This window comes from Mesorhizobium sp. M0119 (assembly GCF_040322615.1).
Lineage (GTDB): Bacteria > Pseudomonadota > Alphaproteobacteria > Rhizobiales > Rhizobiaceae > Mesorhizobium.
Genome location: NZ_JAMYTU010000004.1, coordinates 57022 through 170699 on the forward strand (window position 1 = coordinate 57022; position 113678 = coordinate 170699).

Annotated in this window: 100 protein-coding genes and 1 other RNA gene (2 of these 101 only partly in view); 40 read left to right on the top strand and 61 right to left on the bottom strand. The window is 63.0% G+C overall.

Features of this window, described 5'->3' with window-relative positions:
* Nucleotides 1–832, top strand: the 3' portion of a protein-coding gene (locus NKJ40_RS05325) for a cystathionine gamma-lyase (protein WP_352465154.1). Its footprint begins 284 nt before the window's first position; the window shows 832 of its 1116 coding nt (coding positions 285–1116); its start codon lies off the left edge, out of view; it ends in the stop codon at nucleotides 830–832.
* 8 nt (nucleotides 833–840) lie between these two features.
* On the opposite strand, the gene NKJ40_RS05330 is transcribed toward NKJ40_RS05325, so the two are convergent.
* The 8 genes from NKJ40_RS05330 to NKJ40_RS05365 form a co-directional block, all read right to left on the bottom strand.
* Nucleotides 841–972: a type II toxin-antitoxin system RelE/ParE family toxin gene (locus tag NKJ40_RS05330; protein ID WP_352465370.1), complete on the bottom strand. Its 132-nt coding sequence runs from the start codon at nucleotides 970–972 to the stop codon at nucleotides 841–843.
* 18 nt (nucleotides 973–990) lie between these two features.
* Entirely contained in the window at nucleotides 991–1143 is a 153-nt protein-coding gene (locus tag NKJ40_RS05335) for a type II toxin-antitoxin system RelE/ParE family toxin (RefSeq protein WP_352465155.1), read from the bottom strand.
* On the bottom strand, nucleotides 1140–1415 hold the full coding sequence (locus NKJ40_RS05340) for a type II toxin-antitoxin system ParD family antitoxin (protein WP_352465156.1): 276 nt from the start codon (nucleotides 1413–1415) through the stop codon (nucleotides 1140–1142). Before NKJ40_RS05340 ends, NKJ40_RS05335 begins: the two co-directional genes overlap by 4 nt.
* A gap of 150 nt (nucleotides 1416–1565) precedes the next feature.
* Nucleotides 1566–1964, bottom strand: an RNA gene (gene rnpB / locus NKJ40_RS05345) — RNase P RNA component class A.
* 59 nt (nucleotides 1965–2023) lie between these two features.
* Nucleotides 2024–2773 carry a lytic transglycosylase domain-containing protein gene (locus tag NKJ40_RS05350; protein ID WP_352465158.1) on the bottom strand — a complete coding sequence of 250 codons (750 nt, stop codon included), beginning with the start codon at nucleotides 2771–2773 and terminating at the stop codon, nucleotides 2024–2026.
* Nucleotides 2774–2957: 184 nt separating this feature from the next.
* On the bottom strand, nucleotides 2958–3725 hold the full coding sequence (locus tag NKJ40_RS05355) for an N-acetylmuramoyl-L-alanine amidase (protein ID WP_352465160.1): 768 nt from the start codon (nucleotides 3723–3725) through the stop codon (nucleotides 2958–2960).
* A complete protein-coding gene (locus NKJ40_RS05360; protein ID WP_352465161.1) occupies nucleotides 3722–4441 on the bottom strand; it encodes a TerB family tellurite resistance protein in 720 nt (239 codons plus the stop codon). Before NKJ40_RS05360 ends, NKJ40_RS05355 begins: the two co-directional genes overlap by 4 nt.
* 324 nt (nucleotides 4442–4765) lie before the next feature.
* On the bottom strand, nucleotides 4766–4972 hold the full coding sequence (locus NKJ40_RS05365; RefSeq protein ID WP_023676780.1) for a hypothetical protein: 207 nt from the start codon (nucleotides 4970–4972) through the stop codon (nucleotides 4766–4768).
* Between the two features lie 172 nt (nucleotides 4973–5144).
* Here NKJ40_RS05365 and NKJ40_RS05370 point away from each other — a divergent pair, with 172 nt between their 5' ends.
* The 3 genes from NKJ40_RS05370 to NKJ40_RS05380 are packed head-to-tail and all read left to right on the top strand — an operon-like array spanning nucleotide 5145 to nucleotide 11012.
* Nucleotides 5145–9020 carry a hydantoinase B/oxoprolinase family protein gene (locus NKJ40_RS05370; RefSeq protein ID WP_352465163.1) on the top strand — a complete coding sequence of 1292 codons (3876 nt, stop codon included), beginning with the start codon at nucleotides 5145–5147 and terminating at the stop codon, nucleotides 9018–9020.
* A 31-nt stretch (nucleotides 9021–9051) separates the two neighbouring features.
* Nucleotides 9052–10350 carry a BtaA family protein gene (locus tag NKJ40_RS05375; protein ID WP_352465165.1) on the top strand — a complete coding sequence of 433 codons (1299 nt, stop codon included), beginning with the start codon at nucleotides 9052–9054 and terminating at the stop codon, nucleotides 10348–10350.
* Nucleotides 10347–11012, top strand: a complete 666-nt coding sequence (locus tag NKJ40_RS05380) for a class I SAM-dependent methyltransferase (RefSeq protein WP_352465167.1) — start codon at nucleotides 10347–10349, stop codon at nucleotides 11010–11012. The genes NKJ40_RS05375 and NKJ40_RS05380 overlap by 4 nt, the downstream gene beginning before the upstream one ends.
* A 145-nt stretch (nucleotides 11013–11157) precedes the next feature.
* Here the strand turns inward: NKJ40_RS05380 and NKJ40_RS05385 are convergent, their stop codons facing one another.
* Complete coding sequence (locus tag NKJ40_RS05385) at nucleotides 11158–12537, bottom strand: serine hydrolase domain-containing protein (protein WP_352465169.1); 1380 nt, start codon at nucleotides 12535–12537, stop codon at nucleotides 11158–11160.
* Between the two features lie 406 nt (nucleotides 12538–12943).
* On the opposite strand from NKJ40_RS05385, the gene NKJ40_RS05390 reads away from it, so the two are divergent.
* Nucleotides 12944–13741 carry a glycoside hydrolase family 25 protein gene (locus tag NKJ40_RS05390; RefSeq protein ID WP_023676787.1) on the top strand — a complete coding sequence of 266 codons (798 nt, stop codon included), beginning with the start codon at nucleotides 12944–12946 and terminating at the stop codon, nucleotides 13739–13741.
* Nucleotides 13742–13821: 80 nt separating this feature from the next.
* Nucleotides 13822–14994 (top strand): lytic murein transglycosylase, encoded by a 1173-nt coding sequence (locus NKJ40_RS05395; protein WP_352465171.1) that lies wholly within the window; start codon nucleotides 13822–13824, stop codon nucleotides 14992–14994.
* A gap of 115 nt (nucleotides 14995–15109) precedes the next feature.
* On the opposite strand, the gene NKJ40_RS05400 is transcribed toward NKJ40_RS05395, so the two are convergent.
* A complete protein-coding gene (locus NKJ40_RS05400; protein WP_352465173.1) occupies nucleotides 15110–16003 on the bottom strand; it encodes a LysR family transcriptional regulator in 894 nt (297 codons plus the stop codon).
* 123 nt (nucleotides 16004–16126) lie between these two features.
* Here NKJ40_RS05400 and NKJ40_RS05405 point away from each other — a divergent pair, with 123 nt between their 5' ends.
* Nucleotides 16127–16858: an SDR family oxidoreductase gene (locus NKJ40_RS05405; protein ID WP_352465175.1), complete on the top strand. Its 732-nt coding sequence runs from the start codon at nucleotides 16127–16129 to the stop codon at nucleotides 16856–16858.
* 140 nt (nucleotides 16859–16998) lie between these two features.
* Here the strand turns inward: NKJ40_RS05405 and NKJ40_RS05410 are convergent, their stop codons facing one another.
* Complete coding sequence (locus tag NKJ40_RS05410; protein ID WP_352465177.1) at nucleotides 16999–18219, bottom strand: alanine racemase; 1221 nt, start codon at nucleotides 18217–18219, stop codon at nucleotides 16999–17001.
* 226 nt (nucleotides 18220–18445) lie between these two features.
* Here NKJ40_RS05410 and NKJ40_RS05415 point away from each other — a divergent pair, with 226 nt between their 5' ends.
* The gene (locus NKJ40_RS05415; protein WP_352465179.1) at nucleotides 18446–19363 is read left to right on the top strand and encodes a DMT family transporter; all 918 of its coding nucleotides are present in this window, start codon (nucleotides 18446–18448) and stop codon (nucleotides 19361–19363) included.
* Nucleotides 19364–19474: 111 nt separating this feature from the next.
* Here the strand turns inward: NKJ40_RS05415 and NKJ40_RS05420 are convergent, their stop codons facing one another.
* The 4 genes from NKJ40_RS05420 to NKJ40_RS05435 all read right to left on the bottom strand — a co-directional run bounded on the left by NKJ40_RS05420 (nucleotide 19475) and on the right by NKJ40_RS05435 (nucleotide 23143).
* On the bottom strand, nucleotides 19475–20164 hold the full coding sequence (locus NKJ40_RS05420) for an RES family NAD+ phosphorylase (RefSeq protein ID WP_352465180.1): 690 nt from the start codon (nucleotides 20162–20164) through the stop codon (nucleotides 19475–19477).
* Nucleotides 20165–20602, bottom strand: coding sequence for an MbcA/ParS/Xre antitoxin family protein (locus NKJ40_RS05425; RefSeq protein ID WP_352465182.1), 438 nt, complete (start codon nucleotides 20600–20602; stop codon nucleotides 20165–20167). It abuts the gene before it with no gap.
* Between the two features lie 601 nt (nucleotides 20603–21203).
* Complete coding sequence (gene metF / locus NKJ40_RS05430) at nucleotides 21204–22121, bottom strand: methylenetetrahydrofolate reductase [NAD(P)H] (protein WP_352465184.1); 918 nt, start codon at nucleotides 22119–22121, stop codon at nucleotides 21204–21206.
* Entirely contained in the window at nucleotides 22121–23143 is a 1023-nt protein-coding gene (locus NKJ40_RS05435) for an ArsR/SmtB family transcription factor (RefSeq protein ID WP_023676796.1), read from the bottom strand. Before NKJ40_RS05435 ends, metF begins: the two co-directional genes overlap by 1 nt.
* Nucleotides 23144–23285: 142 nt before the next feature.
* Between NKJ40_RS05435 and tsaA the strand changes: the two genes are divergently transcribed.
* Together tsaA and NKJ40_RS05445 are read left to right on the top strand one after the other, a co-directional pair.
* Entirely contained in the window at nucleotides 23286–23828 is a 543-nt protein-coding gene (gene tsaA, locus NKJ40_RS05440; protein ID WP_051406133.1) for a tRNA (N6-threonylcarbamoyladenosine(37)-N6)-methyltransferase TrmO, read from the top strand.
* Nucleotides 23825–24136, top strand: coding sequence for a DUF2293 domain-containing protein (locus tag NKJ40_RS05445; RefSeq protein ID WP_023676798.1), 312 nt, complete (start codon nucleotides 23825–23827; stop codon nucleotides 24134–24136). Before tsaA ends, NKJ40_RS05445 begins: the two co-directional genes overlap by 4 nt.
* A 702-nt stretch (nucleotides 24137–24838) precedes the next feature.
* Here NKJ40_RS05445 and NKJ40_RS05450 read toward each other — a convergent pair.
* The 5 genes from NKJ40_RS05450 to ettA form a co-directional block, all read right to left on the bottom strand.
* A complete protein-coding gene (locus tag NKJ40_RS05450; protein WP_352465185.1) occupies nucleotides 24839–25456 on the bottom strand; it encodes an MOSC domain-containing protein in 618 nt (205 codons plus the stop codon).
* 199 nt (nucleotides 25457–25655) lie between these two features.
* A complete protein-coding gene (locus NKJ40_RS05455) occupies nucleotides 25656–26777 on the bottom strand; it encodes a beta-ketoacyl-ACP synthase III (RefSeq protein ID WP_352465186.1) in 1122 nt (373 codons plus the stop codon).
* Between the two features lie 121 nt (nucleotides 26778–26898).
* Nucleotides 26899–27237, bottom strand: a complete 339-nt coding sequence (locus NKJ40_RS05460; protein WP_352465188.1) for a hypothetical protein — start codon at nucleotides 27235–27237, stop codon at nucleotides 26899–26901.
* A gap of 112 nt (nucleotides 27238–27349) precedes the next feature.
* On the bottom strand, nucleotides 27350–28120 hold the full coding sequence (gene tam, locus NKJ40_RS05465; RefSeq protein ID WP_352465190.1) for a trans-aconitate 2-methyltransferase: 771 nt from the start codon (nucleotides 28118–28120) through the stop codon (nucleotides 27350–27352).
* 44 nt (nucleotides 28121–28164) lie between these two features.
* Nucleotides 28165–29814 (bottom strand): energy-dependent translational throttle protein EttA, encoded by a 1650-nt coding sequence (gene ettA, locus NKJ40_RS05470; protein WP_292659428.1) that lies wholly within the window; start codon nucleotides 29812–29814, stop codon nucleotides 28165–28167.
* A 241-nt stretch (nucleotides 29815–30055) separates the two neighbouring features.
* On the opposite strand from ettA, the gene NKJ40_RS05475 reads away from it, so the two are divergent.
* The gene (locus tag NKJ40_RS05475; RefSeq protein WP_352465191.1) at nucleotides 30056–31351 is read left to right on the top strand and encodes a GGDEF domain-containing protein; all 1296 of its coding nucleotides are present in this window, start codon (nucleotides 30056–30058) and stop codon (nucleotides 31349–31351) included.
* Nucleotides 31352–31378: 27 nt separating this feature from the next.
* Here NKJ40_RS05475 and NKJ40_RS05480 read toward each other — a convergent pair whose 3' ends face one another.
* A complete protein-coding gene (locus NKJ40_RS05480; protein ID WP_352465193.1) occupies nucleotides 31379–31993 on the bottom strand; it encodes a hypothetical protein in 615 nt (204 codons plus the stop codon).
* Nucleotides 31994–32065: 72 nt separating this feature from the next.
* A complete protein-coding gene (locus NKJ40_RS05485; RefSeq protein ID WP_352465194.1) occupies nucleotides 32066–33079 on the bottom strand; it encodes a ribonuclease T2 family protein in 1014 nt (337 codons plus the stop codon).
* Between the two features lie 179 nt (nucleotides 33080–33258).
* Here NKJ40_RS05485 and NKJ40_RS05490 point away from each other — a divergent pair, with 179 nt between their 5' ends.
* The 3 genes from NKJ40_RS05490 to NKJ40_RS05500 all read left to right on the top strand — a co-directional run bounded on the left by NKJ40_RS05490 (nucleotide 33259) and on the right by NKJ40_RS05500 (nucleotide 37095).
* The gene (locus NKJ40_RS05490; protein ID WP_352465195.1) at nucleotides 33259–34194 is read left to right on the top strand and encodes an alpha/beta fold hydrolase; all 936 of its coding nucleotides are present in this window, start codon (nucleotides 33259–33261) and stop codon (nucleotides 34192–34194) included.
* A 79-nt stretch (nucleotides 34195–34273) separates the two neighbouring features.
* The gene (locus NKJ40_RS05495; protein WP_352465197.1) at nucleotides 34274–35449 is read left to right on the top strand and encodes a CaiB/BaiF CoA transferase family protein; all 1176 of its coding nucleotides are present in this window, start codon (nucleotides 34274–34276) and stop codon (nucleotides 35447–35449) included.
* Nucleotides 35446–37095 (top strand): thiamine pyrophosphate-binding protein, encoded by a 1650-nt coding sequence (locus NKJ40_RS05500; protein ID WP_352465199.1) that lies wholly within the window; start codon nucleotides 35446–35448, stop codon nucleotides 37093–37095. Before NKJ40_RS05495 ends, NKJ40_RS05500 begins: the two co-directional genes overlap by 4 nt.
* 49 nt (nucleotides 37096–37144) lie before the next feature.
* On the opposite strand, the gene NKJ40_RS05505 is transcribed toward NKJ40_RS05500, so the two are convergent.
* The 6 genes from NKJ40_RS05505 to NKJ40_RS05530 all read right to left on the bottom strand — a co-directional run bounded on the left by NKJ40_RS05505 (nucleotide 37145) and on the right by NKJ40_RS05530 (nucleotide 42063).
* On the bottom strand, nucleotides 37145–37588 hold the full coding sequence (locus tag NKJ40_RS05505; RefSeq protein ID WP_352465201.1) for a CHRD domain-containing protein: 444 nt from the start codon (nucleotides 37586–37588) through the stop codon (nucleotides 37145–37147).
* Between the two features lie 152 nt (nucleotides 37589–37740).
* Nucleotides 37741–38712 carry an ABC transporter substrate-binding protein gene (locus NKJ40_RS05510; protein WP_352465203.1) on the bottom strand — a complete coding sequence of 324 codons (972 nt, stop codon included), beginning with the start codon at nucleotides 38710–38712 and terminating at the stop codon, nucleotides 37741–37743.
* 40 nt (nucleotides 38713–38752) lie between these two features.
* Nucleotides 38753–39889 (bottom strand): ABC transporter permease, encoded by a 1137-nt coding sequence (locus NKJ40_RS05515; RefSeq protein WP_352465204.1) that lies wholly within the window; start codon nucleotides 39887–39889, stop codon nucleotides 38753–38755.
* Nucleotides 39886–40755 carry an ABC transporter permease gene (locus tag NKJ40_RS05520; RefSeq protein ID WP_352465205.1) on the bottom strand — a complete coding sequence of 290 codons (870 nt, stop codon included), beginning with the start codon at nucleotides 40753–40755 and terminating at the stop codon, nucleotides 39886–39888. The genes NKJ40_RS05515 and NKJ40_RS05520 overlap by 4 nt, the downstream gene beginning before the upstream one ends.
* Entirely contained in the window at nucleotides 40752–41273 is a 522-nt protein-coding gene (locus tag NKJ40_RS05525) for a hypothetical protein (protein ID WP_352465206.1), read from the bottom strand. The genes NKJ40_RS05520 and NKJ40_RS05525 overlap by 4 nt, the downstream gene beginning before the upstream one ends.
* A gap of 1 nt (nucleotide 41274) precedes the next feature.
* The gene (locus NKJ40_RS05530) at nucleotides 41275–42063 is read right to left on the bottom strand and encodes an ABC transporter ATP-binding protein (protein WP_352465207.1); all 789 of its coding nucleotides are present in this window, start codon (nucleotides 42061–42063) and stop codon (nucleotides 41275–41277) included.
* A 146-nt stretch (nucleotides 42064–42209) separates the two neighbouring features.
* On the opposite strand from NKJ40_RS05530, the gene NKJ40_RS05535 reads away from it, so the two are divergent.
* Nucleotides 42210–42614, top strand: a complete 405-nt coding sequence (locus NKJ40_RS05535) for a cupin domain-containing protein (protein ID WP_352465208.1) — start codon at nucleotides 42210–42212, stop codon at nucleotides 42612–42614.
* A gap of 35 nt (nucleotides 42615–42649) precedes the next feature.
* On the opposite strand, the gene NKJ40_RS05540 is transcribed toward NKJ40_RS05535, so the two are convergent.
* The 4 genes from NKJ40_RS05540 to aptA all read right to left on the bottom strand — a co-directional run bounded on the left by NKJ40_RS05540 (nucleotide 42650) and on the right by aptA (nucleotide 47182).
* Nucleotides 42650–42991, bottom strand: a complete 342-nt coding sequence (locus NKJ40_RS05540) for a hypothetical protein (RefSeq protein WP_352465209.1) — start codon at nucleotides 42989–42991, stop codon at nucleotides 42650–42652.
* A gap of 29 nt (nucleotides 42992–43020) precedes the next feature.
* A complete protein-coding gene (gene hydA, locus NKJ40_RS05545; RefSeq protein WP_352465210.1) occupies nucleotides 43021–44472 on the bottom strand; it encodes a dihydropyrimidinase in 1452 nt (483 codons plus the stop codon).
* 59 nt (nucleotides 44473–44531) lie between these two features.
* Complete coding sequence (locus NKJ40_RS05550; protein ID WP_352465211.1) at nucleotides 44532–45782, bottom strand: Zn-dependent hydrolase; 1251 nt, start codon at nucleotides 45780–45782, stop codon at nucleotides 44532–44534.
* Nucleotides 45783–45853: 71 nt separating this feature from the next.
* Nucleotides 45854–47182 carry an omega-aminotransferase AptA gene (gene aptA / locus NKJ40_RS05555; RefSeq protein ID WP_352465212.1) on the bottom strand — a complete coding sequence of 443 codons (1329 nt, stop codon included), beginning with the start codon at nucleotides 47180–47182 and terminating at the stop codon, nucleotides 45854–45856.
* 243 nt (nucleotides 47183–47425) lie between these two features.
* Between aptA and NKJ40_RS05560 the strand changes: the two genes are divergently transcribed.
* Nucleotides 47426–48067 carry a TetR family transcriptional regulator C-terminal domain-containing protein gene (locus tag NKJ40_RS05560; RefSeq protein ID WP_352465213.1) on the top strand — a complete coding sequence of 214 codons (642 nt, stop codon included), beginning with the start codon at nucleotides 47426–47428 and terminating at the stop codon, nucleotides 48065–48067.
* Between the two features lie 22 nt (nucleotides 48068–48089).
* On the opposite strand, the gene NKJ40_RS05565 is transcribed toward NKJ40_RS05560, so the two are convergent.
* Nucleotides 48090–48962 (bottom strand): helix-turn-helix transcriptional regulator, encoded by an 873-nt coding sequence (locus NKJ40_RS05565; protein ID WP_352465214.1) that lies wholly within the window; start codon nucleotides 48960–48962, stop codon nucleotides 48090–48092.
* Nucleotides 48963–49068: 106 nt separating this feature from the next.
* On the opposite strand from NKJ40_RS05565, the gene NKJ40_RS05570 reads away from it, so the two are divergent.
* A complete protein-coding gene (locus NKJ40_RS05570; protein WP_352465215.1) occupies nucleotides 49069–49920 on the top strand; it encodes an SDR family NAD(P)-dependent oxidoreductase in 852 nt (283 codons plus the stop codon).
* Entirely contained in the window at nucleotides 49917–50639 is a 723-nt protein-coding gene (locus NKJ40_RS05575; RefSeq protein ID WP_352465216.1) for an SDR family oxidoreductase, read from the top strand. The genes NKJ40_RS05570 and NKJ40_RS05575 overlap by 4 nt, the downstream gene beginning before the upstream one ends.
* 28 nt (nucleotides 50640–50667) lie before the next feature.
* On the opposite strand, the gene NKJ40_RS05580 is transcribed toward NKJ40_RS05575, so the two are convergent.
* From NKJ40_RS05580 to NKJ40_RS05605, 6 genes are all read right to left on the bottom strand, one after another.
* Nucleotides 50668–51045, bottom strand: a complete 378-nt coding sequence (locus NKJ40_RS05580; protein WP_352465217.1) for a DoxX family protein — start codon at nucleotides 51043–51045, stop codon at nucleotides 50668–50670.
* 92 nt (nucleotides 51046–51137) lie between these two features.
* Nucleotides 51138–51596 (bottom strand): carboxymuconolactone decarboxylase family protein, encoded by a 459-nt coding sequence (locus NKJ40_RS05585; protein WP_352465218.1) that lies wholly within the window; start codon nucleotides 51594–51596, stop codon nucleotides 51138–51140.
* A gap of 13 nt (nucleotides 51597–51609) precedes the next feature.
* Entirely contained in the window at nucleotides 51610–52128 is a 519-nt protein-coding gene (locus NKJ40_RS05590; RefSeq protein ID WP_352465219.1) for an RrF2 family transcriptional regulator, read from the bottom strand.
* A 101-nt stretch (nucleotides 52129–52229) separates the two neighbouring features.
* Nucleotides 52230–53543: an NAD-dependent dihydropyrimidine dehydrogenase subunit PreA gene (preA, locus tag NKJ40_RS05595; protein WP_352465220.1), complete on the bottom strand. Its 1314-nt coding sequence runs from the start codon at nucleotides 53541–53543 to the stop codon at nucleotides 52230–52232.
* Between the two features lie 65 nt (nucleotides 53544–53608).
* Nucleotides 53609–53968 carry a hypothetical protein gene (locus NKJ40_RS05600; RefSeq protein ID WP_352465221.1) on the bottom strand — a complete coding sequence of 120 codons (360 nt, stop codon included), beginning with the start codon at nucleotides 53966–53968 and terminating at the stop codon, nucleotides 53609–53611.
* A complete protein-coding gene (locus tag NKJ40_RS05605; protein ID WP_352465222.1) occupies nucleotides 53965–55314 on the bottom strand; it encodes an NAD(P)-dependent oxidoreductase in 1350 nt (449 codons plus the stop codon). The genes NKJ40_RS05600 and NKJ40_RS05605 overlap by 4 nt, the downstream gene beginning before the upstream one ends.
* A 384-nt stretch (nucleotides 55315–55698) precedes the next feature.
* On the opposite strand from NKJ40_RS05605, the gene NKJ40_RS05610 reads away from it, so the two are divergent.
* Nucleotides 55699–56475, top strand: a complete 777-nt coding sequence (locus tag NKJ40_RS05610) for a VOC family protein (RefSeq protein WP_352465223.1) — start codon at nucleotides 55699–55701, stop codon at nucleotides 56473–56475.
* Nucleotides 56476–56587: 112 nt separating this feature from the next.
* Here NKJ40_RS05610 and NKJ40_RS05615 read toward each other — a convergent pair whose 3' ends face one another.
* Nucleotides 56588–57094 carry a hypothetical protein gene (locus tag NKJ40_RS05615; RefSeq protein WP_352465224.1) on the bottom strand — a complete coding sequence of 169 codons (507 nt, stop codon included), beginning with the start codon at nucleotides 57092–57094 and terminating at the stop codon, nucleotides 56588–56590.
* Nucleotides 57095–57275: 181 nt separating this feature from the next.
* Between NKJ40_RS05615 and NKJ40_RS05620 the strand changes: the two genes are divergently transcribed.
* Entirely contained in the window at nucleotides 57276–57668 is a 393-nt protein-coding gene (locus NKJ40_RS05620; RefSeq protein ID WP_352465225.1) for a DoxX family protein, read from the top strand.
* Nucleotides 57669–57683: 15 nt separating this feature from the next.
* On the opposite strand, the gene NKJ40_RS05625 is transcribed toward NKJ40_RS05620, so the two are convergent.
* Together NKJ40_RS05625 and NKJ40_RS05630 are read right to left on the bottom strand one after the other, a co-directional pair.
* Nucleotides 57684–60125 (bottom strand): GcvT family protein, encoded by a 2442-nt coding sequence (locus NKJ40_RS05625; RefSeq protein ID WP_352465226.1) that lies wholly within the window; start codon nucleotides 60123–60125, stop codon nucleotides 57684–57686.
* An 80-nt stretch (nucleotides 60126–60205) separates the two neighbouring features.
* Nucleotides 60206–61744, bottom strand: a complete 1539-nt coding sequence (locus tag NKJ40_RS05630; protein WP_352465227.1) for a trimethylamine methyltransferase family protein — start codon at nucleotides 61742–61744, stop codon at nucleotides 60206–60208.
* A gap of 217 nt (nucleotides 61745–61961) precedes the next feature.
* Between NKJ40_RS05630 and NKJ40_RS05635 the strand changes: the two genes are divergently transcribed.
* Nucleotides 61962–62552 carry a transglycosylase SLT domain-containing protein gene (locus tag NKJ40_RS05635; RefSeq protein WP_352465228.1) on the top strand — a complete coding sequence of 197 codons (591 nt, stop codon included), beginning with the start codon at nucleotides 61962–61964 and terminating at the stop codon, nucleotides 62550–62552.
* 15 nt (nucleotides 62553–62567) lie between these two features.
* On the opposite strand, the gene NKJ40_RS05640 is transcribed toward NKJ40_RS05635, so the two are convergent.
* The 6 genes from NKJ40_RS05640 to NKJ40_RS05665 all read right to left on the bottom strand — a co-directional run bounded on the left by NKJ40_RS05640 (nucleotide 62568) and on the right by NKJ40_RS05665 (nucleotide 77370).
* On the bottom strand, nucleotides 62568–64991 hold the full coding sequence (locus NKJ40_RS05640; RefSeq protein WP_352465229.1) for a dipeptide ABC transporter ATP-binding protein: 2424 nt from the start codon (nucleotides 64989–64991) through the stop codon (nucleotides 62568–62570).
* Nucleotides 64992–65055: 64 nt separating this feature from the next.
* Nucleotides 65056–66213: an ABC transporter permease gene (locus tag NKJ40_RS05645; RefSeq protein WP_352465230.1), complete on the bottom strand. Its 1158-nt coding sequence runs from the start codon at nucleotides 66211–66213 to the stop codon at nucleotides 65056–65058.
* Between the two features lie 11 nt (nucleotides 66214–66224).
* Nucleotides 66225–67259 (bottom strand): ABC transporter permease, encoded by a 1035-nt coding sequence (locus tag NKJ40_RS05650; RefSeq protein ID WP_352465231.1) that lies wholly within the window; start codon nucleotides 67257–67259, stop codon nucleotides 66225–66227.
* A 221-nt stretch (nucleotides 67260–67480) separates the two neighbouring features.
* A complete protein-coding gene (locus tag NKJ40_RS05655; RefSeq protein ID WP_352465232.1) occupies nucleotides 67481–69133 on the bottom strand; it encodes an ABC transporter substrate-binding protein in 1653 nt (550 codons plus the stop codon).
* Between the two features lie 261 nt (nucleotides 69134–69394).
* Nucleotides 69395–75445 (bottom strand): translocation/assembly module TamB domain-containing protein, encoded by a 6051-nt coding sequence (locus tag NKJ40_RS05660; protein ID WP_352465233.1) that lies wholly within the window; start codon nucleotides 75443–75445, stop codon nucleotides 69395–69397.
* Complete coding sequence (locus NKJ40_RS05665; RefSeq protein WP_352465234.1) at nucleotides 75445–77370, bottom strand: autotransporter assembly complex protein TamA; 1926 nt, start codon at nucleotides 77368–77370, stop codon at nucleotides 75445–75447. Before NKJ40_RS05665 ends, NKJ40_RS05660 begins: the two co-directional genes overlap by 1 nt.
* A 273-nt stretch (nucleotides 77371–77643) precedes the next feature.
* Here NKJ40_RS05665 and NKJ40_RS05670 point away from each other — a divergent pair, with 273 nt between their 5' ends.
* The 7 genes from NKJ40_RS05670 to NKJ40_RS05700 all read left to right on the top strand — a co-directional run bounded on the left by NKJ40_RS05670 (nucleotide 77644) and on the right by NKJ40_RS05700 (nucleotide 90367).
* Nucleotides 77644–83124 (top strand): alpha-2-macroglobulin family protein, encoded by a 5481-nt coding sequence (locus NKJ40_RS05670; protein ID WP_352465235.1) that lies wholly within the window; start codon nucleotides 77644–77646, stop codon nucleotides 83122–83124.
* A 284-nt stretch (nucleotides 83125–83408) separates the two neighbouring features.
* Nucleotides 83409–85502, top strand: coding sequence for a penicillin-binding protein 1C (gene pbpC / locus NKJ40_RS05675; RefSeq protein WP_352465236.1), 2094 nt, complete (start codon nucleotides 83409–83411; stop codon nucleotides 85500–85502).
* A gap of 54 nt (nucleotides 85503–85556) precedes the next feature.
* Nucleotides 85557–86258, top strand: a complete 702-nt coding sequence (locus NKJ40_RS05680; RefSeq protein ID WP_352465237.1) for a M15 family metallopeptidase — start codon at nucleotides 85557–85559, stop codon at nucleotides 86256–86258.
* Nucleotides 86259–86477: 219 nt separating this feature from the next.
* Nucleotides 86478–87506 (top strand): sulfate ABC transporter substrate-binding protein, encoded by a 1029-nt coding sequence (locus NKJ40_RS05685; protein ID WP_352465238.1) that lies wholly within the window; start codon nucleotides 86478–86480, stop codon nucleotides 87504–87506.
* Between the two features lie 18 nt (nucleotides 87507–87524).
* Entirely contained in the window at nucleotides 87525–88376 is an 852-nt protein-coding gene (gene cysT, locus NKJ40_RS05690) for a sulfate ABC transporter permease subunit CysT (protein WP_352465239.1), read from the top strand.
* Nucleotides 88369–89253 carry a sulfate ABC transporter permease subunit CysW gene (gene cysW, locus NKJ40_RS05695; RefSeq protein WP_292658912.1) on the top strand — a complete coding sequence of 295 codons (885 nt, stop codon included), beginning with the start codon at nucleotides 88369–88371 and terminating at the stop codon, nucleotides 89251–89253. Before cysT ends, cysW begins: the two co-directional genes overlap by 8 nt.
* Before the next feature lie 73 nt (nucleotides 89254–89326).
* Nucleotides 89327–90367 (top strand): sulfate/molybdate ABC transporter ATP-binding protein, encoded by a 1041-nt coding sequence (locus NKJ40_RS05700; RefSeq protein WP_352465240.1) that lies wholly within the window; start codon nucleotides 89327–89329, stop codon nucleotides 90365–90367.
* A 59-nt stretch (nucleotides 90368–90426) separates the two neighbouring features.
* Here the strand turns inward: NKJ40_RS05700 and NKJ40_RS05705 are convergent, their stop codons facing one another.
* On the bottom strand, nucleotides 90427–90903 hold the full coding sequence (locus tag NKJ40_RS05705; protein WP_352465241.1) for a GNAT family N-acetyltransferase: 477 nt from the start codon (nucleotides 90901–90903) through the stop codon (nucleotides 90427–90429).
* A complete protein-coding gene (locus NKJ40_RS05710; RefSeq protein WP_352465242.1) occupies nucleotides 90903–91184 on the bottom strand; it encodes a type II toxin-antitoxin system TacA family antitoxin in 282 nt (93 codons plus the stop codon). Before NKJ40_RS05710 ends, NKJ40_RS05705 begins: the two co-directional genes overlap by 1 nt.
* A 271-nt stretch (nucleotides 91185–91455) precedes the next feature.
* Between NKJ40_RS05710 and NKJ40_RS05715 the strand changes: the two genes are divergently transcribed.
* Both NKJ40_RS05715 and NKJ40_RS05720 read left to right on the top strand, forming a co-directional pair.
* Nucleotides 91456–92442 carry a sulfate ABC transporter substrate-binding protein gene (locus NKJ40_RS05715; RefSeq protein WP_352465243.1) on the top strand — a complete coding sequence of 329 codons (987 nt, stop codon included), beginning with the start codon at nucleotides 91456–91458 and terminating at the stop codon, nucleotides 92440–92442.
* A 252-nt stretch (nucleotides 92443–92694) separates the two neighbouring features.
* On the top strand, nucleotides 92695–93144 hold the full coding sequence (locus NKJ40_RS05720; protein ID WP_006202816.1) for an RrF2 family transcriptional regulator: 450 nt from the start codon (nucleotides 92695–92697) through the stop codon (nucleotides 93142–93144).
* 98 nt (nucleotides 93145–93242) lie between these two features.
* Here NKJ40_RS05720 and NKJ40_RS05725 read toward each other — a convergent pair whose 3' ends face one another.
* From NKJ40_RS05725 to NKJ40_RS05755, 7 genes are all read right to left on the bottom strand, one after another.
* A complete protein-coding gene (locus NKJ40_RS05725) occupies nucleotides 93243–93722 on the bottom strand; it encodes a gluconokinase (RefSeq protein ID WP_352465371.1) in 480 nt (159 codons plus the stop codon).
* A gap of 71 nt (nucleotides 93723–93793) precedes the next feature.
* Nucleotides 93794–94780, bottom strand: coding sequence for an ABC transporter permease (locus tag NKJ40_RS05730; RefSeq protein WP_352465244.1), 987 nt, complete (start codon nucleotides 94778–94780; stop codon nucleotides 93794–93796).
* The gene (locus tag NKJ40_RS05735; protein WP_352465245.1) at nucleotides 94777–95757 is read right to left on the bottom strand and encodes an ABC transporter permease; all 981 of its coding nucleotides are present in this window, start codon (nucleotides 95755–95757) and stop codon (nucleotides 94777–94779) included. Before NKJ40_RS05735 ends, NKJ40_RS05730 begins: the two co-directional genes overlap by 4 nt.
* Nucleotides 95754–97295, bottom strand: a complete 1542-nt coding sequence (locus tag NKJ40_RS05740) for a sugar ABC transporter ATP-binding protein (protein WP_352465246.1) — start codon at nucleotides 97293–97295, stop codon at nucleotides 95754–95756. The genes NKJ40_RS05735 and NKJ40_RS05740 overlap by 4 nt, the downstream gene beginning before the upstream one ends.
* Before the next feature lie 80 nt (nucleotides 97296–97375).
* Complete coding sequence (locus NKJ40_RS05745) at nucleotides 97376–98500, bottom strand: sugar ABC transporter substrate-binding protein (RefSeq protein ID WP_352453282.1); 1125 nt, start codon at nucleotides 98498–98500, stop codon at nucleotides 97376–97378.
* A gap of 294 nt (nucleotides 98501–98794) precedes the next feature.
* A complete protein-coding gene (gntR, locus tag NKJ40_RS05750; protein ID WP_352465247.1) occupies nucleotides 98795–99823 on the bottom strand; it encodes an HTH-type transcriptional regulator GntR in 1029 nt (342 codons plus the stop codon).
* Nucleotides 99824–99996: 173 nt separating this feature from the next.
* Nucleotides 99997–101229 carry an MFS transporter gene (locus NKJ40_RS05755; protein ID WP_352465248.1) on the bottom strand — a complete coding sequence of 411 codons (1233 nt, stop codon included), beginning with the start codon at nucleotides 101227–101229 and terminating at the stop codon, nucleotides 99997–99999.
* A gap of 175 nt (nucleotides 101230–101404) precedes the next feature.
* Here NKJ40_RS05755 and NKJ40_RS05760 point away from each other — a divergent pair, with 175 nt between their 5' ends.
* Nucleotides 101405–101692 (top strand): DUF3175 domain-containing protein, encoded by a 288-nt coding sequence (locus NKJ40_RS05760; protein ID WP_352453278.1) that lies wholly within the window; start codon nucleotides 101405–101407, stop codon nucleotides 101690–101692.
* Nucleotides 101693–101803: 111 nt separating this feature from the next.
* Here the strand turns inward: NKJ40_RS05760 and NKJ40_RS05765 are convergent, their stop codons facing one another.
* Entirely contained in the window at nucleotides 101804–102028 is a 225-nt protein-coding gene (locus NKJ40_RS05765; protein ID WP_352465249.1) for a hypothetical protein, read from the bottom strand.
* A 147-nt stretch (nucleotides 102029–102175) separates the two neighbouring features.
* Nucleotides 102176–102421: a hypothetical protein gene (locus NKJ40_RS05770; protein WP_352465250.1), complete on the bottom strand. Its 246-nt coding sequence runs from the start codon at nucleotides 102419–102421 to the stop codon at nucleotides 102176–102178.
* 393 nt (nucleotides 102422–102814) lie between these two features.
* On the opposite strand from NKJ40_RS05770, the gene iolE reads away from it, so the two are divergent.
* From iolE to NKJ40_RS05790, 4 genes are all read left to right on the top strand, one after another.
* The gene (gene iolE / locus NKJ40_RS05775) at nucleotides 102815–103726 is read left to right on the top strand and encodes a myo-inosose-2 dehydratase (RefSeq protein ID WP_352465251.1); all 912 of its coding nucleotides are present in this window, start codon (nucleotides 102815–102817) and stop codon (nucleotides 103724–103726) included.
* A 200-nt stretch (nucleotides 103727–103926) separates the two neighbouring features.
* Nucleotides 103927–104133 carry a LacI family DNA-binding transcriptional regulator gene (locus tag NKJ40_RS05780; RefSeq protein WP_352453276.1) on the top strand — a complete coding sequence of 69 codons (207 nt, stop codon included), beginning with the start codon at nucleotides 103927–103929 and terminating at the stop codon, nucleotides 104131–104133.
* Nucleotides 104134–104137: 4 nt separating this feature from the next.
* The gene (mocR, locus tag NKJ40_RS05785; RefSeq protein ID WP_352465252.1) at nucleotides 104138–105604 is read left to right on the top strand and encodes a rhizopine catabolism transcriptional regulator MocR; all 1467 of its coding nucleotides are present in this window, start codon (nucleotides 104138–104140) and stop codon (nucleotides 105602–105604) included.
* 193 nt (nucleotides 105605–105797) lie between these two features.
* Nucleotides 105798–106163 carry a GFA family protein gene (locus NKJ40_RS05790; RefSeq protein WP_352465253.1) on the top strand — a complete coding sequence of 122 codons (366 nt, stop codon included), beginning with the start codon at nucleotides 105798–105800 and terminating at the stop codon, nucleotides 106161–106163.
* A gap of 31 nt (nucleotides 106164–106194) precedes the next feature.
* Here NKJ40_RS05790 and NKJ40_RS05795 read toward each other — a convergent pair whose 3' ends face one another.
* Both NKJ40_RS05795 and NKJ40_RS05800 read right to left on the bottom strand, forming a co-directional pair.
* A complete protein-coding gene (locus NKJ40_RS05795; RefSeq protein ID WP_352465254.1) occupies nucleotides 106195–106638 on the bottom strand; it encodes an SRPBCC family protein in 444 nt (147 codons plus the stop codon).
* A gap of 169 nt (nucleotides 106639–106807) precedes the next feature.
* Entirely contained in the window at nucleotides 106808–108052 is a 1245-nt protein-coding gene (locus NKJ40_RS05800; protein ID WP_352465255.1) for a DegT/DnrJ/EryC1/StrS family aminotransferase, read from the bottom strand.
* A gap of 362 nt (nucleotides 108053–108414) precedes the next feature.
* Between NKJ40_RS05800 and NKJ40_RS05805 the strand changes: the two genes are divergently transcribed.
* The 5 genes from NKJ40_RS05805 to NKJ40_RS05825 all read left to right on the top strand — a co-directional run.
* The gene (locus NKJ40_RS05805; RefSeq protein ID WP_352465256.1) at nucleotides 108415–109389 is read left to right on the top strand and encodes a polysaccharide deacetylase family protein; all 975 of its coding nucleotides are present in this window, start codon (nucleotides 108415–108417) and stop codon (nucleotides 109387–109389) included.
* Between the two features lie 67 nt (nucleotides 109390–109456).
* Nucleotides 109457–110425, top strand: a complete 969-nt coding sequence (locus NKJ40_RS05810) for a rhizopine catabolism ABC transporter substrate-binding protein (RefSeq protein ID WP_352453270.1) — start codon at nucleotides 109457–109459, stop codon at nucleotides 110423–110425.
* A gap of 148 nt (nucleotides 110426–110573) precedes the next feature.
* Nucleotides 110574–111689, top strand: coding sequence for an ABC transporter permease (locus NKJ40_RS05815; RefSeq protein WP_352465372.1), 1116 nt, complete (start codon nucleotides 110574–110576; stop codon nucleotides 111687–111689).
* A gap of 32 nt (nucleotides 111690–111721) precedes the next feature.
* Nucleotides 111722–112534 carry an ATP-binding cassette domain-containing protein gene (locus NKJ40_RS05820; protein ID WP_023675815.1) on the top strand — a complete coding sequence of 271 codons (813 nt, stop codon included), beginning with the start codon at nucleotides 111722–111724 and terminating at the stop codon, nucleotides 112532–112534.
* A 32-nt stretch (nucleotides 112535–112566) separates the two neighbouring features.
* On the top strand, nucleotides 112567–113678 hold the 5' portion of the coding sequence (locus tag NKJ40_RS05825; RefSeq protein ID WP_352465257.1) for a Gfo/Idh/MocA family protein. 28 nt of this gene lie beyond the right edge of the window; 1112 of the gene's 1140 nt are visible here — the first part of the coding sequence; it begins with the start codon at nucleotides 112567–112569; its stop codon lies beyond the right edge, outside the window.

The window sequence follows — 113678 nt, forward strand, 5'->3', positions numbered from 1 at the left end:
CCTGCTGCCGTCCGACGGTTATCATACGACGCGAGCGCTGGCAGACCGTTTCTTGAAGTCCTTCGGCATCGCTTATGATGTCCGGCCAACATCGAGCTTCCTCGACGGCGGCTTTGACGGGTATCGGTTTGCGTTCGTCGAAACGCCCGCCAACCCAGGACTGGACATATGCGACATCGCAGCCGTCACCGAAGCCGTGCACAAAGCGGGCGCGGTGCTTGTGGTCGACAACACGACGATGACGCCTTTCGGCCAGCGCCCGCTCGATCTCGGCGCCGATATCGTCATTGCCGCCGACACCAAGGCACCAAACGGCCATTCCGATGTGCTGTTCGGCCATGTCGCCAGCCGCGACGCGGACATTATCTCGAGGGTGACCGACTGGCGCGAGACGTCGGGCGCTATCCCCGGGCCGTTCGAGGCATGGCTGGTGCATCGCGGCCTCGAAACGCTGGAGGTTCGTTTCGACCGCATGTGCGCTTCCGCCGAAATGATAGCGCGACGGCTGAAAAACCATCGCGCGATCAGCGGCTTGCGCTTTCCGGGACTGGAGAGCGACCCATCGCACAATCTTGCCCGCGCCCAGATGGAGCGCTTCGGATTTCTCATTTCGTTCGTGCTCGCCTCTGAGGACAAGGCGGAGGATTTCATCAACAACTGCGCGTTGATGCAGGCAGCGACATCGTTCGGCGGCGTACATACCTCGGCCGAACGGCGATCAAAAAGGGGAGACGCCGTTCCGCCCGGCTTCGTTCGCCTGTCGGTCGGCTGCGAGCCGGTGGAAGAGCTTTGGCAGGCGATCGAGGCGTCGCTAGACGCAATCGGTGGCTGAATCTGCAATCACGAATTCAGATCGCCGGCGTCGATCTTGCGCCGGCCGTGCAGCACGCGAACGATTTCGATCGCCTCTTCGCGGACACGATACAAGGAGAGGTACTCGCCGATGATCAGGTGACGGAGACCGGGTGCGATGTCTTCGCGCGACGCACCTCAGAAGGAATAAGTGGCCACTTGCTGCCAGCGGGCTACGATCCGATCGAGCAACCGATCCGCTGCAGCCTCGCTGTCTTGCGCAACATAAAGCCAAATCGCGATCAAATCCTCTTCTGCATGTGCAGTTCGGATGATGGGCAGCAAATTCATGCCGCGCTGTCGGGTTTCAATCGTCTCCGCGCTTCGGCCTTTATTTCGTCGATCGACGCAAACCGCCCCGGCCCGCTGTCGATCCCCTCCTGCACCAGTCTGCGCAATTCCTCGAGGGTGTAGCCGAGCAGGTCGCGCCGATCCTTCCATTGCCGCAGCGCATCGCGGATCACCTCGCTTGCCGAGGCATATTCGCCGGCGGCGACCACGTCGTCGACCGCCGCCGCCAGTTCCGGCGACAGCGTGATGCTACGTTTATCGACCTGGCCCATGACGTGCTCCTCAGTACTGCCATCCAAATGGTACGATTTAATCGCACCATTTCAAGGAATGTCGCGCGGGATTGCCGGGGCGAAAAGTGAATCAGCGGCTGCGCCCGAAGACGCAACCTGCTGATATCAGGAGATTTCTTTTTTCGGGAAACTGCCAGCTGGCCTGTAAGCCGGGTTCTGTATGGCCCTCGCCCCTTACGGGGCGAGAACGTGGCGGCCATTCATCTTGGGCGCATGTTGCCATACGCCTCACGCAACCTACCCGGACGGTGAGCCGGAAACAGCCCTCGAGGGTTTCCCCTCGCACCGCCCCTATTCGGTCTTGCTCCCGGTGGGGTTTACCGTGCCGCTCCTGTTGCCAGTCGCGCGGTGGGCTCTTACCCCACCCTTTCACCCTTGCCACGATTGGATCGTGGCGGTTTGCTTTCTGTGGCACTTTCCCTGGGGTCGCCCCCGCCGGCCATTAACCGGCACCGTGTCTCCATGGAGCCCGGACTTTCCTCACCCGCAGCCTTTCGGCTTCGCGGGTGCGGCCGCCCGGCCAGCTGGCAAGGCGTATAAAGGGGTTCAGGCCCGAAAACGCAAACGAAAAAGCAAGTTATCGCTTGTCAGGCGGGCGCTCCAAGTGCTGCCAGCTGCACCTTGACCTTGCCGCAATAGGCTGCGGACACCGGGTTCATCCGTGTGGCGGCGTGGCCGGCATTGTATTTCAGGATCGTGCCGCAGGTCGTGCCGCCGCCGAGATCCCGCGCCATGGCAAGGTACTTCATGCCGTATTTGATGTTGGTATCGGGATCGTAGAGACCCTGAACAGAACCGCTATAGCCCATCATCCTTGCCGTCGCCGGCTTGATCTGCATCAGGCCGATCTCGCCGGCGCTGCCGACCTGGTTCGGCTGGTAGTTGCTCTCGATCTTGATGACGGCATTGGCGAGCGACACCGGCACGCCATAGCTGGCGGCATAACGCGCAATGATCGCCGAATACTGTCCGCTGCCGCCGACAACCGCCGCCTGGGGCGCTGGCCTGCTCTTCGGAGCGACTGACGCCGTTGCCATGTGGTCGATGCGTTTGCGGTTGCGCTTCACATGCTGTTTGGAGATTGTCTTTCTCGCAGCAGTTGGCTTTTTTGCGGAGGCTGGCTTTTCCGTCTTTACCGCGGCCGCTTTTTCCACTTTTGCGGTGGCGGTCTTCTCTACTTTCGTACCACGGGTTGCTTTCGGCATGGCGGTTTTGCCGGCTGCGGCACTGAAGCCCTGATCGGCCCGTTGGCTCAGCGGTGCGCTGTTCGCTGCACTGAAGGCAAAAGTCATTACGCCGGCAGCAATGGCTGCCGTTAAAACGGTCAATTTCTGCATGTGATCCTGTTCTGTTTGATCTGCACAAAGAACTTCGCGCAGATACCCTCAATCAACATCGGAACATCTGGGGGATAGAGCTCCGACAATCTGTACGGATCGCCTTTGACGACCGAATTGGCGCCAAAGAAGGCGAGGCAAGTCACTTTGGGTAACAGATTGTAACTTTGAAGATTGGGAAAGACTATTTGAGAGAGGCTATCCTTGCGGAAGCGAGCAGCCTTTCCAGCGTGCGGATCGTCGATCCGTCAGCCATGCCATCGACCAGGCGCTGCCGGAAATGCCGCTGAAATGCCTCGACCACGATTTCGGTCTGCCGGTCGAAAGCGCCGGTGATCTCGACGCCATAGCCATAGAGCGCCAGCATCGACTGCAGCGCCTCGACCTCGGCGCCGGTATCGCCTGGCTTCAGCACGGCGCCACGCCGGATCGGTGCTGCCGACACAACATGGCCGACACCGGCGGCGAACAGGATTTTCCATGGGAATTTCTCGCCCGGATCGACCTTGCGCCCCGGTGCCACGTCGGAATGGGCGAGCACCCGCTGCGCCGGAATGGAATGGCGCTTGATGATCCCGGCGCACAGGCCGATCACCGCGTCGATCTGCGGTTTTGGAAAGTTGCGATAGCCGAGCGTATGCCCCGGATTGACGATCTCGATGCCGATCGAGCAGGAGTTGACGTCGCTCTGTCCGAACCACGAGCTCTTGCCGGCATGCCAGGCGCGGTCGCTTTCCCTTACCATCTGAACAATGCGGCCGTCCTCATGGACCAGATAGTGCGACGAGACCTCGCTTGCCGGATCGCACAGCCATGCCTCGGCACCGGCGCCGGTCGCCATGCCGGTGTAGTGCAGCACGATCATATCGGGTCTAAGCGTGCTGCGCCGTGGTCCGAAATTCGGCGATACCCTGACCTCGGCGCTCGGCTCGTCGGGCGGAAAGCCGCTCATGCGTGCCGCAGGCCTCGCTCGATCATCTCATAGGCCGCGTTGATCGCCGCCAGCCTGGTCGTTGCGATCTTGATGAATTCCTGCGGCAGGCCGCGTGCGATCAGCCGGTCCGGATGATTGTCGGAGACCAGCTTGCGGTAGCGCCTGCGGACCTCCTCGAACGGCTTCCCACGATCGATGCCGAGCACGACATAAGGATCGGCGGCACCCAGATCGACATGCCGCGCCAGGATGCTCTGGTAATGCGCCTCATCGATGCGGAAGATCTCGGCGATGCGATGCAGGAATTGGCCCTCGCGCTCATGCACCAGCCCGTCGGCCTTGGCGATGTGGAACAGCCCGTCGAGTATATCCTCGAGCATCAGGCAGTTCGAATGGCCCGAACCGCAAAGCTGCGCCATCCGCTCGGCATAGGTCTCGAAACCGGCAATGTCGCGTTTGGCCAAATCGTAGAGCCGCGCCACATTGCGCCTCTGTTCCTTCGGCACCTCGAATATTTCCTGGAAGGCGCGCACCTCGTCTTGCGTGACGATGCCGTCGGCCTTGGCCATCTTGGCCGACAGGGCGATCATCGCCACCGAGAAGGCGACGCGCCGGCGCAGATCGGCATCGCCGGAGAAAACCGTGCGCACGGCCTCGACCACTTCGGCGACGCCTGACGACGCTGAAGATGAAACGCGTGTGACGAAGTCGCCGAGGCGGTCCCAAATCGACATGAGGGCTTCATAGGGCCAACCGCCCATCGCTATCAAGCCAAGACAGTGCCGCAGGGGCTGGCCCAATCGATTTGACGCAATTCCTGCTGCGGCGGCGAGCGCTAGCGCTCACCCGTGGAAAATCCGCAGAGGGCAGCCGCGGCGCGCAAGCAATGAGCCTGGCGATTTGCGCCTTGGTGCCGTCGTTTCGGCGACACGTAAGGGGCGAGACGGGACTTTTCGCGTGCGGTTACCAGCATCGTCGCACTCGGCCGCGAGGCGCGGATATCGTAAGCAGCAGAAAGGCCGGCGTGTGAGCCGGCCTTTCTTGGTTTGTCACATTGACTACTGCGCCGGGGCAGCCGGCGCAGGCGCCGGAGCCGGAGCCGGCTCGGCAGGCTTGTTTGCGTCAGGAGCAGCCGGCTTCATCGTCTGGTCGGATGCCGGCGGGTTGGTGCTCTGCGTCGTGGTGTTGTCGGTGCCGCTGTTGCTGCAGGCAGCAAGGCCAAGCAACGCAAGCGCCGACACCGACGCAAGAATGAGTTTCTTCATGATATCTCTCCTCTAATCACGCCACCGTTACCGGCGACGATCGAGGACACAATGCATCAGGCCATGATGAGTTTCGTAACGTTGCGTTTCCGCGTGTAACATCAAGCGCTTGGCCGTACAAAGCGTCGAGCATTAACAGAATGCATAAATGAAAATGCCCGGAGGCGCTGCCATGACCGCAAAATGGGATTTCTGGATCGACCGCGGCGGTACCTTCACCGATGTCATCGGCCGGGACCCGGAAGGCGGCCTGCATCCCAGGAAACTCCTTTCGGAAAATCCCGAAGCCTATGCCGACGCTGCCATCCGGGGCATTCGCGAACTGCTCGGCGTCCAGCCCGGCGCCCCAATCCCCTCCGCGCTGATCGGCGATGTCAAAATGGGCACCACGGTCGCCACCAATGCGCTTCTCGAGCGCAAGGGCGACCGCGTGCTGCTGCTCATCACCAAAGGCTTCCGCGATGCGCTGAGGATTGCCTACCAGGCGAGGCCCGATATCTTTGCCAAGCAGATCATCCTTCCCGAACAGCTCTACGAGCGTGTCGTCGAAATCGACGAAAGGGTTCGCGCCGACGGCAGTGTCGAGCGCCTGCTCGACATCGCCGCCGTGCGTCCTGCCATCGAACAGGCCAAGGCTGACGGTATCGATGCGGTCGCGATCGTCTTCATGCATGCCTGGAAACATCCCGATCACGAAAAGGCAGTTGCGAAGGTCTGCAGAAAACTCGGATTTTCGCAGGTCTCCGTCAGTCACGAGGTCTCGCCGCTGATCAAGCTGGTCGGCCGCGGCGACACCACGGTGGTCGACGCCTATCTGTCGCCGATCCTGGCAAGGTATGTGCAGAAGGTGGCGGAGGAACTGGGTGCCGCGCCAATCTCCCCCCTTGTGGGGGAGATGTCGGCGAAGCCGACAGAGGGGGTCATCTCAGAAGGCACCGCCAGAGCGTCGAACCCAGTCGAGCCGACCCCACCCGGCGGCTTCGCCGCCACCCTCCCCTCAAGGGGGAGGGAAAGCCCTCGCCTCATGTTCATGATGTCGTCGGGCGGCCTCACCGCCGCCGACATGTTCCAAGGCAAGGACGCGCTGTTGTCCGGCCCGGCCGGCGGTGTCGTCGGCATGGTCGAGACGGCAAAACTCGCCGGTTTCGGCAAGGTCATCGGCTTCGACATGGGCGGCACCTCCACCGATGTCGCGCACTATGATGGCGACTACGAGCGCGCCTTCGACACCGAGGTCGCCGGCGTGCGCATCCGCGCGCCGATGATGCGCATCCACACCGTTGCTGCAGGCGGCGGCTCGATCCTGCATTATGAGGCCGGCCGCTTCCGCGCCGGGCCGGATTCGGCCGGCGCCAATCCCGGCCCGGCCGCCTATAGGCGCGGCGGCCCGTTGGCCGTCACCGACGCCAATGTCATGCTGGGCAAGCTGCAGCCCGAGTTCTTCCCGGCTATTTTTGGACCGGGCCAGGACGAACCGCTCGACGTGCAGACGGTTCGCGAAAAATTCGCGGCCCTTGCCGCCGAGATCGGCGACGGCCGCTCGCCGGAAACCGTCGCCGAAGGGTTCATCACCATCGCCGTCGAAAACATGGCCAACGCCATCAAGAAGATTTCGGTGCAGCGCGGCTACGATGTCACCGAATACCTCCTGAACTGTTTCGGCGGCGCTGGCGGCCAGCACGCTTGCCTGGTCGCCGATGCGCTTGGCATGGAGGCGGTGCTGATCCATCCGTTCTCTGGCCTGCTGTCGTCATACGGCATCGGCCTGTCCTCTGTATTTGCGTCACGCCAGCAGGCGCTGCTGAAGCCGCTGGCGGACAATTCCGGGCCAGCAATCGATGAACTCATCGCAACGCTGGGCAAAGCCGTCATCGACGAACTCGCCGCGCAAGGCATCAGCGAAGACGCGGTCGCCTCGAAGCCGGTGATGCAGATCCGCTATGACGGCACCGATACCGCACTGCCTGTGAACTTCGGGCACGGCTCGATCGCGCGGGCCAAGGCGGACTTCGAACTTGCGCACAAGGCGCAGTTCGGCTTCGTCTACGACGACAAGCCGATGATCGTCGAATCGGTCGGCGTCGAAGGTACCGATACCGGCGGCACCGGCCGCGACGAAAGCGAATCAGTTGTTGAAGACATGGCCGCAAGTCCTTCCGGGACTCGGAAAATCTTCGTCGACGGCATCTGGCGCGACGCCGGCATCTTCCCTCGCGAAACGCTGAAGCCCGGCAACAAGATCGCCGGCCCCGCTTTGATCATCGAGCCGAACCAGACCATTGTCGTCGAGCCGGGCTGGCAGTCCGAAATCACCGCCAGGAACCACGTACTGATGCGCCGCATCGAGAAGAAGCGCCGGCACGCCGCACTCGGCACCGAAGCCGATCCAGTGATGCTGGAGGTCTTCAACAACCTGTTCATGTCGATCGCCGAACAGATGGGCGTAACGCTGCAAAACACTGCCTATTCCGTCAACATCAAGGAGCGGCTCGATTTCTCCTGCGCCGTTTTCGATCGGAACGGCGCGCTGGTCGCCAACGCGCCGCATATGCCGGTGCATCTCGGCTCCATGGACCGCTCCGTGGAGACCATCATCCGGCTCAATTCCGGCGACATTCACCCCGGCGATGTCTTTGCCCTCAACGCCCCTTACAATGGCGGCACGCATCTGCCTGATATCACAGTGGTGACGCCGGTGTTTTCCCTCCCCCTCGAGGGGAGGGTGGCCGCGAAGCGGCCGGGTGGGGTCCTCTCAGAAGGCACCACAAGTGCGTCGAGCACTGCCGCAGCGACCCCCTCCGCCGCCTCCGGCGGCACCTCCCCCTCAAGGGGGGAGGAAATCCTCTTTTACGTCGCTTCGCGCGGCCACCATGCCGACATCGGCGGCACCGCGCCTGGCTCGATGACGCCGCTTGCCACTACCGTCGACGAGGAAGGCGTGCTGTTCGATAATTTCCGCATCGTCGATCGCGGCCGGTTCCGCGAGAAGGACCTGGAGACGCTGCTCACCGACCACCCCTACCCGGCGCGCAATCCGCACCAGAACATCGCCGACCTCAAGGCGCAGATCGCTGCGAACGAAAAGGGCGTCGCCGAGCTGCGCAAGATGGTCGCGCATTTCGGCCTCGATGTGGTCGAAGCCTATATGGGCCATGTCCAGGACAATGCCGCCGAAAGCGTGCGCCGCGTTCTGGAGCGGCTACCCGACAGTTCCGAATACGAATATCCGACCGACACCGGCCAAATGATCAAGGTGAAGATATCGGTCGACCGGCGGAAGCGCGAAGCGACCGTCGACTTCACCGGAACGTCGCCGGTGATGAAGAACAATTTCAATGCGCCAGAGCCAGTCGCCCGAGCCGCAGTGCTTTATGCGTTCCGCGTCATGGTCGAAGACAACATCCCGATGAACGCCGGATGTCTGCGACCCATCAACATCGTTATCCCGGACGGCTCGATGCTGAAGCCCGCCTATCCCGCGGCAGTCGTGGCCGGCAATGTCGAGACCTCGCAGCACGTCACCAACGCGCTGTTCGGGGCGATGGGGGCGTTGGCTAATGCGCAAGGCACGATGAACAACCTCACCTTCGGCAACAAGCAGTACCAGTATTACGAGACGATCTGCTCGGGCTCGCCGGCCGGCCGGATGAACGACGGCCGCGGCTTTGCCGGCACCTCCGGCGTCCACACCCATATGACCAATTCGCGCCTGACCGATCCGGAAGTGCTGGAACTGCGTTTCCCGGTATTGCTCGAGGATTTTCATATCCGCGAAGGCTCCGGCGGCAAAGGCAAATGGAATGCCGGCGACGGCACCAAGCGCACCATCCGCTTCCTCGAAAAGATGGAATGCGCGATCCTGTCCTCGCATCGCAACCGCCCGCCGCAGGGGCTGGACGGAGGCGGCGATGGCGAGGTCGGCTCGACCAAGGTCCGCCGCAAGACCGGCGCGATCGAGACGCTGAAAGCCTGCGATCAGACCATCCTCGACGCCGGCGAGGCGGTCATCGTGACGACGCCGACCCCGGGTGGATTTGGCAAGGCCTGAACTCGCGTCAACAGGCTGTCACTGGCCTGTCATGACCCTGCGCTACCCGCTTGCGGCAAAGCAAACGGGGAATCGCCTTGCCATGACGGACATTTCTGGGGAACTGGTTTTTCGCCGCGGCAAGGAAGTCGGCAAGGCCGTCTACCAGAACCGCCCGCTGTCGAAAGCCGGCATCTCCGAGCGCTTGTTTGCCTTCCTGTTCTCCGGCCTTGTTTACCCGCAGATCTGGGAAGACCCCGAAATCGACATGGACGCGATGCAGCTCGGGACGGGCCACCGTATCGTCACCATCGCGTCTGGCGGCTGTAACATCCTCGCCTATCTCACCCGGTCGCCGGAAAGGATCGACGCCGTCGACCTCAACGCCGCGCATATTGCGCTGAACCGCATGAAGCTCGAAGCCGTCCATCACCTGCCGTCGCAGGGCGACCTGTTCCGTTTCTTCGGCGCGGCTGAGACCGGGCACAATTCACAGGCCTACGACCGCTTCATCGCGCCGCATCTCGACCCGGTCAGCCGCCATTATTGGGAGCGCCGCAACTGGCGCGGCCGTCGCCGCATCGCCGTATTCGACCGCAATTTCTACCAGACCGGCCTGCTTGGCCTGTTCATTGCGATGGGCCATCGCACCGCAAAATTCTTCGGCGTCGACCCGGCCGGCATCATGGACGCCAAGAGCATCGCCGATCAGCGCCGCTTCTTCGACGAGGAGCTGGCGCCAGTCTTCGAAAAACCGCTGCTGAAATGGGCGACATCGCGAAAGGCTTCGCTGTTCGGCCTCGGCATTCCGCCGGCCCAGTACGATTCGCTGATCACCTCGGGTGACGGCACCATGGCCAGCGTGCTGAAGGCACGACTGGAAAAGCTCGCCTGCGATTTTCCGCTGAAGACCAACTATTTCGCCTGGCAGGCTTTTGCCCGCCGCTACCCCAACCCGGGCGAGGCCGCCCTGCCCGCCTATCTCGAAAAGCGCAACTACAAGACGATCCGCAACAACGTCGATCGCGTCGCCATCCACCACGCCAATCTGATCGAGTTCCTTGCCGGCAAGGATGCCGGTTCCGTCGACCGCTTCGTGCTGCTCGACGCACAGGACTGGATGACCGACGACCAGCTCAACGGGTTGTGGGCCGAGATCACCCGAACCGCCTCCACCGGCGCCCGCGTCATCTTCCGCACCGCAGCGGAACCCAGCCTGCTGCCCGGCCGCGTCTCGAATTCGCTGCTCGACCAGTGGCGCTACGAGAACGACGCCTCGCGCGAGTTTTCGGCCCGCGACCGCTCGGCCATCTATGGCGGCTTCCATCTCTACGTGAAGCAGGGCGCATGAGCGCGACCGAATTGCCGGCCAGCCATGCCGAGCTGATGGACGGCGTCTATCGTTGGCAGCGCCACATCTACGACCTGACCCGCAAATACTATTTGCTCGGCCGCGACCGGCTTATCGCCGAACTGGATGTGCCGGCCGGCGGCACCGTGCTCGAGCTTGGCTGCGGCACCGGCCGCAACATCATCCTCGCCGCCCGCCGCTATCCCGGCGCCCGCTTCTTCGGCCTCGATATTTCGGCCGAGATGCTTGAGACGGCCACCGCCGCCCTTGCCCGCGAAGGCCTCTCCGGCCGCGTCACGCTGGCGCGCGGCGACGCCACTGATTTCGACGCGAAAGCGCTGTTCGGCGTCAAAAGTTTCGACCGCGTCTTTGTCTCGTATTCGCTCTCGATGATCCCCGGCTGGGAGAAAACGGTATCCGCGGCTCTTGCTGCCCTGTCACCTGGCGGCTCGCTGCATGTAGTCGATTTTGGCCAGCAGGAAGCCCTGCCCGGCTGGTTCCGCGCGCTGTTGCGCGGCTGGCTGAAAAAATTCCATGTCGAGCCACGTCAATCGCTGCGCGCGGTTCTGGATTCGGAATCTGCAAGAGTTGGCGCAAGCTTCCGTTTCCAAACGCTTTATCGCGGCTATGCGTGGCTCGCCGTGATTGGACCAGGTCGATAGCCAGGATGTGTTGAGATTCAGGTCAGCCCGAGTCGAGAATGGTGGTTTCCGAGAACCGGAGCGGAGCGTACTTTTGGGTACGTGAGCACCGGAAGCCCAGGAAACCGCCGTTTGCAGGCCGGCATCACCTGAATATCGATACAGCCTAATGCAGCGCCTTGACCAGCGCCGCTACCATCGCCTGCGGCCGGTAGCCGAGCCTGGCCGGCGTCAGGCCGAGCCGCACCACAACCAGCTGCTCCGAGGAGATGATGGCAACCGTTTGTCCGTCATGCCCCTCCATCCAGTAGGTGTCCTTGGGCAGGCCGGGGGCAGTGCCGGCGCCGGGGTTTTCTTCGTCGCCCGGTCCTTCTATCCATAATTGCCCCTTGCCGTAGACGTTCGAGGCAGTTGCCGGTTCCCGCATCCAGTCGACGAAGCCGGCGGGCAGGATCTCCTGGCCGTTCCAGACGCCGCCCTGCAGCAGGAACTGGCCGAAGCGCGCCCAGTCGCATGCCGTGGCATAGAGATAGGACGAGCCGACGAAGGTGCCGTGCTCGTCGGCCTCAAGCACAGCGCTCTGCATGCCGAGCGGATCGAACAGCGCGGTCCTCGGCCACGCCAGTGCCTTGTCCTTGTCGCCGATTGCGTCCTGCCACAGCCTGGACAGCATCACCGCCGTGCCGCTCGAATAGGAAAACACCTTGCCGATCTCGCCGGTCAGCGGCTTGGATCCGGCAAAGCCCGCCATGTCCGGTTCGAGATAGAGCATGCGCGTTACGTCGGCGACGTCGCCATAATCCTCGTTGAATTCCAGCCCGCTCGACATCGCCATCATGTCGGCGAGGCTGATCACGGCGCGACCATCTCCCTTCCAGGGACCGAACAGACCCTGGTTGGTCATCGCCAGCTTGCCCTCCTTCACCAGCGTGCCGACGATCGCCGCATTTACGGTCTTGGTCATTGACCAGCCCAATAGCGGCGTCTTTTCGGAAAAGCCGTCGCCATAACGCTCAGCGACGATGCGGCCGTTCTTGACCACCACGACGGCCCGCATGCCGGCGCCGGTCATTGCTGGATCGTCGAGGACTTTCGCGACCTCGGGATCCTGCGAGGCATCGGCCTTGTCGCCCTCCGGCCAGATCAGATCGGGCAGCGGCGCCGGCGTCGGTGCAGCTCCGGCGACAGCCTTGGCGGCGGCAATATCGCCGTCGGGAACCGAGGCGCAGCCGAGCCCGTCGCGCGCAACCGCGACACTTTTGCCGAGCACACCGAACAGGCCGGCCGAAACCGTTCCCTTCTCCTTGTCGACCGACACTCTCATCAGCTTCAGCAGCGGATGACCCGGCGCCTGCACATCGACGGCAAGCACATCGTCGGCGTCTCGCCCGGCGATGAAGACGTTCGAACAGACGATCTTGGCGGCATAGCCGGAACCGACGCGGATCAGTTCCGGCGGCGCGAAATACAGCCAGCCGGCGAGTACCGCGGCGGCCAGCACAGCCAAGCCGAGCAGCCATTTGACGAACTTCAAAAGGATCTGCATTTTGAGTTCCCCCGGGCGCGCTCGATCTATGTCATCGATTTGCCGCCATTGTTTCGGCAAAATCGCGGCTCTTGTCGAGCGCCGTCAACCGAATATCAACCATGATCGGCGATCACAGGTGCATGTCGCCCAGAAGTGCGCAGCGGTTTTGGGACAACGACATGCATAGACAAAAGAGCTAAGCGCGTCGAAGCGACGCGCTTAGGACAGACCGGGCGATCCTGTGGGGTGACCGTCCGGCGGGGCTTGAATGCGTGCGTCCCAAACTGCGTAACGGTTTGGGAATGCATGAAACGAAGATCCAGGCGCGTCGCGTAAGTCGGTTTCAAACGCGCCGCGCCCGGTCGAGGGGCCACCCGCGGAAAGACCCATCAGCGGCCGGCTGAAACCGGCTCGGGAAGTAGCGATGCGCCGTTTCGCGGTCCTCATCACGCTGATGCTGCTTGGCGCCTGCTCGACGGTCGAGGATCTGACGCCATCGCTGTCGTCGTCCAGCGCCTCGATGGTTGCGGTACGCGCGCCGCGTTTTGCCGATTCCGACCCGCATGAATGGGACAGCGGCGCACCGTGGAGCTACGCCGTCCACGGCACCGACGTCTCCAAATACCAGACATCGATCAACTGGCCGGCGGCCAGGGCCAGCGGCATCTCCTTCGCCTTTATCAAGGCAACCGAAGGCGGAGACCGTTTCGATGAAGCTTTCAACGAGCATTGGAGCCGCACCAGGGCCTCGGGCATCCCCCGTGCCGCCTATCATTTTTTCTACTTTTGCACGCCGGCCGCTACCCAGGCGCGCTGGTTCATCCAGAACGTGCCCAAAGACGGTTCGGCGATGCCGCCGGTTCTCGACATGGAATGGAACCCGAAATCGCCGACCTGCAAGCTGCGGCCCGATCCCGCCACGGTACGCAGCGAGATGAGCACGTTCCTCGAAATCGTCGAAAAATACTACGGCAAGAAGCCAATCATCTACACGTCTGTCGATTTCTTCGAAGATAACGGTTTATCGGGCTTCCGCAATTACCCCTACTGGCTGCGCTCCGTCGCCGGCCACCCGCGCCAGAAATACGGCAGCCATCCCTTCACCTTCTGGCAGTATACCGGAACGGGCGTCGTGCCGGGCATGACCGGAAACGCCGACATCAGCGTCTTCAACGGCTCCGAAGCCGCGTGGAAGAAGTGGTTGCGGCAGAACACCCGTTGACACCAGGCCTGCCGCCTGCTTTTCGACACACCCAATGACGGATGCCCGCAACCGCTGGTAATCTTCTCGGAAGGATGGCGATGCGATCGCGCTTTGGATTTCTCGCGGCGCTGCTCCTGAGCGCCGTGCCGGCCGCGGCACAGCAATGCGGCGGCGATTTCGAGGCATGGAAGCAGGGCGTGGCGGCGGAAGCCAGGGCGGCCGGCGTCGGCGCTGCCGGCCTTTCTGCGCTGGAAAACGCCACCCTCGATGAAAAGGCGCTGGCACGCGACCGTGCCCAGGGCGTCTTCACCCAGACCTTCATCGAATTCTCGAACCGTATGATCTCGTCCCATCGGCTGAAGCAAGGTGCGGCCAATCTGCAAAAATATGCCGAGGTCTTTGTCCGCGCCGATCGCGAATACGGCGTGCAGGCGCCGGTCATCGCCGCTTTCTGGGCCCTGGAGACCGATTTTGGCGCCGTGCAGGGCGATTTTCATACGCTGAACGCGCTGGTGAGCCTCTCGCATGACTGCCGCCGTCCGCAGTTGTTCCGGCCGCAGATCGTGCCGCTGCTGATGTTGATCGATCGCGGCGTGGTGCCGGCCGACGTGACCGGTGCCTGGGCCGGCGAGATCGGCCAGACGCAGATGTTGCCTTCCGACTATCTCGGCCACGGCGTCGACGGCGACGGCGATGGCTTGGTCGACCTGCGCGGCAGCGCGCCGGACGTGATCATGAGCACGGCCAGCAAGATCCAGTCGCGCGGCTGGAAGCGCGACCAGCCCTGGATCGAGGAAGTCCGTGTGCCCGACGATTTGCCGTGGGAGCAGACGGGACGCACCAACAAGCTGCCGTTGACGCAATGGAGCCAGTGGGGCGTTACCAGGCCCGACGGTACGCCGCTTCTCGACAACGGCCTGAAGGCTGGCCTGGCGCTGCCCATGGGTCGCAAGGGGCCAGCCTTCCTGACCTACGACAATTTCGACGTCTATCTCGAGTGGAACCAGTCCTTCACCTATGCCCTGACCGCGGCAAATCTTGCCGCCCGGCTGGGGGGTGCGCCGCGATTCGATCCGCGCAACCCCGAACCCGGCCTCAACGGCGACCAGATGAAGGCGCTGCAGACCAAGCTCGAGGCGAAAGGCTATGACGTCGGCACCGTCGACGGCATACTGGGCACCAACACCCGCGAAGCGATCCGCAAGGAGCAGAAGCGGCTGGGCCTGCCGGTCGACGGCTGGCCGACGCCGGAGCTGCTGGCCAGGCTGTGAAGGTGGTGAATGGTGAATGGTGAAAAGAATGGCACCGGAGCCGCATTGAGCACCAGAGCTACCACTATTCACTATTCACTATTCACTATTCACTATTCACTATTCACTATTCACATCACCGCCTGGCAAGCAGGAAATCGATGAACGCTCGCAACGGCGCCGGAACCTGGCGGGAACTCGCGTGATATAGATAAAAACCCGGAAATCTCGGCGACCAGGCGTCGAGAAAGCGGATGAGCTTTCCCGCTTCGATCCATGGCCGGACCTGATATTCCAGCATGTACGCCACGCCGACCCCATCCAGAACCGCCCCGATCATCAGTTCCCTATCGTTGATCGTCAGGCCGCCGCTGACAGCCACTTCCAAAGCACGTTGGCCTCGGGCGAACTCCCACCGGTAGATGTTGCCGCCGCTGGGCCACTGGAAATTGATGCACTGGTGGTGATGCAGGTCCGCGGGGTGACGCGGTATCGGGTGATGCTCCAGATAACTCGGCGCCGCCACTGCGGCCATCTCGAGTTCCTCGCTGAGTTTCACCGCCACCATGTCCTTGTGCAGCCGCTCACCCAATCTGATTCCGGCATCGAAGCGGCCCTCGACGATGTCGGTGAGCATGTCGTCGACAATGATTGTGAGGGCGATATCGGGATAGGCGCGGCGGAAATCGCCGAGGATCGGCGCGATGAAACGCGTGGCGGCAATGCGCGGAACATTGATGCGCAGCGAGCCTGCCGGCCGGCCGCGTGATGCATGCGCGTCGGCGACGGCCCCTTCCAGTTCGCTGAACGCCGGTGCGATGCGGGCAAACAGCTTCTCGCCCTCAGCCGTCCGCGACATGCTGCGCGTGGTGCGGTTGAGCAGGCGGACACCGAGACGCTCTTCCAGCCCGCGTATCGTCTGGCTGAGTGCTGGAGGCGAAATCCTGAGCTTGGCCGCGGCGCGGACGAAGCTGCCCTCTTCGATGATTGCTGCAAATGCCGTGAGTTCGGAAAACTCGGTTCCGCGCATTATGTACCCCAGGCTTAACAAGTCAGTAAGATAATAGGCTATTCTCTGAGCAATACCATGCCCATAGCTTTCCCTGGAACGCCGCTCGATCGAGGCGGCCGTAATCAGACGGAAGGAACAGCCATGCATCGTCCACTCGAAGGCAAAACCGCACTTGTGACCGGCAGCTCGCGCGGCATCGGGCGCGCCATCGCCGAGGGGCTCGCGGCCAAGGGTGCTGCCGTGGTCGTCAACTATGTCGGCAACGAGAAGGCCGCCAGGGAAGTGGTTGCCTCTATTGAAGGGAATGGCGGAAAAGCCGTTGCCATCCAGGCGGATGTCTCCAGCATTCCCGACATTCGCAAGTTGTTCGACGAAACCGAAAGGCAGATGGGGCCGATTGACATCGTCGTCGCCAATGTCGGCGTCGCCGTCATAAAGCCGCTCGTCGAGGCCACCGAAGCGGATTTCGATCATGTCTTCGGCGCCAATGCCAAGGGCACCTTCTTCACGCTTCAGGAAGCGGCGCGCCGCGTTCGCGACGGTGGTCGCATCGTTGCCGTTTCCACCGGTGGAACCAGGATGTTCTTCACGCAGACGGCGCTTTATCTCGGCAGCAAGGGAGCCGTCGAGCAGTTCGTTCGCGTCCTCTCGCGCGAACTCGGCCCGCGCGCCGTTACCGTGAATGCGCTTTCACCAGGCTTCACCGACACCGACCTGCTTCCCGAACGGGACCGCGCCGTGGCCGCCGGCATGTCGCCCTTCGACCGGATCGGAGCGCCGCGCGACGTCGCCGATGTCGCGGTTTTCCTGGCTTCGGACGAAGCTCGCTGGCTGACCGGCGAGAACATCCAGGCTGGCGGTGGCGTGGCCTGACTGAATGGTGAATGGTGAATGGTGAATGGTGAATGGTGAATGGTGAATGGTGAATGGTGACGATTCACGGGAGCGGGACGGAACGCAAGAACTACTTCTATTCACTATTCACTATTCACTATTCACTATCCAACCATTAACTAATCCGCCATCGTCTCCAGGCTGGCGAACCCCTGCGGCGCATCGCCTTCGTCGAACGGCGTCGCCACCTCGACGAAGGTGTCGGGATAGAAGCCGTTGAACCGTGTTCTGAGCGACAGCGAATAGGCGCCGATATGGCCGATCTCGATCCAATCGCCGGTATCGACGGTTTCGGGCAGCCAGAACGGCCGCGACAATATATCGACGGAATCGCAGGTCGCGCCGCAGACCTTGAACGGCACGATGGTCTTGTCCTCGCCATTGCGCGAGCGGATCGCCGGATCGGGGATGAAGCGCGCCGGCAGCGTGATCTTGCCGGTCCATGAATCCGACAGCGACGCCCAGATGCCGTCATTGATGTAGAGCCTTTTGCCCTTGCGCAGCAGCACGCGCACGATCAGCGACAGGCAGCGCGCCACGATCACCCGGCCCGGCTCGGCCACCAGCGGCATCTGGTCGAACTGGTACTCCTGGAGGTCGCCCGACAACCGCGACATGATCTGGCCGAGCGACGGCATTTCCGGCTTGCGGCTGTTCGGATCATGACCGTATTCGGCCGGAAAGCCGCCGCCGACATCGAGCCCGGCAATGTCGAAACCGACGCGGTTGCGCACCCAGTCGGCGGAGGCCAGCGCCCGCTCGTAGGTGTCGGGATCCTCTATCTGGCTGCCGACGTGAAAGCACAGCCCGACCTTGTAGCCCGTCCGGTTCAGCCGTTCGGCGAGTTCGACCGCATTGGCCGGTCCGGCACCGAACTTCTTCGACAGTTCGTAAGCTGCCGAGCCTTTCGTCTGGATGCGCACGAACACGGTAATCGCGCCCGGATCGATGTCGAGCGCCCGCACCACCCTGGTCAGCTTGGTGATCTCGTCCTCATGGTCGAGCGAAATGACGCGGACGGCGTATTTTTCCAGCGCCAGCCTGATGTCCGACTGCGCCTTCACGGGGTGCATGTAGAGCATCTCGGCGTCCGGCGAGACGGCGCGCACGGCGGCGAATTCGCCGGGCGAGGCCACATCGAAGGCACTGACGCCGGCCTCGACCAGCGCGTTGAGCACGATCCGCTCGCCATTGGTCTTGACCGCATAGGCGGTCTTGCCGGGAAACATGCCCATGAACTGTTTGGCATCCGCCTTCAGCACCTGCGGGCGGAAGCAATAGATCGGATCGTCCGGGCGAAGCGCCAGCGCTGCCTCGCGGGCATTTTCGAATCGCTGCATGGACGAATCCCTTGACTGAGGCTGCGCACAATTAATCCAAGCTAGCGGCTAATGAAAACAATTCTATGTCTCGCCGCCCTGGCTTCGCGGCGCTACGCCGTTCTGTACGCCGGTTATGAGCGAGCTAGGCCATCGCTCAGGTTTCGGGTGGCCCTTGCCGCCGGACCGGGTAGAGCGTGAACAGATGCCTGAAGAGAGCAAGGCATCTCGTCTGGGAGGACGACCAATGGCGATAGCTGCCACCACCACGATGCGCGGGCCGATGGTGCTCAAGGACTGGGCGCAGCTTCTGCTGCTCGGCGCCGTCTGGGGCGGTTCGTTCTTCTTTGCCCGCATTGCGGTGGCGGAACTTCCGCCGCTGGTGCTGGTGCTGTTTCGCGTCACCATCGCTGCGATCGCGTTGCAGCTCTATCTTGCGGTCCGCGGCCCGTCGTTTCGCCTCGCCTTGCCGCATGCCGGCCTGTTCTTCCTGCTGGCGCTCGCCAACAATGTCATCCCTTTCTCGCTGATCTTTGCCGGCCAGACCGAACTTGGCGCCGGTGTCGCCTCGGTGCTCAATTCGACGACGCCGTTCTGGACGCTAATCCTCGCCAACGCCCTGACCAGCGACGAAAAGCTGTCGTGGAACAAGCTTGCCGGCATCGCCCTCGGTATCGCGGGAACGGCGGTGATGATCGGCCCCGGCCTCGTCGCCGGGCTCGGCGGTCCGGTCTGGGCGAAATTCGCGCTCATCGGAGCGTCGCTATCCTATGCGGTTGCACTGATGATTGCCCGCCGCTTCAAGGGTGTGCCGTCACCGCTCATTGCCACCGGACAATTGACCTGCTCGACCGTTATCATGGTTCCGGTCGTTCTGTTCACCTATGATGCCGCCAATCTGTTTTCGGCCTCGCCGCCGGTGTGGGCGGCGGTGCTGGCGCTGGCGCTGCTGTCGACGGCCTTCGCCTACATACTCTATTTCAATCTCGTCGCCTCGGCCGGCGCCACCAACGCCTCGCTGGTCACGCTCATCGTGCCGGCCAGTGCCATCCTGCTCGGTTTCCTGTTCCTGGGCGAGCGGCTCGAACTGTTCGAATTGGGCGGCATGGGGCTGATCGCCCTCGGCCTCGTCACCATCGACGGTCGCCTGTTCGCGCGGCGCTAATGCATGTCGCGCAAAGGTGTGCAGCGGTTTTGCGATAACGGCATGCATAGAACAAGAACCTAAAGCGCGTCGCACGAGGCCGGTCGGCCGCGACGCGCTTTAGAGATGGCGCTATATGGGCGTGATCGCGGGAACAGATGAACCCTGCCATTCCAGACGCCAGATACCGCCTTGCCGGAGATTCTGAACGAGATCGGGAAGGAAGGCGGCAAGGCAGGTCCCGCCGACATGTCTCACGGAAGGATACACAAGACCGGTCGCGGCGTCTTGCTTGCGGAGTTGCTTCGCCAGCGCCTGACCGGCAGGATAGGCTAAGGCGGTATCCGGATCGAGCACCGGGTCCTTGCTGAACTCAACACCGCGCAGATCGTGAAACGAGCCTATGAAGTCGGCAACGAGCTCCAAGTAGTCGGTGACGTTTTCGAACCGTTCGATTGCGGCAAGCTCGCGCGTCAGATGAAAAGAGACCTCGCCGAGCGCGGTTTCCGCATCGAACCCACAGTACCAGACGCCCCTGGCATCATCGTTGAAACGATTGCCGCCCGGACGGGTGTAAGCGAACGCCGCATTGATGAAGGTGTAGCCCGGTCTCCCGAAAACCAGTTCGCGCGGATCGAGGTCGGGCAATCCCCCTTGCTGCGCCTGAAGACGGCCGCTGGTGGCCCCTTCGAGCTCAGCAAGGTCCTCCAAATCTCCATGATTCCTGGCCAACGGCATCAGGACCGGTTCCTTGAGCCTGCCTGTCGAAATGAGCCGGATCGTGTCGCGCTGGGAAATGTCAGCGCGCGGCGGGATCTGCATTCAAAGTCCACCGCGCAAAGCGTCGATATGTTGGCGAACCTGCAGCAGCTTCGGAATGCCGCCCTCGATCATTACGTCCAGGGGGCGCCGGCCACCATAAAGAGGTCCTTTGTTCGGCAACCTCACCCATTCATCGGCAAGCGCTTCGGAGAACAGACGCCGCAGTCCCTTGAAGATGCCGATCAGGGCGCTGATGCGTGTCAGCGAATCCTGGGAGAGAACGCCCTCCCACTCGCCTTTCTTCATGCGGAACCAGGTTCTCTCCGACACGTCGCCGATCAACGTACAGATCTCGGTGCTGGTCAGATGCCAGATGTCCGCGAGCCTGACGATGCCGGCAACAGCCGCTGGCGTGATCCGCGCCCGTGCCGAGGCATCCGCCAGATTTGCCGGCAAAGCCTGATTTGCAGGATCGCGAACCGCATAAGCGACACTCATTCCGACCTCCATCATTTGGCAGGCAATATACTGCCAATTGGCAGGAAATTCAAGTCATGGCTATCTCACAACGCTGCCGGTTGCCCACCGCATTCGTATAGCGTGCAGCATCCGGTTGGATGCGCAAAGGATGCTTCGACGCGTCGAACCTTCAGTCGTTTCGAAAATCGATTCCGATTTCTGCCGCGGTAGCGCTGCCATTCGCGCTACTGCCACGGCTTTGCCACAAATTATTCACAGGTCCCGGGCCGGCTTTTGACAAAGAGTTTCAATGCCTAACGGCAAACGGCAGGTCGCAAATTCCACAATCTCGTCGCATTGCAGCAAAGTTTCTGCTTGCCTGTGGCACAAATGACCCTAGACTCTCGCCATAGCTCTTTAAGAGGAGGCTATGACATGGGACTGACGAGGCCGATCAACGCATTGATGATTTGTGCTGCGTTTGCATTCATCGGCGCCCTCATTATGGGCGTCCTTCCATAAAGCCGCTGAGCGGGGGAAGACCAGCACCGAATAGTCCAAACCATTGAAAAGGCCGGGCATTTTGCCCGGCCTTTTGCATTTCCCCGATCTTTGACATTTCAAAAAGGTGCCTGCCGCCTTACGCCGCGGCGGATCCCGCCGCCTCGACTTCGTGCGACCTGATGCCGATCATGTGGCAGATGGCGAAGACCAGATCGGCCCGGTTCATCGTGTAGAAGTGGAAATCGCCGACGCCGCGCTCGACAAGGTCCAGCACCTGCTCGGCGGCCACGGCAGATGCCACCAGCGCATGCGTTTGCGGATCGTTGTGCAGCCCATCGAAACGCTCGGCCAGCCATGCCGGCACCAAGGCGCCGCACCGCGCCGAAAAGTTGGCGACCTGGGTGAAATTGTGCACCGGCAATATGCCCGGCACGATCGGTATGTAGATGCCGGCCCGCCGTGCCCGCTCGACATAGCGCTCATAGAGATCGTTGTCGAAGAAGAACTGGGTGATCGCCCGCGTCGCTCCGTTGTCGGCCTTGCGCTTCAGCATGTCGAAGTCGGTGGCGAAATCCGGGCTTTCCGGATGTTTTTCCGGATAGGCCGAGACCGATATGTCGAAATCGCCGGCGCCCTTCAGCGCATCAACCAGTTCGGCGCCATTGGCATAGCCTTCCGGATGCGGCCGGTAAGCCGCGCCGACGCCCTCGGCCGGATCGCCGCGCAGGGCGACGAAACGCTTGACGCCCATATCGGCGAACTCCCGGATCACCGCATCGACCTCGTGGCGCGCCGCGTCGACACAAGTCATGTGCGCCGCCGGCGTCAGCGTCGTTTCATTGAGGATGCGCTTGACGGTGCGGGCCGTCCGCTCGCGGGTCGAACCACCGGCGCCATAGGTGACCGAGACGAATTTCGGCTTGAGCGGCTCAAGCCGGGTGACCGTGTCCCACAGCCTTGCTTCCATCTCATCGTTTTTCGGCGGAAAGAACTCGAACGAAACCCTGACCTTGTCGCCGATGTCGGGGCGGCGGGAGAAGCGGAACTGGTTCATCAGGCGGTTTCCCCTATCGGATACGCATTGGCCGGTTGTCTGTCGTTGGAAGGCTCGGCAATCAGCATGCGCCGATCGCGGCCGAGCCAGAGTTTGACGGTGAGCTTGGCCTCGTTGCCGCCGCGCGGCTCGAATTCCTGGCTGTCCTCAAGGTCGAGGCCGGCCTCGGAAAACCAGTCGCCAATTTGCCGGTCGGAAAAGCCGAGACGCATATGCGCGTGCTCCTCGCGCAAGAACTCCAGCGCGTGCGGCGCGAAATCGACGATCACCAGCCGGCCGGCCGGGCGCAACAGACGCGCCGCCTCGCGGATGGCGCGGGCGGGATCGTCGAGATAATGCAGCACCTGATGGATGGTAACGAGATCAAAGGCGTCGCGTTCGACCGGTGGCGCAAAAATGTCGCCCTGGCGCACTTGCGCATTCGAAACGCCGGCCTTGTCGAGATTGGCGCGCGCCACCGTCAGCATCTCGCGCGACATGTCGATGCCGACACCGCGCCGATAGAGCGGCGAAAAGATCTCGAGCAGCCGTCCGGTGCCGGTGCCGAGATCGAGCATCGACTGGAACGGCCGCTTGCCGACGAGCTTGATGAGAGCTGCTTCGACGGCGCGATCCGGCACATGCAGCGAGCGGATATGGTCCCAGCTTGCGGCGTTTACCGAGAAATATTCGGCAGCCCGGTCCTGCCGCTTGCGCTTGACTGCGGCCAGCCGTTCGAGATCACGCTCGACCTGCGGATCGGCGCCGCGGATGCCGGAGACCAGCCTGAGCACGAAATCGCGCGACGCGTCGGAATCCGATAACCGGAAGAACGCCCACGAGCCCTCCTGGTAGCGGCCGATCAGCCCTGCCTCCAGCAGCAATTTCAAATGGCGCGAGACGCGCGGCTGCGACTGGCCGAGGATTTCGGTGAGATCTGAAACGGTCAGATCGCCGCGCGACAGCAGCGCCAATATGCGCAGCCGGCTGGATTCCGCCGCCGCCTTCAATGTATCTACCATCGTGTCGAGAGCGACATGCATGCGAGCATTCTCTTTGAAAAGATATAAACATATGTTTATGTCGGTTTGGATAGGCTTGCAAGCGCTATGTCGCTTCCGGACAAGAAAATGACGCATGCGTGGCGGATCGCGCAAAAACGGACGCATGATCGAGGCGAGAACCATGTTCGAGACGCGCAGCGGCGAAAAGCTCCTGGAAACCGACCCGGCAACGATGCCGCCGGATGGCCATGTCGTCTTCATCGGCCGCATCGCCTCGCCGTGGACGACACGGGAAACTTGCCCCAAGAACATGAAGGCCGCGCGGGAGACGGGACAGCCGGCGCACTTGGTCATCAACCCGCCTTATCGTGATGGCTTGCTTGGGCTGGAACGCGCCAGCCACGTGATCGTCCTGTCCTGGCTGCACCATGCACCGCGGCAACTGATTGTCCAGAAACCCCGCCATGCCACGGAGCCGAAAGGCGTCTTTTCGCTGCGCTCCCCTGCCCGGCCGAACCCAATTGGGCTGCATGTCGCCAGGCTGGTTGGCGTCGACATCGACACCGGCCGCGTCGATCTCGATGCCATCGACGTGCTCGACGGCACGCCGGTCATCGACATCAAGCCTTATTTCGCCTCGACCGATGCCTTCGCCGAGGCGACCATGTCCGGGCGGGACGAGTCGTCCAGATCGGGCGAGCCCCCCAGATGGGATGAGCAGTGAGCGCGCCGACCGGCCGCCGCCGCGCTATCGCCAAGGCGCTGACAGCGCTCCTGCCGCTGGCGCCCTATGCCGACATGGAAAATATCCGTGCCGATGCCGGCGCCGTGCACATGAAGAGCTTGCCGCCGAGCATTGCCGTATGGCTGGCGACGATTGCGCATATTCGCCACGCCCACACCGACTACGAAAAGCTGCTGGCCGAAGGCTATGACCGCGATTCCGCGCGCTTCTTCGTCATCGAACAGACCAACATCGTGCTGACCCGCTGGCGCGCCACCCGGCTGCTCGACGATGAGGATGAGGCGTAGAGAATGGCAGGCACACGCGTCGAGTTCTACGGCGCCCCCCTCTGGCCTGCCGGCCATCTCCCCCTCCAGGGGGAGATCAGCAGCTTCGCCCTAGCCGCCAATCCTGCAACGTTGGTGATTGGCGGAAGCAGACAAGATACCCAATCTCCCCCCTTGAGGGGGAGATGGCCGGCAGGCCAGAGGGGGTGCTGTCCAGGGCGCTGTCCCGCCAACATCAGGTCGGCAACACCGGAACCTTCAAAGCTTGAAATAAAAAACCCGCCTCGGTGGGCGGGTCGTTGGAGCCAATTGGCACCATACCGAAATTAGTAGCATAGCTGCCGGCACAAAGCAAGAACAAACTTGCTGTGTTTTAGGGAAATCGCTTCAGGTTGGCATCGCGGCTTCATTCCAGCTTGGGTTCCTCGCCCCCACGAAAGTGGGGGAGAGGTGGCTCGGCGAAGCCGAGACGGAGAGGGGGAACCGCGCTCTACGAAGGCCCCTCTCCGGGCGGGGGGCGGGCCCCCCGCCCCCCCCCCGCGGGGGGGGGGGGGGCCCCGGGGGGCGGGGGGGGCGGGTGGGCGCCACCGACCCCCCCGCTTCGCGGTGGGCGAGGAACCCAGGTTCTCAGAGGTCGAGGGACAGTGCCTCCCTGCCCTGCAGGATAGCGGGGTACGAAGGAACGCGGCTTTGACTGGCAATGCCGCCTTGCCTGGAAAACAACTAGGCCCGGTAAATCCACTGCTCCGGCACGCGTACCGAAATCTCCTCGCCGGCCGCGATCGTGCCGGGCTTCTCGACCCAGGCGACGAGCCCACGCAAGCGCTTCGCCGCCTTCGGGAACAGCAGCGCTCCGGCCTCATGGTCGGGCATCCCGGCATTTTCGGCGACCGACCGGCCGGCGATCCGGCAAGGCCCGTTCTGCGCGTCGATCTTGACGGTCGCGCCGCCTTTGAAGAACAGCTGCGTGCCGGTCGGCAGCATCGAGAGGTGCGGCAGGCCTTCGATCAGGAGATTGGCGCCGATCCATTCCGGCTTGATCTCGGCGATGCCCATCCGTTCGGCGACGATTGCCAGTTCGTCCGCTGCCACGATCGACAATTGCCGCTCGTTGCGCATCTCGGTGCCGCGCGGATACCAGGGTTCCCGCCCGCCGGAGCGCCGCGTCGTGCCGGCATGGAAATCGCCTTCAATGCCGTCGAAACCGAGTTGCAGCGTATCCACCGCTCGTGTCTCAAAACGATCGAACGGTGCGAGGTAAAGCGCTGCCACCCTGGCGGCGAGTTTTCGCGACGGGACGATCTCGACCGGAGTTTCGGCTTCGGGAAAAAGATCCAGCATGGGTTCGTGCCTCGCGTGATACGCGCAATTAGCCGCGGTCAGCTCATCAGGTCCAGTCGAAAGCGCTGATGCTCCGATCAAGACGGCTGATGCGACTATGCCAGGCGCGTTCCGATGCTGGTGCCGTTCGCGCCGAGCTAATGCATGTCGCCCAAAAGTGTGCAGCGGTTTTGGGACAACGACATGCGTAAAACAAAATCTAAAGCATGCGCAATAGCGCGCCGCCGATCGAGTAGCCGGCGCCGAAGGCGCAGAGCAGGCCGTAGTCGCCGGCCTTCATGTCGGCATGGTTCTCCGACAGGGCGATGATGGCACCGGCGGCGGCGGTGTTGCCGAGGCGCTCCAGCACCATCGGCGCGCGGTCGTGGTCGACGTCATGGCCGAACGACAGTTTCAGGATCATGGCGTTCATCCGCGCATTGGCCTGATGCAGCCAGAAGCGCCGGATCGCTTGCGGCGTCAGCCCGTGCTCGGCCAGGAATTCGACGATGAATTTGTGGCCGGCAACGGTGACTTCCTTGAACACCTTGTTGCCGATCTGCTTGATCAGATTGCCTTCCAGATCGATCATATACGGATCGTCCTGGGTGGCGCGGGTAAAGTAACCGAGATTGGTGCGGATGCTGTTCGACATCTGCGTCCAGGCGCGCGTGTCGAGCACCTCGAAGCGCCCCGGCCGCTTCTCGCCCTGGGCAAGCCCTTCGACGATCATCGACACGGAAGCGTCGCCGAAGATGAAATGCGTCTGCCGGTCGCGAAAATTAAGATGCCCGGTGATGATCTCCGGCGTCGTCACCAGCACGCGCTTGTGCGCCCCTGCCCGCACCAGATTGACGGCGATGTGCAACGCCGCCGCTGCCGAAGAGCAGCCAAGCCCCATATCGAAGCCGGCGCCTTTCGTCCCCAGCGCCTGCTGCATTTCGATGGCGATCGCCGGATAGGGCCGCTGATGGTGCGAGGCCGAGCAGATCACCAGGTCGATATCCCCCGGCTTCAGCCCGGCATGATCGAGCGCCTTGCCGGCCGAAGCGATGCCGAACTCGGCCTCCAGCGACAGCGCATCGTCGGGCCGCGCCGGGAAGCGCGGCGCCATGCGGGGCGGGTCGAGGATGCCTTCCCGTTCGATGACATGGCGGGTCTGGACGCCCGAGGCATGGACGATGAAGGCACTGTCCGATTTCTGTACCAGCGGCTCGCCCGACACCTCGCGCCGGATGTTCTCCATGTCCACCCAGCTGTTGAAGCTGGCGACGAGTTCCTCATTGGTGATCGAAGCTTCGGGGATTTCAACGCCGATGCCGCTGATGATGACGCGATGCATTTCCAGTTCGTCCCGTGCGCAGGCGTTGCGGCTTCATGTCGACGCCGCAAAAAGCTCGGCGCAACCTCTTTTGCACCTAGCCAGTTTATGCCGGCTTAAATCAAGTCCCTGGGACGGGTCTTTACCAGGCGCAGAGCTTGGTATTGGTCTGCGGGTTGTTCCAGCAGGCACCGTCATCGCGGCTGCGCACGAATTGCCCGGGCAGCGGCACGTTGCGGCGGCCGAGATTGACATAGCCATAGGCAAAACCCGGCCCGTCGATCTTCAGGACGTAAGTCGGATAGCCCGGCGCCGAGATGCGAAAGCTGCCGGTATCGTCCAGCGGCCGATAGCTGCAGGAGAAATAGCCGTCGTCGCTGGTGAAGCAGCGCGCTCGCTTGGCCTGCGCCGATATCGAGAAGGCAAGCACAGCGGCCGCACAAATGCTGCCGCCGAAAACTATCTTTTTCAGTGTCATCATCCACCCCCCATGGCCCATGAAGGGCCTGTTAACCCTGCCCCAGCGAGATGCGCATGACGGCCAAAGCCGGTCAAGCATCCGCCATGCACTGTTTTTGGGTAGCTAAGAGTTTCTAATTAGAACGCCGCGCCACGATGAAGAGACGGGGAAAGCGCAGCAACACCTTGCCGCTTGCCGTTTTCGGATAGGCTTCGCTGATCCTGGCCGTGTAGCGCGTCAGGAAAAGCTGCCGCTCGTTCTCGTCGAGCGGATCGAGGAACGGCTTCAACCCCGTCGACTTCACCCAGTCGACGATCGCCTCGGCATCGGCCAGCGGATGGTTGTAGATCGTGTGCCAGATATCGAGCCGATCCGAGAATGGCGACAAAAGGTCGTAGTAGAACGCGACCGGCGGCAGCGGCGCGCGAGCAGCGTCGCCGAGCTTTTCGGCAAACGGCACCTCGGCCGCGGTCTCCCGCATCAGCCGGTGCGAAGGCTCGCCCATATTGTCCGGCATCTGCACGGCAAGCGCGCCGCCGGGCGCCAAAAATCCCATCAGCCGCTGGAAGACCGCCGGATGCTCCGGCAGCCACTGAAACACCGCATTGGCAAAGATCACGTCGACGGGTTCCGCCGGTTGCCACTCCGCCGCATCCGCCAGCGCAAAGCTGACGCCGGGCAGGCGCGCTTTCGCCTTCTCGATCATGTCGGGCGAGGTATCGAAGCCGCTGATCTGCGCCTGCGGCCAGCGTTCGATCAGCAATTCGGTCGAATTGCCCGGCCCGCAGCCAATATCGACCACCCGGCGCGGTTCCCGCACCGGCACCTGCGCGATCAGATCGCGCGCCGGCCGCGTGCGCTCATCCTCGAATTTCAGGTAGAGGGCGGCGGACCAATCGGCCATCTTGGTTCCTCAGATCATTTGAGAATTCGCCGCCTGTAAATGTCTTACCGCGTCAGCCGCTTATACGTCATCCTGTGCGGGTTGACCGCGTCCGGACCAAGCCGGCGGATCTTGTCCTGCTCGTAATCCTCGAAATTGCCCTCGAACCACTCGACATGGCTGTCGCCCTCGAAGGCGAGGATGTGCGTCGCCAGACGATCGAGGAACATGCGATCGTGCGAGATGATGACGGCGCAGCCGGCGAAGCTCTCGAGCGCGTCTTCGAGTGCGGCCAGCGTTTCGGTATCGAGATCGTTGGTCGGTTCGTCGAGCAGCAGCACGTTGCCGCCGGTCTTCAGCATCTTGGCCAGATGCACGCGGTTGCGCTGGCCGCCGGACAGGTTGCCGACCTTCTGCTGCTGGTCGCCGCCGCGGAAATTGAACGACGCGCAATAGGCGCGGGTGTTGGCTTCGAACTTGCCGAGCTTGACCACTTCGGCGCCGCCCGAGATCTCTTCCCAGACGGTCTTGGTCGGATCGAGTGCGTCGCGGCTCTGGTCGACATAACCGAGCTTGACCGTCTCGCCGACGCGGATGGTGCCGGCATCGGGCTTTTCCTGCCCGGTGATCATGCGGAACAGCGTCGTCTTGCCGGCGCCGTTCGGGCCGATGACGCCGACGATGCCGCCGGGCGGCAGCTTGAATTCGAGATCGTCGATCAAAAGCGTGTCGCCGAAGCCTTTCGACAGGCCCTCGACCTCGATCACCACATTGCCGAGCCGCTCGCCATGCGGAATGACGATCTGGGTGTCGCTCGGACGCCGCTTGTCGGCTGCATCCAGCAGATCCTGGAACGCCTGGATACGGGCTTTCGACTTGGTCTGCCGGGCTTTCGGGCTGGACTGGATCCACTCGCGCTCGCGGCCGATCGCCCGCTGGCGCGCATCGTCCTCGCGGCCTTCCTGCTTGAGCCGCTTGGCCTTGGCTTCGAGATATTTGGTGTAATTGCCTTCGTACGGGATACCGCGGCCGCGATCGAGCTCGAGGATCCAGCCGGTGACGTTGTCGAGAAAGTAGCGATCGTGGGTGATGATCATCACCGCGCCCGGATAGGCGCGCAGATGCTTTTCCAGCCACGCCGTCGTCTCGGCGTCGAGATGGTTGGTCGGCTCGTCGAGCAGCAGAAGGTCGGGCTGGCGCAGCAGCAGCTGGCAGAGCGCAACGCGACGGCGCTCGCCGCCCGACAGCTTGGTGACGTCGGCCTCCTTGGGCGGACAGCCGAGCGCCTCCATCGCCATCTCGACCTGCTGTTCGAGATCCCAGAGGTTGAGCCGGTCCATCTCGTCCTGCAGCTTGGCCGACTCGTCGGCCGTCTCGTCGGAATAGTTCATCATCAATTCGTTGTAGCGCTCGATGATGGCGGTCTTGGCGGCGACGCCTTCCATGACGTTTTCGAACACGTTCTTGTTCGGATCGAGCGCCGGCTCCTGCGCCAGGTAACCGACGGTAGCACCCTCGGCCAGCCAGGCCTCGCCGCTCCACTCCTTGTCGATGCCGGCCATGATCTTGAGGATCGTCGACTTGCCGGCGCCGTTGGGACCGAGGATGCCGATCTTGGCGTCCGGATAGAAGGACAGATGAATGTTCTCGAGCACCTTCTTGGTGCCGTAGGCCTTGTTGAGGCCGGCCATGTGATAGATGAACTGGCGTGCCACGCGCGCTTTCCCTGAAAAGTCGACTGATGTCGGATTGAATGGAAGTTGGGCGCTATGTAAGCGATGCGGCCCCGAACGGCAAACAGTTTTGGCCCCAAGCGGATTTGGTCGCACCCGCAAACGCTTAGCCGCTTCATTTCGTGCCGGCGCCCAGGCGAAAGCTCCGGTTAACCATTCCGCGTCAAACAATGTTGGATGGGAAATCGCTGGCAGCCGCGATTTCGGGGAGAGAGATCGGGCCGTGCTGAACAGTTTCCTGCTTTTTGCCGAAGCGGTTCTCTATTTCGGCATCATGGTCACGCTTTTCCGGTTCAGGGGCCGCATCGGCCTTGGCGTCTTTGTCTGCGCCCTTGGCGTCATGCATTTCCTGGAAACCTACCTCGCCAGCGTCTTCTACGTCGCGCTACCGTTCGGCATGGTATCGCCGGGTTCGGCCGTGCTGTTTTCCGGCAAGCTGGTCATGCTTCTCCTGCTCTACATCAAGGAGGACGCGGCAACTGTCCGGCAGCCCATCTACGGCCTGCTGCTCGGCAATGCCCTGATGATCGGGCTCGTGCTGATCCTGCGCCTGCACGACATCGCACCGCTGCCCGACGGCAAGCTTCCCGACATCGGCTTCATCGACGAGATGGGCTGGCTGATGGTGTGGGGCACGACGCTGCTGTTCATCGACGCCATCCTGATCATCCTGCTCTATGAAAAGCTCGGCAAATATCTGCGCAAGGCGCTTTTCACCCGCATCCTGGTCTCCGTCGCCTGCGTGCTCACCTTGGACCAGGCAGGCTTTTTCACGGCGCTGGATTTCGTCACCGGTGCGCCGGTCGCGGTGTTCTTCGGCGGCTGGTTCGCCAAGATGGCAGCGGCCTTGGTCTACAGCACCATGCTGGTCGCCTATATCAGGTGGTTCGAGGCGAGGCAGGTGCCCGCGCCGCTCGGGCTTTCCGACATTTTCGACACGCTGACCTATCGCGAGCGCTATGAGGCGCTGGTCGAGCATGTCGGTCGCGACGGCCTCACCGGCCTGCTGCACAGGGGCCGCTTCGACAGCGACGGCGAGGCCGCCGTGGCAACCAGCCTGCGGACCGCCAGGCCGCTCAGCCTGTTGATCATCGATGTCGACCACTTCAAATCGATCAACGACCGCTTCGGCCATGCCGAGGGCGACAAGGTGCTGAAAGCCCTGGCGATCTTGCTTGACGAACTTGTCGGGACCGAAGATCAATTGTTCAGGATCGGCGGCGAGGAATTCGCCATCCTTGGCTGGCGTCCGCAGCCGCTCGCCAGGCTGCTGGGCGAAACCGTCAGGCAAGCGGTCAAGACGTCCGCAAGCACCAGCCGGTTTGACATCACCGTCAGTGCCGGCATCTCGACGGTCAGCGAGACGACCCGTTGCCTTGCCGATCTCTTTGCGCTGGCCGACCAGCGTCTCTACAAGGCCAAATCGACCGGGCGCGATCGCGTTGTCGGCGAACCGGGCGGCAACGAAGCAGACGGGCGCAACACATGGACCAGGCCGGAGCGCAGCGCCGGCGCGTAACGCTACCCTGGCCTCCGATCGGTGCGATCAGGATTGTTTGCGCCGCTGCCATGCGCCGATCGCAACTGAAAGCGCCATCAGCCCGATCGCCAGCCATTTCAACGCGGTAATAATCGGACCGGCATCGATGTCATAGGCGATGAACAGGAGAAGGCCCGGCACCAGCAGGCCGCAGAGCACGAGCGTGATCCGGTTGATCTGCCATGACACTTTTGCCGCAAGCGCCTGGTCGCCGGGCACGGCGACGAGCCCGCCATGTAGCGATTTCGGCGCCACCAGTGCGGTCGAAAGACGCAGCGAAATCGGCAGGCCGATGCCGATGATCAGCAAGGCGCATGCCGCCAGGAGCAGCGAAAACTTGAGCGCACTGGTTTCGGCCGGTACCGGGAACAGCAGCGCCGCCAGCGGCAGGAAGACACAGAAGATCCCGAGCGCGGCGATGGCGATGAAGATCGCCGCGTTGACCAGCGTGAACAACTGGTAGGTGCCGCCGCCGATGGGTTTGGCGAGCGTGATCATACGCACCCACTCCACTTCGGTGTAGGAAAAGCCCGGCCACTCCATATGGCCGTCGCGGATCGCAGTCATGCCCTTGGCCCAGAACGCCAGCCGCGCCAGCGCGCCGCTCGTCATGCCACTCATCGCCACCCCCTACGAATGATGCCCAGGGATCATACCATCCCCGGTGCAAAGCGACAGTTGCGTTCGGCCTGTCTACTGGAACCCGACGGCATCGACCGTGCCCTTCGGGCAGCCGGCCTTGGTTGTCGGTGCCGAGGCAAGCAGCAGGGCGCCGAGCGAAGCGTTCGAAGCAATCGGGCCGGTCAGGCCGAGCGTCAGCTCGCCGATCAACCGCCTGCCGTTCGAAGGATCGACCACGCAGGATACGCGGACCCGGTCGCCCGCGCCTTTGCCGAAGGCACTGTCGAAGGTGCTGCGGATCTGATCGGACGTGAGCTGCTTGCCGATGTTCTTGGTGAAGAGATCGCGCACCGGGGAAGCGTTCACCGCGCGCATCAGGTTCAAGGCGTCGGCGAAATACTCCTGCTGGCTCTTGCCGTAGCAGGTGCCGTGCTTGATCCATTCATGCCTTTCGAGGGCGGATGCGGTGCCCGGCATCACCTGGTCGAGTTCCGACCGCGTATTCGGGTCCAGCGTGACCGGCGGCAAATCCCGCCAGTGCGCTGGATCGTCGTTCGCCTTGTCGCTTGCCGGGACCTGGCAATAGAAATTTCCGTTCGGCTGCGGCCACAACCCATGCAAGGTGAAGTGGGTCGCATCGAAACCGGCGGCGGTCTGCACCCGGCATTCGGTCTTGCTGGATTTGGTCTCACAGAAAGCCGGCTGCCAGCTCAGCGCGAAGACATATTCCGGCTTTCCGGACGCCGATGGCTTGTTCGGCTCGGCAGGCGCCGGTGCAGCCGGCATCGTCGACGCGCTGCCGCCCGAAACGTGACCGCAGCCGATCTTGACCCAGCGGCGCTCCGGATCGGCGCCCGGCACGCGAATGAGATAGTGCGTGGGCGCGTCCTTGTTGCCGGCCAGCAGATCGTAGCTCTGGCCAGCCGCGGTCAAGACATTGCCCGGATTCTTGCCGCTCTTGATCGCCTGCGTTGCCGGACAGGCGGCATCGGCGACGAAAGAGCCGGTCATCTTCACATCGGCCCGCGCCGCGCCGGCAAGCAGCACGGCCGCAAGCACCAATCCGAAAACAATACCTGTCCGCATAAGGGTCCCTCGGCTGAAAAAACGGCGGCAACAGACTGCCGTTGCCACCATGTCAGAATTGCGAACGTACGGTAAACGTCAGCGCGCAAATCGGTCACGCCGGATTGACGCAAAACCGGCGCCGGCGCAAACAAAACTCGCGTCCGGTATCGTGTCGGGGCGTTGGAGACGACGCGGCGATGTCATTCGACCAACAGCTTGTGCTTCGATCGCCGACCGGCGCCGAGCTCAACCTTTATGTGAAACACGCCATCGGCCAACCGCGCGCCATTGTCCAGATCAACCACGGGTTGGCCGAGCACGCCGCGCGCTATGCCCGCTTCGCCGATTTCCTCGGCGCGCGCGGCTACCAGGTCTACGCGCACGACCACCGTGGCCACGGCGCCACCAAGGCGCCCGATGCGCCACCTGGCAGGTTCGCCGATGCGAATGGCGGTGCCAAGGTCATCGCCGATGTCGCTGCCGTCCATGATCTGATCGCCAAGGAACAGCCCGGCTTGCCGGTCATCGCCTTCGGTCACTCCTTGGGCGCGTCGGTCGCGCTGAACTTTGTCCTCCGCAACTCGGCGCGCATCCATGCCGCCGCGATCTGGAACGGCAATTTCTCGGCCGGACTGCTCGGCCAAATCGCCCTGGCCATGCTCGCCTGGGAAAAGTTCCGGCTTGGCTCAGACGTGCCGTCGCGCCTGCTGCCCCGGCTGACATTCCGGGCCTGGGGCAAGGCGGTGCCCGATCACCGGACGCCGTTCGACTGGCTGTCGCGCGATGCCGTTGAAGTCGAGAAATACATCGCCGACCCGCTTTGCGGCTGGGATGCGTCGGTGTCGATGTGGCAGGACATCGTCAAGATGACGCTGCATTGCGGCAGCGACCGGAATTTTTCCGGCGTGCGGCGCGACCTGTTCGTCAATCTGGTCGGAGGCGAGCAGGATCCGGCCTCGGATGACGGCAAGGCGGTCAGCCATCTTGCCGGCCGGATGCACATGATGGGTTTTTCGAATCTCGTTTCAAAGGTTTACGCCGAAACCCGCCACGAAAGCCTGAACGAGATCAATCGAGACATCATCATGGAGGATTTTGCCGCCTGGGCCGACCGCGTGCTGAGGGTGCCGTAACGGTTGGCCCATCGCAAGGGCCGTGACAGCGGCGCGCGGGGTTGATAGAGGCTGCGCTTTCGATCAACCACGGTGATCCATGACTGAGCCTCCGCTCAAAGGCATCCGCGTCATCGAACTCGCACGCATCCTCGCCGGGCCATGGGCCGGGCAGCTGCTTGCCGACCTCGGCGCCGACGTGATCAAGGTCGAGAGCCCGGACGGCGGCGACGACACCCGCAAATGGGGACCGCCCTTCGTCATCGGCCATGACGGCGAGAACCTTTCGGCCGCTTATTACCATTCCTGCAACCGCGGCAAGCGCTCCATCGCCATTGACTTCTCGACGCCCGAGGGCGCCGAGACGGTGCGCCGGCTGGTCGCGACATCGGATGTGCTGATCGAAAATTTCAAAGTCGGCGGGCTTAAGAAATACGGCCTCGACTATGACAGCCTGAGGGAAATCAACCCACGGCTGATCTATTGTTCGATCACCGGTTTTGGCCAGTCGGGACCGTATGCGCCGCGCGCCGGTTATGATTTCATCATCCAGGCCATGGCCGGCATGATGTCGATCACCGGCGAAGCCGGCCGCGAACCGCAGAAGGCGGGCGTGGCTATTTCAGATGTTTTCACCGGGCTTTATTCGGTCATTGCCATCCAGGCGGCCCTTCGCCATGCCGAGAAGACCGGCGAAGGCCAGCATATCGACATGGCGCTCTACGACACCCAGATCTCGACGCTCGGCAACCAGAACCTCAACTATCTCGTCTCCGGACAATCGCCGGTGCAGATGGGCAATGCGCATATGAACATCGCGCCCTACGAAGTGGTGCCGGTGAAGAATGGCCACATCATCCTGGCGGTGGGCAATGACGGCCAGTTCGCAAAGTTCTGCGCTGCCGTCGGCCTCGACGAGCTGGCGTCGAACCCTGACTTCGCCACCAATCCCGCCCGCGTCGCCAACCGGGCGAAGCTGCGCGAGCACATGATCGAGGCGCTGAAAGCCTTCGATCGCGACCCGCTGCTGGCCAGGCTCGAGACAGCCGGAGTGCCAGCGAGCCCGATCAACAACATCGGTCAGATGTTTGCCGACCCGCAGACCATCGCGCGCGGCATGCGGCTCGACCTCGATGACGGCCATGGCAATCTCTTGCCCTCGGTGCGGGCGCCGATGGTCATGTCCGGCACGCCGCTGGTCTATGAGCGCCCGTCGCCGCGTCTCGGCGAACACACCGAAGAAATCCTTGCCGAACTGGAGAGGTCAGGAAAATGAAGACCGGCGGACAACTCATCGTCGATGCGCTCGAAGCCAACGGAACGGACCGTATCTATTGCGTGCCCGGCGAATCCTATCTGGCAGTGCTCGACGCGCTCCATGATTCGCCAATCCGCACCATCGTCTGCCGCCAGGAGGGCGGCGCCGCAATGATGGCCGACTGCCATGGCCGCCTGACCGGCAGGCCCGGCATCTGCTTCGTCACCCGCGGCCCAGGCGCCACCAATGCCTCGGCCGGCATCCACATCGCGATGCAGGATTCAATCCCCCTCATCCTGTTCATCGGCCAGGTCGCCAGCCACGCCAAGGGGCGCGAGGCCTTCCAGGAGGTCGACTACGTCAGGTTCTTCGGCGATATCGCCAAATGGGTGGTCGAGATCGACGACGCCGCGCGCATCCCCGAATTCGTCACACGGGCATTTGCGGTGGCGACGTCCGGCCGGCCCGGCCCGGTCGTCATTTCGCTGCCCGAGGATATGCTGACCAGCCTCGCCGAGGCACCGGAAGCCCGGCATTATACCCCTGTCGAGACGCGGCCTGGCGAAGCCGAGCTCGACGCGCTGGACGAGCTGCTCAACAAGGCAAAGCGGCCCTTCGTCATCCTCGGCGGGACGCGCTGGGATGCGCAGGCCGTTGCACGGATGCGGACGATAGCCGAAGCCTGGTCGCTGCCGGTCGGCTGCTCCTTCCGCCGCCAGATGCTGTTCGACCATCTCCATCCGAACTATGCCGGCGATGTCGGCATCGGCATCAATCCCAAAGTAGCAACCGCCATCAAGCAGGCCGACCTTGTGCTGCTGATCGGCGGCCGCATGGGCGAGATGCCGTCATCCGACTACACGCTGCTGAAGAGCCCCTACCCCGACCAGACGCTGGTCCATGTCCATGCCGACGCCGGCGAGCTCGGCCGCGTCTACCGGCCGGCGCTGGCGATCAATGCCTCGCCTGCCGCCTTCGTCAAAGCCTTTGCCAAACGCAAGCCGGCCGCAACGCCGGTGTGGGCGGCGGAGGCAGCGAAGCTGCACGCCGCCTATCTCGACTGGTCGACGCCTCCGGAGAGCGGGCCCGGCGCCGTGCAGATGGGGCCGATCATGAATTATCTCGAAACGATGCTGCCGGACGACGCCATCCTCACCAACGGCGCCGGCAACTACGCCACCTGGGTGCATCGCTACCATCGCTTCCGGCGTTTCGGCACGCAGGCAGCACCCACATCCGGCTCGATGGGGTACGGCACGCCGGCGGCCGTCGCCGCCAAGCAGCTTTTCCCCGACCGCGACGTGATCGCCTTCGCCGGCGACGGCTGTTTCCTGATGAACGGCCAGGAATTCGCCACCGCCGTGCAATACGGGCTGCCGATCATCGTCATCGTCGTCAACAATGGCATATACGGCACCATCCGCATGCATCAGGAGCGCGAATATCCCGGCCGTGTCGTCGCCACGGATTTGAAGAACCCCGACTTTGCTGCTTTGGCCCGTGCCTATGGCGGCCACGGCGAGACGGTGGAAAAGACCGCCGACTTCGCCGCGGCCTTCGAGCGAGCGCGGGCAAGCGGCAAGCCGTCGATAATCGAGATCAGGCTCGACCCCGAGGCGATTACGCCGACGCGAACAATGACCCAGATACGGGAAAAGTCATGATCCGGTAGAAGGGCGGTCGCCCGCCCCTCTATCTGCAGAATGACCGGCGCTACATCGCCTTCTCGATTTGGCCGCGGATCTCACCGTCCGCGTGGGCCGCGGTGTGGATGTTGACATAGTATTTGCCCGCCTCCAGGTCGGTGGCCTGGGAATCGGTCAATGTCGCCGAACCCTTGATCGGGCTCTTCAGCTTGCCTTCGAACGGCACCACCGGGTCGGCGTTTTCACCCTTTGCCGCCGGGCCGTGAATGTGTGCGGCCTTCGCCGGCCCGCTGAGGCCGGAATATCTCACGGTCCAGCTAAGTTTCTTGGTGGCGGTGTTGAACCTGAGCGTGGCGGTGCCCTTGCCCTTCGTGGTGACGGGCGGGTTCTGCTGAGCACCATCGAGCGTCGCCGTCATCTTTATAGTTTCGGCCAGGGCCGGTGAAGCAGAGAAGATGGCTGCAGAAATGGCCAGCGCCGAAAGCATCGGCGTGAAGGACTGGATGCGCATGGAAACCTCCGTTGTGACACCCTTGAGGCGGATGCACTGGCACAACGATTTTGCGAGCGGATGTTTCCGCCGGTAACGTTCATTTTACATCCCACTGAAAAGGGGCGATCGCCCGCCCCTTTTCGTCTTCCAACAGAGCCTGTTTGATAGCTTTATTTGATGGCCTTGTCGGTGATCGCCGTCGTGTAGGCGCCGGTCGGCTCCTTGCTGATGATCTTCTGGTCGAGCAGCGCCTTGGCGGTGCGCTCGTAGGTCGCCGGATCGAGCTTGCCATCGGCATTGTCGATCAGCTTGGCGACTTCGCCCATCATGCGCTTCTGGTGGTTCTCGTCCTGGCCACCATTGTCCATGACGATGCCGGCCGCCTCCTCGGAATTATCGACGGCGTATTTCCAGCCCTTCATCGAAGCGCGCACGAAACGCACCATCTTGTCCTCGAAGGCCGGATCCTTGAGCTTGTCCTCCAGGGCATAGAGCCCGTCTTCGAGCAGATCGTTGCCCATGGCGGAATAGTTGAAGACGGTCAGCTCTTCCGGCTTGTAGCCGGCGTCGATGAGCTGCCAGTATTCGTTATAGGTCATGACCGAAATGCAATCCGCTTGCTTCTGGATCAGCGGCTGCACGTCAAAACTCTGCTTGAGCACGGTGACGCCGTCCGGCCCCCCGTCGGTCTTCAAGCCAAGCTTGTTCATCCAGGCATAGAACGGATACTCATTGCCGAAGAACCAGACGCCCAGGGTATGGCCCTTGAAGTCGGCTTCCGTCTTGATCGGGCCGTCCTTCGGGCAGACCAGCTCCATGCCGGCCTTCTTGAACGGCTGGGCGATGTTGACCAGCGGCACGCCCTTTTCGCGCGCAGCCAGCGCGCCGCCCATCCAGTCGACGATGACGTCGGCGCCGCCGCCGGCAATGGCCTGCTCCGGTGCGATGTCCGGGCCACCGGGCTTGATGTCGACGTCGAGGCCCTCGGCTTCATAGAAACCCTTGGCCTTGGCGACGTAGTAGCCGGCGAACTGTGCCTGGGTCACCCATTTCAGCTGCAGCGTCACCTTGTCTGCGGCCATCGCCTGGAACGCGGCAAGCGACATCGCGCCGGCCAGCATCGAAACAACAAGTCTTTTCATGTTTTTACCCTCTGAAGTTAGCGCCCTAAACCCACCGCCCCTATCCACCACGGACAGAGGGATGCCAAAACGTGATTGCTCTCTCGAAAAGAGCGACCACGCCATAAAAGACCGAACCCGCAAGTGCTGCAACTGCGATTTCCGCCCACACCATGTCGATGTTCATCCGCCCGACTTCCGTCGAAATGCGGAACCCCATGCCGACCACCGGGGTGCCGAAGAACTCGGCGACGATGGCGCCGATCAGCGCAAGCGTCGAATTGATCTTCAACGCATTGAAGATGAAGGGTGCTGCGGCCGGCAGCCGCAGCTTGAACAGCGTCTGCCAGTAGCTCGAGGCATAGGTGCGCATCAGGTCGCGCTCCATATGGCCGGAGGCGGCAAGCCCGGCGACGGTGTTCACCAGCATCGGGAAGAAGGTCATGATGATGACCACTGCTGCCTTCGACTGCCAGTCGAAGCCGAACCACATGACCATGATCGGCGCGACGCCGATGATCGGCAGCGCCGACACCATATTGCCGATCGGCAAAAGCCCGCTCCTCAGGAACGGCACGCGGTCGGCGGCTATGGCAACGAGGAAGCCGGCGCCGCTCCCCACCACATAGCCGAAGATGACCGCCTTGAAGATGGTCTGCCTGACATCGGCCCCCAGCACCGGCAGCGAGCCGACGATCCGCGCACCGATGGCGCTTGGCGGCGGCAACAGAATGAAGGGAATGCCGGCGCCACGCGTCACCGCCTCCCAGATGATCAGGATCCAGGCGCCGAAGATGGCCGGAATGATCAGGCGCAGGGCGGTTGACGCCCAGCGCGATGTCGGGCGAAACGATGACAAGACCGTTACGCAGCGCCAGGCCAAAAACCACGCCGCGACGAGCAGCAGATAGAAGGAGCCACGAGCGCTGCCCTCATTGCCGGTTATGCCGGCGAGCAGCATCCATGCCGCGCCGTGGGCGCCAAGGAACAGCAACACCACCCCGATCATCGGTGGAAAGTTGTCGGCCTCGATTGCCACCAGCAGCAAAATGAAAATCAAAGCCGTAGTCGCCATGCCGTAACCGGGCGTAGCACTGACGAGTGGCCAAAGAAGCAGCGCGCCGACAAGAAGGACAAGTGCGGCATACCCCTGCCAGGATCGAGGGGTGATTGAGGAAAGGCTCAGGAGCGAGCTCATGCCGGCCGCCCGCCCATGGCGCGGTCGACTAGGCGCCCGGCAATGCCGACGACCATCACCAGCAGCGCCGCGACCACCGACCCGGCAACCAGCGCCGACCAGATGTCGATCGTCTGGCTGTAATAGGCGCCGGCGAGCAGTTTGGCACCGATGCCGGCGACGGCGCCGGTCGGCAGCTCGCCGACGATCGCGCCGACCAGGCTGGCAGCCACCGCCACCTTCATCGAGGTGAACAGGAACGGCACCGAGGCCGGCACCCGCAATTTCCAGAAGGTCTGCGAGGGACTGGCATTATAGGTGTGCATCAGGTCGAGATGGGTGAGCTCGGGCGAGCGAAGCCCCTTCACCATGCCAACCGCCACCGGGAAGAACGACAGATAGGTCGAGATCAGCGCTTTCGGAATCAGCCCGGTGATACCGACCGCCGCCAGCACGACAATGATCATCGGCGCCACCGCCAGGATCGGAATGGTCTGCGAGGCGATGATCCACGGCATCAGACTGCGGTCGAGCGTCGCCACATGCACGATGCCGACGGCGATGACGATGCCGAGCGCCGTGCCGAAAGCAAAGCCGAGCAGAGTCGACGACAGCGTCACCCAGGCATTGTAGACAAGGCTGCGGTTCGAGGTAATGCTACGCAGAAAGGTGTTTTCGAAAAAATTCACCGCCACCTGATGCGGCGCCGGCAGCGTCGGCTTCGGCTGTGCCAGCGTCTTGCCGATGAATTCCACAACGCCCGGCGTCTGATTGGCGCGGCGGTCGAGATCGCGCTGGAACGGCGCGTTGAGGATGACAGCCATGACGTACCAGATCGCGACAAGCGCTAAAAGAATGATCGCAACAGGAAGAGCCGATTGCTTCATGTCTTTTTATCCGGCACGTCGACCTCCAAGGACACTTCGACCTTGCAGGAGGATGAGGTAATTGGATCATGCATCCGATACTCGATGCGCCACAGTCCGGAGGGATCTTGCGGTTCGGCGTTGATACCTAATGAAAAATCAACCAGGCGAAGATCGGTGAGAGGGCCTCTTGCCGGGCCGCCAAAGCAAGGCGTTGGAGGGACTTCGACCAGTTCGCCATTCGGCTTCTTGATCGTGGCTTCACAGACAATTTGAAATTTGCTGTCCTTGGCCGCAGCCCCGGCGAAAAATGCAACGACAAAAGCCGTTTGCCCAAGGCCGATTTTCTCAATGGTGCTAAAGTGCGGAGTTGCCTCCCGCGGCATGCTGTACCAAAGCTTCTCATAGTCCGCATTGTCGGTAACGATGACCGCAAGTTTCAAATCACCGTCAGCGACTTGAGACCAAGGCTTGGCGGTCTCCTGCGCCAATGTCGGACCGGGCAAAAACACACACAGCCCCAGCCAGATCAAAAACATCCTAATCATAGCTGTGCCCTGCCCTCAGCCCGTCGCGCACCCGTGCCGCGATGGCCAGGAACTCCGGCGTCTCACGGATATCGAGCGGCCGCTTTTTCGGCAGCGTCGATTCTATGACATCGCTGACACGCCCCGGGCGAGGCGACATGACGACAATGCGCGTCGACAGATAGACCGCCTCGGGGATCGAATGGGTGACGAAGCAGATAGTCTTGTTGGTCCGCTCCCAAAGCTCCAGCAGCTGTTCGTTGAGGTGGTCGCGCACGATCTCGTCGAGCGCGCCGAAAGGTTCGTCCATCAACAAAAGGTCGGCGTCGAAGGCGAGCGCTCGCGCGATCGAGGCGCGCTGCTGCATGCCGCCCGAAAGCTGCCAGGGGTATTTCTTCTCGAAGCCGCCAAGGTTGACGAGGTCGAGGGTTCGCTTGATGCGCGCCGCCTGCTCCGCCCTGGACAGGCCCATGATCTCCAGCGGCAGCGCCACATTGCGCTCGATCGTGCGCCACGGATAAAGTGCGGCCGCCTGGAAGACATAGCCATAGGCGCGGCTCTGGCGCGCCTGCTCGGGCGTCATGCCGTTGACGGAGATGGCTCCCGATGTCGGCTTCTCCAGATCGGCGATGACGCGCAGCAAGGTCGTCTTGCCGCAGCCGGAGGGCCCGATGAAGGACACGAATTCGCCCTTGCCGATCGTCAGGTCGACATTCGACAGTGCCTGCACCGGACCATCATTGGTCTGGAAGGTCAGGCCAAGCTTGCTTGCCGAAACAACGGCTGGCGATGCTCCCGTCATCGGCCGTAGCCTGCCGCTTCCGGCCACTGCGGCGCCGGCCGGAATCCCATTGATTTTACCCCGATGTTGTTTTCCACTCGCCCAGTCCTACTCGCCCCGGTTCTGCTCGCCCTTGTCGCATCAGATAGACGCCCGGAGTTGCCCCGATGTCGCCCAAACCGACTTGCCATCTTATCCGCCCCGAAAGCTCTTATGAAGGCAAGCAGGGCCTGAGTTATTTCGCCGGTATCGCCGCCGAAACAGTCGGCTCGTCCGGCATCTGCATGCATCTGCTGACCATGCCGCCGGGCGCCCGCGCCAAGGCGCATATGCACCAAAACCATGAAACCGCGATCTATGTGCTCTCCGGAGAAGTCCATACCTGGTATGGCGACCGGCTCGAACAGCACATCGTGGTCAAGGCCGGCGATCTTTTCTATATTCCCCCCGGTGTGCCGCATCTGCCGGCCAATCTCAGCGACAGCCCCGCCTCGGCGGTCATTGCCCGCACCGATCCCAACGAACAGGAAAGCGTCGTCCTGCTGCCGGAACTGGACGGGTTGGTCGCCTGAGGCCGGCATCGAGGCAGCAGCCGTCATCGGCACCGTCACGAACATGATTTCAGCGGCCCTATCTCCTCAAGGCCGGGAATGGTCACGAAGAAGCCGTCCCCTCCTTTGTTGATGACCTTGACGACATCCGTGGTCGTGCCCTCCTCGCCCTCGGCGAAACAGGTGGAGCTCAACAACAGGGTGCCAGGCGCCGTCGTCAATCGCTGTGCGAACTGGCAGCCGCTGCCATAGGTTTCGATGCCGTCGGCGGTCAGCACAACATAATCGTCGCTGTCCTGATAACCGAGCCGTACACCAGCGCAACCGACCTCATTGCCAAAGGCGCCGGCAAGGACGTCAGCCGCCGCGGGCCCGGCGGCAAGGATCACCGCGGCCATTGAGATAATCGCTCCGTGGCTTGTCAAGCTCAGACGCCCGTCGCCGGGATGCCCGTCCGTTCCACCTTGCGCGGCGCAGAAATCTCCTTCCAGGTCGACAGTGCCCGGTTGACCGCAGCGTTCGGCTCGCGAGCGACGAACTCGCCATGGCCGGGCTTTGCCTTGACCTCGTTTTCCTCGATCGACAGTTCGCCGCGCGAGAAGACGAAGCGCGGCAGGCCGGTTACCTCAAAACCTTCGAAGACATTGTAGTCGATCACCGACTGCTGCTTCTTGGCCGTGATCTTCTTCTTCCGCTTCGGGTCCCAGACGAGAATGTCGGCATCCGCGCCTTCGACGATGGCGCCCTTTTTCGGGTACATGTTGAGGATCTTGGCGATGTTGGTCGAGGTCACCGCGACGAACTCGTTCATCGTCAGCCGGCCGGTTTTGACGCCGGTCGTCCACAGCACCGGCAAACGATCCTCGAGCCCGCCCGTGCCGTTCGGGATCTTGGTGAAGTCGCCGACGCCGTTGCGCTTCTGTTTGGTGGTGAAGGCACAATGGTCGGTCGCCACCACTTGCAGCGACCCGGCCTGCAGGCCGGCCCACAGCGAATCCTGGTGCCATTTATTGCGGAAGGGCGGGCTCATGACACGCCGCGCCGCATGATCCCAGTCCTTGTTGAAATATTCGCTCTCATCCAGCGTCAGGTGCTGGATCAGCGGCTCGCCGAACACCCGCATGCCTTTCTGCCGCGCCCGGCGAATGGCCTCGTGCGCTTGCTCGCAGGAGACATGCACGACATAGAGCGGCACGCCGGCCATGTCGGCGATCATGATGGCGCGGTTGGTCGCCTCGCCTTCGACTTCCGGCGGCCGCGAATAGGCGTGTCCCTCCGGGCCGCTGTTGCCCGCCGCCAGCAGCTTCTGCGATAGCGCCGCCACCACGTCGCCATTCTCGGCATGGACCAGCGGCAGCGCGCCAAGATCGGCGCAGCGCTGGAACGACGAATACAATTCGTCGTCGTCGACCATCAGCGCGCCCTTGTAGGCCATGAAATGCTTGAACGAGGTAATGCCCCTGTCGACGACGGTGGCCATGTCGTCGAACACCTGCTTGCCCCACCATGTGATCGCCATGTGGAAGGAATAGTCGCAGGACGCTTTCGAGGTCTTGTTGTCCCACATCTGCAGGGCCTCGAGCAGCGATTGCTGCGGCGCCGGCAGGCAGAAGTCGACGACCATGGTCGTGCCGCCGGCAAGCGCGGCGCGCGTGCCGGATTCGAAATCGTCGGCCGAATAGGTGCCCATGAACGGCATTTCGAGATGGGTATGCGGGTCGATGCCGCCCGGCATCACATAGCAGCCGCTGGCGTCGAACTCATGGTCGCCATGCAGATCCGGCCCGATGCCGATGATCTTGCCGTGCTTGAATAGCACATCGGCCTTCCACGTCCGGTCGGCGGTGACGACGGTGCCATTCTTGATGACTTTGGACATCTTCCTTGTTCCCTTATTCTCTTCGCGCTTCTTGCGAGCGGCGTTGCGAGGCTATCCCATCATTCGACAATGACCGCCGTGTCGACCACCGCATGGAACAGCACGTCGGCGCCGGCCGCTGCCCATTCCTTGGTGATTTCCTCGGCCTCGTTGTGGCTGAGACCGTCGACGCAGGGACACATCACCATTGCGGTGGGTGCAACGCGGTTGATCCAGCAGGCGTCATGGCCGGCGCCGGAGACGATGTTGCGATGCGTATAACCCAAGCGCTCCGCCGCATCCCGCACAGCCTTGACGCAGCCCGGGTCGAAGGTGACCGGGTCGAAATGGCCGACCTGATCGATTTGATATTTGATGTCGAGCGCGTCGCAGATCGTGTCGATGCCTTCGCGGATGCGGCCGTCCATGGCGTCCAGCACCTCCTTTTCCGGCGAGCGGATGTCGATGGTGAAGACGGTGCGCCCGGCAATGATGTTGCGCGAGTTCGGATAGACCTCCATATGGCCGACCGCGCCGACCGCGTCGGGTTGGTAGTCCATGGCGATCTCGTGCACCAATTCGATCACCCGCGCCATGCCGAGCCCGGCATTGCGCCGCTTCGGCATCGGCGTCGAGCCGGTATGCGCCTCCTTGCCGGTCAGCGTCACCTGCAGCCATTTGAGTCCCTGGCCATGGGTGACGACACCGATGTCGATGCCCTCATCCTCGAGGATCGGGCCCTGCTCGATATGCAATTCGAAGAAGGCGTGGATCTTGCGCTCACCGACTTTCTCGGTGCCCTTCCAGCCGATCCGTTCGAGCTCCTCGCCAAATTTCTTGCCGTCCTTGTCGACATGCGAATAAACGTCGGCCTGATCGAGCACGCCGGCGAAAACGCCGGACGCCATCATGGCCGGCGCAAAGCGCGCGCCTTCCTCATTGGTCCAGTTGGTGACCACGATCGGGTGCTTTGTCTTGATGCCGAGATCGTTGAGCGAGCGCACGACCTCCAGCCCGCCTAGCACACCGAGCACGCCATCATACTTGCCGCCGGTCGGCTGCGTATCGAGATGGCTGCCGACATAGACCGGCGGCAGGCTGGGGTCGGTGCCTTCGCGGCGGGCAAACATCGTGCCCATCTCGTCGACGCCCATTTCGAGCCCCGCCTCATCGCACCAGCGCTTGAACAGATGCCGCCCTTCGCCGTCCTCGTCGGTAACGGTCTGGCGATTGTTGCCGCCGGCGATGCCGGGGCCGATCTTCGCCATCTCCATTATCGAATCCCACAAACGGTCTGAATTGATTCGCAGATTCTCGCCGGGGGCGGCCATTCAAGTTCCTCTCATTTACTCACATATTAGGACGACGGTTCCCGTCGTCGCCCCTACATGTTGGGGAGTATCTAGTCCACCGCCCTCAGCACTTCGCGCACGTGGTCGATCAATTCGTTGATCTGGCCCTTGGTGATGATCAGCGGCGGCGACAGCGCGATGATGTCGCCGGTGGTACGGATCAACGCACCGCGTTCGAAAGCCTTCACAAAAGCCGAGAAGGCGCGTTTCGTCGGCTGGCCGGCGATCGGCGCCAGCTCGATTGCGCCGATCAGGCCGATATTGCGGATATCGATGACGTTCGGCTCGCCCTTCAGCGAGTGCAGCGCGTCCTCCCAGTACGGCGCCAGTTCCTCACCGCGCGTCAGCAGCCCCTCTTCCTTGTAGGTGTCGAGCGTGCCCAGCGCCGCCGCGCAGGCGATCGGATTGCCCGAATAGGTGTAGCCGTGGAAGAACTCGATCATGTGCTCGGGGCCGGTCATGAAGGCGTCGTGGATTTCCTTCTTCACGAACACCGCGCCCATCGGGATGACGCCGTTGGAGACGCCTTTGGCGGTGGTCATGATATCCGGCGTGACGCCGAAATAGTCGGCGGCAAACGGCGTGCCGAGACGGCCGAAACCGGTGATGACCTCATCGAAAATCAGCAAGATGCCGTGCTTGGTGCAGATCTCGCGAAGCTTCTGCAAATAGCCCTTCGGCGGCAGGATGACGCCGGTGGAACCGGCAACCGGCTCGACGATGACGGCGGCGATGGTCGAGGCGTCGTGCAGGGCAACGATACGCTCCAACTCGTTGGCCAGTTCCGCGCCATGCTCGGGCACGCCCTTGGTGAAGGAGTTCTTTTCCGGCAGATGCGTGTGTGGCATGTGATCGACGCCGCCGAGCAGCGTGCCGAACATCTTGCGATTGGTGACGATGCCGCCGACCGAAATGCCGCCGAAATTGACGCCGTGATAGCCGCGTTCGCGGCCGATCAGGCGGGTACGCGAGCCCTCGCCTTTTACGCGGTGATAGGCGATCGCCATCTTCAGCGCGGTCTCGACTGATTCCGATCCGGAATTGGTGAAGAACACATGGTCCATGCCCTTCGGCGCGATATCTACCAGCCGGTTCGCCAGCTCGAACACGATCGGGTGGCCCATCTGGAAGGCCGGCGCATAGTCGAGCTCTGCCGCCTGGCTCTGGATCGCCTCGGTGATCTTCGGACGGCAGTGGCCGGCATTGACGCACCACAGGCCGGCGGTGCCGTCGAGAACTTTGCGCCCGTCGCTGGTCGTGTAATGCATGTCCTTGGCCGACACCATCATGCGCGGCGCCTGCTTGAACTGCCGGTTTGCCGTGAACGGCATCCAGAATGCGCTGAGATCGTTCGGCGTGACTTTCAGCCGGTTGGACATGACCAAGACTTCCCCTTGTAACCTGTTTCGGTGCGGCTAACGCTTGGTCTTTCCAACACTTGGTCTTCGCGACGTTTTCGTGCTACGCAAATTTTTGACCGGTTGGACAAACGTTAGCACCGCCTTATCAGCGGTCAAGGGATTACTAGCGGAAATGCGGCTTTCGAAGTGCGCTCCACAGGGCGGAGAAAAACTGGTCCAGAGAATTGGTCCAGACACTCCTCGCAGCGAAGGTTTTTCGAGGTGACGGGTGCGGTCGAAAGCTCCGCTCCTCGCCGCACCCGCATCCAGCTGGAAAAGCGCGAGCTCATCCTCGAGGCGGCGCTCGAAGTCTTCTCGACCAACGGTTTTCGCGGCTCGACCATCGACCAGATCGCCGAAGCCGCCGGCATGTCGAAGCCGAACCTGCTCTATTATTTCCGCCGCAAGGAGGACATCCACGAGACGCTGATGCAGCGGCTTCTCGACACCTGGCTGGCGCCGCTGCGCGAACTCGACGACATCGGCGATCCCTTGACCGAACTGCGCAGCTACATCAGGCGCAAGCTCGAAATGGCGCGCGATTTCCCGCGTGAAAGCCGGCTGTTCGCCAACGAGATCCTGCAGGGCGCGCCGCGCATCATGCCGATGCTGGAGGGCGAGTTGAAGACGCTGGTCGACGAGAAAGCCAACGTCATCAAGGGCTGGATGCGCGCCGGCAAGATTGCCCGCACCGACCCCTGGCACCTGATCTTCTCGATCTGGGCGACGACGCAGCATTATGCCGATTTCGACGTCCAGGTTCGCGCCGTGCTCGGCCCCGACCGCGGCGGCGACGGCCGCTTCGAGGATGCCGCAAGATTTCTCGAGCAATTGTTCATCGAGGGGCTGAAGCCGAACGGCTAAGGCTTCAGCGAGGCGATCGGCATCACGCGCTGCGCCGCTCGGCCGGAAGCGTCTCCAGCAGTTGTTCGAGCTTGGCGATCGAGTTCTGCTCGGCGAGCGGTGTGTAGACGATCAGCTTCATGTCCGAGCCGTCATCGATCGACAGGCTCATATGCTCGAACGCCATGGCGCCCGCTATCGGATGCCTGACATGCTTCACACCCGATAGGTTGCGGGCGACGTCGCGTAGCGGCCACCAGGCGCGAAACTCCGGGCTCGAGCGCGTCATCAGCGCGATCAGCCGCTCGAAATCCGGATCGCCGACATATCTGGCGCTTTCTGCCCGGAATGACGCCAGCACGGCACGCGCCAGTTCCTCCCAGTCGACGAGCAGGCGCCGGTGCTGCGGGCTGGTGAAAACCATATGGACGATGTTGCGGGCATCGTCCTCCAGCAGGCCATAGTCGCCGAACACGGCTGCCGCGGCAGAGTTCCAGGCCAGCACGTCCCAGCGCCGCCCGAGGACATAGGCCGGCTGCAGGACCAGGCTCTGCAGCATGTGCAGCAACGGGCTATCGACCTTTTCCGGCGCGTCGACGCGACGCTCCGGCTGCGGGCGGCCGGCAAGGATGAACAGATGCCGTTGCTCGGCCGCGTCCAGGCGCAGCGCCTGGCTGAGCGCGGTCAGCACTTCCACCGAGGGCCTGACGTCGCGGCCCTGCTCCAGCCAGGTGTACCAGGTCGTGCCGACGCCGGCGATCATCGCCACCTCTTCGCGCCGCAGCCCGGGTGTGCGCCTGCGCAACCCCGTCGAGATGCCCGTGGCCGAAGGCGTCAGCCTTTCGCGCCGCGAACGCAGAAAGGCGCCAAGCTCGCGGCGGCGGCTGTCTTCGGCGGAATGCGTGGTGGAATCCATGGCCGCTATTATAGCAGTACCGATACCAGGATAAAGTTTGAACTGTTTGGCAAGTGGCTGGTGCCCCATCTTTCCGCTCAGAGCGAATGAGATGGAGGCTCTGAACATGGAACTGAACGACAAGACAATTCTTATCACCGGCTCGACCGACGGCGTCGGCCGCGTCGTCGCGCAAAGGCTCGGCGCCGGCGGCGCCCGCATCCTGGTGCATGGCCGCGACGCGACAAGGGGCAAGGCGACCGTGGCCGAAATCGAAGCCGCCGGCGGCAAGGCCGAGTTGCTCGTCGCCGATCTCTCCTCCCTGGCGGAAGTCCGCCGCCTCGCCGAGGCGGTGCGCGCAAGGACCAGGCGGCTCGAAATCCTCATCAACAATGCTGGCGTCGGCACTGCTGGTCCCAACTCCAAACGACAGGTCAGCGCCGACGGCTACGAACTGCGCTTTGCCGTCAATTATCTCGCCGGCTTCCTGCTCACCATGGAGCTGCTGCCGTTGCTCAAGGCCAGCGCGTCGGCGCGCATCGTCAACGTCGCCTCGGCCGGCCAGCAGGCGATCGATTTCGACGACGTCATGCTGACCCGCTCCTATGACGGCGTCCGTGCCTACTGCCAGAGCAAGCTGGCGCAGATCATGTTTACCATCGATCTGGCGGAGCAGCTGAACGGCACCAATGTGACCGTCAACAGCCTGCATCCGGCAAGCTACATGAACACCACGATGGTGCGGCAGGCGGGCATCACGCCGTGGAGCTCGGTCGAAACCGGCGCCGAGGCCATCATCAACCTCGCGACGTCGCCGGCGCTCGAAGGGCGAAGCGGGCTCTATTTCGACGGCCAAAGAGAATCGCGCGCCGATGCGCAAGCCTATGACGCGAAGGCGAGGCAGCAGTTGCGCGAATTGAGCCTCGGCCTTGTCGGACTCGCAGCCGCCTCCGCAACATCGAAGAAAGAAAATTCATGACCGAGAAAACCAGTCACACCGTGGTCGTCGGCGGCTCCTCCGGCATCGGCCTCGCCACCGCGAAAAAGCTGCTCGGCCCGGGCATGAAGGTGACGATCACCGGGCGCAGCCGGGAACGGCTCGACAACGCGTGGCAAAGCCTTGGCGGCGCCGTCGAAAAAGCTGCCTTCGATGCCGCGAAGCCGGACGAGGTTCGCCGGTTCTTCAGCGACCTCGGCCCTTTCGATCACCTGGTGCTGGCTGCCAGCGGCGGCAAGGGGCTCGGCCCGTTCGAAACGCTTGACCTGACCGACATCGGCGGCGGCGTCGACGAGAAGGTCCGGCCACAGCTCTCCTGCCTGCAGGCCGCCTTGCCGACGCTGAACAAGAGCGGTTCGGTGACTTTCATCTCGGCGGTGTCGGCGCAATTGTCGGCGCCGGGTGTCGCCGGCATCGCCGCCGTCAACGGCATGCTGCTGACCGTGGTGCCGATCCTGGCGATGGAGCTGAAGCCGTTACGCGTCAATGTCGTGGCACCGGGTGTCATCGACACGCCATGGTGGGAGTTCCTGCCCAACGATCAGCGGCAGGCCGTGTTTGCCGAGTATGCCGACAAGACGCCGGTCGGCCGTATCGGCCGGGCCGAGGACGTCGCTGAGGCGATTGCGTTCCTGGTTTCGAACAGCTTCGTCACCGGCCAAGTCCTGACGTGTGATGGCGGCTTGCGGTATGCGGCGTAACGCGGCTACCTCGACGCGATGATCGCTGTCAAAGCGACTGCGCGATCAGCGCCAGAAATCCTCCGGTCAGCGCGACGTTGCCGACAAAGCCATTGATGCGGGACGCCCGCTCGGGCCCCTGGTGATCCCAGAAGTTATGGAACATCGGCGTAGCAACGACAAGGAACAGCACTAGGCAGAGAGCGGCGGCAGCGGTCCAGATGCCCGCGATCACCAGCACTCCGGCGATGATCTGCAGGACAATCCCCAGCCACAGCACCAGCCGTGCCTGGGGCAGGCCGCGCGTCGTCATCAATTGGGTCACAAAGGCCGCGTTCTGAATGTTGCGCAGGCCGGCAAAGACAAAGGCGCCGCCGAGCAGCAAGCGGGCGGCGACTAAAATCTCACTATCAAAGTTTGAAAACATGCTGTCGGTCCTTGGGCAGAAAAGACGCCGGCCGCGCCCGCCGCCCCCCCCCCGGGCGAGTGCGCCCCCCGCCGCCCCCCCCTGGTCCATGGTCAAGCGGCCATGATCGCCGGCATCGGATGGATTGCATGGAACGGAACGCAAAGCCGGTTCCAGGTGTTGATCATGCCGAGCGCAACCGACAGCTTGACCAACTCTTCCTCCGAGAAATGCTTGAGCGTCCTTGCATAGAGTTCGTCCGAAACACCGTTGTCGGCGATCCTGGTCAGCGCGTCGGTCCAGGCGAAGGCTGCGCGTTCGCGCTCTGAAAACAGCGGCGATTCCTTCCAGGCGGAGACGAGATAAAGCCGCTGCTCGCTTTCGCCGTCGCGGCGGGCTTCGCGGCTGTGCATCTCGACGCAATACGAGCAGCCGTTGATCTGCGACGCCCTGAGCTTGATCAGATGCAACAGGCTTTTTTCGAGCCCGCATTCGTCGACTGCCTTGTTGAGCGCCGACACCGCCTTCATGATCTCCGGCGCCGCGCCAAAAAATTGCAGCCTCTGTTTCATCTTCTGTAGCCTTTCATGCTTGCTTGGTTGAACTTGATTTCTGCGGTCGCTGGTGGCGCTCGACAAAGGCGCAGTTGGCGGCGACCGAACGGGGATCGGCATCGGTCGTGTATTCAGCAACGATGTCGGACAGCCGGGCGTCGGCGAGCGCGGCGCGATAGGCACGCTCGGCCTTCAGCATGGCCACGTTGATGCCGCAAGGTTTGACATAGACCGAGGCATCGAGCTTCGCCGGGCCGCGCTGGCGGATTTCGCCACAGCGGAAGGCCGGTTCGCGCCCTTCGACGGCCAGCACGATGTCGAGCAGCGTTATGCGTTCCGCCGGCCGCGCCAGCCGGTAGCCGCCGGACGGACCCGGCACCGATTCCAGAATGCCCGACGCCGTCAGCGCGTTGAGATGCTTTAGGAGATAGCTCGGAGACAGCCCGAACGCTTCGGCCATGGCCGCACCCGGCAAGGTCGCGGCGCCATCAACGCCGGCAAGCATCGCGGCGCAATGAATGGCCGCTTCGACGCCTTCGCCCAGCTTCATTTCGCTCTCCTGTTCATGGATATAGATTATCGTGGATAGTTTTTATCCGCAATAGGAAAATTAAAAAGCGGCGCCCGTGAACGCCGCTTTTTTTCGCAATGCTATTCCGCCGCCACCTTGGCCATCGGATTGTTCGGATGCGTCGTCCAGTTGGCATAGATCGGCGACACCGGCTTGCCGGTGCGCTGATCCATCACGCCGACCGCCAAAGGCTCCATGCTGATGCAGTTCTCGACCGGACAGACATTGACGCAGAGATTGCAGCCGACGCATTCGGCCTCGATCACCTCGAAATGCCTGACGCCGTCGACCATGCTGGTGATCGCCTGATGCGAGGTGTCCTCGCAAGCGATGTGGCAGCGGCCACATTTGATGCAGGCGTCCTGGTCGATATGCGCCTTGGCGATGTAGTTGAGGTTGAGATACTGCCAGTCGGTGACGTTCGGCGTGGCGCGGCCGACGATGTCGTCGAGCGAGGCGTGGCCTTTCTCGTCCATCCAGTTTTCCAGGCCGGCGATCATCTCCTGCACGATCTTGAAGCCATAGGTCATCGCCGCCGTGCACACCTGCACATTGCCGGCGCCGAGCGCCATGAATTCGGCGGCGTCACGCCAGGTGGTGATGCCGCCGATACCGGAGATCGGCAGGCCCTTCGTTTCCGGGTCGCGCGCGATCTCGGCCACCATGTTCATGGCGATCGGCTTCACCGCCGGGCCGCAATAGCCGCCATGTGAACCCTTGCCGTCGATCGTCGGCTCCGGTGCGAAACTATCGAGATTGACGCCGGTGATCGAATTGATGGTGTTGATCAGCGACACCGCATCGGTGCCGCCGGCAAGGGCAGCGCGTGCCGGCTTGCGTATGTCGGTGATGTTGGGCGTCAGCTTGGTGATCACCGGCATGCGGGTGTTGGCCTTGCACCAGCGCACCACCATTTCGATGTATTCCGGCACCTGGCCGACGGCGGCACCCATGCCGCGTTCCGACATGCCGTGCGGGCAGCCGAAATTGAGCTCGATGCCGTCGGCGCCGGTCTCCTCGACCACCGGCAGGATCGCCTTCCAGGCGTGCTCCTCGCAAGGCACCATCAGCGAGACGACGATCGCCCGGTCGGGCCAGTCCATCTTGACCTGCTTGATCTCGCGCAGATTGACCTGCAGGTCGCGGTCGGTGATCAGCTCGATATTGTTCAGGCCAAGCAGACGACGGTCGGCGCCCCAAATGGCGCCGTAGCGCGGTCCGTTGACGTTGACCACCGGTGGGCCCTCTTCGCCGAGCGTCTTCCAGACGACACCGCCCCAGCCCGCCTTGAACGCGCGTATAACGTTGTAGGCCTTGTCGGTCGGCGGCGCCGAAGCCAGCCAGAACGGGTTCGGCGACTTGATACCAACGAAATTGTTGCGGATGTCTGCCATGGGTCTTTCTCCTCTGGCTGCAGCGGGCTCACCGCCACCTTATAGCGTTGACTATCGTATCCGGATCATTCCTCGCATCGAAGAAAAACCGCCGGTGGCTCGCCTTCGACCGTTACTGTGATCTTGTCCGGATCGCCCTTGCGCGCCTCCAGCTTGACCATGCTTTCGTCCATGCGCACGGTCTCGTCCCCGTTGGGATAGACGTTCGCGCATGAAACCGCTGTCACAACCAAGTCGCCAGTAGGCGGCCCGGACGTCCATTGGCAGATCGTGTGCTCGTTGAAGCCGACGCCGGACACTTCTACGAACATCCGCTCGTCACCCTTCTCGTCACACCATTGCGTGTAGAGCCAATAGTCTGGTGAAACCGCCGGCATTGCCGCAGCGCCGATGAAGTCAGCGACAGCGAGTACCGGCGCCATCATCGCAGAGCCCGGTTGATGCTCTCCGCCGCGTCGCGGCCTTGCGCAACGGCCGAGACTGTCAGGTCGTCGCCGCCAAAGATGCAGTCGCCGCCGGCCCAGACGTTTGGCAGCGAGGTGCGGCCTTCGGCGTCGACCTTGATGCGGCCGGCTTCCAGGGCAAGCAAGACCCCACTGCCGTTGAGCGCAGCCGGGACAAAGCTCTGGCCGATCGCCTTGAACACCTGTTCGGCGACGAGCGTCAGCCGCTCGCCGGTGCCGACGAGCCGGTCGCCGTCCATCGCGGTGTATTCGAGCTCGATCGCCGACACCTTGCCGCCATCGGCAATGACCCGCTTCGGCTGCAACCAGTGCCGGATGATGACGCCGTTGGCGGCAGCCAGATCCTGCTCGAATTCGGAGGCGTTCATGTCCTCCGGGCCGCGCCGATAGCAGATCGTCACCTCTTCGGCTCCGAGCAGCTTCGATTGCACCGCCGCGTCGATCGCCGTCATGCCGCCGCCGATGACGACAACACGCCGGCCGACCGGCAGGCTGGCCAGATCACCGGCCTGACGAAGCTCGGCAATGAACTCGACGGCATTGGTGACGCCTTGCGCCTCCTCGCCATCCGCTCGCAAGGCATTGACGCCGGCAAGCCCCATGCCGAGGAACACCGCATCGTAATTCCTGGTTAGGTCCGACAGCTGGTAATCACGGCCGAGCGCCTTGCCGTTCTGGATGTCGATGCCGCCGATTGACGTGACATAGTCGACCTCGACCTGGGCGAAATTGTCGACGCTCTTGTAGGCGGCGATACCGTACTCATTGAGGCCGCCGGGCTTCGGCCGGGCTTCCAGGATGGTCACGTCATGGCCATGACGGGCAAGCCGATGCGCGGCCGCAAGCCCCGCCGGTCCGGCGCCGACCACGGCGACCGTCTTGCCGGTCGGTTCGGAGCGCTTGTAGAACTGCTTGTTTTCGGCCATGGCGACATCGGTGGCGTAGCGCTGAAGGCGACCAATCTGCACCGGCTTGCCTTCTGCCACCTCGCGCACGCAGACCTCTTCGCACAGCGTCTCGGTCGGGCAGACGCGGGCGCACATGCCGCCCAAAATATTCTGGTCGAAAATCGTCTTGGCCGAGCCGATCGGATTGCCCGTCGAGATCTGGCGGATGAACAGCGGGATGTCGATTGAAGTCGGGCACGCGTTCATGCACGGCGCGTCATAGCAGAAATAGCAGCGGTCGGACTCGACCAGCGCCTCGTGATGATCGAGCGGTGGATGCAGGTCGGCAAAATTATCGGCATATTGCTCCGGCGAGAGCCGCCCGCCGGCAATGCCTTGCTTGAACTGGCCTTCTGGCATCGTCAGTTCCCCTATTCTTGTTTTGGAGAAGGCTAGCACGTTTTATTTTTTTATCAATTGGTCAATTTTCGGCGCAACTCGCTGAAAACCTTCAACAAACATGATGGTAATAGTCATGTTTTCCAAACGGCCATGCACGAAGCCGGTACGGATCGGTCTCCTGCCGATGGCACAGCGCGACAAGTTCGGAAGTGAGCGACATCCGGCGCATGGATCAACAACCCCTCGTTGACTGCAAGCAAAGTCGAAAACCGCAGGGCGCGTAACCCGGTAACATTTCCAATTTGCCGCCATCTTTTTTGGTTGGCTGTCGGATTTTCGTCGTGAAGATCGTCCTAGAATGGATCGCGCATGATCGATGTACAAACCGCAAGGAGCACGACAATGCCACAGTCCCCGATGCCCTTCTTCTGGTACGAGCTGATGACCACCGATCTCGACGCCGCGGAGGCGTTTTACACCGCCGTGGTGGGCTGGAGGGGGCAGCCTTTCGAAGGGGCCCCGGGCATGCCGCGCTATATCGTCATGAATGTCGGCGAGCGCGGCGTCGGCGGGCTGATGACGCTGCCCGAGGACGCGCGCAAGATGGGCATGCCGCCGGCCTGGATCGGTTATATCCTCACCAGGGACGTCGATGCCGCAACGGCGTCCCTCAAGAAGGCTGGTGGCGCGGTTCACCGCGAGCCCGACGACATTCCTGGCGTCGGCCGCTTCGCCGTCGTTGCCGACCCGCAAGGCGCGATGTTCAACTTCCTGCAGCCCAGCGGCCCCGACCAGCCGCCGCTACCGTTGACGACACCCGGCAACATCGGCTGGCATGAACTCTATACGTCGGACTGGAAGGCGGCGTTCGATTTCTATTCCAGCCAGTTCGGCTGGGAGAAGGGCGACGCCATGGATATGGGTCCGATGGGCATCTACCAGCTCTTTTCCTTCGGAGGCGAGCCGGTTGGCGGCATGATGAACAAGCCTGAGCAGATCCCGGTGCCGGTCTGGCAGTTCTATTTCAACGTGCCCGGCATCGACGGGGCAGCCAAGCGCGTCACCGACAATGGCGGCAAGATCCTGATGGGTCCGATGGAGGTCCCCGGCGGCAGCTGGATCGTGCAGTGCACAGACCCGCAGGGCGCCCATTTCGCGCTAATGGCACCGGTGCGGTAGCAACGTCGCGTCGCGATTGGCGAAACCGGCAGCAAAAACCGATCTCCCCCCTCGTGGGGGAGATGTCCGACAGAGAGGGGCGCTGTCCCTCCAATCTTACGCTCTTTGAGAACTATTCCGGCGTCAGCACGGAAACTTTGAGATCGGGCTTCTTGGCGCCGCTGAGCTGGATGGTCGCCCGGCCGGCGGCTAGCTTGAAGCGCACGCTCTTGCGGATCCCCGGACAGGTTTTTATACCACTGGAAGCCGCCGACTTCACGGCTTTACCGTCCTGAACGACATCGATCCAGGCCTCATCAGACAGGCTGATCTGGAGTTCTCCCTCCGGGGGCACGGCCACGCTCGCCGTCGCGCCGAATGTACCGGCTGCCGGCGCGCGTTCCGGCGGAACGGTGAAGCTGATCGTGCCGACCGGCGCCAACGCCACATCCGCAGCCTCGCCGACCGAAAGGTCAGCGCCGGACTGCGCGGCGGGCGCCGCCGCAAACAGGGCCTCCTCGCGCGTCACCGGCCATTTGAAAGCAGCACAGCCGGCGTCGTCGGCCATGGCGACGCTGGTGCCTGCAAGGATGGCGAATAGGCTGACGACGACTTTTCTCATGGAAAACGGAACCCACATGGTTTGGAGTGTCTGGATCTCAGTACAACTATAGCGGTTTTAATACAACCCTGGAGAGAAAAATATTGAAAGGACGAGGAACATTTCCATCACTGATTGTTGATGGCGGGGCCATGCGAAGTGAATGGTCCCCTGCCGGGCGATAATCTATGGCCGGTTCGGGGGTGAAATGGAGTCTTAGATGAAGCTTTTCGACGGCCTTGCCAGATATCAGCCGCAGGCTCTGGCCGCATTGCGCATCATGACGGCACTGCAATTCATCGCACATGGTACGCAAAAGCTGTTCAATTTTCCCGCCGGCGACCATGCCGGTACATTGACCGGGCTGACGCTGACCGCTGGCCTCCTCGAATTCGTGGGCGGCATTCTCTTGGCGCTTGGGCTCTTCGCCCGGCCGGTCGCCTTCCTCCTGGCTGGCGAGATGGCGATCGCCTATTTCATGGCGCACATGCCGCGCGACTTCTTCCCCATCAACAATGGCGGCGATTCGGCGATCTCGTTCTGCTTCATTTTCCTCTCTCTGGTGTTTGCCGGTCCGGGTGCCATGGCCCTCGACAACCGGCGCAACAGCTGAGGCGTCGGCGGTTCTTCACCCACGCATCCGCTCGAAATTCGCGTCGAACAGCGGGATCGGCTGCATGCGCGCAGCGTGGCGTTTGCCCAGAATCTCGATCTCGAAGCCTTCAACTTCCTCGGCAATCTCTTTCGGCACATAGCCGATGGCGACGGACTTTTTTGAATGATGCGCGTAGCCGCCCGACGTGACCCAACCGCGCACGGCACCCCCGTACCAGATTGGCTCGTCGCCGATGACGTCGGCATCGACAGTATCGACGACAAAGGCCCGCAGCCGCAGTCTGCCGCCTTGCTTGCGCTCGGCCAGCGCCGCCTGCTTGCCGATGAAATCGGCCTGCTTGCCGTAGGCGACGAAGCGGTCGAGCCCGGCTTCCAACGGCCCGTAGATCGGCCGGTATTCGCGCGCCCATGAGCCGTAATTCTTTTCCAGCCGCAATGCATTGAGGGCGCGCGAGCCGAACAGGCCGATGCCGAATTCCTCCCCCGCGGCCATCAAGGCTTGCAATGCCGCACGCTGATATTCCGGCGCCACCCAGATTTCGTAGCCGAGATCGCCGGTGTAGCTGACGCGCCCGATCAGGCATGGCGCCATGCCGATGTCCATCTTGCTGATGGCCATGAACGGAAAGGCCGCATTCGACACGTCCGACCGTGTAACCTTTTCAAGAAGGTTCCGCGCGCTCGGCCCGGCGATCGATAAGCCGGTGAGTTTTGCGCCCAGCGCCTCGATGCAGACAGAGCCGTCCTTCGGCAGATGTGCCTCGAACCAGCGCATATGGTACTGCTCGGCGACGCCGGAGCCGGCCAGGAACCAGCCGTCACTTTCCGAATTTGGGCTGCCGAGATTGGCCAGGGTGAAATCGCCAATCAGCCTGCCGTCTTCCTTCAGCATCGGCGCCAGCGTCATGCGGCCGGGCCTTGGCAGGTTGCAGGCAAGCAAGCGGTCGAGCCAGGCTGCAGCGCCCTCGCCGGTTACCCTGTATTTGGCGAATGACGAGATTTCCGACAGGCCAATGCCTTGCCGAACAGTCTCCACTTCTTTCGCAACATGCTCGAAATCGCTCGAGCGCCGCCAGGAGAATTCGTCCTTGACGCCTTCGGGCGCGTACCACAGCGGCACCTCCAGCCCATAGGCGACACCCCATTGCGCGCCCTTCACCGACAACAGATCGTAGACCGGTGTCGTCTTGAGCGGCCGGCCGGCTGGTAGTTCCTCGTTCGGGAAGCGGATCGAAAACCGCCGCGAATAGTTTTCGCGCACCTTGGCGTTGGTGTAGGCCATCGTCGCCCAGTCGCCGTAGCGCGACACATCCATCGCCCAGATATCGGCACCGGGATCGCCTTCGATCATCCAGTTCGACAGCGCCAGCCCGACGCCGCCTCCCTGCGAGAACCCCGCCATGACACCACAGGCCACCCAGAAACCCGGCAGGCCGCGCACCGGCCCGACCAGCGGATTGCCGTCCGGCGCGAAGGTGAAGGGCCCGTTGATGATCTGCTTGATGCCGGTGTTCTGGAAGGCCGGGAAATGCCGGAAGCCGACCTCCAGCGACGGTGCGATGCGGTCGATGTCGGGTTCGAGCAGTTCATGGCCGAAATTCCACGGCGTCTGGAACTCGGACCATGGCTTGTTGGCCTTTTCGTAAGTGCCCATCAGCATGCCGCCGCGCTCCTGACGCAGATACAGCTCGCCATCGAAATCGACTGCATGGATGATCTCCGTGCCGGTCTTCTGGTTCCAGGCGGCGACTTCCGGCATGTCCTCGGTGATCAGGTACATGTGCTCCATCGCCAGCACCGGCAGCTCCAGCCCGACCATGCGGCCGACCTCACGCGCCCACAGGCCGCCGGCGTTGACGACATGCTCGGCCACCACCTCGCCTTTGTTGGTAATGACGCGCCACAGCCCGTCGGCGCGCCGCACGATATCCTCGACCTTGGTGAAACGCTCGACCTCGGCACCAAGCTTCCTCGCCGCCTTGGCGTAGGCGTGGGTAACGCCGGACGGGTCGAGATGACCGTCCTCCTTGTTGCGCACAGCACCGACGAACTGCTTGGGATCGAGCAGCGGCATCAGCTCGGCCGCCTCATTAGGCGATATCTCCTCAAGGTCGATGCCGAGATAGCGACCCTTGGCGACGACGCCGCGCAGCCAGTCGAGCCGCGCCTCGGTCGCCGCCAGCAAGACGCCGCCAGTCAGATGCACGCCAGTCGCCTGGCCGGACAGCTCCTCGATCTCCTTGTAGAGCGAGATCGTGTATTTCTGCAGCTTGGCGACGTTGGGGTCGCCATTGATGGTGTGCATGCCGCCGGCGGCGTGCCAGGTCGAGCCGGAGGTCAATTCATTGCGCTCCAGGAGCACGATGTCGGTCCAGCCGTGACGGGCCAGATGGAACAGCACGGAGCACCCGACAACGCCACCGCCGATAACCACGACCTTTGCATGCGATTTCATGGGATTCTCGTCATTTCAAAGAGTTGGTTGGGTTTCATGATTCTGTAGGAGAAGAGAATGAATCTGAACAAGAGCAGCGTTTAAGGCTCGCTTTGCCCGATCGCTTCCTTGCGCTTGGCCACGTACGCCTCCAATGCCTCGCGCCTGGAGATTTCCATCACCGGCTCGACATAGTCCTCCAGCGCCTTCTTCCACAGCCTCGTCGCACGCGCCGTGGCGTCGAGCCCACCGGCCTCCTGCCAGGCCTCGTAGTTCTGCCAGTTGGACAGTATCGGCTGGTAGAAGGCCGTGGCGTAGCGCTCCAGCGTGTGCGGCTCGCCGAAGAAGTGGCCGCCGGTCGGAACCGCACCCAGAGCCTCGACGGCAAGCTCGGCCTCGTTGACTTCGATCGGGCGCAAAAACTCCATCATGTGCTGGATCATCTCGACGTCGATGATGAACTTTTCGAACGACGCGGTCAGCCCGCCCTCCTGCCAGCCGGCGGCATGGTAGACGAGGTTGCCATGGCCGAGCACCGCGCCCCACAGCGCCATCAGCGTCTCATAAGCGCCTTGCGCGTCGGCGGCATTGGAAGCCGAGCCCGGTGTCGTCCGGTAAGGCAGCTTGTAACGCCGCGCCAACTGTCCGGACGCTATATTCGCCTTGGTGTTTTCAGGCGTGCCAAAAGCCGGTGCACCCGACTTCATGTCGACATTGGAGGTGAAGGCGCCATACATCACCGGCGCGCCGGGGCGGATGAGCTGCGTCAGCACCACGCCGAACAGCGCCTCGGCATTCTGCTGGGCGAGCGCGCCGGCAAGCGTCACCGGGCTCATCGCCCCCATCAGCGTGAATGGCGTTACCGCCACCGACTGGCCGAACTCGGCCATCGTCATCAGCCCCTCGGCCATCATCTCGTCGAAGCGGCGCGGCGAGTTGACCGAAATGATCGTGGTGACGCCGGGATCGTCGCGCATTTCGTCAAGCGTCAGTCCGCGCGCGATTGCCATCATTTCGATGCCGTCGAGCGCCCTGCCGCGGCCGATGGCCGAGACGTGAAAGCTTTTGTCGGTCAGTGTCAGATTGGCGAAATAGGTGTCGAGGTGACGGGAATTCGCCGGCAGTTCCATCGGCGCGCAGACCTGGTTGCCGAGCATGTGGATGCAGTTGAAGTGCTGCGCCAGCCGGACGAGATCGGAATAATCGCGCAAATTGCCGGCACGGCGGCCGCGCTCCATGTCGTGCACATTCGGCGGCCCGGCGACGAGCGTGAAGTTGATTGTATTGCCGCCGAGGTGGACGGCATGGGCGGGATTGCGCGGCGTCAGCGTATAGCTGGACTGCGTCGTCTTCAGCGCGTCCTCGATCATGCCGCGATCGATGCGGACGTTCATCGAGGCATGATCGACCTTGGCCCCGGCCTTCTCGAACAGCCACAGCGCACGCGGGCTCATCACCTCGATGCCGAAATTCTCCAAGATATGCATCGACGCCTGGTGGATCGCCTCGATCTGGTCGGCCGAGAGCATCGCCATCGGCGGATACGGATTTGTCACCCGCCTGAGCGGCAGTTGCGGGATGGCGGTCGGTCCCCTGTTGCTGGTTCGCTCGGCGCCGCGCTTGCGTCTTGGTTCGCTCATGCGGCGCATCAAAGCGCCGCCACGAAGATCGAGCTGTCAAAAATCCGCCACCTGCGGGCGTGATTTTAGCCAAGGCGCCATACCGGGGATTTCACGTCGGTAAAAGCGACAACAAACGTCGGAATGTTTATACCTGCTCAGTGTCGGCCAAGCGGCCGATGAGCCGTTAAGGAAGACAGCAAGATTCCTTTTATGTTTTCGGCCTAATGCTCTTCCAATGCGTAGGTCGAGTTTTAGTAAAATTGTAGCGATTGCCGTGCCGCTGACGCTTTCGGCCTGCGCGACGCCGCCGAACCATATCAACGATGTCTGCGCCGTTTTCGACCAGAATGACGGCTGGTTCGACAATTGGCAGGCGGCGGCACAACGCGCCGAGCAGAAATACGGTGTGCCGGTTCCCGTGCTGATGGCGACGGTGCGCAAGGAATCCGGCTTCAAGAGCAATGCCAGGCCGCCGCGCACCAAGCTGCTGGGCTTCATTCCCTGGAAACATATCTCCAGTGCCACCGGCTTCTCGCAGGCGCTCGACGGCACCTGGGCGCAATACCAGAGCGAGACCGGCAGCTGGGCGGCGCGCCGCACCCGCTTTGCCGATGCCGTTGATTTCGTCGGCTGGTATCATTCGAAAACCGCCGACACACTCGGCGTCGCCCGCAACGACACCTACAATCTGTATCTCGCCTACTATCTCGGCTGGAATGCCTACAAGCGCGGCAATCGCGGCGACGCCGACGTGCAGCGCTATGCGCATGCCACCGAACAGATGGCGCAGGATTACGCCGCGCAGCTACGGCAATGCGCGCCCTAGCGTACTAGCGGCATTTCAGCCGCCCTTGGGTTTGCGCGGCTTGCGCGTGGCGTTCTCGGCCTGGCGGCCGTCGCCGACTGTCGGCGGCGTGATTGGTGCCACCGCGCTATCGGCAGAGCTTGAGGTGCCGCCGGTCTCTGAAACCTCGTCGCGAACCTCGTGACGGCGGGCTTTGGCGACCGCTTCGCCATCCTCCGCTGCCTGACCCTCGGCATCGGCTTCAACGCTGCCAGTCTTTCCATGCGGGCGCTTGGGCGGGTCTCCGGCAAAGCCTGGGCCAACACCGTGGTTTGCATCATCCGGCACGCCCTCATTCGCCGCGTGTTCCTTGTCGAATTTGATCACCGGCTCCATTTTTGCCAGCACGTCGTCGGCCAGCCAGCACAGGCTCATATGACCGTCGCCGAGATTTTTGACCGGCGGCACCGTAGTTTCGCAAAGATTGTCCGGCACCAGTTTCTTGTAGCCGCAGCGCGTCTGGAACGGACATCCCGAGGGCGGGTTCATCGCCGACGGAATGTCGCCTTCGAGCACGATGTGCCTTTTCACCACGCTGGTATCGGCAATCGGGATCGCTGACAGCAGCGCCTCGGTGTAGGGGTGATAGGGCGGTGAAAAGATCTGGTCGGTCGTGCCTTGCTCGACGATGTAGCCGAGATACATGACGACGACGCGGTCGGCGATGTAGCGCACCACCGACAAATCGTGGCTGATGAACAGCATCGTCGTCTTGTTCTTGCGCTGGATGTCCATCAAGAGCTCGGTCACCGCCGCCTGGACCGACACATCCAGCGCCGAGACCGGCTCGTCGGCCACCACCACCTTGGCGTCGCCGGCAAAGGCGCGCGCCACGCCGATGCGCTGTTTCTGGCCACCTGAAAGCTGGCGCGGCTTGCGCGACTCGAACGCCCTCGGCAGCTTCACCAGGTCGAGCAATTCCAGCATCCGCTTGCGTCGGTCGGCCACCGTGTTGCCGACATTGAACTTTTCCAGCGTGCGAATGATCTGCGAACCGACCGAATGGCTGGGATTGAGCGTGTCGAACGGATTTTGGAACACCATCTGGATCGATGACACCGTGTCGACGCTGCGCTTCTCGATCCCGGTCGACTGGATCTCCTTGTTGCCGAGCTTAACGCGGCCGGAACTTGCCGTTTCGAGGCCGAGCAGCACCTTGGCCAGGGTCGATTTTCCGCAGCCGGATTCGCCCACGATAGCGACGGTCTCGGATTCGCGCGCCATGAACGAGATCGTCTCATTGGCCTTGACGACACGGCCCTCGCTCGAGCCGAACACTTCGCTGCCGCCGACTTTGTAGTACTTCCGGAGGTCTTCGATCTGGAGCACCGGCGCACCGGGCACCACCCGCTCGTTGACCTTCTTGGCGCCGGGCGGCAGCGCCTCCCAGTCGATTTCGTTGAAGCGCACGCAGCGCGAGAAATGCCCGTCATGGCCATCGACCGCGATCATCGGAATTTCGGCGGCGTTGCAGACGCCCTCGACGAAATGGTGGCAGCGCGGGCCGAAATTGCAGCCCTTCGGCCGCTCGTGCGGCAGCGGCAACTGCCCCGGGATCGAGATCAGCGGCCGCGAATTCTTGTCGGCGCCCGGCAGCGGGATCGAACGGAACAGGCCTTGCGTGTAGGGATGGCGCATCCGGTCGAAGACGTCCTTGATCTTGCCGGTCTCCACCGCTTCGCCCGAATACATCACCGTGATGCGGTCGCAGGTCTCCAGGATCAGGCCGAGATTGTGCGACACGAAGATCATCGAGGTGCCGAACTTCTCGCCAAGCCCCTTGACCAGGTCGACGATGCCGGCCTCAACCGTCACGTCGAGCGCTGTCGTCGGCTCGTCGAGCAGAAGCAGCGCAGGCTTCGACAGCAGCGCCATGGCAATGACGATGCGCTGCTGCTGGCCGCCGGAAAGCTGGTGCGGGTAGGAACGCATCATGCGCTCGGGATCCGGCAGCTTCACCGCGCGCACCATTTCCAAAGCGCGTTTGTAAGCTTCGTCCTTCGACACCTTGTCGTGGATCAGCGGCACTTCCATCAGCTGCTGGCCGACCTTCATCGCCGGGTTCAGACTGGCCATTGGCTCCTGGTAGATCATCGCGATCTTGTTGCCGCGGATGGCGCGCAGTTCCTCGTCGGACAGTTCTCCCATGTCCTTGCCCTGGAACTTGATCTTTCCGCCGACGATCTTTCCGATGTTGGAGAGGTCACGCATGATACCGAGCGACACGGTCGACTTGCCGCAACCGGATTCGCCGACAATACCCATCGCCTCGCCAGGCATAACCGTGCAGGAAAAATCCATGACGGCCGGGATCTCGCCCTTGCGGGTGAAGAAGGAGATCGACAGGTTCTCGATCTCGATGATCGGCCCATTGGTCGGCCCATTGGTCGGCTTGGCGGGATTTCGAACTGCCTCATTCATGGGTCGCTCCAATCCTTGTTCTTCAAGCATGTCGGGCCGAACCCGGCATCGATCTTTCCCGGTATCAATCTTTCATCGACTGTTCGCGCAACGAATCCGCCAGGAGGTTGAGGCCGAGCACGAACGACATCAATGCGATCGTCGGCGGCAGCGCCGGGTGGATGAAGGAGCGCAGCAGCCGGCTGGCATCCTTGATCGCCGTGCCCCAGTCCGGGCTTTCCGGCGCCAGTCCCAGCCCGAAATAGCCGAGCGTGCCGAGCAGGATCGTGGTGTACCCGATGCGCAGGCAGGCGTCGACGATCAGCGGCCCGCGCGCATTGGGCAATATCTCCCACAGCATGATGTACCAGGGCGACTCACCGCGCGTCTGCGCCGCCGCAACATAGTCGCGCGTTTTGATATCCATGACCAGACCGCGCACGATGCGGAACACGCCCGGGCTGGAGGCGAACACCACCGCCACGAAGATATTGAGCTGGTTGGGATCGATGTGGATGATCTTGAACGGATCGGCATCGAAGACAAGGCCGGCATAGATCCAGCCGCCAAGTACCAACGTCAAGCCAAGCAGGATATAGAGGCGGTCGGGCCGGTTCTTGTAGCGCGTCCAGAACAGCACGCTGAAGAAAATGATCGGAAACAGGAAGAACAGTCCGGCCATCGCGTAGGGGATCGGCGTGTCCATGATGCCCGGCGTCACCAGCAGGTAGAACAGCAGAATCACCGGGAAGGCCAGCACAAGGTTGGCGAGGAAGGACAGCACCGTATCTATCTTGCCGCCATAATAGCCGGCCGGCAGGCCGAGCGTGATGCCTACCATCAGCGCAAAACCGGTGGCCGCCGGCGCGATGATCAGCACGATCTGGCTGCCATAGACCATTCGGGAGAACACGTCACGGGCGAGCTTGTCGCCGCCGAAGAGATAGGCGAGCCCCGATTGCGGATCGATTGCGCCAGGCAGCGCGTCCTTCATAATCGGCACCTGGGCGAGCGGATCGAAGGGCGCGACCGTCGATGCGAAGATCGCCGTGAACAGCCAGAACAGGCAGATGCCGACGCCGACGATGCCGACGCCGCTGTCGAAAAGCTGGCCGTAAAGGCCAAGCTTCTTCTTGTAGCCGAAGCTCGCCCCCATCACCAGGGCGAGAGCGATCCAGACCGGCCAGAAGCGGGTAAGCACGCCGAGTACGACGTTGAAGGCGCTGAGATATTCGACCTGCATCCGCCGGTCTCCTATTGAACTCTGATGCGCGGATTGAGGAACGCGTAGCCGACATCGGAGATGAGCTGTGTGATCAGGACGATAAACACCGAGACCAGCGAGCAGCCGAGCAGAAGATCGATGTCGTTGTTGCCGGCGGCCTCGACCAGCGTGTAGCCGAACCCCTGGTAGCGGAACATCACCTCGACGATGACGACGCCGGTGAGCAGCCAGGGAAACTGCAGCATGATGACGGTGAACGGTGCGATCAGCGCGTTGCGCAGAGCGTGCTTTATCACCACGCTGCCGAAGGAGAGGCCCTTCAGCCGGGCGGTTCGGATATATTGCTGTGTCATCACCTCCACCATCGAGGCGCGGGTCATGCGGGCGATGTAGCCGATGCCGTAGATCGCCAGCGTCATCACCGGCAAGGTGAAATTGTAGAAGGTGATGCCCTGGCTGGCCGAGGCCGCCGAACCGTTCAGCACGCCGAGCCAGGAGGCGAAGATGACGGTGAAGATGACGCCCGAAACATATTCGGGCGTCGCCGTCGAGGCGATCGAAGCCACCGACAACGTGCGGTCGGTGCGTGAGCCCTCGCGCATGCCGGCAAGAATGCCGATCAGGAGCGAGACGGGCACCATAACCGCAAGCACGCAGAGCATCAGTATGCCGGTCGCGCTGAGCGCCGGAAAGAGCTTTGAGGCGACGGTCGTCTTGAACTTGGTCGAGCAGCCGAAATCGCCCTGCAGGATGCCGGAGAATGTCGGCACGACCGGATCGTTGCAGAAGGAGAAACGCTGCGCCGGCTTGCCGGTCGCCGGGTCGGTAACGGGCTGCTTGGGCACCACACCCAGCCACTGGCCATAGCGGACAAAGAAATTCTGCCGATAGCCATGGTTGACCAGCCAAGCTTCAAGCTGCTCGGCCGAGGTGTGCATTTCGGTCTGGCTGATCGCCAGCTTTTTCAGATTGGGCCCGAGATTGACCAGGAAGAAGACGATCATCGTCAGACACAGCATCGTCAATGCCATGGTGCCGAGACGCCTGATTACGAAAGAAAGCATGGCGGTCCCCTGCCGGTCGGGTTGGGGGTTGGAACCGGTTTGGAGACCGTGCCCTGCCGTCAGCGGCAGAACAAGCCTTCAGATCAGTCCCAAATGCAATACCCTTTTTATTGCAGACCCAGGCCGAAGAGTCCGCAACTTTTTGCTGCGCCGACTTCCGGTCCAAGGACCATGCAAAGAGCGAGGGAAAGGGGCGAGACGCCCCTTTCCGGATCGTCCGGTCAGGCCTGGTCGAGCCAGACCTTGCCGTAGTCGCGCTCGAAGGTCGGGTGCATCTTGTAGTTCTGCACCGCCTTGACCGAATGGCTGTAGAGCTTGCGCCAATAAGGCTGGATGATAATGCCGGAATCCTGCAGGATCTGCTCGATATCCTTCATCATTTCCTTGCGCTTGGCTGCGTCGGCAACCGCGAGCGCAGCGTTGAGCTTGGCATCCCACTCCGGATTCGACCAGGCCGTCTCGTTCCAGGCTTCACCTGTACGATAGCCGATCGCCAGAACCTGGACGCCGAGCGGCCGCATGTTCCAGTTGGTCATCGACAGCGGATACTTCGTCCAGTCGTTCCAGAAGGTCGAACCCGGCAGCACCGTACGCTTGACCTTGATGCCGGCGTCACGCATCTGCGCGGCGATCGCATCGCCGGTGTTCTTGTGCCAGTCTTCGTCGACCGTGATCAGTTCGTGCTCGAAATCGGCCTGGCCGGCTTCCGCCATCAGCGCCTTTGCCTTGGCCGGGTCGCGAGCAACCTTCGGCAATTCGTAGTATTCCGGATGGATCGGGGCGACATGGTGGTTCTCGGCAACCGTGCCGGCATTGCCGTAGCCGAGCTGGAGGACGACAGCGTTGTCGACCGCGAGCTGCAGGGCGTTGCGAACCTTCTGGTCGCCGTAAGGCTTGTTGGTCACATTGGTGCGGCAGACGATCGTCGAGGCGGTGACGACCTCGGACTTCGCCAGGTCCATGCCGTCGAGGATCGACACATAGTCGGCCGAGGTTTCGAAATTGGTGTGCACTTCGCCAGCTTCGAAAGCGCTGACCATCGCCGCCGGATCGGTGCCGTAGTCGATGAACTCGATGCCGTCGAGGAAGACCTCGCCATCCCACCACTTGTTGTCTTCACGACGCTTGTAGACCACTTTCTGGCCGACATCGTAGGAGACCAGCTCGAACGGGCCGGTTCCGATCGGGCAGGCTTTGAAATCGCCGCCCTTCTCGTCGAAGGTCTTGTGGACGATGAGGCCGGGATAGTCGCACACGTTGGGAATGAGGGCGATATCCGGCTTGCTGAGCGTCAGCTTGATCGTGTGGTCATCGACCTTGGTCACCGCGCTCTCATCCAGCTTGTCGTCCTTGACCAGCGAACCGAGGCGACCGGGCATGGAATTGCCTTCGGCCTTCTTGTCGGCCCAACGCTTGAGGTTGAAGATGACGTCGTCTGCGGTGAACGGATCGCCGTTGTTCCAGGTGACGCCCTTGCGCACATGCAGCGTGTATTCGGTAGCGTCGTCATTCACGTCCCAGCTCTCCAGCAGATAGGGGCGGAATGTGTATTCGGTGGTATATTTGACCAGCGGCTCGAGCGCCTGACGCTCGGCATTGGCGATTTCCGACCAGTCGGACTTGCGCGGATCCTTCGGATCCTTGATCCATTGCGCGACCTTCAATACGCCGCCTTTCTTGCCCTGGACCTCTTCCGCCCTGGCCGGCGTCGGGTCTGCGAGGCCAAGCATGCCATAGGCCATCGCAGTCGACGCGCCGAAGACGCTGGCGAGAGCCAGAAATTCGCGACGATCCATCTTGCCTGCCTTGGCGTCTTCGGCCATGGCCAGGATGTGATCGGGAACGCGGTCGCCGTTACTCTTGTAGATCGTCATGAATAACTCCCATTGTTGGCTTTCTGCCTTTTAACATTCCGCATTCGCGCCATGATGTCAAAGACGGCACGGATTGGGAACATGCCAAGGAATGTGCAACTTTGAAAGCAGGGCGGTTCGCGCGATAACGACAGTCTTGGCGCAAATTTGCTACTGCGCCAGGGATTTCGTCCGAAATCTCAACGGGCGATTAAACTGGGACATTCGCGGCTGCGTCGCGCGTTCTTCGGACAAGCAACCGTTCTGCGCGAACGGCTGGTTTCAATATTCCCGTTCGTAGAAAACACCGCCTTTGGCTTCGCCGGCGTCGGTTGCCTCGCCACGCAGCTTGACGCCGCGCCCCACGTCGAGATCGACGGTTGCCTTGCCCGAGCCCGGCCTGTCGCCCTTCTGGATCGTCACATAGGTGCGGTCGTTGAGATACTTGCCCGCCGAGACGGCGGTGCCGCCCTGTTCGTCGGTGATTACGTCGAGATCGTCGACGCCGATCGCGCTGCGCAGGTTCTGCAGCAGGGAGGTCGAGCCGCCGACGCCGGCCAGTTGTCCGGCAGCCTCGGCAAGCTGCGCGATCTGCAGCGGCGACAGGTTCGACATCGAACGGCCGAAGATCAGCTGCGCCAGCACCTCGTCCTCCGGCAGCGCAGGTACCGACGAGAAGGTGAATTTCGGGTTGTTCGCCTCGCCCGACACCACGATGGTCACGGTGGCGCTGGTCGTCTTCGATTGCGCCGTGAGGTTGAGGTAGGGCACCAGAGAGCCGGAGAAGCCGACTGTGCCTTCGGTGAAGGTCAGCCGCTTGGCAAGAATCGTCAGCCGCCCGCGCCGCAAGGTGAAGGTGCCGACCGCCTGGGGTGACGATGCCGGACCGGTCAGCCGCAGCGAACCGCCGAGCTCGGCGTCGACGCCCCTGCCCTGGATGAAGATCTGGCTCGGCGCATTGACCGTGACGTCGAGGTTGAGGCCGCTGCCTCCACTGCCGTTGCTTGCAGCGGCAGGGCGCAACGCCTTGTCCTGTGCACGCACGGCGGCCGGCGCATTCTTGTGCTTGACGTTGAGCTCGGCCAGCGAGCCGGGCAGCTTTTCGGGTACGGTGATGACGGTCTTGGCCAGGTTGACGGTACCGGAAATCACCGGCGCGGAGGTGAGCGGTCCCTTGACGGTCAGGTCGCCGCCAAGATTGGCGGTGACCACCTTGCCGTCGGTATAGCGGCCGTCGACGAGCTTGATCGACAGATCGGCCGGAAAACCCTTAGCCGGATCGATGCCGACGGTGCCGCTGGCCGAAAGGCTGCCGCGCGTCGACAGCGTGCCGGTCAGGCGATTGATCCTGGCCACGCCGCCACCGATGGCGACATCGGCGGTGATGTCGTTGATCGCAAGCCCCGAGCGCGCGTCGAGCAGGCGGGCGCCTGACGTGCGGACCGTGCCTGAGATCACCGGCGACGTCGCCGGGCCGCGCACTTGCACATCGACGTCGGCCGTGCCGCTCAGGGACAGGCCTTGTGCGGCGAGGGTCCTGGTGAGGAAGGCGAACGGCACCTTGCCGGAAAAGTTGAGATCAAGGGTGGGCGCGCCTGATGTCGTCATCGTGCCGCCGCCTTTGAGGCCGAGGCCGGCGGCATCGCTCATGTTGGCGTCGAAGGTCAGTCTGTTGCCCGAATACGTACCTGAGGATGAAACGCCCATGCCGCCGAAACCTGCACCACGGGTCTGCGACGTCTGAACGCCTGCGGCGTCGATCTTGAAGGCAACGGCCGGATTGGCCGGCGCACCCGTCACCTTCACAGTGCCCGAGATGGAACCGGCGGCATCGAGGCCCGGCGAAAAACTGTTGGCTATCGAGATCGGGACGCGGGCCAGCGCCGCGTTGAGGTCAAGCGCCTGCCCAGCCTTGCCCGTGACGGTCGCCGTGCCGCCGCCGAGATTGAGCACCAGCCTGTCGAGGCTGGTCACTCCATTCGCGATGTTGATGGTCGAGGCCTGGGCGATGGCCGCCTTGATGCCGCGGATGGTCGCCTCGCCGGAGGCAAGTTCGACCGTCGTCGTGCCCTTGACCGCCTTGACCCGGCCGGCGGCCTTCAGCGGAATATCCTTGACGGAGGCGCCACCGGAAAAGCCGGTCCATTCGCCGTCGCGCTTGAGATCGACGTTGACGCCCCGAATAGCCGTGCCGCCGGAAGTTACGCTATCGGCACGGATTTTGCCCGAGATCACCGGTGCCGCCAGATAGTTGGCGATCAGCGCATCGATGCTCACGGCCTTGGCCGAGACATCGCCGCGCGAGATCGAGGCCGTTGTCGCCTTTACAGCGACCTGTGGCACCGTGCCCGCCTTGGAGAAGGCGATCGTGCCGCGCACATCGCCATCGGCCTTTTCCAGTGCCAGGGCCGCAAGCGGACCGATATCGGGCAGGTCGAGTGCCACGGTGCCGGCCGGCACGAAGACATCGTCGAGCGCCAGGTCGCCGGAGATACGGTTCTTGCCCAGCGACAGCAAAAGCCCGTTGATGGCGCTTTTGCCGTCCGATGTCGCCAGCACGGCGCTGCCCTGCAGTGGCTGGCCACCGACATTTCCGGTGAGTTGCACATTCGCCGCCGGGTTCGCGGCGTCCGCCTTGCCGGTGGCGGTGAGCTTCAGCCCGGTGATCTCACGCGCGGCCACTGAAAGCCTGTCGCTGTTGACAGTCAGCGACAGATCCGGCGCGGTACTGGCGCCTTGCGCATTCAGCGCGAAAGAAATGGCGCCTTTGGCATCCTTGGATAGCAGCGAGACGTCGCCTAGTGCGCCTTTGACGTCGGCGCTCAGCTTGTTGTCGGCAAGGCTCGCCTGCCCGTCTGCCGTCAGCGAACCGGACGACAGCCTGACGGCGTTGGCGGTGACATTGCCGTTGGCGTCCCGCTTCAGCGCGGCACTGAATTGCGTTCGCTCGGCAAGCACGCCACGTACCGCCCCCGGCAGTGCCGCCGAGGCGGCATCCGCATTGACATTAAGGTCGATAGCGCCGTTGGCCAGCGAGACCCGCCCGTTGAAGCCGCTGTTCAACGCGTCGCTGGTCACCGTGCCGCTATCGATGACGATGGCATCGGTGGCAAGGCTGCCGGCGAGTTTGGCGGTGACCTTGCCGGCGATCAGCGGCGCGACGGTCGGATTGTCGAGGCCGATTTTTTCGGCGATCACCGAGCCGGAGATCGGCCCGCTCCGGGCCTTCACGTCGAAGCGATCGGAGTGCAGCGCAAGCGTGATGCCCTCGACCTTAGCGAGATTGGTGGCGGCCGATGACAGCGTTGCGGAGATGTCGAGCTTCGGCTGGGTGCCCTGCCCGGCCGCCTTCAGCGACAGTGCCTGCAGCTCGAGCTTGATCGGGCTCGCCTTGCTGCCGAGCGAAAGCGGCAGGCTCGGGCCGGTGGATGCGAGGTCGAGCGAGAAATCGCTGGCGCCGTTCGGATTGATGGTGCCCGCTGCCTTGCCGGAGATTTTCTCGCCGGCAAGCGTCGCCTGCTCGATGGCCAGGCCGCTGACCGACGAGAAACGGCCTGCCGCATCGAGATCGAGCGGCCCGAGCCCAGCCTGCCGGGTCTGGCTGGTTTCGGCGCCGCTGAGCCGGGCGTTGAAGCGGATGTCGGGGGCAGCCGACGATCCCGTGACCTGCGCGGTGCCGCTGAGCGCGCCCACGGCATCGAGGCCCGGTGAAAAATCATTGGCAAGCGCTGCCGGCACCGCCGACAAGGTGGCAGCGAGATCGAGTGTCTGGCCAGCCGTACCCGACACGGCAATCGAACCACCGCCGACACCGAGCGCCAGTTTCTCTATGCTCACCACGCCATTGGCGATTGTCAGCGCCGATGGCTGCGCGATAGCTGCCTTGATGCCGCGGATGTTCGCCTCGCCCGAGGCAAGCTCGATGCTGGTGATGCCGTTCGCAACCCTGACCCGTCCGGTAGAGCTGGCCGGAATTCCGCCGACCGTGGCGCCGCCGCTAAAGCCGGTCCAGTCGCCATCGCGCTTCAGGTCGACATCGATGCCGCTGATGACAGTAGTTCCGGAGGTGATCGTGTCGGCCTTGATCTTGCCGGAGATCGCCGGGGCTTTGAGATAGTTGGCGACCAGCGCGTTGACGGCGATTGTCTTCGCCGCCAGTTCGCCGCGCGAAATCACGGCGCTCGTCGCATCGATCGCGACCGTCGGCGCTCCGTTGTCGTTCGCAAAGCGGATGGTGCCGCGCACGTCGCCGGCTACCGACTGGCCTGCGAGTGTGGCCAGGGGAGCAATATCCGCGGCATCGAGGGTCAACGTGCCGAGCGGCAGCAGGTTGTCGTCGAGCCCGAGGTCGCCGGAGACCTTGTTGTCGGCCAGTGAAACGGCAAGTCCATTGATGGAGCGCTTGCCGTCGGTGGTGACCAGCGATGCCTTGAGGTCGAGCGGCTGGTCGTCGACCGAGCCGGTCAGCGAGACATCGGCGGCAGGACTGGTAATATCGGCTTTGCCGCTCGCGCTCAGCTTGATCTGCTTCACCGCATGGCCGGACGCCGTCAGGCTGTCGCTGTTGGCCGAAACCGAGAAATCCGGTGCGCTGCGCGCGCCGCTTGCGGTCAGCGCGAAACCGACGGCGCCGCCGACCTTGGCGCCGACCAGCGGCGACAGCACCGACACGTCGCCCAGCGTGCCCTTGATATCGGCCCGGATATCGGTGCCTTGCGCACTGGCGGTGCCGCTGGCGCTAAGCGTGCCTGAGGTGAGTTGCAATGCGTTCGCGGCGAACGCACCGTCCGGGTCGCGTGTCGCGGTTGCGGAAAACTGCACCCGCTGGCCGAGAACCGAGCTGATCTGCGGCGGTAGCGCCGTCGAAGCCGCGTCGGCATTCATCTTGAGCGTCATCGACAGATCGGCAAGCGCCACTGTGGCTGTTACGGACGCATTGAGCGCGTCGCTGCGTAGCGTGCCTTCGTCGACGACAATCTGTTCCTTGCTGACCGAGCCGGCGAGACCGGCGCTGACCCTGCCCGTTACCAGCGGCGCCAAAGTCGCGACGTCGGTGTTCAGGCCGGCCGCCGTCAGCTTGATGGTGACGGGCCCGCTACGGTTCTGGATGTCGAAACCATCGGAATGCACTTGCCCGATCAGGTCGTCCACCCGCGTGCCGCCCGCCACCACCGAGACCAGCGACGCGCCGATGTCCACCATCGGCGCCTTGCCATCGCCGAAAGCGCGGGCCGTGGCATCCTTGATCGCCACGGTTATCGGCTGTGCCTCGCTGCCGAGGCTGAGCACGATCGGCGGCCCTTTCGCCGCGAGTTTCACAGAAAGATCGCTGGCGCCGTTCGGATCGACAATGCCGGCGGCGGTAGCGTGCATGGCGCCGCTGTCGATATTGGCGCGCTCGACATCGACGCCGCCGGCCGCGGTCGCTGTGCCGGCGAGGTCGAAGCTGGTCTTGCCGGCAAACAGCGGTTTCAGAGTTTCGGGCAGGAAGCGCTCGAATTCGCCATCGCCATTGGCCTCGACATAATGACCCTTGTCGGTGAGCTGATGGCGACCGGTAAGCTGGGTGACGATCCGGCCGTCGACAACGAAGGTCCCGATGCCATTCCAGTTGGCGAGCGGTCCGGTGCCGGAAACGACAATGTTGACCGGCGGCGCGCCCGGCAGGTTGAGCAGGTTGGCGATGATGCCGCCGGCCGGCTCGGATGCTTTAAGGTCGAGGTCGAGCTTGTTGTCGGCCGGCGCGAAATGGGCTTTGGCGTCGACCGTGCCTTGCTTGCCGTCGTGGCGAACGATGTTGAGGTTGGTCTCGATCGCCAATGGCGAGGCATCCGCCTTGAGCGCTCCCTTGGCTGTAAGTTCGGCGACCCCGCTGCCGGCCAGAGCCTGCCCGAGCGCGATTTCGGGAAGGTCGAGCTGCTTGACGTCGATGGAAACCGGCAGCGTCGTCGCTCCGCTTTGGCTCGGCTGTGTGCTGGCCACCGGCAGCCTTGCCAACTCGATACGCTCGGCGCCAATGCGATCGGCGCTGAAGCTCTTCGACAGAAGTGCCAGCGGCGACCAGTCGACAGCCACCTTGCGCGCCACCATCCAGGCGCCTTCGCGATCCTCCAGAACGACATGATCGACCCTCAGCGCGCCCGACCAGATGCCGTCGATGCCGACGACAGTGACCTTGCGATCACCGGTCGAGGCCATGGTCGAGATGATGCCGGCAAGGTTTTCGCGGCCGCCCTCGGTTTTGGTCAGCACGACAAGCGCCCCCACCGCCGCTGCCGCGATGATGAGCAGCGTGTAGAAAAGGATACGGAGGATGCGCCTGAATATTGCCATCAGAATGCCTGGCCGATGCCGGCATAAATGCCGAAATGAGGATCGTCGGGGCCGCGGTTGAGCGGCACTGCCGCGTCGATGCGCAGCGGCCCGAACGCCGTCAGATAGCGCAAGCCTACACCCGCGCCGACCTTCATGTCCGAAAAATCGGGGACCTGCCTGGTCGACACGGTGCCGGCATCGACGAACGGCACGACGCCGATCTTGTCGGTGACCGCAATGCGCATTTCGACCGAGGTCTCGAAGAAGGAAAGCCCGCCGATCGGCTCTCCGTTGCTGTCCTTTGGGCCGATGCCTTGATAGGCATAGCCGCGCACCGAGCCGCCGCCGCCGGAGTAGAAGCGGCGGTCGGCCGGAACATCTTGAAGACCGGCGCCGATGATCGAGCCGATGGCGACACGTTCGGCGAAAACGAATTTCGAGGCCGAATCGAGCGACTGGTAGGCCGACCCCTCGCCCTTCAGCTTGACAAAGGCAGCCCCGCTCAAAATGTCGTAGCTCGGCTCGGCATAGGCCAGCACCCTGAAGCCCCGGGTCGGATTGAGCTTGCTGTCGCGATTGTCGTAGACATATTGCAGCGGAATGCTGGCGATCAGATAGGTGTGCTTGCCGAAAGCGTCGTGGATCCTCGAATAATCCAGCGCGACTTGTGCGGAAACCGTCTGCTTCTTGTCGAGTTCGTAGGATAGGCCGGTGCTGCCCTTGACCGAGAAATGGTCGTAGGCGTCGGGGTGCTCCAGCACGGTATTGACGCTGGCAATGAATTTCGACGCCGGCCCGACCACGCCCGGCTTTTCGAACATGACGCCGGCATTGTAATTGAGCTGGGTCAAGTCGTTGCTGCCGATGCCGCTGATCTTGCCGTCGATGCGCAGCTTTTCGGCGCGGCCAAACAGATTGCGGTGCCCCCAATAGCCTTCGAGGCCCAGCCCTTCGGTGTTTGAGAAGCTGCCGCCAATGCCGAAATAGCGCGGCTTGCGTTCGCTTACCTGGACACCGATCGGGACGTTGCCCTCAGCGTCGAGGACGTCGGCTTCCTTCACCGTCACGCTGTTGAAGACCTCGAGCCCGAGCAGCCGGTCGCGCGCATCGTCGATCTCATCGGGCGAATATTGGCGGCCGCGCTTAAGGCCGGTCATATATTCGGTGAAGTCGCGGTCGACCTTTTCTGCGCCCTCGACAGTGGTGTCGCCATAGCCGGCGACCGGCCCGGCCGCGACGGTAAGCGTCACGTCGAGCGTCGAACCGGCGTGCTCGGCGACGATCTCGCGGCTCGTCACCTTGGCCAGCGGCCTGCCTTCTTGCTTGAGTGCCCGCACGATCGCCGCCTCGGCTTTGAGCACGGCGCCCGAACTGGCGTCACCGCCGGCGATCAGACCGAAATCGGCACTTGCCAGCCCCGCTGCATCGCCTTTCAGCCTGATGTTGCCAAGCGTGAATTTCGGCCCGGCTGCTATGCTTATCACCACCGGAATCGGCTGCGGGCCGGAAAACTCGGCATCGGGTGGCAGATCGTCGAGCGGCTTGCCCTGAATAGTGATGGTGACGACACCCTCGTAGCGCGCGTCCGCGTAGAGCGCGGCGACAAGTTGCTCACGGTCGCTGCGCGCCTTGGCCAAAAGACCCAGCGAACCTGATACCGGGTGTTCCTCGTCGGCTTTCAGCGCCGAGGCGTTTTCGAGCTTCTCGGCGAGATCCTTGTCGGCGTCCGGCGCCTCGATCGTCACCGCATAGCGCAGCGGGTCGACGATGTCGGCATCTTCGTCTTTGGATCCCCACAGTTTGATGCCGAAAATCTCGAAGGCGGCAGCGCTTCCGGTTTCGGCAACAAGTGCCGTCGAGCACAACAATGCGAAAAGCAGGGCGCGCGAAAGCGCGCGCCGTGGCGCGGTTCCTCCCGACATCTGCCTTTTATACGCCGGCATTACGCTCCTAGCCTAGTTCGCAAACCTAAAATTGGAATGAAGTTCTGAAGCACTCGTAAAGGGGCCACAATCCAATTGCTGAAATAGACAGGGCTTGGAACTCACACCTTCTGCGTCGCCGCAAGAAAGCGTGATCCCCTGTCCTATGGAGCTACTACCGGTCACCGGCCGGAAAGCAAACCGTTGGCAGGCGGATCCTGCCGCGTCCTGATGTTGACAAGCGCGATTGAAGCTTGAACATTTCTGGACGTAAGCACTTGTCTGGAGGGGTTTATGGCAATGCGCGCGGCTCGTGGTCTATCGATTCTTTTCCTTCTGTTTTTCGCCTGGAGCGGGGTCGCGCAAGCGGCCGAAGCCCGGCGGGTGGTGACATCGGACAATTCCGACTATTTTGGTTTCGATCTCAGATCCGACCAGAATGTCAGCCTCGACCAGTGCAAGACCACCTGCCTCGGCGACCCGGCCTGCCGCGCCTTCACCTACAACCTCAAGGCCAAATGGTGCTTCCTTAAATCCGATTACAATTCATTGAAGCCCTTCGGCGGCGCCGTCGCCGGCAAGGTCGTCAACATCGATGGCGATCCCGACATCGGCGCGCCACCCGAGCTCGCCTTCTTCCCCAACTGGATGGCCGACCAGGCCCAGCAATACCGCAACAAGCTCACTGGCCCGACCTACACCAAGCCGACCGAGGGGCTGACGGCGCTGAGGGCGGCCGCCGAACAGTCGGCGCTGACGGGCGATCATCGCTCGGCCATGCACAAATACGAGGCGGCGGTTTCGGTGTTACCTGATGATGGCCAGCTCTGGCTCGAGCTGGCGCGCGAAACGCTTGCCGTCCATCCGACCGCCAACAGTTCGGAGCCGTCGACGCTGCCGGCGAACGCCACTTCCGCCGCCTTCAACGCCTACAAATTGCTGCGTACCACCAAGACGCGCGCCGACGTGCTGGCGCTGCTCGGGGACGGCCTTGATCGCCGCGATCTCTACAGGCCGGCCCTGCAGGCCTACGAGTCGAGCCTCGCTTTGGTCAATTCGCCGGCAGTCAGGGCCGCCTACCAGGATCTCAAGGCCCGCAAGGGCTTCCGCGTCATCGATCATACCGTCGATGCCGACACCAGCGCGCCACGCATCTGCGCGCAGTTCTCCGAGGAGCTGGTCAAGACCGGCGTCGATTATTCCCAGTTCGTCACCGTCGACAACGCCGCTCCCAAGGGCGTCGAAGCCAAGGACAAGCAGATCTGCGTCGAAGGGCTCGAGCACGGCCAACATTATGACGTGACCTTCCGCGCCGGCCTGCCGGCCGCCATTGGCGAGGTCACCGCGGCACCGGTGGTTCTGTCGATCTACGTGCAGGACCGCGCGCCTTCGGCTCGCTTCACCGGCGACAGCTTCGTGCTGCCCGCCGGCGCACGCCGCGGCATACCGGTCGTCACCGTCAACATGAATGCCGCCGAAATGAAGCTCTTCCGCATCGGCGACCGCTCGCTGGCCCAGCTTCTGTCGGGATATCAGTTCCTGCGCCAACTTGACGGCTACGACATTTCGAACATCTCCGAACAGATGGGCGAACCGGTCTGGCAAGGCCAGCTCGACATCGCCAACGACCTCAACAAGGAAGTCACCACCTCCTTCCCCATCGACGAGGCGTTGCCGAAGCGCAAGCCCGGCGTCTATGTGCTGACCGCACAAGCCGTCAACGATCGCAGCGACGACTATGATTCGCACGCCACGCAGTGGTTCGTCGTCTCCGATATCGGCCTGTCGACCTATACCGGACAGGATGGGCTGAACGTCTTTGCCCGTTCGCTCGCAACCGCCAAGCCGATTGCCGGCGCCGAGCTGACGCTGCTGGCCAGGAACAACGAAATCCTTGGCACCGCGACCACCGACGCGGAAGGGCGGGCGGTGTTCAATCCCGGCCTGACGCGCGGCGACAGCGGCATGGCGCCGGCCGTGCTGATGGCCAAACAGGGCGGCGACGATTTCGTCTTCCTCGATATGGGCCGCGCCGGCTTCGACTTGTCCGACCGTGGCGTCGCCGGACGGCCGGCGCCTGGCGCGCTCGACGTCTATGCCTGGACCGAGCGCGGCATCTACCGCGCCGGCGAGGACGTCCATGTCGCGGCTCTTGCCCGCGACAGTGCCGCCAAGGCGGTCGAGAACCTGCCGCTGACCTTCATCTTCTCGCGGCCCGACGGCGTCGAGGACCGCCGCATCGTCAGCGACGGCGCATCGGCCGGCGGTCACGCGGTCGACCTGCCGCTGGAACCCAACGCCATGCGCGGCACCTGGACGGTGGCGATCCATACCGATCCCAAGCAGGCAGCGGTCGCCAGCCAGATGTTCCTGGTCGAGGACTTCGTCCCGGATCGCATCGAGTTCGACCTGTCCTCCGACAAGCAGGAGATCGCCCAGGGCGAGACCGCCAACATTACCGTCGACGGCCGCTTTCTCTATGGCGCGCCGGCCGCGGGCCTGGCGCTCGAAGGCGAATTGACGCTGTCGACCGGCCGCGACTGGGACCGCTTCAAGGGCTATTCCTTCGGTCTGGCTGACGAACAGTCGGCAGAACCGACGGTGACGCCCTTCACCGGCCTGCCGGTGGTCGGCGAGGACGGCAAGGCGACCTTCCCGGTTTCCGTCGATCAATTGCCGTCGACCACCAAGCTGGTCGATGCAAAGGTCACGGTCAGGATGCGCGAAACCGGTGGCCGTGCGATCGAGCGCTCGCTGAACATCGGCATCCGCCCGCAGGGCCACATGATCGGCATCCGCCCGGATTTCGACGACGACGAGGTGCCGCAGGGCGGCACGGCCAAGTTCAGCCTGATCGCCGTCGACCCAGACGGCAAGCGTGAGGCGCTGAAGGGCGCGCAGTGGTCGCTGGTCAAGGTCGAGCGCAGCTACCAGTGGTACCGCTCGAGCAACTCCTGGAACTATGAGCCGGTCACCTTCACCAAGGCGGTGGCCAACGGCCAGGTCGACCTGAGCGCCGATGGCGAGGCTACCATGTCGCTGCCGGTCGACTGGGGCCGCTACCGGCTCGAGATCGAGACAGCCGATCCGGAAGGCCCGGCCACCAGCTACGAGTTCGACGCCGGCTGGTATGTCAGTTCCACCACCACCGAAACGCCCGACGGGCTCGAGATCGCCCTCGACAAGGATACCTATGCGGCGGGTGAAGTGGCCAAGCTCAAAGTGTCGCCGCACTTTGCCGGCGAGCTGCTCGTCACCATCGGCGCCGACAAGCTCCTGAAGACCGTCACCGCCAGCGTGCCGGCAGGCGGCAGCACCGTCGACATCCCGGTCGGCGACGACTGGGGCGCCGGCGCCTACGTCACGGCAACGCTGTTCAGGCCGGGCGATGCGCAAGAGACACGCATGCCGGCCCGCGCCATCGGCGTCAAATGGCTGAAGCTCGATCCCGGCTCGCGGAAGCTTGCCGTCAGCTTGGCGCCGCCGGACAAGACCATGCCGCGCCAGCAGCTGTCGATCCCGGTCGCCGTCGCCGGCGTGCAGCCCGGCACCAACGCCTATGTCATGGTCGCGGCCGTCGACGTCGGCATCCTCAACCTGACCAACTACAAGGTACCGGATCCGGAGAACTGGTTCTTCGGGCAGCGCATGCTCGGTCTTGAGGTTCGCGACATCTATGGCCGGCTGATCGACGGCTCGCTGGGCACAACCGGCAAGCTGCGCACCGGCGGCGACGGCGCCAACATGCAGTCGCAAGGCAGTCCGCCGACCGAAAAGCTGGTCGCCTTCTTCTCCGGCCCGGTCCAGCTCGACGCCGACGGCAGGGCGCGGATCGACTTCGAAATTCCGCAGTTCAACGGCACCGTGCGCGTCATGGCCGTCGCCTGGACCAAGGAAGCGGTCGGCCATGCCCAGTCCGACGTCATCGTTCGCGATCCGGTGGTAATCACCGCCGGCCTGCCGCGCTTCCTGGCGCCCGGCGATTCCGCCGTCATGCGGCTCGACGTCGCCGACACCGACGGCCCCGCTGGCGACTACAAGCTGACCATCGACACGACGGGCGACCTGTCTACCGGCAGTGCCGCCTTGCCTGAAAAGCTGACGCTGGCCAAAGGCAAGCGGCAGACACTGACCGTACCGTTGATTGCGCAGACCGCGGGCGACGCCTCGATCACCATCAAGCTTGCGCATGCCGACGGCACCGCCGTCGAGCAGACGCTCTATGTGCCGGTGCGGCCGGCGCAATTGCCGGTGACCACCCGCATGGTCGTCGACCTCAAGGGCGATGGCGGCGCGCTGCGCGTCGACAAGGAACTGCTGGCGGCAAGCCTGCTCGATGGCGCTTCGGTCAGCGTCGGCGTTTCGCAGGCGGCTGCCTTCGATGTGCCGTCGCTGCTGATGACGCTCGACCGCTATCCCTATGGTTGCGCCGAACAGACCACCAGCCGCGCCATGCCGCTTCTCTACGTCAACGAGATGGCTTCCGGTATCGGCATGGCCAGCGACCCCGATCTGCATGGCCGCGTCCAGGACGCCATCTACAAGGTGCTGAGCTACCAGGCCTCGGCCGGCAGCTTCGGCCTATGGGGTCCGGGTTCCGGCGATCTGTGGCTCGACGCCTATGTCACCGATTTCCTGACCCGGGCGCGCGAGCAGAAGTACGACGTACCGGCCCTGGCAATGAACCAGGCGCTGAGTAATCTGCAGAACGCGATCGGCTACGATCAGGACGTCCAGGATCGCGGCAGCGAGATCGCCTATGCGCTCTATGTGCTTGCCCGCAACAAGAAGGCTTCGGTCGGCGATCTGCGTTATCATGCCGACACCCAGCTCGAAGCCTTTACCAGCCCGATGGCCGTCGCCCAATTGGCGGCGTCTCTCGCGCTCTACGGTGACACGCAGCGCTCGGAGGCAACCTTCCAGGCCGCGCTGCAACTGGCCAAGTCGACGCCCGAATATGACTATTACCGGTCCGACTATGGCTCGCCACTGCGTGACGGCGCGGCGATCCTGGCGCTTGCCGCGGAAAGCAAGCCGGTGCCGACCATCGTGCCGGCGCTGATCCAACTGGTGACCAGGGAACGCGCCGACGCCAGGTGGACCAGCACGCAGGACGAGTCCTGGATGCTGCTGGCGGCCCGCGCGCTGAAGGCCGGCAATGATTCGATCGCGCTGACCGTCAACGGCGCACCGCACGCCGGCGGTTATTCGGACCAGATCGCCGGCAGCGACCTGGCCGACAGTCCGCTGACCATCGTTAATACCGGCAGAAATCCGCTGCAGGCGGTCGTCACCACTGTGGCCTCGCCGATCCAGCCTCTGCCGGCCGGCGGCAACGGCTTTACCATCAGCCGTACCTACTACAAGCTCGACGGCACAGGGGCCAACGTGACGGAGGTCAAGCAGAACGAACGCTATGTCGTCGTGCTCAAGGTTTACGAGCAGAACACTTGGCCTTCGCGGCTGCTGATCACCGACCTGTTGCCGGCCGGCTTCGAGATCGACAATCCGGGCCTGGTCTCCAGCGCCCAATTGACGAACTTCTCCTGGCTGGCGCAGACCGATGCCGCCCATCTCGAATTCCGCGACGACCGTTTCGTCGCGGCGTTCAATCCGAACGACGGCGACGGCGACCGCAATATCACGCTCGCCTACGTCGTGCGCGCAGTGACGCCGGGCACCTACGCCCACCCGGCAGCAACGATCGAGGACATGTACCGGCCGCAATATTCGGCCCGCACCGCCACCGGCATGATGGAGGTCAAGGCGCCGTAGGCAAAGATGACGAACGGGAACATGGCGATAGCGCTGCCCCTCATTGCCCTGCCGGGCATTTCTCCCCGTATAGAGACGGGGAGAAAGAGGCATGCGCCGAAGTTTTCGCCGAACTCTAACGTCGCAGAAAAGGCGCCAAGGGTCGCGACAGCCCCCTTCTCCCCGTCACTAAACGGGGAGGTGAGGCGTGGTCCGCGTAGCGGACGAAAAGCCAATCGCTTGGCTTTTCGAACGACGAACGCCCGAAGGGCCGTTATGCCGGCAGGCGGATGAGGGGCGGCGCCATGCTCTCCAGAAAATTCCTGCGCCGAGCGGCCGTCACGGGCATTTCCTTCGCCGGTCTCGCTGCAATCACCGCCGCCGCCCTCTGGCAGCTCGACCGCGCCTTTCCGCCGCCGCTGCCGGCTGCGCTGACGGTCTCGACCGAGGTGCAGGACCGTGACGGCCAGCTGCTGCGCGCCTTCGCCACGCCGGACGGCTACTGGCGGCTCGCTACCAGCCTGGACCAGGTCGACAAGCAGTTCGTCGACATGCTGGTCACCTATGAGGACAAGCGCTTTTGGGATCATCAAGGCATCGACGTATTGGCACTGGCGCGTGCCGCCGGCCAGTTCGCGACCAGCGGCCATATCGTCTCCGGTGGTTCGACGCTGTCGATGCAGCTCGCCCGGCTGATCGAACCGCGCGACAGCCGCAGCCTCGGCTCGAAGATCAAGCAGATGCTGCGCGCCCTGCAAATCGAACGGCGGCTTTCCAAGCGCCAGATCCTGGAACGCTATCTGACGCTGTCGCCCTATGGCGGCAATCTTGAAGGTGTGCGCGCCGCTTCGCTCGCCTATTTCGGCAAGGAGCCGAAGCGGCTGACGGTCTCGGAGGCGGCCCTGCTCGTCGCTTTGCCGCAATTGCCGGAAAAGCGGCGCCCCGACCGCAATCTCGAAATCGCCCATGCCGCACGCGACCGGGTGCTGACCCGCATGGTCTCGGCAGGTCTGCTCGGCGAACGTGAGGCCGCGAGAGCCGCGCTCGACGATGTGTCGGGACTGCGGCGCACCTTGCCGGCGCTCGCTGCCCATGCCGCCTATACGATGCTGCCCAAGGCCATCCCCGGCGGCCAGAAGCTGCAACTGACGATCCGCAAGAGTGTCCAGGAAGGGCTGGAGCAGGTGGCCAAGGATGCCGCCGCCAGGCTCGGCCCTCGCCTCTCGGTGGCCATAGTGCTGGCCGATGCCCGTACCGGCGATATTCTTGGTGAGGTCGGCTCTGCCGATTTCTTCGATGCCAGCCGTTCGGGCTGGATCGACATGACCAAAGTCGTTCGTTCGCCTGGCTCGACGCTGAAGCCGTTCATCTACGGCCTCGCCTTCGAACAAGGCCTGGTGGCGCAGGAGACGCTGATCGAGGACAGCCCCGCCGATTTCTCCGGCTATCGGCCGAAGAACTTCGACATGGGCTATCAGGGCGATGTCAGCATCAGGCAGGCGCTGCAATTGTCGCTCAACGTGCCGGCGATCCGCGTGCTCGACGCGGTTGGCCCGGCCCAGCTGATGGCGCGCTTTCGCCAGGCCGATGTGACGCCTATCCTGCCCGTCAACGAAGCGCCCGGCCTGGCGATCGGCCTCGGCGGCGTCGGGGTGACCCTGCGCGACCTGGTTCAACTGTATGCCGGCCTTGCCAATGGCGGCAAGGCACACACGCTGCATGACGGCACCGAGCCGGCGAACGCCGAACGCTCGACCACCACCATCCTCGACGGGCAGGCGAATTGGCAGATCACCGACATCCTGTCAGGCGTCAAGCCGCCCCAGGGTGCCGCCCAACGCGGCATTGCATACAAGACCGGCACCTCCTACGGCTATCGCGACGCCTGGTCGGTCGGCTTCGACGGCCGCTACGTGCTCGGCGTCTGGGTCGGCCGCCCGGATGCCGGCGCGGTGCCTGGCCTGTCCGGCTACGTCTCGGCCGCGCCCATCCTGTTCGAAGGCTTTGTCCGTTCCGGTTTGGCCGCAGTGCCGCTGCCAAGCCAGCCGGCCGGTGTCCGGCGTCCGAAGCGCGAGGAGCTACCGGGGACGCTGACGCGCTTCGGCGCCGGCACCGATGGGCTGGTGCAGGCGACGCCGACCGAACCTGCGCCAACCATCATCTTTCCGCCCGACGGCGCCCGCGTCGATCTCGGCACTTCCTCGGCCGATGCCTCGCCGCTGGTGCTCAAGCTGCAGGGCGGCCGCGCACCATTCCGCTGGCTGGCCAACGGCAAGCCGCTGGTCGGCATCGACCGGCGGCGCACCGCGACCTGGCAGCCGGACGGCGCCGGCTATTCGACCCTGACCGTGATCGACGCGGCGGGACGCGCGGCCAGTGTGAAGGTTTTCGTCGAGTGAAAGTTTCCCTTGAATAGTTTCCGGCAGGTGATTCAGGGGATTGGGTTTTACGCCTTGCTTTCGGCCGCCGGTATTTCCTCGGCCTCTGCTGACGCCCTCCCCGCCGGCTTTGTTCGGCTGGCCGACATCGATCCCAGTATCCGGCAGGATATCCGCTATGCCGGCCTCGAAAACTTCCTGCATCGCAAGGTAAGCGGCTACGATGCGCCGGCATGTGTCCTCACCAGGCAAGCGGCGCAAGCGCTTTCGGCAGTGCAGAAAGCGATTGCTGCCGAAGGGCTGACGTTGGTCGTGTTCGACTGCTATCGCCCTGCGCGGGCTGTCTCCGACATGGGTGAATGGACAAAAACGGGCGGACCACCGGACCCGCAATGGTACCCAAAGGTCAAGCGCAAGGATCTCATCGCCAAGGGTTATATCGGCGAACTGTCCACCCATTCGCGCGGATCGACGGTTGATGTCGCGATCGCCCGGATCGACCACAAGCAGGCCGACCGCAAGAGCGCTCCGAAACCGGCCTGCGGCGCGACGAATGCCGACACGCTCGACTTCGGCACTGGTTTCGACTGTTTCGATCCGGCGAGCGAAACGGCTCATAGGCCGCTCGCCAGTGAAGCGGCGGCAAACCGCAAAGAACTTGTCGAGGCGATGCGCGCCGGCGGCTTCAAGAATTACGCCCGCGAATGGTGGCACTTCACGCTGGAAAACGAGCCGTTTCCAAGAGAGCGCTTCAACTTTCCCGTTACCGGCGAATAGCCGGCCGAAACCTTCGGACGCGACGCAGCCATTGTCGAAGAGCTAGCCGTCTCTAGATAATCGCGTCGGGAGCGCGATCATGGTCCATGCGGGGAAAATAGTTTCTCGCATCGCCGAAAGTAGGCGAAAAATTGCTTCAATAGGCCAAAAAAGGCAACATTGAATGCATCTAAATTCTATCAATTCGGTAGATTTGGCGCGAGTTCAACGGAGGCGGAAATGACCAAACCTCATTTCAGGAAACTGCTCGGCGCACTGGTCGCCACGTCTGTCCAGTTCGGCACGCTCGGTTTCGCGTTTGCCGACACCACCATTCTCAACGTGTCCTATGATCCGACGCGAGAGCTCTACAAGCAATTCGACGAGGCCTTCATTGCCCACTGGAAGGCCGAGACAGGCGAGACGGTCACCGTCCAGCAGTCGCATGGCGGATCCGGCGCGCAGGCGCGCGCCGTGATCGACGGGCTGGATGCCGACGTGGTGACGCTGGCGCTCGAAGGCGATATCAACGCCATTGTCTCGAAAGCGAAGAGGATCAATCCCGACTGGCGGACGAAATTCGAAAACAATTCGGCGCCCTACACGTCGACCATCATCTTCCTCGTCCGCAAGGGAAACCCCAAGGGCATCCATGACTGGGGCGATCTGGTCAAGGACGACGTCCAGGTGATCACGCCGAATCCCAAGACCTCCGGTGGCGCGCGCTGGAACTATCTCGCCGCCTGGGCCTACGCCAGCGCCAAGGATGGCGGCGACGAGGCCAAGACCAAGGAATTCGTCGGCAATCTCTACGCGCATGTCCCAGTTCTCGACACCGGTGCGCGCGGCGCCACCGTGACATTCGCGCAAAAAGGGCTGGGCGACGTGCTGCTCGCCTGGGAAAACGAGGCCTATCTGGCGCTCGACGAGTTCGGCGCCGACAATTTCGATATCGTCTACCCGCCGACCTCGATCCTGGCCGAGCCGCCGGTCGCCGTGGTCGACGCCAATGTCGACGCCAAAGGCACGCGGAAAGTTGCCGAAGACTATCTGAGCTATCTCTATTCCAAGGAAGGCCAGACGATCATCGCCAAGAACCATTATCGCCCGTCGAAGCCCGACCTGGTGCCGGCGGAGGACCTGGCCAAGCTGCCTGAGATCAAGCTGATCACCATCGACGACCCGCTTTTTGGCGGCTGGAAGAAGGCACAGCCTTATCATTTCGGCGATGGTGGTATATTCGACCAGATCTACAAGCCGGCCCAGTAGCATTTAGATCAGGACGACATGACCACAGCACCCGCCAAGGCGGGGTGGCGGTTCAGACAGCCGAGCGTCATTCCGGGTTTCGGATTGACGCTCGGCTTCTCGCTTGCCTACCTCACCATCATCATCCTCATTCCCCTGTCCGGGCTGATCTGGCGCTCGGCGGCGCTCGGCTGGACCGACTTCTGGGCGATCGTCACCGACCGCCGCACCATCAACGCGCTTGAAATCAGCTTCGGCACCGCTTTCATTGCCGCCGCCGTCAACGTCGTCTTCGGCACGATCGTCGCCTGGGTGCTGGTGCGCTACAGCTTTCCAGGCCGCCGCATCGTCGATGCCATGGTCGACCTGCCCTTCGCGCTGCCGACGGCGGTTGCCGGCATCGCGCTGACCACGCTTTACGCACCGAACGGCTGGATCGGAAGCCTGCTGACGCCGCTCGGCATCAAGGTCGCGTATACGCCGCTCGGCATCGTCATCGCGCTGGTCTTCATCGGTCTGCCTTTCGTCGTGCGCACCGTGCAGCCGATCATGGAGGAGATCGACAAGGAGGTAGAAGAAGTGGCCGCCACGCTCGGCGCCAATCGCTTCCAGATCATCAGCCGCGTTCTGCTACCCGGACTGGCGCCTGCTATCGTCACCGGTTTCGCGCTGGCCTTCGCACGCGGCGTCGGCGAGTACGGCTCCGTCATCTTCATCGCCGGCAACCTGCCCTTCAAATCCGAGATCGCGCCGCTTCTGATCGTCATCCGGCTGGAGGAATATAACTACGCCGCGGCGACCGCGATCGCGGCGATCATGCTGGCGCTGTCCTTCGTGATGCTGCTGGTCATCAACCTGGTGCAGACCTGGAGCCGCAAGCGCTATGGCTGACCCGGAGATCAAATCCTACGCGCCGCACCACGAGAGCCAGTCGCCGGCAGTGACCGAAAGCCGCACGGCGAGAACCGTGCTGATGATCGTGACCTTTGCCTTCCTCGGCATTTTCCTGCTCCTGCCGCTGATCATCGTCTTCAAGGAAGCTTTCGCCAAAGGCATCGAGGCCTACACACAGGCGCTGGGTGAACCGGACACGCGCTCGGCGATCCGCCTGACGCTTCTGGTCGCGGCGATCTCGGTGCCGCTCAACGTCGTCTTCGGTATTTCCGCCGCCTGGGCGATCGCCAAGTTCGAGTTCAAGGGCAAGGCGTTCCTGACCACGCTGATCGACCTGCCGTTTTCGGTCTCCCCGGTCATTTCCGGCCTGGTCTATGTACTTCTGTTCGGCGCGCAAGGCCTGCTCGGCGCCTGGCTCAAGGCGCATGGCATCGTCATCCTGTTTGCCGTGCCGGGCATCGTGCTTGCCACGATCTTCGTCACCTTCCCCTTCGTCGCCCGCGAATTGATCCCGCTGATGCAGGAACAAGGCAACGGCGACGAGGAGGCAGCCCTGTCGCTCGGGGCCAATGGCTGGCAGGCGTTCTGGTATGTGACGTTGCCCAACGTCAAATGGGGATTGCTCTACGGCGTGCTGCTGTGCAATGCCCGCGCGATGGGCGAGTTCGGCGCGGTCTCGGTTGTGTCGGGCCACATACGCGGGCTGACCAACACCATGCCACTGCATGTCGAAATCCTTTATAACGAGTACAATGCCGCCGCCGCCTTTGCCGTCGCTTCGCTGCTTGCCGGCCTGGCGCTCGTCACGCTGGTCTTGAAAACACTTCTCGAGATGCGCTACGGCGCCGAGATCGCCGCGACGCGCGGACACTGACAAAATGCATGTCGCCCAAAACTGGGAACCGGTTTTGGGATAACGACATGCATCAACTACAAAAGGGATTTGCATGGAAGTTCGCGTTGCCAACGTGCGCAAGGAGTTTGAGCGGTTTCCGGCCCTCCACGACGTTTCGCTCGACATCAAGTCGGGAGAACTGATCGCTCTGCTGGGACCTTCCGGTTCCGGCAAGACGACGCTGCTCAGGCTGATTGCCGGGTTGGAGCGGCCGACCCGCGGAAAGATCTTCTTCGGCGAAGAGGATGCTTCGCAAAAGTCGATCCAGGAGCGCAATGTCGGCTTCGTCTTCCAGCACTACGCGCTGTTTCGCCATATGACGGTCGCCGACAATATCGGCTTCGGACTCAAGGTCCGGCACGGGCCGTCACGCCCGTCGGCGAAGGAAATCCGCCGCCGCGCCTCGGAACTCCTCAACCTCGTTCAGCTTTCCGGTCTGGAAAAACGCTATCCGGCGCAACTTTCGGGCGGCCAGCGCCAGCGGGTGGCGCTGGCCCGCGCCATGGCGATCGAACCAGCCGTGCTTTTGCTCGACGAGCCGTTCGGCGCGCTCGACGCGCAGGTGCGCCGCGAACTGCGCCGCTGGCTGCGCGACATCCACGACGCCACCGGCCACACCACGGTCTTCGTCACCCATGACCAGGAAGAGGCGCTGGAGCTTGCCGACCGCGTCGTGGTGATGAGCCAGGGCCGCATCGAGCAGGTCGGCACCGCCGACGAGATCTACGACACGCCGAACTCGCCCTTCGTCTACGGCTTCATCGGCGAATCGAGCTCGCTTCCCGTCAAGGTCGAGGACGGCCAGGTCTGGATCGCCGACCGGCCGATCGGGCTTTCCGCGCCGCACGCACCGCAAGGCGAAGCGACGCTGTTCTTTCGCCCGCACGACGTCGATCTGGTGGAAGAATGCAACGGCTGCATCGCCGGCACGGTCGCCGCCAGCCGCCGCGTCGCCGGCACCAGGCGGGTCGAGCTCGAAATCGGCGGCGAGCGGCAGCGGGTCGAGATCGAATTGCCCGTCGATCATCCGGCGGCGCAGAAAAGTCGAGTGGCTTTTAGGCCGCGGCGGTGGAAGCTTTTTCCGGCTGCTTAGCTACAAGGCAATTGTGGATCCGAAATGCGGTCGCGCTTTCATGCAGAGCGACATCGCCTTCAACGCGCCTTTAGCGAAAGCACAAGGGTCATCGGATTCTTCGGGGAAGCCGAAAAGCCGTAGTGCTCATAGAAAGCTTTCGCTTCAGCCGATATGGCATGAACAAAAATGCCGCGAATCCCGAGGATCGTCGCGGCATGACCGGTGCGCAGAACGGCATCTTGCAACAGCGCTGCGCCTAGTCCCTTCCCTTGCCAGCTTGCGTCCACGGCGAGACGCCCGAGTACGACCATCGGAACAGGATCCGGCATGTTGCGGCGAATGGCGCCTGGAGCTTCCGCAAGATCAAGCCCACCCGAGGAGAGACAGTAATAGCCGACAACGCGCACGCCTTCCGTCACGACATACGTACGCGAGGCGCCGCTGATCTGGTTGATCCGCGCCCTGCGACGAAGCCATTGATCCAGGTTATCGGTCCCGCATTGGAAAAGTTCGAGATCGTGGTTGTCGGCAAGGGGCGTGGGCGCCGACAGCATTAGTCCTGCCAGGGCTTGGGCGCATTCATCAGGCGTGCAAAACCTTCACCGCTCGGTGGCGCATCAAGAATGCCGAGATAATGCTGGTAACTCTCGGGATCGACCTTGATCAGCGCTTGGTCGAGCAGCGTGTCTTCGGCCGCACGGTAGGCGGCATCGATCATAAACTCGGAACGGGTTTTCCCGCGCATTTTCGCGGCGCGATCAATCAGAACACGCACATCCTCTCGGATGCGGAGATTGACAGGCTTGGCATGGGTCTCTGGTGTAGTCTTTGTCATAAGGGCTCCTCTCTCCTACCTGTAGCACATTCGCATACACAATGTGTATCTATTTCGCAGCCTGACCAGGGAAGTGTGGAAACGACCGGGGGCGGCAGAACGCGTCGAAATGCGGCCGCTTGGAAGAAAATTCCAGTAATGGGCCATTTCAGCAATACTTTTCTCGCAGCCAGGCCATAGATCCGACCGGCATGCCTCGTCGCGTCGAGCACTGCCCGACTATTCTTCGGCATTCCATTCGATGTACGGTGTTTCAAGGAGCCCTGTTTTTATGAAGCGATTTTTGCTTGGCGTCGCCACGTTGGCCGGCCTGTTCCTCGCATCCTCCCAAGCCTGGTCGGCCGACAAATTGCTGAACGCTTCTTACGATGTCGGCCGCGAACTGTTTGCACAGGTCAACAAGGCGTTCGTCGCCGCGCACCCAGGCGTCACCATCGATCAGTCGCATGCCGGGACGTCTGCGCAGGCACGCGCCATTGCCGAAGGCCTCGGCGCCGACGTGGTCACGTTCAACCAGGTCATCGACATCGACTTCCTGGTCAAGAAGGGCCTCATCTCCGCCGACTGGCAGAAGGACTTTCCGGACAACGCCTCGCCCTTCTATTCGCTGCCGTCCTTCCTGGTGCGCGCCGGCAATCCGAAGCACATCAAGGATTGGAACGATCTCGTGCGCGACGACGTCCAGGTGATCTTCCCCAATCCGAAAACATCGGGCAATGCGCGCTACACCTACCTCGCGGCCACCGCCTACGCCAAGGAAGCCTTCAAGGGCGACGATGCCAAGGTGAAGGAGTTTGTGACAAAGCTGTTTAACAACGTGCCGGTCTTCGACAGCGGCGGACGCGCTGCGACCACCACTTTCGTGCAGCGCGAGATCGGCGACGTGCTGATCACCTTCGAGTCGGAAACGCGCGGCGTCCGCAAGGAGTATGGCGAGGACAAATTCGAGCAGGTAACGCCCTCGGTCAGCCTGTTGGCCGAGTTTCCGGTGGCGATCGTCGACACGGTCGCCGACGAGCACGGCACACGCGACCTCGCCAAGACCTATCTCGACTTCCTCTATACGCCGGAGGGCCAGGACATCGCCGCCCGCAACGGCCTGCGGGCACGCGACCCGGCGGTCGCCGCCAAATACAAGGCCGAGTTTCCCAATGTCCGCCTGCTGACGGTGGAGGACGTCTTCGGCGGCTGGGCCAAGGTTCAGGCCGAGCATTTTGCAGCGGGCAGCCTGCTCGACCAGACCTACGGCAGCCGCTGACGTCGCCAACCTCGCGAACTGATTGAAAGCCGGCGTTTGCCGGCTTTTCTTCATTTGCCCGCCGAAATTGCAGTTTCCGCACGTTCCGGACCGCCCGCCCGCCAAAACGTTACGAAGAATCAACGCGTTTGCGCGCAATATGTCGTCGGGTGGCCTGTCTGCACGAACGGCATCGTACGGCCAAACCGTCATTATTTGCACACAAACAGCCGCCAGATGCGGGTGGTTGGGGCTTTATGGGTTGACTCGGGCATGCTTACCAAAAAAGGCAAATACGGCCTCAAGGCCCTCGTGCATCTGTCAGGCCTGCCAGTCGGCCAGCTCGCATTCGTCAACGACATTGCGGTCGCCAACAACATCCCCAAGAAATTTCTGGATGCCATCCTGGGCGAGTTGCGCAACGCCGGCTTCGTCCAGAGCCGCAAGGGCAAGGAAGGCGGCTACCGCCTCGCCCGGCCAGCCTCCGAGATCAAGATCGGCCATGTCGTGCGCGTCCTCGACGGGCCGCTGGCGCCGATCCCTTGCGCCAGCCGCACGCAATACCAGCGCTGTGAGGATTGCGACGAGGCGACCTGCCAGGTCCGGCACATGATGCTGGAGGTCCGTCAGGCAATCGCCGAGGTGCTCGACAACCGCAGCCTCGCGGCCATGCGCGACGCCGACAATGACGATTTCCCGGTCGAGCTGACGTCGCAAATCTAGAGCAATTCCAGGAAAAGTGTGAAACGGTTTTCCGTCCGGAATTGCGCAAAAACAAAGAGATAGAGCGGTTCGGCGTTTCCGTGAAACGATGAACCACTCTAGCGCGCGAGCGAGCTCAAGGCGGTCGCGACGGTGTCGGCGACCCGACGCGTGCCATCCAGGGTCATTGCCGCCTCGTCCGCCGCTGGCGCCTCAAGCGTGGCGAACTGGCTGTCGACCAGGCTTGCCGGCATGAAATGACCCTTGCGATTGCCGACGCGCTGTTTTGCTGTTGCCGGGTCGATCTCCAGGTAAACGAAAACGATATCCGCGCAAAAGCCGCGCAGGCGATCACGATAGCTGCGTTTCAGCGCTGAGCAGGCGGCGACCACACCTTGCCCGCTTGCGACCGACGCGGCCATTCGCTGGCCGATCGCGTCGAGCCAGCCTTCGCGCAGCGCGTCGGTGAGCGGCTGGCCGCTCGCCATGCGTGCGACGTTTTCGGGCGGATGCAGCCTGTCGCCTTCGATAAAGACGGCGCCCAATGCCGCTGCAAGCGCTTCGCCGACAACCGACTTGCCGCAACCGGCAACGCCCATCACCACGATGGCGGGTACCGTTCGAACAGTGCTCGCCGGCTTATATGCCACGTCTTTACCGGTCATGCAGGTCAGCGGCTTGCCGGCGCGCGGCCATAGAGCAGCAGCATGGCGACGATGACGACGCCGTAGATGATCTGCCGTCCCGCCTCCGGCATCTGCATGACAGAGAGAATGGACTGCAGAAGCGTGATCAGGATTACCCCGGCGACTGTGCCGAGATAGGAGCCGCGCCCACCGAGGATCGAGGTGCCGCCGAGCACCACCGCGGCGATCGACGGCAGCAGATAGGCATCGCCCATCGACTGTGCCGCCTTGGAGGCATAGCCGGCCAACAGCACGCCGCCGAAGGCGGAGAGCCCGCCCGAAACCGCAAAGGCGATCATCACTACGCGCCTTGTATCGATGCCGGAAAGATAGGCTGCGCGCTCGCGATTGCCGATGCCGTAGACGGTGCGGCCGAAGCCGGTGCGGGTCAGCACGAACACCATTGCGGCGCCGATCAGCGCCCAGATGAGGACGGCGTTGGGCACGGCAGGAACGGCAAAGCCGGTCGCCAGATAGCGCATCGCACCGGTCGCCGAATCCTGCGGCGAGAAACCGCCCGTGTAGACCACCATCAGCCCCTGCGCGACGGCGTTGGTGGCAAGCGTGATGATCATCGAGGGAATGCGCAGATAGGCGACGCCGATGCCGTTGACGATGCCGATCAGAACACCGCAGAAGATGCCGAACGGAATGGCAAGCGCCACGCCGACCGGGCCGTATGCGGCCGCGGCACAGGCCATCATCGCGCCGGCCGCCACCGACCAGGGCACCGACAGGTCGATCTGGCCGAGCAGGATGACCAGCATCATGCCGGTCGCGATGACGCCGAGAAACGACGCCACCTTGAGCTGCTGCAAAAGGTATTCAGGCGACAGGAAGCTGCGCGAATAGAGGCTGCCGAGGAACAGCAGCAGCACGATACAGGCGAACGCCGTCAGCACCGCCGGGTCGGCGCGGCGGAGGAATTTCGGCATGCGGCCGGCGAGACCACTCACAGTCGTTTCGCTCACAGGAACCACTCCAGCCGGTTGCGGACCCGAAACAGGGCGAAGGCGCCGAGGCTGACCGCGATCAGCAGAATGACGCCCTGGAACAGGGGCTGCCAGAGCGGATCGAAATCGAAGACGAACAGCAGGTCGCCGATGGTGCGGAAGGCAAGCGCGCCGAAGATCGCGCCGATGGCGCTGCCCTTGCCGCCGAACAGCGACACGCCGCCAAGCACGACCGCGGCAATCGAAAACAGCGTATAGGCGTTGCCGCTGGCATAGGCCGCATCACCGGTATAGGTGAAGAACGTCAGGAACAGCCCGCCGATCGCGGCAAGCAGACCGGCAAGCGCATAGGCGGCGAACTTTCCACGCCGGATCGGCACGCCGGACATGTAGGCCGCCATCTCCGAGGAGCCGGCCGCATAGGCGGCGCGGCCGAGCACCGACCGGCTGAACGGCACCCAGACGACAAGCACGACCGCCAGCAGCGCCACCAGGCTCGCCGGCACAATACCAAACAGGCGCCCGGTCAGCGCATCGGCGAGCCCCTCATTGACCGAGCCGCCCGGAAACGGCCGCAGCAGCAGCGCAATGCCGAAATAGACCGCACCGGTGGCGATAGTGGCGACGATCGGCTGCAGGCGTCCATAGATGACGATGGCGCCGTTGATTGCCCCGCACAGCAGCCCGGTGCCGAGCACGGCGATGACGCCGACGGCGGTCTCGATGCCGGTGCCGACGACCAGCCACGACGCCAGGCAGTTGGTCAGGGTGAAGATCATCCCGACCGAGAGATCGATGCCGGCGGTGATCACCACCAGCGTTTGCGCCATGGCGACGAAGGCGAGCAGCACGCCCTTGTTCGAGGCCGTCTGCACGACGTTGGCGGTGAAGCCCGCCGGATGGTTCGAGGTGTAGATGACGAACATGACGACGAAGATGCCGAACGCCAGTAGCGTTCCGCGCTGTTCGGCAAGCCAGTAGCGCCAATCCTTCACGCGTCCGCTCCTTGCTTTGGCATCTCTTCGTGAATGTTGAGCGCGCTGGCGATCAGCGCCCGCTCGGTGATTTCGGCGCCGACCAGTTCGCGCTTGACCGCGCCGTCATAGAGCACCAGCACGCGGTCGCAGCAGCCGATCAGCTCGTCATAGTCGGTCGAATAGAAGAGGATCGCCGCACCCTGGTCGGCAAGCTTGCGCATCAACTGGTAAAGCTCCTGCTTGGTGCCGACATCGATGCCGCGCGTCGGATCGTTGAGCAGGATGATGCGCGGCTGCCGCATCAGCCATTTGGCGATGACGACCTTCTGCTGGTTGCCACCGGATAGCGCGCCGACCGGAATGTCGAGGCCGGCGGTCTTGATCGCCAGGAGACCCACCATATCGTCGATCAGCCGCTGCTCGGCGGCGCGATCGATGATGCCGGCCCTGGACAGCCGGTCGAGGGCAGCGAATGAGAGGTTTTCGCGCACCGTCATCGGCAGCATCAGCCCCTCGGTCTTGCGGTCCTCCGGGATCAGCGCCATGCCGATCCGGTCATCGCGCGCCGCGGCCGGGCTGGCGATCGCCACCGGCCTGCCGTCGATCAGGATCTGGCCCGACAGGCCACGCAGCACACCGAAGAAGGCGAGCAGCAATTCGCGCTGGCCCTGGCCGTCGAGGCCGCCAAGCCCGACCACCTCGCCCGCCCCGACCGATAGCGAGACATCGTGCAGCCGATCCGTCCAGGACAGGCTGCGCGCCTCGAGAACCGGCGTGGCTGCGGCAGCCGCCCGCGCGGGCTTGGGCGGAAAGATGTGGCTGTATTCGCGCCCGATCATCAGCTCGACGACCTCGTTGTCGCTTTTTGTACCGGCCGCGTAGCTGGCGACATTGCGGCCATTGCGGAACACCGTGCACTGGTCGGCCAGCTCGGCGATCTCGTTCATGCGGTGCGATATATAGAGCAGCGCCAGCCCTTCCGAACGCAGCCGCTTCAACACGGCAAAAACCCTGGCGACGTCAGCCGCGGTCAGCGCCGAGGTCGCCTCGTCCAGGATCAGGATGCGTGGCTTGCGCGCCAGTGCCTTGGCGATCTCGACCATCTGCCTTCTTGAAAGAGGAAGATCCTTGACCAGCGCCAGCGGATGGATATCGGAGGCGCCGGCGCGAGCAAGGGCTTCTTCGGCGATGCGGCGCTGCGCCTTGCGGTCGATCATGCCGAAACGCTTCGGCGGATCGGAAATGACGATGTTGTCGGCAACGCTGAGTTCGGGGACGAGCGACAGCTCCTGGAAGATGCAGACGATGCCGGCCTGGTTGGCGGCGGCCGGCGAAACGAAGGTAACTTCGCTTCCGTCCAGCATCATGCGGCCCTCGTCGGGCGCAACAACCCCCGCCATGACCTTGATCAGCGTCGATTTGCCGGCGCCGTTCTCGCCGAGAATGGCGTGGATGCTGCCTGGAGTGACCGACAGTTCGGCCTTCTCCAGCGCCCGCACGCCGCCATAGCGCTTGGATATGCCTTCCATGCGGAAGAGCGGAACCGCACCGTCCATCGGCCCTCCCCAGGCGCTTGGCAATCAGGATGTCGAGCGCCGACGCCGCGGGATCTCCCGCGGCGTCGGGCTGTCGGAGTTTACTGGTTTTCCTTGCTCTGGCCCATGATTTCCTGCGCCGTGAAATTGATGCCGCAGGTCGGGAAGGAATTGCCGACGAAGAAATTGTCGGATTGGTCGGGGAAGTAGTCCTGGCCTGCCTTGAAGTTCGGATCCTCGACGATCGCCAGCGGCAGCTTGACCGCTTGCGGCACGACCTGGCCTTCAAGTGCTGCAATCGCCGTCTTGATGGCAACCGCGACCTGCGCCGGGCCGGTACCGGCCGACGAGCATTTCAGGCCGTCAGCGGCGAACTTGGCGCAGAATTTGCGGAAGCCGTTCTCCGTCTCGCCGCCGAACGGCACGAACGGATGCTTGGCATCGATCATCGCCTGCACGATGCCGGTATCGCCGCCCTGTCCGGTAATGCCGTCGAAGGGGCCGTTGGTGGCAATGGCATCGGCCGTAGCCTTTTGCGCAACGCCGTCATCCCACTTGCCGACGACCTCGGTGACGTCCCATTTCTTGCCGGAAGCGTCGAGAACCTCGTGGATGCCGTTGTGGCGATCGGTGTCGACGGACGTGCCGGCGACGCCGCGCACTTCCAGCACCTTGCCGCCGTTCGGCACGTGCTTGACCAGCCAGTTGGCCCACAATTCGCCAAGGCCCTTCTGGTCGACATTGACGTTGATGGCATCCTTGGTGTCGAGGATGTTGTCGAAAGCGACCAGCACCACACCGGCTTCCTTGGCCCGCTTGATGACCGGGCCGAACGCGGTCGGGTTCTGGGCGTTGACGACAATCGCGTCATAGCCGGAATCGATGAAATTATTGATTGCCGAAATCTGGGCCGGCACGTCCTCGCCGGTCGAGACCACTTTGAATTCCTTGAGCTTGGCCGCGACCGCCGGCTGCGCTGCATAGGCCTTCGCCGTCTGCACCATCTGGATGCGCCATGTGTTGGCGATATAGCCGTTGGCCAGAGCGATGCGGTACGGGCCATCTTTCTTGGGGAACTTGAAGAACTGCGTATCGGCCGACCAGGGCGCGAAGCAGTCAGGCTCGGCCGATGGCCCCTTGACGATTTCAGGATCGGCGATCGCCGACGAGCTCAGCATGACGAAAGCAGTGGCGGCAACGATACCGCCAACGAGTGACTTGATCATCGATATTCCTCCCAGTTGCAGTTTGTTTGTTGTTACGCCGATGAATTTGCGCGTTTCCGGCCCGGCACCTCCCGCCGTACCCGTCGCGCGTTCAGGTGGCCGAATGCCGACCCGATCCCCTCCTTTGCTGTCCGGCTAGTCCCACAAAAACTATCATATTATACATAATAAACAAGCATGAGCTGTCGCTTATGTATAATAAACAGCCCCCATCTTCTGAGCGAAGTACCGCCCGGCGACAACTGGTAGCGCTACCATGACGTAGTGTAAAGCGCCATTGCGTCGAGGCTCGCTTCAGCGCGCCGTGCTCTCACGTCGCTTGAGTTCGAAGCCAAGGTCGACGACCCGCTGCTCTGGCCTGTTGCCTTCGATAGCCGCAAGCGCCATGGCGACCGCCCGCCGGCCGATCTCGTAGCGGTAGGTCCGAACGCTGGTGACCGACGGAAAGGCCACCTCCATCATGTCGAGATCGTTGAAGCCGACGATGCCGATCGTCTTCGGCACGGCGATCGAAGCGCGATGGCATTCGAACAGCACCCCGAGGGCGATATCGTCATTGTTGCAGAACACGCCGTCGAGGCTCGGCATCTTGGCCAGCGCGTCGCGGAACAATTCGCGGCCGAGGGTGACGCTGGAGGGCACCGGCGTGGTGGTGGTAAGCCGCGCATCGAACAGGCCGGCCGCCTCCATCGCCGCGCGATAGCCGGCAAGCCGCCGCTGCGAACGCGGATCCATGCGCGCACCGATAAAGCCGATCCGGCGATAGCCTGCCTCGATCAGATGTTCCGCAGCCGCCTTGCCGCCCTCGAAATGTGAGAAACCGACCATCATGTCGACCGGATCGGGCCCGGTCTCCATCACCTGCACCACCGGACAGCCTGCCGTTTCCAGCAGTTTTCGCGAGGCCGGCGTCTGGTCGATGCCGGCCACGATCAGCGCCGCCGGGCGTTGCGGGCCAAACACCTGCAGCAGCCGCTCTTCCTCGAGGCCGGAATAGTGGGTGTTGCCGAGCTGAATCCGGAAAGGGCCGTCGGACAGGCTGTCGTAGATGCCGCGCACCACTTCGGCAAAGACGTTGTTGGTAAGCGACGGCACCAGAACGCCAAAGACCTCGGCGCGCGCCGAAGCCAGCGCCCGCGCATTCGGGTCGGGCACATAGCCGAGCTCGTTCACGGCCGACTCGATCTGGCGGCGCAGATCTTCCGAGACACGCCCCGGCTCACGCAATGCGCGCGATACGGTAATGGCGCCGACGCCGGCCTTGCGGGCGACATCGGCGATGGTCGGGCGGCCGCCGCCGCGGCGCGAGCGCGGCTTGATCACCGTACTCGTCCGGACGCCGGGCAACCGCCCAGACGCGACCGTGAAACGATGTTCAGCGTTTTTGAAACTGCTGCCATGCCAAACTGGCCCGTTGCCACACCTTGTCTGGCGTCGCGCAGCCTTCGGCTGTTGTCAAGCGACGGCCGGAGAGACTGTGTCCGTACCGCTGTGCTTCAGGCCGCCACAGCAGCGCTGCGCCGGGCCTTCCACAGCAGCAGCACCATGGCCAAAAAATTCAGCAGGTTCCAGGCAATGCCGTTGAGGAAGGCGGCGGCATAGGAGCCGGTCAGATCATAGATCCAGCCCGACATCCAGCCGCCAATCGCCATGCCGAAGATGGTCGCCATCATGACGATGCCGACGCGCTGGCCAGCCTCCTTGGCTGGCATATATTCGCGCACGATGATCGCATAACAGGGCACGATGCCGCCTTGCGACAGGCCGAAGACCAGCGAGACGACATAAAGCGAGGCAAGCCCGTCGAACGGGATATAGAACAACAGCGACAGGCATTGCAGCACCGAGCCGATCAGCAGGGTTTTCACGCCGCCGATGCGATCGGCAAGGAAACCCGAGCCAAGCCGGCTGACGACGCCCGCCGCCAGCATGATCGACAGCATATCGGCGCCATGCGCCACGCCGTAGCCGAGATCCATGCAATAGGCGACGATATGGACTTGCGGCATCGACATCGCCACGCAGCAGCCGAGCCCGGCGACGATGAGCAGCGCCTGCAAGGCCGCCGGCGACAGTGAGATCGGCTGCACCACGCGGCTGCCCGGCGATCCCGGAGCCGCCTGGGGCGGTGCGCCGCGCCGGAGCAGCAGGATCAGCGGCACCATGGTGACCAGGCAGACGGCGCCGATCGCGGCATAGGTGAAGCGCCAGCCTTGCGCCTGCATGACATAGGGCATCGCCGTCGGCCAAATCGCTCCGGCGAGATAGTTGCCGGATGCGGCAGCCGTCACCGCGACGCCGCGGCGCCGGTTGAACCAGTGCGAGATGTCGGCGATCAGCGGCCCGAAGATCGCCGACGAGCCAACGCCGATCAACAGGCCCTGGGCGAGGGTGAACTGCAGGATCGAACTGGTCAACGACGCCAGCAGGAAGCCGGCGCCAAGTGTAATCGCGGCAATCAGCGCCGGGATCCAATACCCCATGCGGTCGATGGCGCGGCCGAACAGCACATTGCCGGCGGCAAAGCCGACCATGGTCGCGGTGTAGGGCATCGAGGCAGCGGCGCGATCGACGCCGAATTCTGCCTGCACGGCAGGCAGCACCACGACCACCGCCCACATGCCGACCCCGCCGATCGTTGCCAGCAGCATCGAGATGCCCAGCCGTATCCAGGCATAGGCACTGTCGATGCCGGAACTTTCTGCCTGGCTTGAGACGATTGGGGTCAAGAGCGTTTCCTGTCCGCAGTTCTTGAATCGGCGGTTCTGACCACTATCGGCGCATTCGCATCGCCGAGCAGCGCCACGACTGGCAAATCCGTGGCTCCAGGGATTCGGGCCGAAGTGGAACAGGGGTGCGCCATAAGGCGTTTTCCCGGCAACGACCTAGTGGAAGGAGTTTGCCATGACCGCGCAACGGAAATGGTCCGCCGACGTCACCGAGCATAGCGACGCGCTGGACCTCGAGGAACACATCTTCGAATCCCACGATCCCAAGAAGATCGCCGCCTCGTTGAAGCGCTCGGCCGAGCACAGCGACCGACGCAAGGCAGGGCCGTTTCAATCCGCCATGTCGATGCTGAATTTCTACATCAACCGCGCCGGCAAGAACCTGCCGGCGGCGCAGAAGAAAGTGCTGGAGGACGCCAAAGATGAACTGCGCGTCCTTTTTGGCCGCCCAAAGGAAGATTAGTAGTCAAATCTGACGCTTGGTGTCCGTCGGGAATGGCTGGAACCGACCCATTGCAGACGTTGCCACTCTCGTCAAAAGAATCCGCCCCATGAATTGGTCAGAATCCGGTGACTAGTTATCCAGTCGGTGTTTGGCCAATTCTATCTGATAGAGGCTTCGTGGATGTCTTCTGCGCCGCCATATTTTAAGAGCTATGATCAGGGCAATATACCCGAACAGTGCAAGCAGCAGACCCCACAGACCACCAAGATCACCCATGTAAGCGGCCATAAGAAGCACAGATGCAACCACGACCACGGTGTAATATAGGATCGAGGCCCAGACGTATTTTTCCATTTGAGAGCTCCTCATCGATCACCTACTCGATTGAAAATGCGATTCATAACTCACCGATGCTGAGCGATTCGTTTCGAGAATGTGCTCATGGAGCGAGGTCCGCCTCCACCCATTGGCGACCTTCTCTCTCGCACGACGAATGGCGGCTTAGTTCAAGAGCCGTCTGCCAATAGCGGGCGCTGTCACAACCAGCCCGAACAGGAAAGGAGCACCAAAAATCGCAACCAATGACCACGTTGCAGCACGGTCTCCCGCCTGCGATGCCCGAAACAGTGCTTGAATGATCGGGAGGTTGCTAAGTCCTGTGAACTTTCTGAATTTGTCCGGGTTCTCCATGTGGTCTCGATCGGCCAGGTGAGCACCATAAAAATAGGGACCAACAGCCAGCAGCATGATTGGTATCAATGCTATCAGGTGATGGTCAACTTCGCCCCCGGATGACCATCGGACAGTAAAAATCGCGATTACGGTCAAGATCAAGATCGCCCGATAGATTGCTATGCGCATTGTGGCCCCGAATTGCAGTTCCTTGAGCTACGCTGACATGGGTCGGTTAGCGCGGTGTGAAGGCTGGTGCTGCAATTGAAGAGAGATCTCAGGTTTGCGCTTCCAATAGGTGGCCTTTCCACCGAGAGCGGCTGTTGTCGTTGAGTACCAAAATATGAGACTTTCACCGCCATTAATTGGTTCTGCCAAATTCGGCTGAACTGGACCTAGTGACAGGGCCTCTTTGTCGCCAGTCTGCAGGCTCGGCTTGTCTTCCCAAGCCCGCAAAAGCCTGGCGTCATGACGGTCAAGATCGGCATCAATCCCATCACCTGGAGCAATGACGACGTTCCGGCGCTTGGCGGGGATACGTCCTTGGAGACCTGCCTGTCGGAAACGGCGCTGGCCGGCTACCGCGGCACCGAACTCGGTGGCAAATTTCCGCGCCAGGCTGAAGTGCTTGGGCCGCTCCTGTCTTCCTATGGCCTGGAACTCGTCTCCGGCTGGTATGATGGCCGCATTCTCGACCGCACGGTCGACGAGGAATTCGCGGCGATCACCCCACATCTTCAGCTGTTGCGAGACCTTGGCGCCAGGATCGTCGTCTACGCCGACACCTCGCGCGGTCGCCATGACGGCATTTTCGCACCGATCTCCGAGCGTCCGCGCCTCGCCGACAGGGACTGGCCGTCCTATGGCAAGAAACTGACCGCCCTCGCCGACCGCATGGCTGCATTCGGGGTCGGCATGGCCTTCCACCACCACATGGGCACCATCGTCGAGACGGACGATGAAGTCGACAGGCTGATGGCGGCGACGGGCCGAAGCGTCGGCCTGTTGTTCGATACCGGCCACTGCCTGTTTTCGGGCGGCGACCCGCAATCGCTGTTGCAACGGCATCTCGACCGCATCGTGCATTTCCATTGCAAGGATGTTCGCAGGGCGATGCTGGAACGGGCACGCCGCGAGGACATGAGCTTCATGGCGGCGGTAATCGACGGCATTTTTACCGTGCCCGGCGACGGCTCGGTCGATTTCCTGTCATTGCTGAAGCCCCTCGCCGCGCGCGGCTATGAAGGTTGGCTCGTTGTCGAGGCCGAGCAGGATCCGGCCAAGGCGCATCCGCTGACCTATGCCAGCAAGGGCTATTTCTCGCTGCTCGCCACTGCCCGCGAGGCCGGCTTCGAAGTGGCGACGCGGCAGGTAAACTGACCGGCCCGCATTGCGAGCCAGGGGAACATAATGGGCGCGCGCCTCGATGGGGTTAGCGACGCGAAAGCGCCCGGCGATCCGCGCCGCCTTGCTCCCTGCGCGGCGCGGATCACAGAATCCCGGCTCTGGATTGCAAACCCCGACTTTCAAGCTTGAGGCCGACCGGAAGCCGTGCCTTGATGCAACCGAGGAGGAGCGACATGGCTTTCGAAGCTGCGCTTGGCATGGAACGGCTTTGCACCATCCGCGAGATTGCCGAGAAGGCGGAACTTGGCGCCGCCACCGTGCATCGCGCGCTGAAGAACAGCCGCGAGATCCGCCCCGAAACCAGGCGACTGGTGCTCGACACCGTCTGCCGGCTCAACGAGGAAAAGATCGCCCGCGCCGCCCGGTTCGTCGGGGGATAGTGCCGTGGCCGACCACATGCGCCTTTCCCTCGACATCATGTCGGTCGACCGCGCTTCGGAAGAACCGATGCATCGTCAGATCTACGGCGCCTTGCGACGCTTCATCCTTGACGGCCAGATCCCGCAGAACACGCTGCTGCCGTCGACGCGCTCGCTGGCCGAAGATCTGAAGGTCGGGCGCAACACGGTCATCGCCGCCTATGACCAGCTCCTTGCCGAAGGTTTTATCGAGGCGCGCGCCGGATCGGGCACCTGGGTGGCGCCGATCCAGCAGAACCGCCCCTTGGCATCCCTGCGCGCCGGACTGGCAGCGCCGCAAAAGCTGTCGCGGCGTGGCCAGACCATCGTCAACGGCCCGCAACCGCCGCGTAATGCCGGCGTCATCAATTTCCATCCCGGCGTGCCTGAAACGGCGTCGTTTCCGTTCACCATCTGGTCAAGCCTTCTGGTGCGCAATGCACGCAGCCGCGACGAGAGCCTGCTTGGTTATCTCTCCTTTGCCGGCCACCCCGGCCTGCGTCAGGCCATTGCCTCGACCATCGGCCTGTCGCGCGGCATCAGCTGCACCGCCGACCAGGTGATCATCGTCACCGGCGCGCAGGCAGCACTCGATCTCGTCTCGCGCGTGCTGATGGACGAAGGCGACCATGTCTGGATGGAGGAGCCCGGCTATCTCGGCGCCAAGAGCGCCTTTCTCGCCAGCGGCGCCAGGCTGGCACCGTTGAAGGTCGACCGGCGCGGCTGGCATCTTGCCGATCCGGAGCTGCCGCCGCCGCGGCTGATCTATGTGACGCCATCCTGCCAATGGCCGTTCGGCACAATCATGCGCATCGAGGAGCGATTGCAGTTGCTCGACATCGCCGAACGCAACGGCGCCTGGATCGTCGAGGATGACTATGACGGCGAATACCGGTTCCGCGGCCGGCCGGTGCCGGCCCTGCGCGGGCTCGATCATGCCGACCGCGTCGTCTATATCGGCAGCTTCGGCAAGACGCTGATCCCGGCGCTGCGCATCGGTTATCTGATCGTGCCGCGCGAATTGTCGGTTCCGTTCGACCGGGCGGTGAGCATCACCGGCCAGTTCGCGCCGCTGATCCTGCAGGCAACGGTCAACGACTTCATCATGCAGGGCTATTTCGCCACGCACCTCAAGCGCATGCGCCGGCTCTACGCGCGCCGGCAGGCGAACTTCGTCAAGCTGTGCCAGGAGCATCTGGCCGAATGGCTGATCGTCACGGAAAACGATTCCGGCATGCAGCTGCTGGCGAGCTTCGTCAGGCCCTATAAGGACAGCGACGTGGTCGCCGCCGCCCTCAAGGAGGGGCTCGACGTTCAGGGCATCTCCATCAACTATCATTCCACTGAGCCCGAGCACGGCCTGCTGCTCGGCTATGCGGCGATGGACGAACGTCAGATCCTGCGCGCCGTTCTGGCGTTGCGCGCCGCGTTCCTAAGATTGGATAGAAGCTAGAGCCAGGCTCTCCATCTCGTTCACCGCGGGGTTGAGTCGGTCGCCCGCAGTGATTAGGAATATGGGGCGTCGGTCCTTGTTTTCGGCGTTCGCGCAAAGCGCGCTTCCCAAGGCCGAACCTCCCCGAAAACCAGAAGCATGCCCACCGCCGGTATTGGCGGGCAACGCATTCATCTGAACCATGAGGATTGCCATGAGAACCGCATCCTGTGCCTGCGGGCAACTGAGGATCTCCTGTAACGGAGAGCCGCAGCTGGTCGCACAGTGCCACTGCCTCGACTGCCAGAAACGGACCGGCAGCACATACGGCGTCGCCGCCTTCTTTGCGCGCGACAAGGTAGAAGCCGAAGGCGACGCCAGTACCTACAGGCGATCAGCTCGGAGCGGCCACCATGTCACTTTCCATTTCTGCCCGGGCTGCGGCTCGAGCGTCTTCTGGGAGCCCGAGCGAAAGCCTGAATGGATCGCCGTCGCGGTCGGCTGCTTCGCCGATCCCGCCTTTCCGGCCCCGGCGCATGTTGGGTGGGAAGACCGGCGTCATCCCTGGGTTTCCGGTTAGCGACGCCAACCCGCCAGCGCAGCGCTTTACCTTACTGGTTGATCTCGGGTTCAACGAGCTTCGCCAGATTTCGCAGCGACTCCTGCCAGCCGAGATAGCAGGCCTCAACCGGGATGGCGTCTGGGATACCTGCCTGCGTGATATTCACTTCGGTGCCGACCGACACTTTCTTCAATGTCACGGTCACCTCGATCTCGCCGGCCAGGTTGGGGTCGTCGAACCGGTCGGTGTAACGCAGTCGCTCATTGGGCACGAGCTCGACATATTCGCCGCCGAACGAGTGGCTGTCGCCGGTGGTGAAGTTGCGGAAGGACATTTTGAACGCACCGCCGACTTTCGCCTCGAAGTGATGAACCGTGCAGGTGAAGCCGTTCGGCGGAAGCCATTTCGCAAGTGCATCCGCTTCAAGGAACGCGCGGTAGACTTTCTCCGAGCTGGTTGTCAGAACGCGGTGCAGCCGTACGGTGCCGGGCATATCGTTAATCCTCCGTGTTGGTGATCGATGCCCCCTAGGACGAGCGGAGCCCGGCCTATCCGACACGGGCCCGCGGATTTTTTGGCGGCCGGTTATGCCGGCCGGAATCCTCGGCCGGCCACCGGACAAGGAACTCGACCGCAGGGGAGCAAACCGCGCCGGATCTGGTCTAGTTCACACTGTCGAACTTCTGCAGATCAACCGGTGCCGCCTTGCGCAATTCGATATCATCGAGCGAAGCATTCTCCAGCGCCACCCGCGCCGCCGCGTCGATGTTGTGGATCATGTCCTGAATGTCGGTATCGCTGTGCGCCGGGTTCATGGCGACCATCACGGTGCGGTTGAGGATGTCGAGCGAGCGCTTGCCGAGGTCGTCGGGATAATCCAGCCGCAGGCCCTGGTTCTCGGGCAGTGCGTAAGGATTGAGCGCCGGGTGATGCGCCCCTTCATGCATCAGCACCTGGTCCCACTGGGTGAAATTGTGACGGCCGGTCTTGCCGGCAATGACGCTCGGAATGGTCTTCGAAAAAGTCTGCGCCGCCTGCTCGCTCGACAGCAGGTACATCACCTGTGCGGCACAATCGTCGTCCGCGCTGTTCATCGGCGACGGCGTCAGCCCAAGATTGCTAAGGTGGTGGGTACCGGCCAGCACCGTCTTCTTCTCGGCTCGCATCGCCTCGATGATGCCGTCCAGCCGGTCGAGTTGGACGTTGAGCATCGCCCCCATCAGTTCGGAAGCACGCGCGCCGATGCCGGCGAAGGGTTTGATGCTGTCGCTTCTGCCCTGCCAGTAGAAATGGCAAGGGTCGATTGCGCAGCGCGCCCGTTCCGCCACTTTCGGGTCGCTGGTGGCGATACCGCCGCCCTCGCCCGAGGTCATGTTCTTGAAGTAGTTGAAGGAATAGGCGCCGGCATGGCCGATCGAGCCGAGCTTGCGGCCCTCATAGCCGCCGCCGATGCCTTGGCAGACATCCTCCAGCACCAGCAAGCCGCGCTTGGCAGCAATGTCCATGATCGCATTCATGTTGCAGGCCGCGCCCCACATATGCACCGGGATGACCGCCCTGGTGCGCGGCCCGATGGCATCGCGCAGGGCGGTGGGATCGATGGTCAGGCTCTCGTCGATGTCGACGATGACTGGAATGGCGCCGACCGAAAGCACCGCGGTCGCCGTCGCCATATAGGTGTGCGCCGGCACCAGCACTTCGTCCCCCGGGCCGATGCCGAGGCCGATCAGGCCGGCGGCGAGCCCATAGGTGCCGCTGGCGGCCAGCGCGAAATGCTCGACGCCAAGATGCTGCGCATAGCGGGCCTCGAAGCGGTCGCATTCGCTGTCCCTGCCGTAACGAAACAGCGCGCCCGAGCGGATCACCCTGGCAATGGCTTCGATTTCCTCTTCGCCGGCGGTGTACATGACAGGCCTCCAGTCACTTGATAGTGTGGGTCACTTGATAATGTGGTCGCTTGATGGTGTGGACAGCTGTAGGCTTGTCGGCACAGTTTGAAAGAACCACTCCGCCGCTATTCGACCAAGCCATCTGCGCCCGGAAGACGGTTCCTATGACTGGTTTTGAACCGTGATTGGGGAAATCGGCAGCTAAGTGTCTCAGCCGGCAGGCAAATCGTACCCATCCGAATTCGCCAAAGTGGCCCTGTCGGAACGGCAGGTTTCGGCGTTCCATTCCGGCCAGTTGGGCAAACGGTTGGTTCCATGAAATACGGGACACACTTTGGAAGACCCTCGAAACCGGCGTGCCGGCGGAAAGGCGGCCGGTCGTGAACGCCGCCGGCTCCAGCAATCGGATCGTGCTCCACGAGGACGATGTCGGCATGTGCCACGGCGCCAATAGCGCCTTCCTCGAATTGAGCGGGCTGGGCGTCTGCAGTTCCGGCGCGGTGATGGTGCCATGCCCGTGGTTTCTCGAAATGGCCGAAAGCGCCGCCGCCAACCCTGCCCTCGACCTTGGCGTCCACCTGACGCTGAACAGCGAGAAGCAGCACTACAAATGGCGGCCGTTGACCGCGCCGTCGCGGGCGGCCGGCCTGACCGACGAGTTCGGCTTCTTCTGGCCCGATGTGGCGACCACGCGCCGCAAGGCGGTGCCGCAGGCGGTCGAGGCCGAGCTTCGCGCCCAGATCGACACCGCCTATCGCGCCGGCATCGACGTCACCCACCTCGACGCCCATATGGGAGCGGCATTGTCGCCGGAATTCTGCAACATCTACATCAAGCTCGGGCTCGAATATCAACTGCCCGTGCTGCTGACCAAGACGCTGTCCGCCTATTCCCCCAACGACAATCTGGTCGGCGTCACCGAGGAGGCGTTCCAGCGCGGCGTGGCGCTGGCCCGCGCCGGCGGCTTTGCCATTTTCGACGCCGCCATCCAGACGACCTGGGGCCGGCCGCGCTCCAGGCCGATCGAGCCGGCTTACAAAGCGCTCATCGACGGTGTGCGCGAGCGCCTGACCTTCTTTTGCCTGCATTGCAACGCGCCCGGTGAACTCGAGCTGATCGAGCCGCGCTCCGCCTATATCCGCACCGAAGAGTACGAGCTGTTCCGAGACCAGGGCTTTCGCGACTGGCTCGCCGCACAGCCGATCGACGTCATCGGCATGAAGCCGTTGCGCGAGGAGCTTCGCGCAGCGCTCTCGGCCGGGCGATCATCAACAACAGCCCGCGGCAACACCGTGGGCGAACAGCGATCGGCGTCGGCAAAGGCCCGCAAAGCGGCCACCCGATCCGCAACGTGAGCCGATCGTCGCGGCCGGAAAACGGCGCCAGAGGGATTGGAACTGCAACGACAAATGGGAGAATAAGATGAAAACTCTTCTGAAAGTGGCATTGGGCGCCTTCGTTTCGGCGGGCCTGATGACGGGTATCGCGCATGCCGCGGGCCTGAAGGATCCGAAGGACGTCCGCATCACCTTCGTAGTGCATGGGTCGGCGTCCGATCCCTATTGGTCGGTGGTCAAGCGCGGCGTCGATGACGCGGCCGCCCTTACCGGTGCCAAGGTCGAATATTACGCGCCGCAGGTCTTCGACGTGGTCGAGCAGGCCCGGCTTCTCGACGCCGCCATCGCCACCAAGCCGGACGGTATCGCCGTCTCCATCGCCGACGCCAATGCGCTCGGCAAATCGGTCAAATCCGGGCTTGCCGCCAATATTCCGATGGTGGTTCTGGATTCCGGCGAAAAGGAAGGCGCCGAGCTCGGCACGACGCTCTATGTCGGCACCGTTTCCGAATATGATTCCGGGAAGAAGGCCGGCGAGCGGCTGGCCAAGGAAGGCACGCTCAAGGTCGTCTGTATCAACCACGAGGTCGGCAATGTCAGCCTCGACCAGCGCTGCCAGGGCCTCAATGACGGGCTGAAGCCCTCCGGCGGCGGCACCGAGGTTCTGGCCGTGGCGCCGGATCCCGCCGACGTCCAGCGCCGCACCGAGGCCTATCTGTCGGCGCATCCGGACACACAGGCGGTCTTTGCGCTCGGCGCCACCGCCGCCAATCCGCTGATCCCGATGTTCCGCGACAAGGAACTGTTCGGCAAGCTCAAGCTCTACACATTCGACATCAGCCCGGAGGTTCTCGACTCGGTCGTGGCCGGCGAAATGGGCTTCGGCATGGACGCCCAGCAATATCTGATGGGCTATCTGCCGGTGATCTATCTGGTCGAGCAAGCGACGCACGGCTTCTGGCCGCAGAACAACGCCTATACCGGCCCGCTGTTCATAGACTCGCCGGAAAAAGCCAAGGCGATCCTGGCGCTCGCCAAAGAGGGCATCCGCTAGGCAAGCGCTCCGACGGAACGGGAGAATGCGCCAGCCGCTCTCCCGATCCGTTCGAAGATTGCGAATTGAGCGATTGGAGAGCCTAATGGCGGTCGTGGAAGACAAGGCGATACCTCCGGGCGAACTGAAGGCGACCGACCGCTTCGGCATGACGTCGAAGCGGGCTGCCGGCGCCGACGAGCGGCTGGCCAGCACCGGCAAGCTGACCCAGTGGCTGCGCCGGCCGGAAGCCGGTGCCGCCGGTGGGCTGCTTGCGACGATCATCATCTTTGCGCTGCTGCCGGGCGCGGCAAACCTCTATTCGCTGCAGGGATCGATGACATTCCTGACGCTGTCGGCGGAGCTCGGCATCGTCGCCACCGCGGCAGCACTCCTCATCATCGCCGGCGAGTTCGATCTTTCGGTCGGCTCCATGGTCGGCTTTGCCGGTGTCGTCATCGGGCTGACGGTGAAGTACTGGGGCCTGCCGCTATGGGGCGGCATAGCCTGCGCCTTCGCCGTTGCCATCCTCACCGGCTATCTCAACGGCCTGATCGTGGTGAAGACGCGCCTGCCCTCCTTCATCGTCACGCTCGCCACGCTCTATATCCTGCGCGGATTGTCGATCGGCATCACCCGCGCCGTCACCGGCCGCACCCAGATCCCCTACATACTCGAAGGCGTACCGGACCCGGCAACGGCCGGCATTTTCAACGGCCATCTGCTCACCGGCCTGTTCCGCTGGATGGGCGCGCAAGGCTGGATCGCCACCCGCAGCGACGGCATTCCCTTCGTCGCCGGCATTCCGATGTCGATCGTCTGGTGGCTCGGCCTGACGGCGCTGGCCGGCTACGTGCTCACCCAGACGAAATACGGCAACTGGATCTTCGCCACCGGCGGCGACCTGATCGCAGCCCGCAACGTCGGCGTGCCGGTCGATCGCGTCAAGATCAGCCTGTTCGTCTACACCGCCTGCGCGGCGACGCTGCTTGCCACCATCCAGGTGATGGAGGCGGGCTCCGCCGACACCACGCGCGGCCTGCTCAAGGAATTCGAGGCGATCATCGCCGCCGTCATCGGCGGCGTGCTGCTCACCGGCGGCTACGGCACCGTCTATGGCGTGCTGTTCGGCGCGCTGATCTTCGGGCTGGTGCAGATGGGCATCTTCTATACCGGCATCGACACCGACTGGTTCAAGGTCTTCCTCGGCATCGTCATCCTGATGGCCGTGCTGGTCAACAACTACATCAGGCTGAAGGCGCTCGGCCGCGGAGGTGGCAAATGACCGAGCCGGCCCAAATGACCGAACCGGCCCAAATGACCGAACCGGCAATGGAACTGCGCGGCGTCAGCGTCAATTTCGGCTCGGTGCGCGCCCTCCAGGACATCGACATCAAGGTCTATCCGGGCGAGGTCCACTGCCTGCTCGGCGATAACGGCGCCGGCAAGTCGACGCTGATCAAGGTTTTGTCCGGCGTCTATCGGCCGAGCAAGGGCGAAATCCTGGTCGACGGCAAGCCGGTCACCTTCCGCAGCCCGCGCGACGCGCAGGAGCTCGGCGTGGCAACGGTGTTCCAGGACCTCGGCATGATCTCGCTGATGTCGATCACCCGTAACTTCTTCCTCGGCCGCGAGCCGACCAAAAGCAGCCTGCCCTTCTCGCGCATCGACAAAGAGCGCGCCAACACCATCGCCAGACAGGCAATGGCCGATATCGGCATCGACGTGCGCGACCCGACGCAAGCCGTCGGCACATTGTCGGGCGGCGAGCGCCAGTCGGTGGCGATCGCCCGCGCCGTGCATTTTGGCGCGCGCGTCTTGATCCTCGACGAGCCGACCTCGGCACTCGGCGTCCACCAGGCGGCGATGGTGCTGAAGTTCATCATCGAAGCGCGCATGCGGGGCCTGGCCGTCATCTTCATCAGCCACAACATCCACCATGCCTATCCGGTCGGCGACACCTTCACGCTGCTCAACCGCGGCCGCAATCGCGGCACCTACGCCAAGTCGGAGATTTCGCGCGACGAGGTCATCTCGATCATGTCGGGCGGCGAGGATCTGAAGGCGGTCGAGGCGGAGATTGCCGGCCTGCTCGCCCAGATCGGCAACCGGCCGCCTGCGGCGCCTTGAGCTGACATCAGGACATTGCGGGGAATGATCCAATGAGCAGGATACGCGTCGGGGTCGTCGGCGCCGGCATGATCTCGCAGGTCGAGCATATCCCCAATCTGCTGCGCCTTGGTGAATTGTTCGAACTGGTCGGCGTCGCCGATCCCTCCAGGATTTCACGTCAGTTCGTCACCGACACCCATGGCATCGCCAATTTCGAAACGATCGACCAGCTCTTCGACCAGCGCCTCGACGCGGTGGTGATCGGCTCGCCGGACCCGCTGCACCACGAACAGGTGCTGGCGGCGCTGGCGCTTGGCCTGCATGTCTTTTGCGAAAAGCCGCTCTGCTATTCCTTGGCGGAAATCGCCGAGATCGTCGCCGCGCGCGATGCCGCCAGGAAAATCATGCAGGTCGGCTACATGAAGCGCTTCGATCCGAGCTACCGGCTGGCGCTCGCTTCGCTGCCCGGCACATCAAGCACACTGCGCTCGGTCTCGGTAGAAGTGAACGATCCCGACGCCTGGCCGTTCATTGCCCATCAGCCCTACAGGCGCGGCAGCGATATCCCCAAGGACATGATCGCCGCCGTCGCCGCCAAGCAGAAGCGCCAGGTCGAATACGCCATCGGTGTTCCCGTGACCAAGCTCGCTTTCCGTGGATTTACCGGCGCTTACAGCTCGGCCTTGATTCACGATGTCAATGCCGTCCATGGCCTGCTCGACGCGCTCGGCGTGCCGGATGGCGAGGTCGTCGGCGCGCAGATCTTTGCCAATGGCGACGGCGGCCAGGGCGCCGTCAAGCTGCTGGACGGACAGGCGCTGTGGACCATGACCCATCTCACCGTGCCGAAGCTCGCCGACTACAAGGAGCGGATCACGCTGTTCTTCGACGATGCCAGCCTCGAGCTCGAATTCCCCTCGCCCTGGCTCAACCATCACCCGACCCGGCTGACCATCACGACCTCGGATGGTCATGCGCTGTCGAGGCGGGACTTGCGTGCCGGTTACGCGGGCCTTCGTCGAGGAGATGCGTGGCTTCTGGGCGGCGATCGTCAATGGCGACCCCGTCGTCAACCCGCCCGAACACGCCGCCCGCGACCAAGAGCTGCTCCTCGGCCTGACATGGCAGCATCTCGCGACCGCACCCTTCGACTGAGTGCCTG

What these genes read in the sequence shown, in the direction of transcription:
- NKJ40_RS05335 (WP_352465155.1), bottom strand. Translation starts at nt 1,143, where the DNA reads ATGAATTTGCTGCCCATCATCCGAACTGCACATGCAGAAGAGGATTTG.
- NKJ40_RS05340 (WP_352465156.1), bottom strand. Translation starts at nt 1,415, where the DNA reads ATGGGCCAGGTCGATAAACGTAGCATCACGCTGTCGCCGGAACTGGCG.
- NKJ40_RS05350 (WP_352465158.1), bottom strand. Translation starts at nt 2,773, where the DNA reads ATGCAGAAATTGACCGTTTTAACGGCAGCCATTGCTGCCGGCGTAATG.
- NKJ40_RS05355 (WP_352465160.1), bottom strand. Translation starts at nt 3,725, where the DNA reads ATGAGCGGCTTTCCGCCCGACGAGCCGAGCGCCGAGGTCAGGGTATCG.
- NKJ40_RS05360 (WP_352465161.1), bottom strand. Translation starts at nt 4,441, where the DNA reads ATGTCGATTTGGGACCGCCTCGGCGACTTCGTCACACGCGTTTCATCT.
- NKJ40_RS05365 (WP_023676780.1), bottom strand. Translation starts at nt 4,972, where the DNA reads ATGAAGAAACTCATTCTTGCGTCGGTGTCGGCGCTTGCGTTGCTTGGC.
- NKJ40_RS05370 (WP_352465163.1), top strand. Translation starts at nt 5,145, where the DNA reads ATGACCGCAAAATGGGATTTCTGGATCGACCGCGGCGGTACCTTCACC.
- NKJ40_RS05375 (WP_352465165.1), top strand. Translation starts at nt 9,052, where the DNA reads ATGACCCTGCGCTACCCGCTTGCGGCAAAGCAAACGGGGAATCGCCTT.
- NKJ40_RS05380 (WP_352465167.1), top strand. Translation starts at nt 10,347, where the DNA reads ATGAGCGCGACCGAATTGCCGGCCAGCCATGCCGAGCTGATGGACGGC.
- NKJ40_RS05385 (WP_352465169.1), bottom strand. Translation starts at nt 12,537, where the DNA reads ATGCAGATCCTTTTGAAGTTCGTCAAATGGCTGCTCGGCTTGGCTGTG.
- NKJ40_RS05390 (WP_023676787.1), top strand. Translation starts at nt 12,944, where the DNA reads ATGCGCCGTTTCGCGGTCCTCATCACGCTGATGCTGCTTGGCGCCTGC.
- NKJ40_RS05395 (WP_352465171.1), top strand. Translation starts at nt 13,822, where the DNA reads ATGCGATCGCGCTTTGGATTTCTCGCGGCGCTGCTCCTGAGCGCCGTG.
- NKJ40_RS05400 (WP_352465173.1), bottom strand. Translation starts at nt 16,003, where the DNA reads ATGCGCGGAACCGAGTTTTCCGAACTCACGGCATTTGCAGCAATCATC.
- NKJ40_RS05405 (WP_352465175.1), top strand. Translation starts at nt 16,127, where the DNA reads ATGCATCGTCCACTCGAAGGCAAAACCGCACTTGTGACCGGCAGCTCG.
- NKJ40_RS05410 (WP_352465177.1), bottom strand. Translation starts at nt 18,219, where the DNA reads ATGCAGCGATTCGAAAATGCCCGCGAGGCAGCGCTGGCGCTTCGCCCG.
- NKJ40_RS05415 (WP_352465179.1), top strand. Translation starts at nt 18,446, where the DNA reads ATGGCGATAGCTGCCACCACCACGATGCGCGGGCCGATGGTGCTCAAG.
- NKJ40_RS05420 (WP_352465180.1), bottom strand. Translation starts at nt 20,164, where the DNA reads ATGCAGATCCCGCCGCGCGCTGACATTTCCCAGCGCGACACGATCCGG.
- NKJ40_RS05425 (WP_352465182.1), bottom strand. Translation starts at nt 20,602, where the DNA reads ATGAGTGTCGCTTATGCGGTTCGCGATCCTGCAAATCAGGCTTTGCCG.
- metF (WP_352465184.1), bottom strand. Translation starts at nt 22,121, where the DNA reads ATGAACCAGTTCCGCTTCTCCCGCCGCCCCGACATCGGCGACAAGGTC.
- NKJ40_RS05435 (WP_023676796.1), bottom strand. Translation starts at nt 23,143, where the DNA reads ATGCATGTCGCTCTCGACACGATGGTAGATACATTGAAGGCGGCGGCG.
- tsaA (WP_051406133.1), top strand. Translation starts at nt 23,286, where the DNA reads ATGTTCGAGACGCGCAGCGGCGAAAAGCTCCTGGAAACCGACCCGGCA.
- NKJ40_RS05450 (WP_352465185.1), bottom strand. Translation starts at nt 25,456, where the DNA reads ATGCTGGATCTTTTTCCCGAAGCCGAAACTCCGGTCGAGATCGTCCCG.
- NKJ40_RS05455 (WP_352465186.1), bottom strand. Translation starts at nt 26,777, where the DNA reads ATGCATCGCGTCATCATCAGCGGCATCGGCGTTGAAATCCCCGAAGCT.
- NKJ40_RS05460 (WP_352465188.1), bottom strand. Translation starts at nt 27,237, where the DNA reads ATGATGACACTGAAAAAGATAGTTTTCGGCGGCAGCATTTGTGCGGCC.
- tam (WP_352465190.1), bottom strand. Translation starts at nt 28,120, where the DNA reads ATGGCCGATTGGTCCGCCGCCCTCTACCTGAAATTCGAGGATGAGCGC.
- NKJ40_RS05480 (WP_352465193.1), bottom strand. Translation starts at nt 31,993, where the DNA reads ATGAGTGGCATGACGAGCGGCGCGCTGGCGCGGCTGGCGTTCTGGGCC.
- NKJ40_RS05485 (WP_352465194.1), bottom strand. Translation starts at nt 33,079, where the DNA reads ATGCGGACAGGTATTGTTTTCGGATTGGTGCTTGCGGCCGTGCTGCTT.
- NKJ40_RS05490 (WP_352465195.1), top strand. Translation starts at nt 33,259, where the DNA reads ATGTCATTCGACCAACAGCTTGTGCTTCGATCGCCGACCGGCGCCGAG.
- NKJ40_RS05495 (WP_352465197.1), top strand. Translation starts at nt 34,274, where the DNA reads ATGACTGAGCCTCCGCTCAAAGGCATCCGCGTCATCGAACTCGCACGC.
- NKJ40_RS05500 (WP_352465199.1), top strand. Translation starts at nt 35,446, where the DNA reads ATGAAGACCGGCGGACAACTCATCGTCGATGCGCTCGAAGCCAACGGA.
- NKJ40_RS05505 (WP_352465201.1), bottom strand. Translation starts at nt 37,588, where the DNA reads ATGCGCATCCAGTCCTTCACGCCGATGCTTTCGGCGCTGGCCATTTCT.
- NKJ40_RS05510 (WP_352465203.1), bottom strand. Translation starts at nt 38,712, where the DNA reads ATGAAAAGACTTGTTGTTTCGATGCTGGCCGGCGCGATGTCGCTTGCC.
- NKJ40_RS05515 (WP_352465204.1), bottom strand. Translation starts at nt 39,889, where the DNA reads ATGAGCTCGCTCCTGAGCCTTTCCTCAATCACCCCTCGATCCTGGCAG.
- NKJ40_RS05520 (WP_352465205.1), bottom strand. Translation starts at nt 40,755, where the DNA reads ATGAAGCAATCGGCTCTTCCTGTTGCGATCATTCTTTTAGCGCTTGTC.
- NKJ40_RS05525 (WP_352465206.1), bottom strand. Translation starts at nt 41,273, where the DNA reads ATGTTTTTGATCTGGCTGGGGCTGTGTGTGTTTTTGCCCGGTCCGACA.
- NKJ40_RS05530 (WP_352465207.1), bottom strand. Translation starts at nt 42,063, where the DNA reads ATGACGGGAGCATCGCCAGCCGTTGTTTCGGCAAGCAAGCTTGGCCTG.
- NKJ40_RS05535 (WP_352465208.1), top strand. Translation starts at nt 42,210, where the DNA reads ATGTCGCCCAAACCGACTTGCCATCTTATCCGCCCCGAAAGCTCTTAT.
- NKJ40_RS05540 (WP_352465209.1), bottom strand. Translation starts at nt 42,991, where the DNA reads ATGGCCGCGGTGATCCTTGCCGCCGGGCCCGCGGCGGCTGACGTCCTT.
- hydA (WP_352465210.1), bottom strand. Translation starts at nt 44,472, where the DNA reads ATGTCCAAAGTCATCAAGAATGGCACCGTCGTCACCGCCGACCGGACG.
- NKJ40_RS05550 (WP_352465211.1), bottom strand. Translation starts at nt 45,782, where the DNA reads ATGGCCGCCCCCGGCGAGAATCTGCGAATCAATTCAGACCGTTTGTGG.
- aptA (WP_352465212.1), bottom strand. Translation starts at nt 47,182, where the DNA reads ATGTCCAACCGGCTGAAAGTCACGCCGAACGATCTCAGCGCATTCTGG.
- NKJ40_RS05565 (WP_352465214.1), bottom strand. Translation starts at nt 48,962, where the DNA reads ATGGATTCCACCACGCATTCCGCCGAAGACAGCCGCCGCCGCGAGCTT.
- NKJ40_RS05570 (WP_352465215.1), top strand. Translation starts at nt 49,069, where the DNA reads ATGGAACTGAACGACAAGACAATTCTTATCACCGGCTCGACCGACGGC.
- NKJ40_RS05575 (WP_352465216.1), top strand. Translation starts at nt 49,917, where the DNA reads ATGACCGAGAAAACCAGTCACACCGTGGTCGTCGGCGGCTCCTCCGGC.
- NKJ40_RS05580 (WP_352465217.1), bottom strand. Translation starts at nt 51,045, where the DNA reads ATGTTTTCAAACTTTGATAGTGAGATTTTAGTCGCCGCCCGCTTGCTG.
- NKJ40_RS05585 (WP_352465218.1), bottom strand. Translation starts at nt 51,596, where the DNA reads ATGAAACAGAGGCTGCAATTTTTTGGCGCGGCGCCGGAGATCATGAAG.
- NKJ40_RS05590 (WP_352465219.1), bottom strand. Translation starts at nt 52,128, where the DNA reads ATGAAGCTGGGCGAAGGCGTCGAAGCGGCCATTCATTGCGCCGCGATG.
- preA (WP_352465220.1), bottom strand. Translation starts at nt 53,543, where the DNA reads ATGGCAGACATCCGCAACAATTTCGTTGGTATCAAGTCGCCGAACCCG.
- NKJ40_RS05600 (WP_352465221.1), bottom strand. Translation starts at nt 53,968, where the DNA reads ATGATGGCGCCGGTACTCGCTGTCGCTGACTTCATCGGCGCTGCGGCA.
- NKJ40_RS05605 (WP_352465222.1), bottom strand. Translation starts at nt 55,314, where the DNA reads ATGCCAGAAGGCCAGTTCAAGCAAGGCATTGCCGGCGGGCGGCTCTCG.
- NKJ40_RS05610 (WP_352465223.1), top strand. Translation starts at nt 55,699, where the DNA reads ATGCCACAGTCCCCGATGCCCTTCTTCTGGTACGAGCTGATGACCACC.
- NKJ40_RS05615 (WP_352465224.1), bottom strand. Translation starts at nt 57,094, where the DNA reads ATGTGGGTTCCGTTTTCCATGAGAAAAGTCGTCGTCAGCCTATTCGCC.
- NKJ40_RS05620 (WP_352465225.1), top strand. Translation starts at nt 57,276, where the DNA reads ATGAAGCTTTTCGACGGCCTTGCCAGATATCAGCCGCAGGCTCTGGCC.
- NKJ40_RS05625 (WP_352465226.1), bottom strand. Translation starts at nt 60,125, where the DNA reads ATGAAATCGCATGCAAAGGTCGTGGTTATCGGCGGTGGCGTTGTCGGG.
- NKJ40_RS05630 (WP_352465227.1), bottom strand. Translation starts at nt 61,744, where the DNA reads ATGAGCGAACCAAGACGCAAGCGCGGCGCCGAGCGAACCAGCAACAGG.
- NKJ40_RS05635 (WP_352465228.1), top strand. Translation starts at nt 61,962, where the DNA reads ATGCGTAGGTCGAGTTTTAGTAAAATTGTAGCGATTGCCGTGCCGCTG.
- NKJ40_RS05640 (WP_352465229.1), bottom strand. Translation starts at nt 64,991, where the DNA reads ATGAATGAGGCAGTTCGAAATCCCGCCAAGCCGACCAATGGGCCGACC.
- NKJ40_RS05645 (WP_352465230.1), bottom strand. Translation starts at nt 66,213, where the DNA reads ATGCAGGTCGAATATCTCAGCGCCTTCAACGTCGTACTCGGCGTGCTT.
- NKJ40_RS05650 (WP_352465231.1), bottom strand. Translation starts at nt 67,259, where the DNA reads ATGCTTTCTTTCGTAATCAGGCGTCTCGGCACCATGGCATTGACGATG.
- NKJ40_RS05655 (WP_352465232.1), bottom strand. Translation starts at nt 69,133, where the DNA reads ATGACGATCTACAAGAGTAACGGCGACCGCGTTCCCGATCACATCCTG.
- NKJ40_RS05660 (WP_352465233.1), bottom strand. Translation starts at nt 75,445, where the DNA reads ATGGCAATATTCAGGCGCATCCTCCGTATCCTTTTCTACACGCTGCTC.
- NKJ40_RS05665 (WP_352465234.1), bottom strand. Translation starts at nt 77,370, where the DNA reads ATGCCGGCGTATAAAAGGCAGATGTCGGGAGGAACCGCGCCACGGCGC.
- NKJ40_RS05670 (WP_352465235.1), top strand. Translation starts at nt 77,644, where the DNA reads ATGGCAATGCGCGCGGCTCGTGGTCTATCGATTCTTTTCCTTCTGTTT.
- pbpC (WP_352465236.1), top strand. Translation starts at nt 83,409, where the DNA reads ATGCTCTCCAGAAAATTCCTGCGCCGAGCGGCCGTCACGGGCATTTCC.
- NKJ40_RS05685 (WP_352465238.1), top strand. Translation starts at nt 86,478, where the DNA reads ATGACCAAACCTCATTTCAGGAAACTGCTCGGCGCACTGGTCGCCACG.
- cysT (WP_352465239.1), top strand. Translation starts at nt 87,525, where the DNA reads ATGACCACAGCACCCGCCAAGGCGGGGTGGCGGTTCAGACAGCCGAGC.
- cysW (WP_292658912.1), top strand. Translation starts at nt 88,369, where the DNA reads ATGGCTGACCCGGAGATCAAATCCTACGCGCCGCACCACGAGAGCCAG.
- NKJ40_RS05700 (WP_352465240.1), top strand. Translation starts at nt 89,327, where the DNA reads ATGGAAGTTCGCGTTGCCAACGTGCGCAAGGAGTTTGAGCGGTTTCCG.
- NKJ40_RS05705 (WP_352465241.1), bottom strand. Translation starts at nt 90,903, where the DNA reads ATGCTGTCGGCGCCCACGCCCCTTGCCGACAACCACGATCTCGAACTT.
- NKJ40_RS05710 (WP_352465242.1), bottom strand. Translation starts at nt 91,184, where the DNA reads ATGACAAAGACTACACCAGAGACCCATGCCAAGCCTGTCAATCTCCGC.
- NKJ40_RS05715 (WP_352465243.1), top strand. Translation starts at nt 91,456, where the DNA reads ATGAAGCGATTTTTGCTTGGCGTCGCCACGTTGGCCGGCCTGTTCCTC.
- NKJ40_RS05720 (WP_006202816.1), top strand. Translation starts at nt 92,695, where the DNA reads ATGCTTACCAAAAAAGGCAAATACGGCCTCAAGGCCCTCGTGCATCTG.
- NKJ40_RS05725 (WP_352465371.1), bottom strand. Translation starts at nt 93,722, where the DNA reads ATGGGCGTTGCCGGTTGCGGCAAGTCGGTTGTCGGCGAAGCGCTTGCA.
- NKJ40_RS05740 (WP_352465246.1), bottom strand. Translation starts at nt 97,295, where the DNA reads ATGGACGGTGCGGTTCCGCTCTTCCGCATGGAAGGCATATCCAAGCGC.
- NKJ40_RS05745 (WP_352453282.1), bottom strand. Translation starts at nt 98,500, where the DNA reads ATGATCAAGTCACTCGTTGGCGGTATCGTTGCCGCCACTGCTTTCGTC.
- NKJ40_RS05760 (WP_352453278.1), top strand. Translation starts at nt 101,405, where the DNA reads ATGACCGCGCAACGGAAATGGTCCGCCGACGTCACCGAGCATAGCGAC.
- NKJ40_RS05765 (WP_352465249.1), bottom strand. Translation starts at nt 102,028, where the DNA reads ATGGAAAAATACGTCTGGGCCTCGATCCTATATTACACCGTGGTCGTG.
- NKJ40_RS05770 (WP_352465250.1), bottom strand. Translation starts at nt 102,421, where the DNA reads ATGCTGCTGGCTGTTGGTCCCTATTTTTATGGTGCTCACCTGGCCGAT.
- iolE (WP_352465251.1), top strand. Translation starts at nt 102,815, where the DNA reads ATGACGGTCAAGATCGGCATCAATCCCATCACCTGGAGCAATGACGAC.
- NKJ40_RS05780 (WP_352453276.1), top strand. Translation starts at nt 103,927, where the DNA reads ATGGCTTTCGAAGCTGCGCTTGGCATGGAACGGCTTTGCACCATCCGC.
- NKJ40_RS05790 (WP_352465253.1), top strand. Translation starts at nt 105,798, where the DNA reads ATGAGAACCGCATCCTGTGCCTGCGGGCAACTGAGGATCTCCTGTAAC.
- NKJ40_RS05795 (WP_352465254.1), bottom strand. Translation starts at nt 106,638, where the DNA reads ATGCCCGGCACCGTACGGCTGCACCGCGTTCTGACAACCAGCTCGGAG.
- NKJ40_RS05800 (WP_352465255.1), bottom strand. Translation starts at nt 108,052, where the DNA reads ATGTACACCGCCGGCGAAGAGGAAATCGAAGCCATTGCCAGGGTGATC.
- NKJ40_RS05810 (WP_352453270.1), top strand. Translation starts at nt 109,457, where the DNA reads ATGAAAACTCTTCTGAAAGTGGCATTGGGCGCCTTCGTTTCGGCGGGC.
- NKJ40_RS05815 (WP_352465372.1), top strand. Translation starts at nt 110,574, where the DNA reads ATGACGTCGAAGCGGGCTGCCGGCGCCGACGAGCGGCTGGCCAGCACC.
- NKJ40_RS05820 (WP_023675815.1), top strand. Translation starts at nt 111,722, where the DNA reads ATGACCGAACCGGCAATGGAACTGCGCGGCGTCAGCGTCAATTTCGGC.